The organism is Mycolicibacterium sp. XJ870, from assembly GCF_053483975.1.
Genome location: NZ_JBEFTI010000002.1, coordinates 226,375 through 336,597 on the forward strand (window position 1 = coordinate 226,375; position 110,223 = coordinate 336,597).

118 protein-coding genes and 2 pseudogenes (2 of these 120 cut by a window edge) are annotated in these 110,223 nt (G+C 66.0%); 65 read left to right on the plus strand and 55 right to left on the minus strand.

Going from position 1 to position 110,223, the window contains the following annotated elements:
- Together ABQF30_RS12465 and glf are read right to left on the minus strand one after the other, a co-directional pair.
- Positions 1-1,909, minus strand: partial view of a glycosyltransferase gene (locus ABQF30_RS12465; protein ID WP_448464035.1) — the 5' portion only. The gene continues 29 nt to the left of window position 1, outside the view; 1,909 of the gene's 1,938 nt are visible here — the first part of the coding sequence; it begins with the start codon at positions 1,907-1,909; its stop codon lies beyond the left edge, outside the window.
- Positions 1,910-1,923: 14 nt separating this feature from the next.
- Positions 1,924-3,156 (minus strand): UDP-galactopyranose mutase, encoded by a 1,233-nt coding sequence (glf, locus tag ABQF30_RS12470; protein WP_448464037.1) that lies wholly within the window; start codon positions 3,154-3,156, stop codon positions 1,924-1,926.
- A 523-nt stretch (positions 3,157-3,679) separates the two neighbouring features.
- On the opposite strand from glf, the pseudogene ABQF30_RS12475 reads away from it, so the two are divergent.
- Both ABQF30_RS12475 and ABQF30_RS12480 read left to right on the plus strand, forming a co-directional pair.
- Positions 3,680-4,117 (plus strand): annotated as a pseudogene (locus ABQF30_RS12475) (hypothetical protein); the annotation flags it as partial.
- Between the two features lie 343 nt (positions 4,118-4,460).
- Entirely contained in the window at positions 4,461-6,086 is a 1,626-nt protein-coding gene (locus tag ABQF30_RS12480) for an N-acetylmuramoyl-L-alanine amidase (protein WP_448464039.1), read from the plus strand.
- Here the strand turns inward: ABQF30_RS12480 and ABQF30_RS12485 are convergent.
- From ABQF30_RS12485 to ABQF30_RS12495, 3 genes are read right to left on the minus strand one after another with little or no spacing between them, the layout of a single operon-like run.
- Entirely contained in the window at positions 6,083-6,898 is an 816-nt protein-coding gene (locus ABQF30_RS12485; RefSeq protein ID WP_448464950.1) for an HAD family hydrolase, read from the minus strand. The two genes, ABQF30_RS12480 and ABQF30_RS12485, sit on opposite strands and share 4 nt — an antisense overlap.
- Positions 6,899-6,906: 8 nt before the next feature.
- Positions 6,907-7,671, minus strand: coding sequence for a lysophospholipid acyltransferase family protein (locus ABQF30_RS12490; protein ID WP_448464041.1), 765 nt, complete (start codon positions 7,669-7,671; stop codon positions 6,907-6,909).
- A 7-nt stretch (positions 7,672-7,678) separates the two neighbouring features.
- Positions 7,679-8,464 carry a lysophospholipid acyltransferase family protein gene (locus ABQF30_RS12495; protein ID WP_448464043.1) on the minus strand — a complete coding sequence of 262 codons (786 nt, stop codon included), beginning with the start codon at positions 8,462-8,464 and terminating at the stop codon, positions 7,679-7,681.
- A gap of 127 nt (positions 8,465-8,591) precedes the next feature.
- Between ABQF30_RS12495 and ABQF30_RS12500 the strand changes: the two genes are divergently transcribed.
- Both ABQF30_RS12500 and ABQF30_RS12505 read left to right on the plus strand, forming a co-directional pair.
- On the plus strand, positions 8,592-10,148 hold the full coding sequence (locus ABQF30_RS12500) for a Rieske 2Fe-2S domain-containing protein (RefSeq protein WP_448464045.1): 1,557 nt from the start codon (positions 8,592-8,594) through the stop codon (positions 10,146-10,148).
- A complete protein-coding gene (locus ABQF30_RS12505; protein WP_448464047.1) occupies positions 10,145-10,480 on the plus strand; it encodes a hypothetical protein in 336 nt (111 codons plus the stop codon). Before ABQF30_RS12500 ends, ABQF30_RS12505 begins: the two co-directional genes overlap by 4 nt.
- Here ABQF30_RS12505 and ABQF30_RS12510 read toward each other — a convergent pair.
- On the minus strand, positions 10,477-11,292 hold the full coding sequence (locus tag ABQF30_RS12510; RefSeq protein ID WP_448464049.1) for a DUF5718 family protein: 816 nt from the start codon (positions 11,290-11,292) through the stop codon (positions 10,477-10,479). The genes ABQF30_RS12505 and ABQF30_RS12510 overlap by 4 nt on opposite strands.
- A complete protein-coding gene (gene serS / locus ABQF30_RS12515; RefSeq protein ID WP_448464051.1) occupies positions 11,289-12,542 on the minus strand; it encodes a serine--tRNA ligase in 1,254 nt (417 codons plus the stop codon). The genes ABQF30_RS12510 and serS overlap by 4 nt, the downstream gene beginning before the upstream one ends.
- Positions 12,543-12,675: 133 nt before the next feature.
- Here serS and ABQF30_RS12520 point away from each other — a divergent pair, with 133 nt between their 5' ends.
- Genes ABQF30_RS12520 through ABQF30_RS12530 form a run of 3 tightly spaced genes read left to right on the plus strand, consistent with a single transcriptional unit; the run spans position 12,676 to position 14,745 of the window.
- Entirely contained in the window at positions 12,676-14,157 is a 1,482-nt protein-coding gene (locus ABQF30_RS12520) for a septum formation family protein (protein ID WP_448464053.1), read from the plus strand.
- 3 nt (positions 14,158-14,160) lie between these two features.
- Complete coding sequence (locus ABQF30_RS12525) at positions 14,161-14,511, plus strand: metallopeptidase family protein (protein WP_448464055.1); 351 nt, start codon at positions 14,161-14,163, stop codon at positions 14,509-14,511.
- Positions 14,512-14,556: 45 nt separating this feature from the next.
- Positions 14,557-14,745 carry a hypothetical protein gene (locus tag ABQF30_RS12530; RefSeq protein WP_448464057.1) on the plus strand — a complete coding sequence of 63 codons (189 nt, stop codon included), beginning with the start codon at positions 14,557-14,559 and terminating at the stop codon, positions 14,743-14,745.
- Here the strand turns inward: ABQF30_RS12530 and ABQF30_RS12535 are convergent.
- Both ABQF30_RS12535 and pheA read right to left on the minus strand, forming a co-directional pair.
- Positions 14,742-15,428 (minus strand): histidine phosphatase family protein, encoded by a 687-nt coding sequence (locus ABQF30_RS12535; protein ID WP_448464059.1) that lies wholly within the window; start codon positions 15,426-15,428, stop codon positions 14,742-14,744. The two genes, ABQF30_RS12530 and ABQF30_RS12535, sit on opposite strands and share 4 nt — an antisense overlap.
- Positions 15,425-16,357 (minus strand): prephenate dehydratase, encoded by a 933-nt coding sequence (gene pheA / locus ABQF30_RS12540; RefSeq protein WP_448464061.1) that lies wholly within the window; start codon positions 16,355-16,357, stop codon positions 15,425-15,427. The genes ABQF30_RS12535 and pheA overlap by 4 nt, the downstream gene beginning before the upstream one ends.
- A 130-nt stretch (positions 16,358-16,487) precedes the next feature.
- Between pheA and ABQF30_RS12545 the strand changes: the two genes are divergently transcribed.
- The 4 genes from ABQF30_RS12545 (at position 16,488) to ABQF30_RS12560 (ending at position 20,032) form a co-directional block, all read left to right on the plus strand.
- Complete coding sequence (locus tag ABQF30_RS12545; RefSeq protein ID WP_448464063.1) at positions 16,488-17,270, plus strand: DUF2470 domain-containing protein; 783 nt, start codon at positions 16,488-16,490, stop codon at positions 17,268-17,270.
- Positions 17,271-17,289: 19 nt separating this feature from the next.
- Positions 17,290-18,054 carry a CPBP family intramembrane glutamic endopeptidase gene (locus ABQF30_RS12550; RefSeq protein WP_448464065.1) on the plus strand — a complete coding sequence of 255 codons (765 nt, stop codon included), beginning with the start codon at positions 17,290-17,292 and terminating at the stop codon, positions 18,052-18,054.
- A gap of 120 nt (positions 18,055-18,174) precedes the next feature.
- Positions 18,175-19,350, plus strand: a complete 1,176-nt coding sequence (locus tag ABQF30_RS12555; RefSeq protein WP_448464952.1) for an LCP family protein — start codon at positions 18,175-18,177, stop codon at positions 19,348-19,350.
- A 136-nt stretch (positions 19,351-19,486) separates the two neighbouring features.
- Positions 19,487-20,032: a ferritin gene (locus ABQF30_RS12560; protein WP_448464067.1), complete on the plus strand. Its 546-nt coding sequence runs from the start codon at positions 19,487-19,489 to the stop codon at positions 20,030-20,032.
- Between the two features lie 6 nt (positions 20,033-20,038).
- On the opposite strand, the gene ABQF30_RS12565 is transcribed toward ABQF30_RS12560, so the two are convergent.
- From ABQF30_RS12565 to ABQF30_RS12575, 3 genes are read right to left on the minus strand one after another with little or no spacing between them, the layout of a single operon-like run.
- On the minus strand, positions 20,039-20,884 hold the full coding sequence (locus ABQF30_RS12565) for a glycerophosphodiester phosphodiesterase (protein WP_448464068.1): 846 nt from the start codon (positions 20,882-20,884) through the stop codon (positions 20,039-20,041).
- A gap of 4 nt (positions 20,885-20,888) precedes the next feature.
- On the minus strand, positions 20,889-21,968 hold the full coding sequence (locus ABQF30_RS12570) for a DUF4328 domain-containing protein (protein ID WP_448464070.1): 1,080 nt from the start codon (positions 21,966-21,968) through the stop codon (positions 20,889-20,891).
- 46 nt (positions 21,969-22,014) lie between these two features.
- Complete coding sequence (locus ABQF30_RS12575) at positions 22,015-22,356, minus strand: rhodanese-like domain-containing protein (protein ID WP_448464072.1); 342 nt, start codon at positions 22,354-22,356, stop codon at positions 22,015-22,017.
- 390 nt (positions 22,357-22,746) lie between these two features.
- On the opposite strand from ABQF30_RS12575, the gene ABQF30_RS12580 reads away from it, so the two are divergent.
- The 5 genes from ABQF30_RS12580 (at position 22,747) to ABQF30_RS12600 (ending at position 26,194) form a co-directional block, all read left to right on the plus strand.
- Positions 22,747-22,905: a hypothetical protein gene (locus ABQF30_RS12580; protein WP_448464074.1), complete on the plus strand. Its 159-nt coding sequence runs from the start codon at positions 22,747-22,749 to the stop codon at positions 22,903-22,905.
- Between the two features lie 127 nt (positions 22,906-23,032).
- Positions 23,033-23,656 carry a superoxide dismutase gene (locus tag ABQF30_RS12585; protein ID WP_448464076.1) on the plus strand — a complete coding sequence of 208 codons (624 nt, stop codon included), beginning with the start codon at positions 23,033-23,035 and terminating at the stop codon, positions 23,654-23,656.
- A gap of 179 nt (positions 23,657-23,835) precedes the next feature.
- Positions 23,836-24,369 carry a peptidase gene (locus ABQF30_RS12590; RefSeq protein WP_448464078.1) on the plus strand — a complete coding sequence of 178 codons (534 nt, stop codon included), beginning with the start codon at positions 23,836-23,838 and terminating at the stop codon, positions 24,367-24,369.
- Between the two features lie 278 nt (positions 24,370-24,647).
- A complete protein-coding gene (locus tag ABQF30_RS12595; RefSeq protein WP_448464080.1) occupies positions 24,648-25,358 on the plus strand; it encodes a TMEM165/GDT1 family protein in 711 nt (236 codons plus the stop codon).
- Positions 25,359-25,795: 437 nt separating this feature from the next.
- Positions 25,796-26,194, plus strand: coding sequence for a transcriptional regulator (locus ABQF30_RS12600; protein WP_448464082.1), 399 nt, complete (start codon positions 25,796-25,798; stop codon positions 26,192-26,194).
- A 65-nt stretch (positions 26,195-26,259) separates the two neighbouring features.
- Here ABQF30_RS12600 and ABQF30_RS12605 read toward each other — a convergent pair whose 3' ends face one another.
- Genes ABQF30_RS12605 through ABQF30_RS12615 form a run of 3 tightly spaced genes read right to left on the minus strand, consistent with a single transcriptional unit; the run spans position 26,260 to position 28,914 of the window.
- A complete protein-coding gene (locus tag ABQF30_RS12605) occupies positions 26,260-27,381 on the minus strand; it encodes a hypothetical protein (protein ID WP_448464084.1) in 1,122 nt (373 codons plus the stop codon).
- Entirely contained in the window at positions 27,378-27,869 is a 492-nt protein-coding gene (locus ABQF30_RS12610; RefSeq protein WP_448464086.1) for an ImmA/IrrE family metallo-endopeptidase, read from the minus strand. The genes ABQF30_RS12605 and ABQF30_RS12610 overlap by 4 nt, the downstream gene beginning before the upstream one ends.
- Positions 27,870-27,927: 58 nt before the next feature.
- The gene (locus tag ABQF30_RS12615; RefSeq protein WP_448464088.1) at positions 27,928-28,914 is read right to left on the minus strand and encodes a hypothetical protein; all 987 of its coding nucleotides are present in this window, start codon (positions 28,912-28,914) and stop codon (positions 27,928-27,930) included.
- Positions 28,915-29,124: 210 nt separating this feature from the next.
- Between ABQF30_RS12615 and ABQF30_RS12620 the strand changes: the two genes are divergently transcribed.
- The 8 genes from ABQF30_RS12620 to rraA all read left to right on the plus strand — a co-directional run bounded on the left by ABQF30_RS12620 (position 29,125) and on the right by rraA (position 34,377).
- Positions 29,125-29,781, plus strand: coding sequence for a DUF6474 family protein (locus ABQF30_RS12620; RefSeq protein WP_448464090.1), 657 nt, complete (start codon positions 29,125-29,127; stop codon positions 29,779-29,781).
- Between the two features lie 10 nt (positions 29,782-29,791).
- Complete coding sequence (locus tag ABQF30_RS12625) at positions 29,792-30,322, plus strand: hypothetical protein (protein ID WP_448464092.1); 531 nt, start codon at positions 29,792-29,794, stop codon at positions 30,320-30,322.
- 38 nt (positions 30,323-30,360) lie between these two features.
- Entirely contained in the window at positions 30,361-31,062 is a 702-nt protein-coding gene (locus tag ABQF30_RS12630; RefSeq protein WP_448464094.1) for a YcnI family protein, read from the plus strand.
- Positions 31,062-31,574, plus strand: a complete 513-nt coding sequence (locus ABQF30_RS12635; RefSeq protein ID WP_448464954.1) for a copper resistance CopC family protein — start codon at positions 31,062-31,064, stop codon at positions 31,572-31,574. The genes ABQF30_RS12630 and ABQF30_RS12635 overlap by 1 nt, the downstream gene beginning before the upstream one ends.
- Entirely contained in the window at positions 31,550-32,491 is a 942-nt protein-coding gene (locus tag ABQF30_RS12640) for a CopD family protein (RefSeq protein WP_448464096.1), read from the plus strand. The genes ABQF30_RS12635 and ABQF30_RS12640 overlap by 25 nt, the downstream gene beginning before the upstream one ends.
- Before the next feature lie 84 nt (positions 32,492-32,575).
- Entirely contained in the window at positions 32,576-33,088 is a 513-nt protein-coding gene (locus ABQF30_RS12645; protein ID WP_448464098.1) for a hypothetical protein, read from the plus strand.
- Positions 33,089-33,136: 48 nt separating this feature from the next.
- Complete coding sequence (locus tag ABQF30_RS12650; RefSeq protein ID WP_448464100.1) at positions 33,137-33,901, plus strand: MerR family transcriptional regulator; 765 nt, start codon at positions 33,137-33,139, stop codon at positions 33,899-33,901.
- Positions 33,898-34,377 carry a ribonuclease E activity regulator RraA gene (gene rraA, locus ABQF30_RS12655; protein WP_448464102.1) on the plus strand — a complete coding sequence of 160 codons (480 nt, stop codon included), beginning with the start codon at positions 33,898-33,900 and terminating at the stop codon, positions 34,375-34,377. Before ABQF30_RS12650 ends, rraA begins: the two co-directional genes overlap by 4 nt.
- Positions 34,378-34,446: 69 nt before the next feature.
- Here the strand turns inward: rraA and ABQF30_RS12660 are convergent, their stop codons facing one another.
- The gene (locus ABQF30_RS12660; protein WP_448464104.1) at positions 34,447-35,916 is read right to left on the minus strand and encodes a flavin-containing monooxygenase; all 1,470 of its coding nucleotides are present in this window, start codon (positions 35,914-35,916) and stop codon (positions 34,447-34,449) included.
- 78 nt (positions 35,917-35,994) lie between these two features.
- Between ABQF30_RS12660 and ABQF30_RS12665 the strand changes: the two genes are divergently transcribed.
- The 4 genes from ABQF30_RS12665 (at position 35,995) to dinB (ending at position 39,701) form a co-directional block, all read left to right on the plus strand.
- Positions 35,995-36,636, plus strand: coding sequence for a TetR/AcrR family transcriptional regulator (locus ABQF30_RS12665; RefSeq protein WP_448464106.1), 642 nt, complete (start codon positions 35,995-35,997; stop codon positions 36,634-36,636).
- Positions 36,637-37,029: 393 nt separating this feature from the next.
- A complete protein-coding gene (locus ABQF30_RS12670; protein WP_448464108.1) occupies positions 37,030-37,944 on the plus strand; it encodes a decaprenyl-phosphate phosphoribosyltransferase in 915 nt (304 codons plus the stop codon).
- A 136-nt stretch (positions 37,945-38,080) separates the two neighbouring features.
- Positions 38,081-38,482 carry a site-specific integrase gene (locus ABQF30_RS12675; RefSeq protein ID WP_448464110.1) on the plus strand — a complete coding sequence of 134 codons (402 nt, stop codon included), beginning with the start codon at positions 38,081-38,083 and terminating at the stop codon, positions 38,480-38,482.
- A 13-nt stretch (positions 38,483-38,495) separates the two neighbouring features.
- Positions 38,496-39,701: a DNA polymerase IV gene (gene dinB / locus ABQF30_RS12680; RefSeq protein ID WP_448464112.1), complete on the plus strand. Its 1,206-nt coding sequence runs from the start codon at positions 38,496-38,498 to the stop codon at positions 39,699-39,701.
- Between the two features lie 9 nt (positions 39,702-39,710).
- Here the strand turns inward: dinB and ABQF30_RS12685 are convergent, their stop codons facing one another.
- Positions 39,711-40,136 (minus strand): hypothetical protein, encoded by a 426-nt coding sequence (locus ABQF30_RS12685; RefSeq protein WP_448464114.1) that lies wholly within the window; start codon positions 40,134-40,136, stop codon positions 39,711-39,713.
- Between the two features lie 66 nt (positions 40,137-40,202).
- Here ABQF30_RS12685 and ABQF30_RS12690 point away from each other — a divergent pair, with 66 nt between their 5' ends.
- Complete coding sequence (locus tag ABQF30_RS12690; RefSeq protein ID WP_448464956.1) at positions 40,203-40,493, plus strand: YiaA/YiaB family inner membrane protein; 291 nt, start codon at positions 40,203-40,205, stop codon at positions 40,491-40,493.
- On the opposite strand, the gene ABQF30_RS12695 is transcribed toward ABQF30_RS12690, so the two are convergent.
- From ABQF30_RS12695 to ABQF30_RS12710, 4 genes are all read right to left on the minus strand, one after another.
- On the minus strand, positions 40,482-41,489 hold the full coding sequence (locus ABQF30_RS12695) for a PHP domain-containing protein (protein ID WP_448464116.1): 1,008 nt from the start codon (positions 41,487-41,489) through the stop codon (positions 40,482-40,484). The genes ABQF30_RS12690 and ABQF30_RS12695 overlap by 12 nt on opposite strands.
- A gap of 3 nt (positions 41,490-41,492) precedes the next feature.
- The gene (locus ABQF30_RS12700) at positions 41,493-41,870 is read right to left on the minus strand and encodes a thiol-disulfide oxidoreductase DCC family protein (protein ID WP_448464118.1); all 378 of its coding nucleotides are present in this window, start codon (positions 41,868-41,870) and stop codon (positions 41,493-41,495) included.
- Between the two features lie 31 nt (positions 41,871-41,901).
- A complete protein-coding gene (locus ABQF30_RS12705; RefSeq protein WP_448464120.1) occupies positions 41,902-43,248 on the minus strand; it encodes an NAD-dependent succinate-semialdehyde dehydrogenase in 1,347 nt (448 codons plus the stop codon).
- Positions 43,249-43,359: 111 nt separating this feature from the next.
- Positions 43,360-43,923, minus strand: coding sequence for a TIGR03086 family metal-binding protein (locus ABQF30_RS12710; protein ID WP_448464122.1), 564 nt, complete (start codon positions 43,921-43,923; stop codon positions 43,360-43,362).
- A 61-nt stretch (positions 43,924-43,984) separates the two neighbouring features.
- Here ABQF30_RS12710 and ABQF30_RS12715 point away from each other — a divergent pair, with 61 nt between their 5' ends.
- Positions 43,985-44,830, plus strand: coding sequence for an LLM class F420-dependent oxidoreductase (locus ABQF30_RS12715; protein WP_448464124.1), 846 nt, complete (start codon positions 43,985-43,987; stop codon positions 44,828-44,830).
- Between the two features lie 498 nt (positions 44,831-45,328).
- Here the strand turns inward: ABQF30_RS12715 and ABQF30_RS12720 are convergent, their stop codons facing one another.
- The 3 genes from ABQF30_RS12720 to ABQF30_RS12730 all read right to left on the minus strand — a co-directional run bounded on the left by ABQF30_RS12720 (position 45,329) and on the right by ABQF30_RS12730 (position 53,891).
- Positions 45,329-46,795 (minus strand): glutamate synthase subunit beta, encoded by a 1,467-nt coding sequence (locus ABQF30_RS12720; RefSeq protein WP_448464126.1) that lies wholly within the window; start codon positions 46,793-46,795, stop codon positions 45,329-45,331.
- On the minus strand, positions 46,788-51,386 hold the full coding sequence (gene gltB, locus ABQF30_RS12725) for a glutamate synthase large subunit (protein ID WP_448464128.1): 4,599 nt from the start codon (positions 51,384-51,386) through the stop codon (positions 46,788-46,790). Before gltB ends, ABQF30_RS12720 begins: the two co-directional genes overlap by 8 nt.
- Before the next feature lie 462 nt (positions 51,387-51,848).
- Positions 51,849-53,891: a heavy metal translocating P-type ATPase gene (locus ABQF30_RS12730; protein WP_448464129.1), complete on the minus strand. Its 2,043-nt coding sequence runs from the start codon at positions 53,889-53,891 to the stop codon at positions 51,849-51,851.
- A gap of 62 nt (positions 53,892-53,953) precedes the next feature.
- On the opposite strand from ABQF30_RS12730, the gene ABQF30_RS12735 reads away from it, so the two are divergent.
- The 3 genes from ABQF30_RS12735 to aqpZ all read left to right on the plus strand — a co-directional run bounded on the left by ABQF30_RS12735 (position 53,954) and on the right by aqpZ (position 57,060).
- On the plus strand, positions 53,954-54,757 hold the full coding sequence (locus tag ABQF30_RS12735; RefSeq protein ID WP_448464131.1) for a PaaI family thioesterase: 804 nt from the start codon (positions 53,954-53,956) through the stop codon (positions 54,755-54,757).
- Between the two features lie 30 nt (positions 54,758-54,787).
- A complete protein-coding gene (locus ABQF30_RS12740) occupies positions 54,788-56,158 on the plus strand; it encodes a chloride channel protein (RefSeq protein WP_448464133.1) in 1,371 nt (456 codons plus the stop codon).
- A 137-nt stretch (positions 56,159-56,295) separates the two neighbouring features.
- A complete protein-coding gene (gene aqpZ, locus ABQF30_RS12745) occupies positions 56,296-57,060 on the plus strand; it encodes an aquaporin Z (RefSeq protein ID WP_448464135.1) in 765 nt (254 codons plus the stop codon).
- Here the strand turns inward: aqpZ and ABQF30_RS12750 are convergent.
- From ABQF30_RS12750 to ABQF30_RS12765, 4 genes are all read right to left on the minus strand, one after another.
- On the minus strand, positions 57,057-57,884 hold the full coding sequence (locus ABQF30_RS12750; RefSeq protein ID WP_448464137.1) for an MBL fold metallo-hydrolase: 828 nt from the start codon (positions 57,882-57,884) through the stop codon (positions 57,057-57,059). The genes aqpZ and ABQF30_RS12750 overlap by 4 nt on opposite strands.
- Positions 57,885-57,929: 45 nt before the next feature.
- The gene (locus ABQF30_RS12755; RefSeq protein WP_448464139.1) at positions 57,930-58,493 is read right to left on the minus strand and encodes a Dps family protein; all 564 of its coding nucleotides are present in this window, start codon (positions 58,491-58,493) and stop codon (positions 57,930-57,932) included.
- Positions 58,494-58,567: 74 nt separating this feature from the next.
- Positions 58,568-59,467, minus strand: coding sequence for a DNA-3-methyladenine glycosylase family protein (locus tag ABQF30_RS12760; RefSeq protein WP_448464141.1), 900 nt, complete (start codon positions 59,465-59,467; stop codon positions 58,568-58,570).
- A gap of 20 nt (positions 59,468-59,487) precedes the next feature.
- Complete coding sequence (locus ABQF30_RS12765) at positions 59,488-59,847, minus strand: DUF427 domain-containing protein (RefSeq protein ID WP_448464143.1); 360 nt, start codon at positions 59,845-59,847, stop codon at positions 59,488-59,490.
- Positions 59,848-59,906: 59 nt separating this feature from the next.
- Between ABQF30_RS12765 and ABQF30_RS12770 the strand changes: the two genes are divergently transcribed.
- Complete coding sequence (locus tag ABQF30_RS12770; RefSeq protein WP_448464145.1) at positions 59,907-60,365, plus strand: SRPBCC family protein; 459 nt, start codon at positions 59,907-59,909, stop codon at positions 60,363-60,365.
- A gap of 121 nt (positions 60,366-60,486) precedes the next feature.
- Entirely contained in the window at positions 60,487-60,696 is a 210-nt protein-coding gene (locus ABQF30_RS12775) for a hypothetical protein (RefSeq protein WP_448464147.1), read from the plus strand.
- A 174-nt stretch (positions 60,697-60,870) separates the two neighbouring features.
- Here the strand turns inward: ABQF30_RS12775 and ABQF30_RS12780 are convergent, their stop codons facing one another.
- From ABQF30_RS12780 to ABQF30_RS12795, 4 genes are all read right to left on the minus strand, one after another.
- On the minus strand, positions 60,871-61,689 hold the full coding sequence (locus ABQF30_RS12780) for a class I SAM-dependent methyltransferase (RefSeq protein ID WP_448464149.1): 819 nt from the start codon (positions 61,687-61,689) through the stop codon (positions 60,871-60,873).
- 63 nt (positions 61,690-61,752) lie between these two features.
- Positions 61,753-62,772 carry an NAD-dependent epimerase/dehydratase family protein gene (locus ABQF30_RS12785; protein ID WP_448464151.1) on the minus strand — a complete coding sequence of 340 codons (1,020 nt, stop codon included), beginning with the start codon at positions 62,770-62,772 and terminating at the stop codon, positions 61,753-61,755.
- Entirely contained in the window at positions 62,769-63,269 is a 501-nt protein-coding gene (locus ABQF30_RS12790) for a nuclear transport factor 2 family protein (RefSeq protein WP_448464153.1), read from the minus strand. Before ABQF30_RS12790 ends, ABQF30_RS12785 begins: the two co-directional genes overlap by 4 nt.
- A 42-nt stretch (positions 63,270-63,311) precedes the next feature.
- Entirely contained in the window at positions 63,312-63,710 is a 399-nt protein-coding gene (locus ABQF30_RS12795) for a hypothetical protein (protein WP_448464155.1), read from the minus strand.
- 64 nt (positions 63,711-63,774) lie between these two features.
- On the opposite strand from ABQF30_RS12795, the gene msrA reads away from it, so the two are divergent.
- Entirely contained in the window at positions 63,775-64,290 is a 516-nt protein-coding gene (msrA, locus tag ABQF30_RS12800; protein ID WP_448464157.1) for a peptide-methionine (S)-S-oxide reductase MsrA, read from the plus strand.
- A 3-nt stretch (positions 64,291-64,293) separates the two neighbouring features.
- On the opposite strand, the gene ABQF30_RS12805 is transcribed toward msrA, so the two are convergent.
- The gene (locus ABQF30_RS12805; RefSeq protein WP_448464159.1) at positions 64,294-65,643 is read right to left on the minus strand and encodes a cytochrome P450; all 1,350 of its coding nucleotides are present in this window, start codon (positions 65,641-65,643) and stop codon (positions 64,294-64,296) included.
- A gap of 90 nt (positions 65,644-65,733) precedes the next feature.
- Between ABQF30_RS12805 and ABQF30_RS12810 the strand changes: the two genes are divergently transcribed.
- Complete coding sequence (locus ABQF30_RS12810) at positions 65,734-66,339, plus strand: TetR/AcrR family transcriptional regulator (protein ID WP_448464161.1); 606 nt, start codon at positions 65,734-65,736, stop codon at positions 66,337-66,339.
- 4 nt (positions 66,340-66,343) lie between these two features.
- Here ABQF30_RS12810 and ABQF30_RS12815 read toward each other — a convergent pair whose 3' ends face one another.
- Together ABQF30_RS12815 and ABQF30_RS12820 are read right to left on the minus strand one after the other, a co-directional pair.
- Positions 66,344-66,646, minus strand: a complete 303-nt coding sequence (locus tag ABQF30_RS12815; RefSeq protein ID WP_448464163.1) for a DUF1330 domain-containing protein — start codon at positions 66,644-66,646, stop codon at positions 66,344-66,346.
- A gap of 4 nt (positions 66,647-66,650) precedes the next feature.
- Complete coding sequence (locus ABQF30_RS12820; RefSeq protein ID WP_448464165.1) at positions 66,651-67,220, minus strand: TetR/AcrR family transcriptional regulator; 570 nt, start codon at positions 67,218-67,220, stop codon at positions 66,651-66,653.
- A 53-nt stretch (positions 67,221-67,273) separates the two neighbouring features.
- Here ABQF30_RS12820 and ABQF30_RS12825 point away from each other — a divergent pair, with 53 nt between their 5' ends.
- The gene (locus tag ABQF30_RS12825) at positions 67,274-67,945 is read left to right on the plus strand and encodes a class I SAM-dependent methyltransferase (protein ID WP_448464167.1); all 672 of its coding nucleotides are present in this window, start codon (positions 67,274-67,276) and stop codon (positions 67,943-67,945) included.
- Here ABQF30_RS12825 and ABQF30_RS12830 read toward each other — a convergent pair.
- From ABQF30_RS12830 to ABQF30_RS12845, 4 genes are all read right to left on the minus strand, one after another.
- Entirely contained in the window at positions 67,942-69,015 is a 1,074-nt protein-coding gene (locus tag ABQF30_RS12830; RefSeq protein WP_448464169.1) for an MMP endo-(1,4)-3-O-methyl-alpha-D-mannosidase, read from the minus strand. The genes ABQF30_RS12825 and ABQF30_RS12830 overlap by 4 nt on opposite strands.
- Positions 69,016-69,744 carry a class I SAM-dependent methyltransferase gene (locus ABQF30_RS12835; protein ID WP_448464171.1) on the minus strand — a complete coding sequence of 243 codons (729 nt, stop codon included), beginning with the start codon at positions 69,742-69,744 and terminating at the stop codon, positions 69,016-69,018. It abuts the gene before it with no gap.
- Positions 69,738-70,979 carry an MMP alpha-(1->4)-mannosyltransferase gene (locus ABQF30_RS12840; RefSeq protein ID WP_448464173.1) on the minus strand — a complete coding sequence of 414 codons (1,242 nt, stop codon included), beginning with the start codon at positions 70,977-70,979 and terminating at the stop codon, positions 69,738-69,740. Before ABQF30_RS12840 ends, ABQF30_RS12835 begins: the two co-directional genes overlap by 7 nt.
- A gap of 128 nt (positions 70,980-71,107) precedes the next feature.
- The gene (locus tag ABQF30_RS12845; protein ID WP_448464175.1) at positions 71,108-71,653 is read right to left on the minus strand and encodes a hypothetical protein; all 546 of its coding nucleotides are present in this window, start codon (positions 71,651-71,653) and stop codon (positions 71,108-71,110) included.
- 124 nt (positions 71,654-71,777) lie between these two features.
- Between ABQF30_RS12845 and ABQF30_RS12850 the strand changes: the two genes are divergently transcribed.
- From ABQF30_RS12850 to ABQF30_RS12880, 7 genes are all read left to right on the plus strand, one after another.
- Complete coding sequence (locus ABQF30_RS12850; RefSeq protein WP_448464958.1) at positions 71,778-72,059, plus strand: hypothetical protein; 282 nt, start codon at positions 71,778-71,780, stop codon at positions 72,057-72,059.
- A 60-nt stretch (positions 72,060-72,119) separates the two neighbouring features.
- A complete protein-coding gene (locus ABQF30_RS12855) occupies positions 72,120-72,920 on the plus strand; it encodes a DUF427 domain-containing protein (protein WP_448464177.1) in 801 nt (266 codons plus the stop codon).
- Positions 72,921-73,028: 108 nt separating this feature from the next.
- A complete protein-coding gene (locus tag ABQF30_RS12860; protein WP_448464960.1) occupies positions 73,029-74,873 on the plus strand; it encodes a hypothetical protein in 1,845 nt (614 codons plus the stop codon).
- Positions 74,873-75,037 (plus strand): hypothetical protein, encoded by a 165-nt coding sequence (locus ABQF30_RS12865; RefSeq protein ID WP_448464179.1) that lies wholly within the window; start codon positions 74,873-74,875, stop codon positions 75,035-75,037. The genes ABQF30_RS12860 and ABQF30_RS12865 overlap by 1 nt, the downstream gene beginning before the upstream one ends.
- Positions 75,034-75,474, plus strand: coding sequence for a hypothetical protein (locus ABQF30_RS12870; protein ID WP_448464181.1), 441 nt, complete (start codon positions 75,034-75,036; stop codon positions 75,472-75,474). Before ABQF30_RS12865 ends, ABQF30_RS12870 begins: the two co-directional genes overlap by 4 nt.
- Positions 75,471-76,754, plus strand: coding sequence for a hypothetical protein (locus ABQF30_RS12875; protein WP_448464183.1), 1,284 nt, complete (start codon positions 75,471-75,473; stop codon positions 76,752-76,754). Before ABQF30_RS12870 ends, ABQF30_RS12875 begins: the two co-directional genes overlap by 4 nt.
- A 9-nt stretch (positions 76,755-76,763) precedes the next feature.
- Positions 76,764-77,315 (plus strand): isochorismatase family protein, encoded by a 552-nt coding sequence (locus tag ABQF30_RS12880; protein WP_448464185.1) that lies wholly within the window; start codon positions 76,764-76,766, stop codon positions 77,313-77,315.
- 9 nt (positions 77,316-77,324) lie between these two features.
- Here the strand turns inward: ABQF30_RS12880 and ABQF30_RS12885 are convergent, their stop codons facing one another.
- A complete protein-coding gene (locus tag ABQF30_RS12885; RefSeq protein WP_448464962.1) occupies positions 77,325-78,152 on the minus strand; it encodes an enoyl-CoA hydratase/isomerase family protein in 828 nt (275 codons plus the stop codon).
- A gap of 80 nt (positions 78,153-78,232) precedes the next feature.
- On the opposite strand from ABQF30_RS12885, the gene glgX reads away from it, so the two are divergent.
- The 3 genes from glgX (at position 78,233) to ABQF30_RS12900 (ending at position 81,919) form a co-directional block, all read left to right on the plus strand.
- A complete protein-coding gene (glgX, locus tag ABQF30_RS12890; RefSeq protein WP_448464187.1) occupies positions 78,233-80,383 on the plus strand; it encodes a glycogen debranching protein GlgX in 2,151 nt (716 codons plus the stop codon).
- Positions 80,384-80,654: 271 nt separating this feature from the next.
- On the plus strand, positions 80,655-81,098 hold the full coding sequence (locus ABQF30_RS12895) for a MarR family winged helix-turn-helix transcriptional regulator (RefSeq protein WP_448464189.1): 444 nt from the start codon (positions 80,655-80,657) through the stop codon (positions 81,096-81,098).
- Positions 81,095-81,919, plus strand: a complete 825-nt coding sequence (locus ABQF30_RS12900; protein ID WP_448464191.1) for an ATP-binding cassette domain-containing protein — start codon at positions 81,095-81,097, stop codon at positions 81,917-81,919. The genes ABQF30_RS12895 and ABQF30_RS12900 overlap by 4 nt, the downstream gene beginning before the upstream one ends.
- Here ABQF30_RS12900 and ABQF30_RS12905 read toward each other — a convergent pair.
- The gene (locus tag ABQF30_RS12905; RefSeq protein ID WP_448465000.1) at positions 81,912-82,109 is read right to left on the minus strand and encodes a hypothetical protein; all 198 of its coding nucleotides are present in this window, start codon (positions 82,107-82,109) and stop codon (positions 81,912-81,914) included. The two genes, ABQF30_RS12900 and ABQF30_RS12905, sit on opposite strands and share 8 nt — an antisense overlap.
- Here ABQF30_RS12905 and ABQF30_RS12910 point away from each other — a divergent pair.
- The 3 genes and pseudogenes from ABQF30_RS12910 (at position 82,041) to ABQF30_RS12920 (ending at position 85,043) form a co-directional block, all read left to right on the plus strand.
- Positions 82,041-82,728, plus strand: a pseudogene (locus tag ABQF30_RS12910) (ABC transporter permease). The gene ABQF30_RS12905 and the pseudogene ABQF30_RS12910 overlap by 69 nt on opposite strands.
- Positions 82,729-82,773: 45 nt before the next feature.
- A complete protein-coding gene (locus ABQF30_RS12915; RefSeq protein WP_448464193.1) occupies positions 82,774-83,931 on the plus strand; it encodes an acyl-CoA dehydrogenase family protein in 1,158 nt (385 codons plus the stop codon).
- Between the two features lie 8 nt (positions 83,932-83,939).
- Entirely contained in the window at positions 83,940-85,043 is a 1,104-nt protein-coding gene (locus ABQF30_RS12920; RefSeq protein ID WP_448464195.1) for an acyl-CoA dehydrogenase family protein, read from the plus strand.
- An 83-nt stretch (positions 85,044-85,126) separates the two neighbouring features.
- On the opposite strand, the gene ABQF30_RS12925 is transcribed toward ABQF30_RS12920, so the two are convergent.
- The gene (locus tag ABQF30_RS12925; protein ID WP_448464197.1) at positions 85,127-86,449 is read right to left on the minus strand and encodes a maltokinase N-terminal cap-like domain-containing protein; all 1,323 of its coding nucleotides are present in this window, start codon (positions 86,447-86,449) and stop codon (positions 85,127-85,129) included.
- Positions 86,446-88,224, minus strand: coding sequence for a maltose alpha-D-glucosyltransferase (gene treS, locus ABQF30_RS12930; protein WP_448464964.1), 1,779 nt, complete (start codon positions 88,222-88,224; stop codon positions 86,446-86,448). The genes ABQF30_RS12925 and treS overlap by 4 nt, the downstream gene beginning before the upstream one ends.
- 296 nt (positions 88,225-88,520) lie before the next feature.
- On the opposite strand from treS, the gene ABQF30_RS12935 reads away from it, so the two are divergent.
- Genes ABQF30_RS12935 through ABQF30_RS12945 form a run of 3 tightly spaced genes read left to right on the plus strand, consistent with a single transcriptional unit; the run spans position 88,521 to position 90,336 of the window.
- Positions 88,521-88,910: a hypothetical protein gene (locus ABQF30_RS12935; protein WP_448464966.1), complete on the plus strand. Its 390-nt coding sequence runs from the start codon at positions 88,521-88,523 to the stop codon at positions 88,908-88,910.
- Between the two features lie 54 nt (positions 88,911-88,964).
- Entirely contained in the window at positions 88,965-89,726 is a 762-nt protein-coding gene (locus ABQF30_RS12940; RefSeq protein ID WP_448464968.1) for a HugZ family pyridoxamine 5'-phosphate oxidase, read from the plus strand.
- Between the two features lie 31 nt (positions 89,727-89,757).
- Positions 89,758-90,336: an orotate phosphoribosyltransferase gene (locus ABQF30_RS12945; protein ID WP_448464199.1), complete on the plus strand. Its 579-nt coding sequence runs from the start codon at positions 89,758-89,760 to the stop codon at positions 90,334-90,336.
- A gap of 10 nt (positions 90,337-90,346) precedes the next feature.
- On the opposite strand, the gene ABQF30_RS12950 is transcribed toward ABQF30_RS12945, so the two are convergent.
- Genes ABQF30_RS12950 through ABQF30_RS12965 form a run of 4 tightly spaced genes read right to left on the minus strand, consistent with a single transcriptional unit; the run spans position 90,347 to position 94,171 of the window.
- Complete coding sequence (locus tag ABQF30_RS12950; RefSeq protein ID WP_448464201.1) at positions 90,347-91,399, minus strand: ABC transporter ATP-binding protein; 1,053 nt, start codon at positions 91,397-91,399, stop codon at positions 90,347-90,349.
- Positions 91,399-92,169, minus strand: coding sequence for an ABC transporter permease (locus tag ABQF30_RS12955; protein ID WP_448464203.1), 771 nt, complete (start codon positions 92,167-92,169; stop codon positions 91,399-91,401). The genes ABQF30_RS12950 and ABQF30_RS12955 overlap by 1 nt, the downstream gene beginning before the upstream one ends.
- Positions 92,166-93,023 (minus strand): ABC transporter permease, encoded by an 858-nt coding sequence (locus ABQF30_RS12960; RefSeq protein WP_448464205.1) that lies wholly within the window; start codon positions 93,021-93,023, stop codon positions 92,166-92,168. Before ABQF30_RS12960 ends, ABQF30_RS12955 begins: the two co-directional genes overlap by 4 nt.
- Positions 93,024-93,031: 8 nt before the next feature.
- Positions 93,032-94,171 (minus strand): ABC transporter substrate-binding protein, encoded by a 1,140-nt coding sequence (locus tag ABQF30_RS12965; protein WP_448464207.1) that lies wholly within the window; start codon positions 94,169-94,171, stop codon positions 93,032-93,034.
- A 202-nt stretch (positions 94,172-94,373) separates the two neighbouring features.
- On the opposite strand from ABQF30_RS12965, the gene ABQF30_RS12970 reads away from it, so the two are divergent.
- The 6 genes from ABQF30_RS12970 to ABQF30_RS12995 all read left to right on the plus strand — a co-directional run bounded on the left by ABQF30_RS12970 (position 94,374) and on the right by ABQF30_RS12995 (position 99,229).
- Positions 94,374-94,910, plus strand: a complete 537-nt coding sequence (locus ABQF30_RS12970) for a hypothetical protein (RefSeq protein WP_448464209.1) — start codon at positions 94,374-94,376, stop codon at positions 94,908-94,910.
- Between the two features lie 23 nt (positions 94,911-94,933).
- Entirely contained in the window at positions 94,934-95,365 is a 432-nt protein-coding gene (locus ABQF30_RS12975; protein ID WP_448464211.1) for a TIGR03668 family PPOX class F420-dependent oxidoreductase, read from the plus strand.
- Between the two features lie 128 nt (positions 95,366-95,493).
- Positions 95,494-95,778: a type VII secretion target gene (locus ABQF30_RS12980; RefSeq protein ID WP_448464213.1), complete on the plus strand. Its 285-nt coding sequence runs from the start codon at positions 95,494-95,496 to the stop codon at positions 95,776-95,778.
- A gap of 3 nt (positions 95,779-95,781) precedes the next feature.
- Positions 95,782-97,092, plus strand: coding sequence for a hypothetical protein (locus tag ABQF30_RS12985; protein WP_448464215.1), 1,311 nt, complete (start codon positions 95,782-95,784; stop codon positions 97,090-97,092).
- A gap of 122 nt (positions 97,093-97,214) precedes the next feature.
- The gene (locus ABQF30_RS12990; RefSeq protein ID WP_448464217.1) at positions 97,215-97,835 is read left to right on the plus strand and encodes a hypothetical protein; all 621 of its coding nucleotides are present in this window, start codon (positions 97,215-97,217) and stop codon (positions 97,833-97,835) included.
- Positions 97,832-99,229, plus strand: coding sequence for a 9-bladed beta-propeller domain-containing protein (locus ABQF30_RS12995; RefSeq protein WP_448464219.1), 1,398 nt, complete (start codon positions 97,832-97,834; stop codon positions 99,227-99,229). Before ABQF30_RS12990 ends, ABQF30_RS12995 begins: the two co-directional genes overlap by 4 nt.
- Here the strand turns inward: ABQF30_RS12995 and ABQF30_RS13000 are convergent.
- The gene (locus ABQF30_RS13000) at positions 99,209-100,012 is read right to left on the minus strand and encodes a hypothetical protein (protein ID WP_448464220.1); all 804 of its coding nucleotides are present in this window, start codon (positions 100,010-100,012) and stop codon (positions 99,209-99,211) included. The two genes, ABQF30_RS12995 and ABQF30_RS13000, sit on opposite strands and share 21 nt — an antisense overlap.
- A 52-nt stretch (positions 100,013-100,064) precedes the next feature.
- Between ABQF30_RS13000 and ABQF30_RS13005 the strand changes: the two genes are divergently transcribed.
- Positions 100,065-100,655 carry a TetR/AcrR family transcriptional regulator gene (locus ABQF30_RS13005; RefSeq protein WP_448464222.1) on the plus strand — a complete coding sequence of 197 codons (591 nt, stop codon included), beginning with the start codon at positions 100,065-100,067 and terminating at the stop codon, positions 100,653-100,655.
- Here ABQF30_RS13005 and ABQF30_RS13010 read toward each other — a convergent pair.
- The gene (locus ABQF30_RS13010; RefSeq protein ID WP_448464224.1) at positions 100,620-101,540 is read right to left on the minus strand and encodes an alpha/beta hydrolase; all 921 of its coding nucleotides are present in this window, start codon (positions 101,538-101,540) and stop codon (positions 100,620-100,622) included. The two genes, ABQF30_RS13005 and ABQF30_RS13010, sit on opposite strands and share 36 nt — an antisense overlap.
- A 164-nt stretch (positions 101,541-101,704) precedes the next feature.
- Between ABQF30_RS13010 and ABQF30_RS13015 the strand changes: the two genes are divergently transcribed.
- Positions 101,705-103,882: an elongation factor G-like protein EF-G2 gene (locus tag ABQF30_RS13015; protein ID WP_448464226.1), complete on the plus strand. Its 2,178-nt coding sequence runs from the start codon at positions 101,705-101,707 to the stop codon at positions 103,880-103,882.
- An 11-nt stretch (positions 103,883-103,893) separates the two neighbouring features.
- On the opposite strand, the gene ABQF30_RS13020 is transcribed toward ABQF30_RS13015, so the two are convergent.
- Genes ABQF30_RS13020 through ABQF30_RS13030 form a run of 3 tightly spaced genes read right to left on the minus strand, consistent with a single transcriptional unit; the run spans position 103,894 to position 105,918 of the window.
- Positions 103,894-104,082 (minus strand): ferredoxin, encoded by a 189-nt coding sequence (locus tag ABQF30_RS13020; RefSeq protein WP_448464228.1) that lies wholly within the window; start codon positions 104,080-104,082, stop codon positions 103,894-103,896.
- Entirely contained in the window at positions 104,079-105,350 is a 1,272-nt protein-coding gene (locus tag ABQF30_RS13025; protein ID WP_448464230.1) for a cytochrome P450, read from the minus strand. Before ABQF30_RS13025 ends, ABQF30_RS13020 begins: the two co-directional genes overlap by 4 nt.
- Position 105,351: 1 nt before the next feature.
- Positions 105,352-105,918 carry a carboxymuconolactone decarboxylase family protein gene (locus ABQF30_RS13030; protein WP_448464970.1) on the minus strand — a complete coding sequence of 189 codons (567 nt, stop codon included), beginning with the start codon at positions 105,916-105,918 and terminating at the stop codon, positions 105,352-105,354.
- A 107-nt stretch (positions 105,919-106,025) separates the two neighbouring features.
- Here ABQF30_RS13030 and ABQF30_RS13035 point away from each other — a divergent pair, with 107 nt between their 5' ends.
- From ABQF30_RS13035 to ABQF30_RS13045, 3 genes are all read left to right on the plus strand, one after another.
- Complete coding sequence (locus tag ABQF30_RS13035; protein WP_448464232.1) at positions 106,026-106,601, plus strand: TetR/AcrR family transcriptional regulator; 576 nt, start codon at positions 106,026-106,028, stop codon at positions 106,599-106,601.
- A 28-nt stretch (positions 106,602-106,629) separates the two neighbouring features.
- Positions 106,630-107,337 (plus strand): SDR family NAD(P)-dependent oxidoreductase, encoded by a 708-nt coding sequence (locus tag ABQF30_RS13040; protein ID WP_448464234.1) that lies wholly within the window; start codon positions 106,630-106,632, stop codon positions 107,335-107,337.
- A gap of 229 nt (positions 107,338-107,566) precedes the next feature.
- Positions 107,567-108,718, plus strand: a complete 1,152-nt coding sequence (locus tag ABQF30_RS13045) for an MCE family protein (RefSeq protein ID WP_448464972.1) — start codon at positions 107,567-107,569, stop codon at positions 108,716-108,718.
- 4 nt (positions 108,719-108,722) lie between these two features.
- Here the strand turns inward: ABQF30_RS13045 and ABQF30_RS13050 are convergent, their stop codons facing one another.
- The 3 genes from ABQF30_RS13050 to ABQF30_RS13060 all read right to left on the minus strand — a co-directional run.
- On the minus strand, positions 108,723-109,640 hold the full coding sequence (locus tag ABQF30_RS13050; protein WP_448464236.1) for a DMT family transporter: 918 nt from the start codon (positions 109,638-109,640) through the stop codon (positions 108,723-108,725).
- Positions 109,641-109,746: 106 nt separating this feature from the next.
- A complete protein-coding gene (locus ABQF30_RS13055) occupies positions 109,747-110,043 on the minus strand; it encodes a hypothetical protein (protein ID WP_448464238.1) in 297 nt (98 codons plus the stop codon).
- A gap of 107 nt (positions 110,044-110,150) precedes the next feature.
- Positions 110,151-110,223: the 3' end of a histidine phosphatase family protein gene (locus ABQF30_RS13060; RefSeq protein ID WP_448464240.1), read on the minus strand. Its footprint extends 635 nt past the window's final position; 73 of the gene's 708 nt are visible here — the last part of the coding sequence; the start codon falls outside the window, past its right edge — the gene reads right to left on this strand; the stop codon is at positions 110,151-110,153.

Below are 110,223 nucleotides of genomic sequence, written 5' to 3' on the forward strand. Positions count from 1 at the left end.
GCACTGACTCCCACTTGCCCTTGCTCGTCAGCGTCGGCAACGCCTCGCGGTAAACCTTGCGCATCCGGTTGAACTGGCGGGCCAGCCGCAGCTGCTGGCGCATCGAGGCACGAAGCAGCGCAAACATTTTCGCCCGATCACGCTGCCGGTACACCACGCCGCGACCGTCGGCGGTGGTCACGGTGACACCGTCGACCATGCACAACGAGAACCACCGGGCATCCTGGGTGGCCACGTTGATCTGCGGCCGGACATGGGTTTCCGGATCGTGCTTCTGCAGCTGGTTGGCGACACCCCTGGCCAACCGAATCGCGATCGCCGGCTTGGACACCGGGATGCGCACCTTGCGGCGCTTCATATCCGAGGCCGCGGGCAACGCAGTGGCACCGGGCAGCACCACGGCATCGGGGAACTCCGAGCGCATCTTGCGCACGTCGGGCAGCGCCGACTCGAGGATCGAGAAGATGTGCTCGGGCCCGGCCAGGAAGTCCTCCATGGCCTTGTTCTGGATCGCCACGGTCGAATACTCAAGGCAGAGAAGGTGTTTGAATGTCGCCTTGAGATGGCTGGCCAGCAGGCCGCGGATGTCGCCGTCCCAGTGCAGGGCCGCGACCACCAAGCGGTTACGCAGGTGGAAGTACGCCTGCCAGTCGATCGCGTCGTCCTTGTCGCTCCAGGCCATGTGCCAGATCGCCGCGCCCGGCAGGGTGACGGTGCGGTAGCCGTGCTCGGCGGCACGCAGGCCGTATTCGACGTCGTCCCATTTGATGAACAACGGCACCGGCTGGCCGAGCTCCTCAGCCACCTGCCGCGGGATCATGCACATCCACCAGCCGTTGAAGTCGACGTCGATGCGGCGGTGCAGTAGCTTGCTGCGCTGCTCGTCGACATCGTCGAGCGCGAACTTGGCGAAATCATGGTCGTATTCGGCGTTGGGAGCAGCGGACCACATGAAGTTCGCCCGGTCCACCATCTCGCCCATGATGTGCAGGTGCGACGGCTCCTGCAGGTTGAGCATCTGCCCGCCCACGAGCGTCGGCTCCTTGGCGAACCGGTTCATCGCCAGCGCCCGCAGGATCGAGTCCGGTTCGATGCGAATGTCGTCGTCCATGAACAGGATCTGTTCGCAGTCGGTGTTTTTCAGCGCCTCGTACATCACTCGGCTGTAGCCACCCGAGCCGCCCAGATTCGGCTGGTTGTGGATTGAAAGCCGGTCGCCCAGCGCGGCGGCGGCGGCCTCGAAGCCCGATTGATCTTTGGCCTTACTGGTGCCCTGGTCGGAGACGATGACGGCGGTGATCACCTCGTCGACGAGGGGATCCGACGTCAGAGTGGCGAGCGCGTTGACACAGTCGGCCGGTCGGTTGAAGGTCGGGATGCCGACGGCGACGTTCGCGCGGCCCGGGGCAGGCGTCGGTGCGCACCAGCTGGCGCTGTGCACCCGCACCGCGGTGTCGGTGGTGATGTCGAACCAGATCCAGCCGCCGTCTTCGAATGGGGAAAGGTCGATCTCGAATTCGACTGCGGCGGGTTCGCCGCTATCGCCGCTGGATACCGGCGCGCCACCGACGGTGATGCGCGCACCGGTGGCCTTGGACCGATAGACGTCGACACGCGCGGTGCCGGTCAGCTCGACCCGCAGCACCACCGAATCCAGCGTCGACCAGCGCCGCCAGTAGCTGGCCGGGAACGCGTTGAAGTAGGTCGCGAACGAGACTTCGGACTCGGCACCGATCTCCAGCGTGGTGCGCGTCGGCGCATGTGCCCGCCGGGCGTTGGTGGTCGATTCCTCTATATAGAGCTTGCGTACGTCCAGCGGCTCGCCCGGTCGCGGCAGAATAACGCGGGCCAACAGACTGACCGCCCTGGATTCTCCGGCCTCAAGCGCGCCGGACGGGATGTCACTCATGCTTTGCTGCTTTCCTATTCGGTGTCGAGATCGGATACAAGCGGCGCACCGTCGGACAGGTGCGGCGCCAGCGTGTTGTCGTACATGTTGAGCGCACTCGCGATCGCCATGTGCATGTCGAGGTATTGGTAGGTCCCCAGCCGCCCGCCGAAAAGTACCTTCGCCGAGGCGGTTTCGACCTTGGCCCGGCCACGGTATGCGGCCAGTAGGGCGCGGTCGGCCTCGGTGTTGATCGGGTAGTAGGGTTCGTCGTCGTCCTTCGCGAACCGTCCGTACTCACGCATGATCACGGTCTTGTCGGTCGGGTAGGCCCGCTCGGGATGGAAATGCCGGAACTCGTGGATCCGGGTATAGGGCACATCGGCGTCGTTGTAGTTCATGACGGGTGTGCCTTGAAAATCACCGGTCGGCAACACTTCCACCTCGAAATCGAGGGTGCGCCAGCCCAGCCGGCCTTCCTCGTAGTCGAAGTAGCGGTCCAGCGGCCCGGTGTAGACCACCGGGGCATCCGGGCTGGCCGCGCGGAGGTCGTCGCGCACGTCGAACCAGTCGGTGTCGAGCCGCACCTCGATGCGTTCGTCGGCGGCCATGTTCTGCAGCCACGCGGTGTACCCGTCGGCGGGCAGACCTTCGTAGGTGTCGTTGAAGTACCGGTTGTCGAACGTGTAGCGCACCGGCAACCGGGTGATGTTCGAGGCGGGGAGTTCCTTGGGGTCGGTCTCCCACTGCTTGGCCGTGTAGTGCTTCATGAATGCCTCGTAGAGCGGGCGGCCGATCAGGCTGATCGCCTTTTCTTCGAAGTTCTTCGCATCCTTGGTGTCGAACTCGGCTGCCTGCTCGGCGATCAGCGCACGCGCCTCGTCCGGCGTGAAGTACTTGCCGAAGAACTGCGACACCAGGCCCAGGCCCATCGGGAACTGGTAGGCCTGGCCGTTGTGCATCGCGTAGACGCGGTGCTGGTAGCCGGTGAACTCGGTGAACTGACGCACGTAGTCCCACACCCGCTTGTTGGAGGTGTGGAACAGGTGGGCCCCGTACTTGTGGACTTCGATGCCGGTCTGCGGCTCGGCCTCTGAGTACGCATTGCCGCCGATGTGCGGGCGGCGCTCTATAACAAGGACTCGCTTGCCCAGTTGGGTCGCCGCACGCTCGGCGATCGTCAGACCGAAGAAGCCGGATCCGACGACGAACAAGTCGAAACTACCGGTGGGCAGGCGCGCAGCGCCCCGGGGGGATAAGGACGTCATCGGCAGCCAGGGTATCCGACCGCCCCCGCCTCGCCCGAATTCGACAGAGGGCGCAGGTCGCAATTCGCTCACAATTCAATATCGTCACTCTAGTCACAGGAGTCACAGCACTACCATCGATCACGTTGGCACTCATGGGCTTCGCACAATCAGCTCGTAGCCGCTGACGAAGCACCCAGCACGACCCCTGCAGTCCATATATTGAGGAGACTTCCGTGCCGAACCGAGGTCGACGCAAGCTCTCGACAGCCATGAGCGCAGTCGCCGCAGTGGCAGTCGCAAGTCCAGTCGCTTTAGTAGCCCTAACGCAGCTTTCCCCCGCACCGCAGCAGCGCGAGTTCACCCAGGCAGCGCTCGTCACCGACCTGCCGGGCGAGCTGATGTCCGCGCTCTCCCAAGGCCTGTCCCAGTTCGGCATCAACCTGCCGCCCATGCCCACCGGCATGCTGACCGGAACCAGCCCGACGCCGTCGCTGGCCTCGCCGACGCTGACCTCACCGGGGCTCACGTCACCGGGGCTCACGTCACCGGGTCTGACCTCACCGGGGCTCACGTCACCGGGTCTGACCTCACCTGGCCTAACGTCACCGGGGCTCACGTCACCAGGCCTCACCACGCCGGGCCTCACCTCGCCCGGCCTGACCGATCCGGCCCTCACCAATCCGGCGCTCACTCCGGGAGGCGCGTCACCGTCGCAGGCAACGCCAGGCCTGACCTCCCCCGATGGCGCCCTGCCGTCGACGCCGTCGCTGACCGATCCTGGCCTGACCAATCCGGCGCTCACCAACCCGGGGCTGACCAGTCCGGACCTTGGCGCGACGGGCCTGACCACGCCGCCCATCGGCACCGACCCCTCGCTGATGCCGATCTCGAACGGCACCGGCCTGCCCGCTCCGGGCGAGGTGCCGATCTCTGCTCCGCTCGGCGATCCCAGCCTGGGTGGCTATCCCATCCTGGGTGATCCGTCACTGGCCGCGATGCCCGCGACCGGCGGCGGAGGCGGCGGCCTGTTCGGCGACCTGTCCAGCGCTGCCGAGCAGCTCGGCGCCGGCCAGGCCATCGACCTGCTCAAGGGCATGGTGATGCCGGCGATCACCTCGGCGATGAAATCCGGCATCCCGGCAGCACCGGCGCCACCGGCACCGGTGCCCGCACCGCCGGCGCCCTAACTGGTCCCATTGCGAAACGGCACCGCAGAAGCGCCCACAGGCTCTGCGGTGCCGTTGCGCAACTGCCTGACGAAAATGGCCCGCCGGGCCGTGTCGAATCATTCGTAACATCAGACTCATACGTAACATCAGTCCGTGCCGTCACGCCGACCCTCGCCGTCGATCTTGTTCACCGCAATCGCGGCGACCGTGGTGGCCGTGCCGTGGGCATTGACTGGCGGCCTCGATGACGACCAGGTAGCGGCGAATTCCGCGCCGATGCTCGCCGAACAGCCCCTCGACAATCTCGCCGGTGGAGAGAGCATCCGCGAGATCCACCAGGACACCCCGTTTTCCATGGTGGCGCTCACCTCGCAGGACCTGCGCGGCACCTCGGCCCGGGTGCGGGCCCGCAAGGCCGACGGCGCGTGGGGCCCGTGGTACGAGGCCGAGAAGCTCGACGGGGTGGGCGCCGACACCCCTGGACCACGCGGCACCGAGCCGGTGTTCGTCGGCCGCACCAACACCGTGCAGATCGCGGTGACACGTCTGCCGGAGGCGGACAGACAACCGGCGTCGCCCAAGGCGGACAGAGAACCGGCGCCTGCCAAGGCCGAGCCAGGGCTCGGATATCGCCCGGCCACCGTGCAAAAACCCTTCGGACAGAACATCACCGCGGTACTGATCTCACCGCCGCAAACCCCCGTCGACATCGGACCACTACCCACCGCTGTCACCGCGCCCGGCGTTCCACCCAACATCATCAACCGATCGCAGTGGGGCGCCGACGAATCGATGCGATGCGGTAATCCTCGGTACGACAGGGGAATTCGCGCCGGAATCGTGCACCACACGGCGGGCAGTAACGACTACGCACCCCAGGATTCCGCCGGGATCGTGCGGTCGATCTACGAGTACCACACCCGAACCCTCGGCTGGTGCGACCTCGCCTACAACGCGCTCGTCGACAAGTTCGGCCAGGTCTTCGAAGGCCGCGCAGGCGGCATCGACAAGCCCGTCGAGGGCTCCCACACCGGGGGCTTCAACCACGACACCTGGGGCGTGGCGATGATGGGCGACTTCAACGCGGTACCGCCGACGCCGATCCAGCTGCGCACCACCGGGCGGCTGCTGGGCTGGCGGCTCGGCCTGGATCGCATCGACCCGCACGGCACCGCGGTGCTCACCTCTGCGGGTGGTTCGTTCACCCATATTCCGCGCGGTGCCACCCCCACCTTGCCTGCCATCTTCACCCACCGCGACGTCGGCGTCACCGACTGCCCCGGCAACGCCGCCTACGCGCAGATGGGCCGGCTGCGCGACATCGCGGCCCGGTTCAACAAGCCCCCCGGCCCCGAGGACCTGGCCGAGCAGATGCGGGGCGGGGCCATCTTCGCCCGCTGGCAGGCGACCGGCGGACCCGCGGGCCCGCTGGGCAATCCGACTTCTCCCGAGGCCGCAGCGGCCGGCGGCGCCCGATACGCCACCTTCGAGCGGGGCGCGCTGTACTGGTCGGCGGCAAGCGGGGCCGAGCCGGTGACCGGAGCGATCTACGAGGCGTGGGGCTCGCTGGGCTTCGAACGCGGAGTACTCGGGCTACCCACCAGCGGCGAGATCGGTGAACCCCAGTGGATCGTGCAGAACTTCCAGCACGGCACGCTGAACTTCGACCGGGAGAAAGGCACCGTTACCCGGGTGGTCGACGGTGTTCCGCTGGAACTGCCACCGCCGTCACCGGATGAGCAGCCTGTGCAGCTGGAGCGTCTCAGCCGGATCGACTAGAGCGTCCAGCGTTCCAGCACACGTGCCACGCCGTCGTCTGCATTGGTCTCGGTGACCTCGTCGGCGGCGGCCACCGCTTCGGGATGCGCGTTACCCATCGCCACCCCGCGGCGCGCCCAACGCAGCATCGGTACGTCGTTGGGCATGTCGCCGAAAGCGACGATGTCGGCGTCGGTGAGCCCCAGCGGGCCGGCCAGCTGCGCAATGCCGGTGGCCTTGCTGATGCCGAGGGGCACCACCTCGATCAGGCCGTTGTTGGTCGAGTACGTGAGATCGCCTTGCAGACCGATGTGTTTGGACAACTCGGCGGCCAAGTCGGCGCTGCGCGCGCCTGCCTTGCGGATGAGCAGCTTCACCGCGGGCGCACTCAGCAGATCCTCGACCGACACCTCGGTGTTGTCGGGATTGAGCCAGGCGTGCTCGTAACCCGGTGAGCTGACGAACTGCGGAGTGGCCGCATCGTGGGCCGACCGGCCGACCCGCTCCACCGCCAGGCCTGCGCCGGGAATCACCCGGGTGGCGATCTCGGCGAGTTCGCCGAGCACGTCGACCGAGAGCGTCTGCGCCGACACGATCCGATCGGTCGACGGGTCGTAGATCACTGCCCCGTTCGCACACACCGCCATGGGCGCCAGGCCCAGACCGTCGACCACAGGCTGTATCCAGCGCGGCGGGCGTCCGGTGGCGAGCACGAAGGTGATGCCGGATTCGACCGCGGCATGGACTGCGGCGCGGGTGCGCGGGGTGACCTTCTCATCGTCGTCCAGCAGGGTGCCGTCGACGTCAGAGGCGATCAGCCCGGGCGGCGTTATTTCAGCGGTCACCGGTTCTTGCCCATCGCTTCCTGTTCGGCGCGCCTGCGGGCACGCTCGGCCAACTCAACTTCATCCAGGCGTTTGGCCTCGGAAAGCGTCGGCGCACCACCGCCGAGCCGGCGCGGAACCCAGTAAGCACCGGCAGGCGCCGGATAGCCCTGCTGCGCCTGCTCAAGCAAGCCCGACATCGCGGCACGCATCGTGGCGCCGAGTTCCGCAACGGAACCACCGGGCGGGATCGGCGTACCGACCGCCACGTTAATCGGAATCTTCTTGCGCCCCAAAGATTTCGGATGATCCTTTGTCCAGATGCGCTGGGCACCCCAGACGATCAGCGGTATCACCGGCAGCCCGGCTTCCAACGCCATCCGCACCGCACCGGTCTTGAAGTCCTTCAACTCGAAGCTGCGGCTGATGGTGGCCTCGGGGTAAACGCCGACCAGTTCGCCGGCCCGCAGCTCTTCCACCGCGGCCGCATAGGCGCCAGCCCCGGCGCGTCGGTCCACCGGAATGGTCCCGGTGTGCTTGATCAGATAACCGACGATTTTGACCTCTTCCATTTCGGCTTTGATCATGAAGCGCATCCGCCGGCCACGTTCGGTTGCGGCCAATGCGGCGGGCAGGAAATCGACATAGCTCGTGTGGTTGATGGCGACGACGGCACCGCCGGTCGCCGGAAGATTCTCCACGCCGCTGAAGGTGATCTTGGTCCCGGTAGCCCGGACCCCGAGCCGTGCGGCAATCTCCAAACTGCGGAATACCGGTTCCATATGTCTGCTACCCCGGCGCCCCGGAGGGCTCGGTGGGGCCCGGGTGCTGGGACCGCTTGGCCGCCTTCTCGGCGGCTTCCTCGGCGTCCATCCGGTTGGCCTCGGCCAGCGACGGTGCGGCCCCGCCGAGGCGGTGTGGCACCCAGAACTCGCCGGGGGGATGCGGCCCGTAGGCATCTTGCACCTGTTCGAGCAGATGTTGCATGCGGGAATGCAACACCGTCGTCAGTTCCGCCGCGGGCAGGGTCGGCTGGATCGGTTCGCCGACAGCCACCGAGATGGGCACCTTGGGCCGGTAGAGATTCTTCGGATGCCCCTTGGTCCAGATGCGTTGGGCGCCCCACACGATGTGCGGAACGATCGGCACACCGGCCGCAATCGCCATCCGCGCCGCCCCGGATTTGAACTCTTTGATCTCGAAGCTGCGGCTGATGGTGGCCTCCGGATACACGCCCACCAATTCACCGGCCCTGAGGTATTCACACGCCGCCTCGAACGAGGCCGCGCCGCTGGCCCGATCCACTTCGATGTGGCGCAGGCTGCGCATGATCGGCCCGGTGATGCTGTGGTCGAAGACCTCTTTCTTCGCCATGAACCGCACTTTGCGGCCGCGCTTCTGCCAGTACGCCGGCAGCCCGGCGAAGGTGAAGTCGAAGTAGCTGGTGTGGTTGATGGCTATCACTGCCCCGCCGGTCGCAGGGAGGTTCTCCACACCGGTCACGGTGAACTGCAGACCCTGCAGCCGCCAAATCATGCGGGCAAGTTGTATGACAGTCCCGTATACCGGTTCCACAGCCGCCAGCGTAGTGCCAGGCCTCCCACCGGCGTAGCCAACCTCTCCTGACCTGCCGGACTTCGGCCCCGCCCCCGGTTCCAGCTAGGCTGGCCCGGGATTCCCGTTCTTCATCGAAAGGCTGTTTGTGCAGGTCACCAGTGTCGGGCACGCCGGCTTCCGGATAGATACCAGAGCCGGCAGCATCTTGTGCGACCCCTGGGTCAACCCCGCTTATTTCGCGTCCTGGTTTCCGTTCCCGGACAACAGCCGACTCGATTGGGACGCGCTGGGAGAGGTCGATTACCTCTACGTCTCCCACTTGCACAAGGACCACTTCGATCCGGAGAACCTGCGCCGCCACGTCAACAAGGACGCCGTCGTCCTGTTACCGGATTACCCGGTGCCGGACCTGCGACGTGAGCTGGAGAAGCTGGGCTTCCACGAGTTCTTCGAAACCACCGATTCGGTCAAGCACCGGGTCAGTGGGCCCAAAGGTGATCTGGACATCATGATCATCGCGCTGCGGGCACCGGCCGACGGTCCGATCGGTGACTCGGGCCTGGTGGTCGACGACGGGCAGACCGTCGCCTTCAACATGAACGACGCGCGTCCCGTCGATCTGGACGTGCTGCACGCCGACTTCGGTCAGATCGACGTGCACATGCTGCAGTACTCCGGCGCGATCTGGTACCCGATGGTCTACGACATGCCCGCGCGCGCCAAAGAGGCATTCGGCACCCAGAAACGGCAACGCCAGATGGACCGCTGCCGCCAGTACATCGCGCAGGTCGGGGCGACGTGGGTGGTGCCCTCGGCCGGGCCGCCGTGCTTCCTGGACGCCGAATTGCGGGATCTCAACGACGATCACGACGATCCGGCCAACATCTTCCCCGATCAGATGGTGTTCCTGGACCAGCTACGCACTCACGGCCACGACGGCGGGCTGTTGATGATCCCCGGCAGCACAGCGGATTTCACCGGATCACAACTCAACTCGCTGACGCATCCGAGCGAGGATCCGGAGGCCATCTTCACCACCGGCAAGGCCGCCTACATCGAGGAGTACGCGCAGCGGATGGCCCCGGTGCTGGCCGCGGAGAAGGCTTCGTGGGCGCCGTCGGGCGGCGAGCCGCTGCTGGAACCGCTGCGGGGACTGTTCGAGCCGATCATGAGCCAGACGGACCAGATCTGCGACGGCATCGGCTATCCGGTTGAACTGCGGCTCGCCGGTCGCGACCACAACGAAACCGTGGTGCTCGACTTCCCGAAACGTGTTGTGCGCGAACCTATTCCGGACGAAAAGTTCCGCTACGGCTTCGAGATCGCGCCCGAGCTGGTACGCACCGTGCTGCGGGACAACGAGCCGGACTGGGTCAACACCATCTTCCTGTCGACTCGGTTCAAGGCGTGGCGGGTGGGCGGCTACAACGAGTACCTGTACACGTTCTTCAAATGCCTGACCGACGAGCGGATCGCCTACGCCGACGGCTGGTTCGCCGAAGCCCACGACGACTCTTCCTCGATCACCCTGGACGGCTGGGAGATTCAGCGCCGGTGCCCGCACCTCAAGGCCGACCTGTCGAAATTCGGTGTGGTGGAAGGAAAGACCCTCACCTGCAACCTGCACGGCTGGCAATGGAACCTGGAGACCGGCAAGTGCCTGACCACCAAGGGCCACGAACTACGGTGCGGACAGTTGTGAGCGCGCCGCGACAGTACTACGACGACGGCCTCGTCCAGTTGGACCGCGAGGCAATCACGTTGCAGCGCTATCACTTTCCGTCCGGGACGGCAAAGGTGATCCCGCTGGGATCGATCAAGGGCTACCGTGCCACGCCGCTGGGACTGTGGATGCAGCGGTTTCGGCTGTGGGGCAGCAGCGACCTGCGCCGCTGGTTGCCCTTGGACGTCCAGCGGCCGTTCAAGTCGACACTGATCACCCTCGACGTGCCGGGCACCTATCCGAGCCCGGCGTTCACTCCGGCGCACCCGGAGGAGTTCGTCGCAAGGTTGGACGAACTGCTCTGCCGCTAGCGCGTCGAAACCACCTGCCGCAGTTCTGAAGCCGCGCTCGACGCGCTGTCATAGACCCGGACGATGGCCTCGTCTCCCGGCTTGAGGAATGTCGACTCGCCAAGCGGCGTGTACCGGGTGGCGCCGATGCCGATCAGCACGTTCTCGGGGTGCCCGCTGGCCACCATCAAGGCACCGACATCCTCCAAAGGCGTATCCGCGGAACCCTTCTGGTTGGCCAGCCGTTCGACGATCCAGTCCAGCAGAACCTCGCCGTAGTAGGAGTAGCCCACCAGCGGGGAGTCCACTCCGTAGGCGTGCTGCTGGCCGCCGTTGTCACGCAGGTAGCACACCAGCCGCATGGTGGCGGTGGGGCCGTCCGGGGTCAGATCGCTGACGTCGAAGAACTGCGGTGCCACACCCTTGGACGCGGGGCCCCAGTTCTTCTTGTGGCTGATCTTGGGCGCGCCGGGCCTGCGGATCGAGCAGTCGTTGAACGCGCCGAGCGCGAACGGCTCCAGTCGCACCACGGTGTCGCCGTTCCACACCACCTGGCAGGCCACCCCGACCTCCGGTTCGATCTGCAGGTTCAGCGGACCGTCAGCCTCGTCGGTGTCCGGCAGCTTGATGGTGTCGCTGGACAGGGGGAACTCGCCGAGGAAGTCGTCACGGCCCGGCGCGTACCACGGAAAGATGCCTTTGGGGGCATAGCCTTCCGTGACGACTTTGACGAAATCGCCTGCCTCCCCGGCCTGCTCGAGATGTCCGGCGAAGTTGCCCGCGACTCCGAACCCGAACCAGTTCCGCACTTGTGCAAGGTCGATATCGATCATGGCTCAAGCACTTCCGTTCTGACGAAGGGAACAAGCGCGGCGGGGACGCGCACGCTGCCGTCGGGTTGCTGGTGGTTCTCCAGGATCGCCACCAGCCACCGGGTGGTGGCCAGTGTCCCGTTCAGGGTCGCGGCGATCTGCGGCTTGCCGTTCTCGTCGCGGTAGCGGGTGGCCAACCGACGCGCCTGGAACGTCGTGCAATTCGAGGTCGAGGTGAGCTCCCGGTAGGTCTGCTGCGTCGGCACCCAGGCCTCGCAGTCGAACTTGCGGGCAGCCGAGGAACCCAGATCGCCTGCGGCGACGTCGATCACCCGGTAGGGCACCTCGATGGCCGCCAGCATCTCGCGCTGCCAGCCCAGTAGCCGTTCATGTTCGGCGGCAGCATCTTCGGGCTTGCAGTAGACGAACCCCTCGACCTTGTCGAACTGGTGCACCCGAATGATGCCGCGGGTGTCTTTGCCGTAGCTGCCCGCCTCGCGCCGGAAACACGACGACCAGGCCGCGTAACGCCGCGGACCGCCGGACAAATCGAGAATCTCATCGGAGTGATAGCCGGCCAGCGGCACTTCCGACGTGCCCACCAGATACAGGTCGTCGCCCTCGAGCCGGTACACCTCGTCGGCGTGCGCGCCCAGAAACCCGGTGCCCGCCATGACTTCCGGGCGTACCAGGACCGGCGGAATCATCAGGGTGAACTCGTTGGCCACCGCCACCTGGGTGGCCAACTGCAGCAGACCCAACTGCAGTTGCGCGCCGGCGCCGGTGAGGAAATAGAACCGCGAGCCCGAAACCTTGGCTCCGCGTTCCATGTCGATCAGCCCGAGCGCCTCGCCCAGCTCGAGGTGATCCTTAGGGTTCTCGATGGCCCTGGGCTCACCCACCGTTTCGAGCAGTGCGAAGTCGTCCTCGCCACCAGCGGGCACGCCGTCGACGACGACGTTGGAGATGGCCATGTGCGCCGCGGTGAACGCCTTGCCCGCCTCGGACTGCTGGGCTTCGGCCGCCTTGACCTGATCGGCGAGGTCCTTGGCCTTCTGCAGCAGCGCGGGACGCTCGTCGGGCGACGCCTTGCCCACTGCCTTACTGGCCGCCTTCTGCTCGGCACGCAGGTTGTCGGCCGCCGATACCGCCGCCCGGCGTGCCGTATCGGCGGCCAGCAGCGTGTCGACAAGCGCCGGGTCCTCACCGCGGGCCCGTTGCGACGCACGGACAAGGTCGGGATTCTCGCGCAGCAACCTGAGGTCGATCACGGCCGCAACCCTACTTTTGGTGCGCCGTCACGTACATCCGAGGTGTCCGAATCACAGTGGCGGCCGACTCCCGGCAGAAACTCGTAACTTTACAAGCGCATCAGTTGTCACAGCACCTGACACGCCTGTCACAATGGAGCGGATGTTGGAGGCACCCGAGCACGAAGACCGGCTCCCCGACCAAACCGATGATCCCGACGAGGGACGTTGGTGGCAGAGCCTGCAGGCCGCGTCGACGCGGCGTGCGCTGCTGCTGACGGCACTCGGCGGTCTGCTGATCGCCGGGCTCATCACCGCGCTGCCGCGCAGCGAGGGCGCCAACACGGCGCTCAACGCGGGCGCGATCGCGCTGGGTCCCAGGGGCAACGACACCTTCAATCACGTGAAGGCCGGCGATTGCCTCAACTGGCCCGGGCGCAACCCGGACGCCGCGCACATCGTGGACTGCAAGGACGAGCACCGCTTCGAGGTCGCCGAGTCGGTCGACATGCGGACCTTCCCCGGCAGTGAGTACGGGCCCGGCGCCGCACCTCCGTCGGTGGACCGCATCAAGCAGATCAGCCAGGAGCAGTGCACGCCCGCGCTGCGGTCGTACCTCGGCCCGAAGTTCGATCCGAACGGCAAGTTCACCATCGGCCTGCTGTGGTCGGGCGAGAAGGCGTGGAAACAGGCCGGTGAGCGCCGGATGCTGTGCGGCCTGCAGTTGCTTGGTCCCGGCGACAGCCAACTGGAGTTCCAGGGCAAGGTCGCCGACATCGATCAGTCCAAGGTGTGGCCTGCCGGTACCTGCCTGGGTATCGACCCGGCGACCAACCAGCCCACCGACGTTCCGGTCGACTGCGCGGCGCCGCACGCCATGGAGGTCACCGGCGCGGTGAACCTCGGCGAGAAGTTCCCCGGCGGTCTGCCGCCGGAAGGCGAGCAGGACGGCTTCATCAAAGACACCTGCACCAAGATGACGGACGCCTATCTCGCGCCGGTCGAGCTGCGTGCCACCACGCTGGCCCTGAGCTACAGCACGGTCTCGCTACCCAGCTGGTCGGCGGGCAGCCGCCAGGTGTCCTGCAGTATCGGCGCCACCCTGGGCAATGGCGGCTGGTCCACCCTGGTCAACAGCGCCAAGGGGCCGCTGATGATCAACGGGCAGCCGCCGGTCGCGCCGCCGGACATCCCCGAGGAGCGGCTCAATATGCCGCCTATCCCGATGCCGGACGTGGTGGACACCTCATCGTCGTCGGACTCGTCGTCCTCGTCAGATTCCTCGTCGTCCGATTCGTCGTCATCAGGGTCGTCCTCATCAGGGTCGTCATCGGGGTCGTCCTCATCGGGGTCGTCGTCGGGGTCTTCGTCGGACTCGTCGTCGGATTCGTCGGAGGACCAGTCGCAGCACATGCCGCAGCAACCGGCAGCGGCCACGACGGCCGAGCCTGCGCCGCCCGCCCCGCCTGCTCCCGCTCCCCCGCCGCCCGCTCCTCCGGCTCCCGGACTGCCGCCGCCACCGGCCCCCGCTCCACCACCGCCTCCGCCGCCCGCGCCGCTTCCGCCTCCTCCGGCACCGGCCCCACCGCCGGCCGAGCCGGTGCTGCCGCCGCCACCTCCACCACCGGGGCCGTAGCCCGTGGCCGTGCGGATGAACCCGCAACGGTTTGAAGAGTTGGTGTCCGACGCACTGGACCTGGTACCGCCCGAGCTGTCCACGGCGATCGACAACGTCGTGGTGCTGGTCGAGGCTCGCAATCCCGACGAACCCGAGATCCTCGGCCTGTATCAGGGCGTGGCGCTGACCGAACGGGATTCCTGGTACGCGGGCTCACTGCCCGACACGATCACGATCTACCGCGACGCACTGCTCGACATCTGTGCGGACGAGCAGGAGGTCGTCGACGAGGTGGCGATCACCGTGATCCATGAGATCGCCCATCATTTCGGGATAGATGATGAGCGGCTCCACGAACTCGGGTGGGGATGAGCGCGGCAACCACGCCTTGTCGGCTCGTAGTGCTATGAACGGGCCATGACCATCCAGTGCCGGGAGTGTGCGGCCGGGCTGGAGCACTGCCACGGCACCGTCATTCATCACGTTCGGTACCGCATGGAGTGCACCGACGAAGGCTGCACCACTCCAGAATCAGCGCACACCTTCAGCGTCGACTGCGAGGCGGTCGGCTGCCCCTGCGGGCGCGACATCGCGCTCGCGATCTAGCCCATCGGGTCGTTGGACTGCAACGCATCCTCGACCGGGTGCACGTCTGGCTCGGGGTAGAACGGCGGGGTGAGCGTCGCCCATTGCACGCAACTCCACCGCCCGTCGGTGATCGGGGCGAGCACCACCGATTCGGCGTTGGGCAGGTGGTGGTCCAGCGCGAAGCTCCCGTCGACACCGGCCAGTGCCGCTGCCACCAGTCTGATCGCCGCACCGTGACTGACCAGCACGATGTCACCGTCGAAGGCGTGGTCGTCGAGATAGCGCAGCCGCAACTGGGTGAGCACGGGGACGTACCGGTCCAGCACCTGGCTGGCGGACTCGCCGCCTGGCATGGGCACGTCCAGCTCGCCGGAATGCCAGCGCTGGTAGATCCGGTTGAACTCGGCGATTGCGGCGTCGTCGTTGCGGTTCTCCAACTCGCCGACCTGCACCTCGTGCACGCCCTCGTATTCGTGGAGATCCAGCCCGGTTTCCTCGGCGATACCGGCAGCGGTCTGGGCCGCGCGCCGGGCCACCGAGTGCGCCACGATCAACGGCGCGTGCGGCAGCGTGTGGGCGAACTGCCTGGCCTGGTCACGGCCGAGATCGGTCAGCTCAGCGCCGGGCGGCAGGGTATCGAGACGCCGGTCGACGTTGCCGAGGGATTGGCCGTGCCGGACGAGTATCAGCCGCCCGCTCATGAGTCGTCCGTTCCGTTGCGCAACCGAGCCAGCCACTGCGCCGCCTCGTCAAGTCGCGGGGGCGGCGCGCCTGCGGCCGAGCGTGTCGGCCAGGAACCTAGATATCGCACATCTGCACAACGTCGGTGCAGCGCTTTGAGTGCCTCGGCGACCGAATCGTCATCGATGTGTCCGACACAATCCAGGAAGAACACGTAGGTGCCCAACTCGGTTCTGGTGGGCCGGGATTCGATGCGGGTCAGATCGATGTCGCGGATCGAGAACTCCGTCATCGCCGAAACGAGGGCGCCGGGCACATTGTCCAGCCGTAACACCACCGACGTGCGGTCGGAGCCCGTCGCCGGCGGCGGCGGACCGGGCGGCCCGGCGAGGACGAATCGGGTTCGGGCGTTGGCCTCGTCGACCACATCGGCGGCCAGCACGTCGAGCTTGCAACGCTCGGCCGCCAGGCGGGTGCTGACCCCGGCATCGGCCCGCCCCTCGGCGACTTCATGGGCGGCCGCCGCGTTCGAGTGGGCCGGCACGATCGCAGCGTCGGGAAGGTTTGCGGCCATCCAGCGTCGTACCTGCGCCGCGGCCACCGGGAAGGCCGCGACGGTCCGGACCGGTCCGGTATGGCCGGGGCGCACGACGATCGTGAACGCGACGTCGAGGGTCAACTCCGCATAGATCTGCAGCGGACTGCCGACCGCGAGGCTGTCGAGGGTCGGCAACACCGATCCCTCGATCGAGTTCTCGATGGGCACGCAGGCGAAGTCGGCCTGGCCATCGCGGACCGCACTCAGCGCCGCAGGCGTGCTCTCGGTGCGGACCGGGGTGAATCCCGCTCCGGCTTCGGGGCTGCCGGGGACCATTTCATGCGCCACCATCTGCAGCAATGCCGCTTCGGTGAAGGTTCCCTCCGGTCCGAGATAGGCGATGCGCGGCACTCGCTCAACACTAGCCGCCGACCAGATCGGTTTCCCGCAGATCTGTCCTGTCGGTGTTTTCGGTAAGCCTTGCGCCTCGCGCCGCCATCGAGTTAAGTAAGGCTTACCTCACTAACTGGAAGGCGGCGAGATGGCAATAGCGGCACCGACGACAGCCGAGCGAATCCGCAGCGCGTGCGCCCGGGGTGGCGGCGCAATGCTCGCCGTCGAGGGCATCGAGCCGGTGGCATCCCCCGTGCATCACCTTCTCGACGACGGCTCGTTCGCGATCACGGTGCCCGAAGCCGGTCCACTGGCGGGCATGGTGCTGTCGTCCGGCTCAGCCGGTGTCCAGGCCGTCCTGGAGATGACCGATTACGCCCCGCTACCGCTGCGCGAGCCGGTCCGCTCGCTCGTGTGGATCCGCGGTCACCTGCAGCACGTACCGTCCGCCGAGATTCCCGCGCTGCTCGACCTTGTCGCCACAGAGGATCCGAATCCCGCTCTGTTACAGGTGAATTCCGGGGCGCAGCACGCCGACGACACCTACGCGCTGCTACGCCTGGAGATCGAGTCGGTCGTGGTGGCCGACGCCACCGGCGCTGAGGCGGTGAACCTGGGCGCCCTGCTGGCCGCCCGGCCCGATCCGTTCTGCGCCATGGAGTCCTGCTGGCTGCAACACATGGAGTCCGCGCATCGCGACGTGGTGGAACGCCTTGCCACGCGCCTGCCGATGACACTTCGCCAGGGGCGGGTGCGCCCGCTCGGCCTGGACCGCTACGGCGTGCAGCTGCGCGTCGAGAACGAGAACGGCGACCATGACGTGCGGTTGCCGTTCTCCAAGCCGGTCGATGACGTGACCGGGCTGAGCCAGGCGATCCGGGTGTTGATGGGCTGCCCGTTCCTCAACGGGCTGCGCGCACGGAAGATCTAGCGCCGCTACCGTTGCTCCGGTGACCGGGCCCAACGACTTTCTCGAGCCACCGCGCCGCACACTCAAGATCGAGATCGCCGTTGTCCTGGCGGTGACGTTCGGGCTCAGCGCCTACACCGCACTACTCAAGCTCACCGAGTCGGTGCTGCTCGGACTGTCCGGGCAGACCGTCGCGCTGAACCCGCGACGGTCCCCGTTCGACCTGATCGACCTAGGGCTGAACCTCGCCGGCGTCCTGCAGTTGCTCGCCTGGGGTGCGTTCGCGCTGTACCTGTTGTGGCGCAGCGGTTTCGGCCCCGCCGCGATCGGATTGTCGCGGCCGCAGTGGCGCGCCGACGGGCTGGGCGGCCTCGGTCTCGCCGCGCTCATCGGGTTGCCCGGGCTTGGCTTCTACATGCTGGCCCGGGTGCTGGGCCTGAGCGCAAATGTGGAACCGGCCGAGCTGTACGACACGTGGTGGCGGATTCCCGTCCTGCTCGGCGTCGCGTTCGCCAACGGCTGGGCCGAGGAGATCATCATCGTGGCGTTCCTGCTGACCCGACTGCGCCAGCTCGACGTCAGCCCCGGGCGCGCGCTGGTGATCTCCAGCCTGCTACGCGGTGCCTACCACCTCTACCAGGGCTACAGCGCGGGCCTGGGCAACATCGTGATGGGCCTCGTGTTCGGCTACGTGTGGCAGCGCACGGGACGGCTGTGGCCGCTGATCATCGCGCACGCCCTGATCGATGCGGTGGCGTTCGTCGGCTACGCACTGGTCGCCGAACATCTCGGCTGGCTGCAGTAGCCCGGCCCGTCGGGCACGTACATTGCTGCTGTGGACGGCTTCAAGGCTTCGGGGCGCGAACCCGACCCTCGCTTGCGGGGGCAGCCGCCGCGTCGTCCACCGAACGAGCCCTCGCAGGTCATCCGGCGGGATCCGAACCATCGGCCGGCCTGGCCACCGAATCCCCCCACCCCGCCGCGCCGGCCACCGCCACACCAGCCACCGCCCCCGAGACAACCGCCCCGGCTACCTCCGCCGCGGCAGGCGCCGCCCCCGATGCGGCCCGCTCCCAGGCCACCCGTATCCAAGCCACCCGTATCCAAGCCCCCCGCGCCCGCGGTCGTCCGCAAGCCGCGGCGGCGTCGCCGCTGGGGCCGGATCGTACTGGTCCTGTTCCTGGCAGCCGTCCTGACAATCGTCGCCGGTGGGGTGTGGGTCGAGTCGTCGCTGCGCCGCATCCCGGCACTGGCCGACTACCCGGAACGTCCCGGCTCCGGCCGGGGCACCACCTGGTTACTCGTGGGCTCCGACAGCCGTCAGGGACTGACGCCCGATCAACAGTCCGAGCTGGCCACTGGTGGCGACACCGGCAATGGCCGCACGGACACGATCCTGCTGGTCCACATCCCCGGGCTCGGCTCGGCTGTCCCCGCAACGATGGTGTCCATCCCCCGGGACTCCTACGTCCCCATCCCCGGCTACGGGGAGGACAAGATCAATGCCGCCTTCTCCTTGGGCGGAGCGCCGCTGCTGGCGCAGACAGTGGAGCTGGCCACCGGACTGCACCTGGACCACTACGCCGAGATCGGGTTCGACGGGTTCGCCGCACTTGTCGACGCGGTCGGCGGCGTGACGATGTGTCCCGCCGAGCCGATCAGCGACCCGCTAGCCGGTATCGAGCTGCCCGCCGGGTGTCAGGTGCTCAACGGCCGCAATGCGCTGGGCTACGTACGTACCCGGGCCACACCACGCGCCGATCTGGACCGAATGATCCATCAGCGAGACTTCATGTCCGCGCTGTTGCATCGCGCGTCGAGCCCGGCGGTGTTGCTCAACCCGTTGCGTTGGTACCCGATGACCCGCGCAGCCGTAGGTACCGTCGCGGTCGACGAGGACGCCCACGTGTGGGACCTGGCTTGGCTGGCGTGGGCGTTGCGGGGCGACCTGCTCACCACGACCGTGCCGATCGGCGAGTTCAGCGGAGGCGATTCCGGTGCTGTAGTGGTCTGGGACAGCGACGCCGCCGGCCGGCTGTTCGAGGCACTCGCCACCGACGCGGCAATCCCACCGGACGTCCTCAACACCCCGAATTCTTAAGCTAGGCAAAGCTAAATTGTGTCCAGCAAATTCAACACAAGAAATGTAAGCGCCGTCACACGGGTTAGGTAAAGCTGACCTCAATGAGGTCCACCTTGCCTGACAATGCCTTCTGACCTGCTATACCATCAACATCATGACCACGTCCGGCGCACTCGACACGAAATTCCATGCACTGATCCAGGATCAAATCCGCAGTGAATTCACCGCCTCACAGCAATACATAGCAATTGCGGTTTATTTCGATGGCGCCGACCTTCCGCAGCTCGCAAAGCACTTCTACGCGCAGGCTGTCGAGGAGCGCAATCACGCCATGATGCTGGTCCAGTACCTTCTCGACCGCGACGTCGATGTCGAGATCCCCGGCGTGGATCCGGTGTGCAACCACTTCGATGTCCCGCGGGAAGCGCTTGTCCTGGCACTCAACCAGGAGCGCACCGTCACCGAACAGATCAGCCGGCTGGCCAGTGTGGCCCGCGAGGAGGGCGACTACCTCGGTGAGCAGTTCATGCAGTGGTTCCTCAAGGAGCAGATCGAAGAGGTCTCATCCATGACGACGCTGGTGCGCATCGCCGACCGCGCCGGCGCCAACCTGTTCCACCTCGAGGACTTCGTCGCCCGTGAGCTCACCGGTGCCGCAGCGGACACGACGGCCCCCAAGGCCGCCGGCGGGAATCTCTAAAAGCCTCTAGTCCCGGCCGGCCCCGGTCAGGCCGTTCTGCAGCCAGTCCTTGGTGCGGCCGGGATGGTTGGTGGCCACCCAGGCCACCCCGATGTCACGGCAGAACCGGACGTCCTCGTAGTGGTCGACGGTCCAGCAATACAACGCGCGGCCCTGCGCCGCGGCCCGGTCGACCAACTCCGGATGCTCGCGCAGGGTCGTGATGGACGGCCCCACCGCCGTCGCACCGACGGTGGTCGCGGCACTACCGCCGAGATAGCGCGACGTCTCACCCAAAAGCACCGTCGGCAACATGGGGGCCGCCCGGCGAATCCGCCACACCGCGGCTGCGGAGAACGACATCACCACCGCGCGGGAAAGATCGGCCGAAGCCGGCGACGCGATCCCGTACCGATGCAACAGCGCCAGCAGTTTGTTCTCCACGAGCGCGCCGTAGCGCACCGGATGCTTGGTCTCGATGAACAGTTTCACCGGCCGGTTCCAGTCCAGCACCAGGGAGACCAGGGCATCGAGAGTCAGCAGACCGGTGTCCCCGTTTCCGCCGTCGGCCCGCCAACTGGCATGCCACGCCCCGTAATCCAGTTCGCGCAGCTCAGCGATCGTCATCTCACTCACCAAACCGGTGCCGGTCGACGTCCGGTCGACCCGCCGGTCATGCACACAAACCAGGTGCCCATCCCGGGTCAACCGCACATCGCATTCGACGCCGTCGGCTCCTTCCGCGAGGGCCAGGTCGTAAGCGGCGAGGGTGTGCTCGGGCCGGTCTGCGGACGCTCCCCGATGGGCCACCACGAACGGATGTCCCGGGCCCGGTGTCGCCTGCCCAGCGGCTCCGGCGTCCCCCAAGTTCATATGGCTATGCTGCCGGGTTGTGCCCTTCGGGCTCAACCGGAACGGCTGATTCCCGCTGATCCTGCTGCTCGCCCCCGCGCTCACGGTCGGGCTCCGGAGTCTCGGAGGCATTCTCGGTTCCGACAACCACCCACCGTCTGACGCTGCGCTCGACGGTCGGGCTGCGTTCAAAGGCGAAGAACACCTTGGCCAACAGCAGCAGCGCCACCAGGGCCAGCAGGTAGCCGATCGTCGTGGTCACGGTGTTGTCGGCAATGTTCTGCGGGTTGTCGACGATGAACGTCGCGGCGACGGTGCCGACAATCGACCACACCGCCACCACCGCGCTGAGAGCCCAGAAGATCCACCACACCACGATCGGCCGACGCAGTTGCGAAAGCCGCGCTTCCAGCGTCGCCAATTCCAGGACGAAGATCGGCGCCATCAGAAGGTTGACGCCGGGAACCAGGCAGCAGAGCCACAGCTCCCGCGGCGAGCGCGGGTCGACCTGACCGCGTTGGGCATACGCCTCGGTGCGGCGCGCAATCAGCCAGGAGACCAACAACACCACTGTGATCCCGAGGAAGAGCAGCACCGCCAGACTGGCCAGTAGCCCGAACAGCACCCCGGCCCAGGCGATCACCGGATGCAACAGCATGCTGCGGTTGATCAGCAGCAGCGCGTAACGGACCACGTGGGCGAAAGCCGCGATACCAAGCGTCACCATGGCCAGGATCAGCATGGCACGCACCGTGCCGACATCGGGGCCGTGCCGTTCGGCCGCAGGCCCACGGTCCTCGACGTCGAAGTGTTGTTGCAGTCCCCAGTGCGGAATCGTCCGGTAGCGCGGGGTCGGCCCGAGGGACTTGCGCTGGCGCCGACCACGCGGCGCGGCGCCGGGACGAACCGCTATCCAGCGGTATCCGGGTGCCAGCCGCGGCGGCGTCCGTGCCGAATCAGGCCGAACCGGCGCCGCGGTGGGGGCGGCCCACTGCTGTTGGGGCGCTGACGGTGCGAGGAGGGTGCCGCCACACCGCGGACACCACGACCGTTGGCGATCACGCACGTTCCAGCGCGTCCCGCACTGCGAACACACCTGGATCATCCGACCAGCCTAGCGACGAACGTCTTATCCACTCCGCGGCTGCCCGTCAGAGGGTGCCCGCGCCGCCGTCGTCGGTGATCACCGGGCGGCCCGCACCGGCCCAGGCCAGCATCCCGCCGTCGACGTTGATCGGCGTGTAGCCGTTGCGGGCGAGATACTGCGCCACCCGCTGTGATCGGCCACCTGCAAGGCAGACCACGTACAGCTCGGCGTCCGGATCGATCTCGGCCATGCGGGCCGGGACGTCGCCCATCGGGATGTGCTGGGCCCCGGCCGCGTGACCGCGTTGCCATTCGTCGTCTTCACGGACATCGAGCAACACCACGGATCCGTCGAACGTCGTGGGGACAGCGGCAATATCCGCCTGCGCGACTTCCACATCGTCCATGCGTCCATGCTCGCATGCGCCCCCGACGCACGCACCACCCCTCCACATCAGCGGCGGTGTTAGCAATTCGTGGCTATCCACAGTTTCCACAGGTTCATCCACAGGCTGACACCTGCCCGGACGATGCCAAATGGGCTCCAACTGTGTGCTTGCCGGCAGGGCTGTGGATAACCCGGTGTCCCGACGGCAACCGATCAACAGCGTCTCGGGGTACGAGCGAAATTGCTTGGGGAGCTAAACACCGGTGGAGGAACCCTCGCGACGACCGATTCCGTCGCCCGGGGGCCGATTTCTGCGAGACCGCCCGAAGGGCTATGATCGGCGTCACACCAGGTGTTGTGACAGAACTCACTGGGAGCAAACGTTGATCGTGCAGGTCAGGAGCGTCTGATGGCATCGCATCCGATGGGGCCGGGTTCGGCCCTACCGCAGTCCGAATGGCATTCGTCCGGGTACCTGCACACCCGTAACCAATTGATGGCGGTTCTTCGCGCGAGCGTGATCGCACTCATTCTGCTCGGCGTCCTCGCCCTGATCGTCTGGTTCTGATCACAGCCGAATCGGGTATAGGTGGGTGGTGAGGCGCGTCCTTGCGGTGTGCGCCGCGATGGAGCAATGTTGACGGCGATCTTGAGGACGCCTCGTTCCATCGATCGCGATATGAGGAAGGAATCTCGTGGCTGAATACACACTGCCAGACTTGGATTACGACTACGGAGCGCTGGAGCCCCACATCTCCGGACAGATCAACGAGCTTCACCACAGCAAACATCACGCGACCTACGTCAAGGGCGTCAACGACGCGGTTGCCAAGCTGGAAGAGGCCCGCGCAAACGGCGACCATGCGGCGATCTTCCTCAACGAGAAGAACCTTGCTTTCCACCTCGGCGGACATATCAACCACACGATCTGGTGGAAGAACCTGTCCCCCAACGGTGGCGACAAGCCGACCGGTGACCTGGCAGCCGCGATCGACGATCAGTTCGGTTCGTTCGACAAGTTCCAGGCTCAGTTCACGGCTGCGGCCAATGGCCTGCAGGGTTCGGGGTGGGCAGTGCTCGGCTACGACAGCCTGGGTGGCCGGCTACTGACCTTCCAGCTCTACGACCAGCAGGCCAACGTGCCGCTCGGCATCATTCCGCTGCTGCAGGTCGACATGTGGGAGCACGCGTTCTACCTGCAGTACAAGAACGTCAAGGCCGACTACGTCAAGGCTTTCTGGAACGTGGTCAATTGGGAAGACGTGCAGAACCGTTATGCGGCTGCGACTTCGAAGGCCAGTGGGCTGATCTTCGGCTGAGTTCGACCCAGGGGTCAGGTGCTGATCTCTACGCAAGGGGCGTCGTGCGGAATCGCGCGGCGCCCCTCGCTCGTTTCGGCTTCGTTTCGCCACAGGTGCGCGCCCCGTGTCGCCTTGCACGCTCGACGGACCTGCCGCATGCTGAACTGATCGACCCACAGACGTCCCGGAGGCGCGAAATGGATACGGGGTCCGGTCGGGCGATTGAGATCGCCCCTTTTCATTCCGGTGGGGTGCTCAAGGGATTTGTCGTGTCGGGCCGCTGGCCGGATTCCACCAAAGAGTGGGCGCAACTGCTCATCGTCACCGTGCGGATCGCATCTCTGCCGGGGTTGCTTTCCACCACAACAATTTTCGGGGTCCGCGAAGAACTTCCCGAACAGCCGCAACCCGGCACGGTCGGATTGGTCATCGCGGAGGGGCCGGTGGTGGGTGAGGCAGCGGTGCCGCCGGGCTATTTCGCAGATCATCAACCGCCCGCGCTGCTGATGCTGCATCCGCCGTCGGAGACCACCCCGTCGTTGCCGGAGTGCACCGGCGCCGCGTCGGGTTGTGTGCTGCTGCCCGGCCTGCCGCACCTCGGCCTGGAGCATCGGGCCGCGTGGGTGGAGGCTGAATCCGACGGCACGGTCACCTCGATGGTGAGCCGGGTGGGCGTCGATCCGATCAGTCACCCGGATACTGCGATCCTGGCGATGTTGCTGGCTGCGTAGCTGAGTAAGGACTACAGCCAATCCATTTGTCCGTTCTTCGAAACGGAGAATACGGCTACCCGAAATAGCTAGAGCGGCTAGCGAACTGCGCTCGCGGCAGTTATGGTCGTTGATATCAGCGAAGGGGAGTAGCCCCCAATCGTCGTGTCGACATACTGGCAGCGCGCAGTTGCGCAAGCCCGGCCGGCGAACCGCTTCAGAGCGGTGGGCGAGACCTTCGACCGTACGTCGATGCACCGTGCAGACGGTCGCATCGGCGATGTGTCGAAAGGTCGTAAATGCTCGCCGCCACTCTTCTCAGCCTCGGTGTTGTTTTCGTCGCCGAGTTGGGTGACAAATCCCAGCTGATCACCATGACCTACGCGTTGCGGCACCGATGGTGGGTGGTGCTGTCCGGCGTCGGCATCGCGTCGTTCCTTATCCACGGCCTTTCGGTGACCATCGGCCATTTCCTCGGCCTGACCTTGCCGGAGAAGCCCATCGCGTTCGCAGCGGCGATCGCGTTCTTGCTCTTCGCGGTATGGACTTGGCGCGAGGGCAGGGACAGCGATGACGGCGACGATGATGTCCGAGTCGCCGAACCGCGGTTCGTGATCTTCGCGGTGATCTCGTCCTTCGTGCTCGCCGAACTCGGGGACAAAACCATGCTGGCGACCGTGGCGCTGGCCAGCGACAACCACTGGGCGGGAGTCTGGTTGGGCGCCACGATCGGCATGGTGCTGGCCGATGGTGTGGCAATCGCCGCCGGGGTATGGCTGCACACCCGCTTGCCTGAAAGATTCCTGCATGTCCTGGCGAGCGTGCTGTTCCTACTGTTCGGCCTGTGGATCCTGTTCGACGCGGCACTAGGGCTGCGGTGGGTCGCCGTTACCGTCACCGCAACCGTCGCCGTGTCCGCAATTGGTGCGGGGCTGGTGCGGGCGCGGCGCAAACGGACGGTCGAAGCCGTCCGGCAATCTCCGATTGAATCGTCGCCAGAATCAGCCTGATCGTGCGTGGCTATCGATTGACCCTTGCGTAAATTGCTTTCGCGGACGACGCTGGTAGCGTTCGCGACGTCGTCCGACCACGACGCCCCCTGTGGGGTCAGGTCTGCAAGGTCTGTGCCGTAGCAAATACCCGTTTCGCCGAGCGCCGGTCTGCTGTGTGTTGCCCGCAGGCGCGGGAAAAACCGGTGATCGACGGCGTGGCTGCAGCTCACCGTGGCCAATACAACGCAACCGTCACTATTTGCCTTGCCAGACGGCGCAATCCCACCACGGTTCGGCGGCGAAGGTGCTGGTTTCGGAGGCCAAGTTGGCCAAAACAGGAAGCAAGGTTAACTTTTACGCGGTTTGCACTTGGTTGTCGTCACAACACTCGCTACGATAGTCAGCAAATACGCCGCCTATTCGTTCCGCTCATGTTGCATGTGGAGGTCAAATCGATGAGCAAGACGTTCGCCGCCCGCCTAAACCGCCTGTTTGACACGGTTTATCCACCTGGGCGCGGACCCCACACCTCCGCCGAGGTGATTGCTGCGCTCAAGTCCGAGGGTGTCACGATGTCAGCCCCGTACCTTTCGCAACTTCGCTCCGGCAACCGCACCAACCCGTCTGCGGCAACCATGGCCGCCCTTGCCAACTTCTTCCGGATCAAGCCGGCGTACTTCACTGATGACGAGTACTACGAGAAGCTCGACAAGGAACTGACCTGGCTTGCGAGCATGCGGGACGAAGGGGTTCGTCGTATTGCTGCCCGTACCGTCGGGCTTTCGCCGGAGGCTCAGCAGGACATCGTCCAGAAGGTTGATGAACTGCGCCGCCGGGAGAATCTCGACAGCTGATCCCGTCCGGGTCTCGGCCCACGACGTGAATCAAAGCGGGTAAGCAGGGCCGCAACGGCCCTGGCTTACGCGTCGTTTTTCCGATCCAGTTCGCGGTATTGCCGTGCGATCGCCAGGATCCATTCGCGGTCCGAATATGACTCCGGTTGCCGCAGCCAATTCAGGCCGGGAAACGCCGACGGCGAGGTTGCCTTGCGGGTGTCGTAGATCCACCGGGCGATCGCCCGCGCTTGGTCCGCCGGTGAAACCTGCGGTACATCCAGTACGGGTTGGGGTCCGTCCGAAGCCGATGACCCATGCGACGCGGTGGCCTTCCGCTTGGCCTCGGCAGCCGTCGCCTCCAGGTAGAGCGCATCGGATATCAGTGACATCCGCTCGGCCACCCGAAACGCCAACGGCCCCCGCGGACGAACTCCGATTCCGACATCGGGTTGGCGTCGGCCGAGTTCAGTCAGCAGCGGACCGACAGTGCGCAGCTCGTTGCGGGCGCCGAACCAATCCTCGATGCTTGGCAGCAGCGAACCGGCAGCCACGATCACCATGGCGCAGCCCAACAACGTCGCGGCGGCGCCGACACCGACAGCCTGCGTCTGCCCGACCGCCCGCAGGAAGAAGAACGCGCTGGCAGCGACGATGAGCGCGATGCCTATGGTGAAGACGAACAGCGCGCGGCCGCGGCGGCTGCGGTTCGAGTAACGCAAGCCCGCCCAGATCACCAGCGTGAGCGCAAGCAACACGTACAGCAACGACAGCAGCCACGACGTGCCGTTCGATCCGAGTTCGCGCTTGAGGTACTCCTGGGGGGACATCTCGGGCTGCTTGCCTGCGAGGAAGAAGGTCACCAGGCTGACCACCGCCACGATGCCCGCGATTCCGTACTGCGCCAGGGCAATGCGCCGTGTGATTGCCGGCGAGCGCTCCGAGGATGCAGTCGTGATCATGACGCAGCTGCCCGCCGCACATCCGATCAGTGCGACCTGGCTGAGTCCCATCGCGATGTTGGGCCAGCGCAGCAACGTGTCGATGAGCAGCGCGAGCGGCTGCCAGTTGAGAGCGGCGACGAGGCCGAGGCTTCCCAGAGCCACGATCATCGCCGTACTCACCAGCGATTGTTTGTTGACCAGTGCCCAACCGATCCGCAGTCCGGTCGCCAGGCCCAGCAGGCCGGCGATCACCCAGATGATCAACCAAACGCCTCTCCGAGGCGCACCTGCACGATCGAAGACCGATCCGACGGCAACCTGCCCAGCCGGTACAGGAGCAGGGCTGCGAAATCCTCCGCCTCCTGCTCGATGTCCTCGCCGTTGGGTCCCATGCACCCGGTCCGTTGGTTGAGCATGTAGCTGATCAGGTCCGAGCTGGCGACCTCGACGGCCTCCTGCGCGGCCTCGACGATCGATATGCCGTCGTGGCCCAGGACGAGATGGCCGAGTTCGTGGGCAAGAGTGCGGTCCCACGCCGGCAGACCCTGCTGGATCAGAAACACGTCGCGGTCGGCGTACTCGCGCCACTGACCACAGACGCCGGGAGGGAGTTCTGCCATGATCAGCTCGATGGGCCTGCCACGGTCTTCGCTGACGGCGTCGACCAGGCGGGTCAATGTCACCTCACCTCGACGTGGCGCGAGATCCAGCACCGCGTTGACGGCGCGGGTGACGCTACGGCTGGCTGACATGTTTCCCCCTTTCGGCATTTCCTAGCACTTTGTTATCCGAATTCTCCCTGCGGGCGGGCTAGCCGATGAACCGTGCTGCGCCCGGCCGCACCGCGTGGCCCGCTTTCGCCTGCCGGTAACCGACCAACCCACCCAGACCCGTCAAACCCAAGATCGCGGCCGCTCCCGGCACGGCCACTGCCGCGATCTCGAAAACCCCTGCGGTGCGCAGGTAGTCGGCATAACCGATCCGGAACGACGCGGGTGGCAACGCGGCATCGAGGCCGATGGCCTGGTTGTCAGCGGCCCGGGGTTGCTGCTGTTTGAACGTCGGCGTCACCTCGGGCCCCGCACCTGGTTCGTTCGACGGCCCTTCGCCTGCCGGTTCGGCCGGCAGCGCGAGAAGCGGTGGGACGACGACTGGCGGGATGATGACCGGAACCAATACCGGCGGCGTAGCCACGACGGCTGGCAGTTGGACCGAGCGCGGTACCGGGATCTGCATCTCGGGTAGCTGCGGCTGACGGAACTGCGGGGGGATCGCACCGCCGCCACCGCCACCCCCGCCGGGAACCTCACCGATGACGGTGGTCGTGGCCGTGGGAGTGGGAGTGTCGCTCGTGGTGGGAGTCGGAGACTCCGTGGGCGTTTTTGTCGTCTGCGTCGGCGTGGTCGGTTCTGTGGTTACGTCAGTGGTCGTCTCATCCGTCGTCGCCACCGTGCTGGCGGTCTCCGTCGGTTCGGGATGCGGCGTCTGGGTGGGTTCGTCCGTACCTGAGGGCTTTCCCGAAGGCTTGGTCTCACCGCGCGACGGGCCAGGCGAGGCATTGCCATCCCGCCCTCCGCCAACCTCACCGCCGTGACCGTGACCGCGGGTGTGGTCGTGGCGGCCGCCGTGCCTGCCGTCGTCCTGATCACCGTCGTCGGCGTCACTGGAGGAACCACGGCCCGGATCTCGGCCGCCGCGATCAGGGTCGGCAAACGCCAATGCGCCACCGAGACCGGCGATGAACAGGCCGGAGAGCACCAGACCTGTCGAGGTGGCGACGCGCACCCGCGAACGCACTTGGCCATCCCCCTTCGGCGCACCGCCCGTCAACCTTCTTGACGTCACCCGATTGTCGCACAATCGGGTCGTTTGATTTGCTAGCTCCGACGATTGCTCGACCGGTTCCCGGGCAGCGGGGCAGAGCAAAGGTGCCGGACGATACTGTTGGTCTGCAGCAGTTCAGCGGTGCTCACCAACACACCACGAAACGACCGGGAGGCAGCCGGAATGGGCCTGTTCACGCGACGAAAAAGCCGTGCTACCCGCCGAGCAGAAGCCCGCGCCATCAAGACGAAGGCCAAGCTCGAAGCCCGACTTGCCGCAAAAAACGAGGTCCGGCGACTCAAGGCGGACCGCAAGGCCGAGCGCAACGCGCTCAAGGCGCAGCTCAAAGCCCAGCGCGACAGTGACCGCAATGCCCTCAGGGTCGCCGAGGCGCAACTGAAGGCGGCCCGCGAGGGAAAGCTGCTTTCACCCGCCCGGATTCGCCGGACGCTCACCGTCACGCGTTTGCTGGCACCGGTGCTCGTGCCGTTGATCTACCGGGCTGCCATCGCCGCGCGCGGAGCCCTCGACGAGCGTCGGGCAGACCAGCTCGGGATACCGCTCAGCCAACTCGGCCAGTTCTCCGGTCACGGCGCGCAGCTGTCCGCGCGGATCGCCGGGGCCGAGCAGTCGCTGCGGCTGGTTGCCGAGAAGAATCCGAAGGACGCCGAGACCAAACAGTTCGTCGCGGCGATCAGCGACCGGCTCCGAGATCTGGGGGCGGCCGTCACGGCCGCGGAAAACATGCCGTCCGCACGCCGGAGAGGTGCGCACGCAGCTATCTCCACCCAGCTCGACGGGATCGATGCCGACCTGATGGCCCGGCTCGGCCTGGTCTGACACACCGGTGATGAACGACGCCCGTATCGAACCCGCAGCGCTGCTGCGCGGTACGGCCGTCGGGTTGCTCACCGCGGCACTGGCCGTAGCCGCCCACGGCGCCGCCGGGGGAATGCTGCCCGCCGGCGCGGTCACCGTCCAGCTCGCGGTGCTCGCGACGACAGTGGGCGCGGTGGCCGCCACCATCGCCGCCGCCAACCGGCCGGCCGTGTTGTGGGCGCTGCTGGGTAGCGGCCAGCTGCTCGCGCACATCCTGCTGGCCACCGCCGGCCATGCGCACGCCGATCCGGACGGGCCCAGCGCGGCAATGCTTTTCGCCCATCTCGTGGCGGTCTCAGTGGGCGCCGGCCTCATCGCCGCAGGCGCCCGGTTGTGCGCCGTGGTGTCGCGGGCTGTGCGGGCGGCGGTTCCGCCCGATCGTCAGCTTCCGGTGGCGACGACAAGCGTCGCACTCTGCAGCACGGATCAGCCGCTGCAGGCTGTCCTGTTCCTGGCAGCTTCGGTGTCACACCGTGGTCCGCCGGTCAGCGCGATCGCCTGACCTGCAAACACACCTGCCACGAAAGACACTCAACGACAATGCAACCCCTTACCGGGGCGCCTCTGCGCGCCCTTCTGCGCACCACAGCCGCACTCGCCGCGGCGGCGCTGCTCACAGCTGCACCGGCCTCGGCCCACGTACACGTCGACGCCGAGAGCGCCGCACCCGGGAGCACCTCGGTGCTGATATTCCGGGTGCCCGGGGAATCCGACACCGGAGCGCTCACAACACAATTGAGCGTGGCGCTGCCCGATGTGGCCTCTGCGCGCACCGAGGTGATGCCCGGCTGGACGGCCAAGCTGGACCGGGATGCCGCAGCAGGCACCGTCAAGTCCGTCACCTGGACGGCCGCACCCGGCGTGGGCATCTCCGCCGAACAGTTCGCACTGTTCAAGATCTCGGTGAAACTGCCGGAAGCGGAGACGGTGAGCTTTCCCGCCACCCAGACCTACTCCGACGGCACCGTGGTGCGCTGGGATCAGGCACCGCTGCCCGACGGCGGTGAACCCGAGCACCCGGCACCTCAACTCGCGCTGACCGGGCCGGCGGCCGAGGGCGGACACGGCGATCATGGCGGGCCCGCCGTCGCGGCGCCTGCCACGGCCACGCCGGCTGCCACCGCGGCCCAGCCGGTCAGCGCCGATGCCACCGACAACTCGGCGCGCTGGCTGGCCGGCGGTGCGCTGACGCTCGCCGCGGTAGCGGTGGTGACCGCGCTGCTGGCCAGGCGGCGGTCATGATGCGGACGGTGGCCGTGGCCCTGGCGGCCTTCTTCCTCACGGTGGCTGGGCTGGCCGGTGCCGGCACCGCGTCCGCGCACGCCACCCGGGTTGGTACCGATCCGGCCGAGAACGCGACTCTGACCGGGTCGCCGACTCGTGTCAGCGCGACCTTCAACGAGGCGCTACAGCAGGCGTTCGCGGCCATGACGGTCGTCGGCCCGGATGGCAATCTGTGGTCGGACGGCGAACCGCAGGTGCAGGGCGCGGTGATCGGTGTCGCGGTCCGGCCCCTCGGACCTGCAGGCACCTACACGGTGAACTACCGAGTGACCTCGGCCGACGGGCACGTGGTGTCCGGTTCGTGGTCGTTCGAGCTGACCGTGGCCGGAACCGGTACTCCCGGGCCGGCTGCCGCGGCGCCCGGCACCTCCGACTCGTCCGGCGAGGGCATCCCGGTGTGGCCGTTTGTGCTGGCAGCAACGGTGATCATCGGCGGTGGGGCCTGGTGGGCGGTCGGACGGAAGGCATAACCCGGCGGTCGGTGGCCGGCGGCGCACTCGTCGTGGTTGCGTCGTCGGTCGCCGCGTGGGCGCTGGCCTACCCGCAGAACTCGATGGCCGGTGCCCTGGTGCGGGCCGTCGCGGATTGCGCCGCCGTGGTCACTCTCGGACTGGCCGCGGTCCCGCTCCTCGACGCCGCCCGCTACCGCACTGAGCTGGCCCGCACGGCGGCCGGCCCGCTCGCGGTCAGCGGCGCGGTGTGGCTGCTCGCCGAGCTGGTGCGCCTGATCGTGGTGGCGGCACAGACCGCGGCGGTTTCGGTTCAGCACGTCGGCGTTCGAACGGTCATCGAGTTCACGCTGCACACCGGCGGGGGTCGGGCGGGGCTGGTCAGTATCGCGGCGCCGCTCGCCGTCTGCGCCGCAGCGCTCGTCGCGACCCGTACGGCGTCGACGACGGTTGCGATCGTCGGCATCGCGGCCGCCGGGGTGGCCGCCCGGACACTGGCCGGCCACCTCGCGGAGAGTCCGCTCGGCGGGATGGCGGTGGCGGTGCACGCTCTTGCCGCCGCCCTCTGGTGCGGTGTGCTGGCCGCCCTGGTGCTCACCGTGACGCATCGTGGCCAGTGGGCGCGGGTGCTGCCCCGTTTCTCGCAGCTGTCGCTGGGATGTGTGGCCGTGCTGCTGGCCGCCGGGGTTGTCGGCGCACTGGTTCGGCTGGGCTCCCCCACCGAGTTGTGGACCACCGGCTATGGCCGGTTGCTCGCCGCGAAAGTGGTGGTGACCGCGGCCCTCCTGGCGCTGGCCTGGCGCAATCGGGCGGGTTGGCTACCTGCCGCACGGTCACATCGGTCGAGCGCGAGCCTGTCGCAGCACCGATCGCTGGCCGAACTGGCGATCATGACCGTCGCAGTCACCTTCGCCGCAGCCCTGGCCGTCACCGGTTGACCAACTCGCCGCCTGGCATGATGGGAGCCACTGCCGGCCGCCGCCAACATCGCGAGCCCAAGACACTGCAAAGGAGCAGCCACAATGGCAGAGCAGCAGGATCAACCCATCGAGAAGCCGGAGACCCCGACCGGCTCCGCTCCGGCAGGTCCGCCGGGCGCCGGTGAGGATCCCGCTCGCGCGACTCCGCCGGCTCCGGCGACTCCGCCCACGCCGCCGGCCGCGCCCGCGCCGCCGGCCGCCAAGAAGGCTCCGGCAAAAAAGACGCCTGCCAAGAAGGCACCCGCGAAGAAGGCCCCCGCCAAGGCCGCCAAGAAGGCTCCGGCAAAAAAGGCCCCCGCCAAGAAGGCCCCGCCCAAGAAGGCACCTGCCAAAGTCGCACCCACCCCGCCCGAAGATCTGGCTGCAGCTGCGGAAGAGACTGCGGCCCAAGCGAAGTCGACTGTCGCCGCGGCAACCAACCCGGTCTCGGGTGCGGTACCGGCGCCACTGGACGCCCCGGTGTCATCCCGGGTGCCGATGGCCGCGGCCGCGGCTGTCGGCCTCCTGGCGGTTCTGCTCATCCTCATCACGCGTCGCCATTCAGCAGAAGACTGACGAGTTCGCCTTGACCCTCACGCTGCGTGAGGGTCGATAGTTGGCTGTATGCACGCCAACAGGGACGCGAGAGCCGTCGGAGCGGTAGCCGCTCTGACGGGGGTTTCCGTGCGAACCCTGCACCACTACGACCACATCGGCCTGGTGGTGCCGAGCGTGCGTACCGCGGCGGGCTATCGGCGCTACACCGATGCCGACATCGAGCGGCTGCATCTGGTGCTCGTCTACCGGTCCGTCGGGCTGGCGCTCGACGAGATCCGGACTCTGGTCGATGACGCCGATGCCGACGTGCTCGCCCACCTGCAACGCCAGCACAGCCTGCTGTGCGAACAGGCCGAGCAGTTACAGCAGACCATCAAGGCAGTGGAGGAATTGATGAGCGCCCACGACAGAGGAATTCAGCTCACCGCCGAGGAGCAGGTGGAGATCTTCGGCAGTGCCGTTTTCGACGAGCACGACGACGAGGCCCGCGAGCGCTGGGGTGAGACCGAGGAATGGCGGCAGTCGCGGCAACGCACCGCACAGATGACCAAGCAGGACTGGATCGAGTTCAAGGCCGAGAACGACGCGCTGCTGGAAGCGCTGGCCGAGGGGAAGCGCGCCGGGGTACGTGCCGGGTCGGCGCGAGCCGACGAGCTGGCGGCCCGGCATCGCGCCAACATTTCCCGGTTCTACGACTGCAGCGACGACATGCACGTCTGTCTGGCCAACATCTATGTGGAGGATGAGCGGTTCGCCCGCTACTACGACGAGGCCGAGCCCGGGTTGGCACAGTTCGTGCACGACATCATCGTGGCTAGCATCGACGGGTGAGTATCGAACCACGCGCCACCGCTGACCTTGTCGACGAGATCTATCCCGACGTGCGTAGCTGCGATCTGCAATTGCAGAACTACGGCGGCAAAACGATGTTCGCCGGACCGATCACGACGGTGCGCTGCTTCCAGGACAACGCGCTGCTGAAGTCGATCCTGTCCACCCCCGGTGGCGGCGGGGTGTTGGTGGTCGACGGGAACGGGTCGCTGCACACCGCGCTGGTCGGCGACATCATCGCGGGGCTCGCTGCCGACAACGGTTGGTCCGGGGTGATCGTGCACGGTGCGGTGCGCGACGCTGCGGCGCTGCGCACGATCAACGTCGGCATCAAGGCGCTGGGCACCAACCCGCGCAAGGGGACCAAGACCGGCGAAGGTGAACGCGATGTCGAGGTCTCGTTCGGCGGAGTCACGTTCGTGCCGGGCGATGTCGCCTACTGCGACGAGGACGGCATTGTCGTAGTCACGCCATAACGCGAGCAGACACAGACTTGCACTTTTCAAGCGCGATTTGTGCGAGTCTGTGTCTGCTCGGCGAACAAACTAAACAGTCACTGCCGCACGGTGTTTGGTGAAGTGCAGGGACTGCTCGTCGACCTTTCCGTACCGGATGGTCCGCATGTCGAAGATGTAGTTCTGCTTCAGCCGCCACGGCGCTTCCGAGCCGGACTTGGGCAGGCTGTCCATCGCACGCCGGAAGTAGCCCGGGGTGAAGTCCATGAACGGCAGCTCGTCGACGGCGTCACCCGGATGCTGCGGCTCGACCCGGTCAAACCCGTTGGCGTCCATGTAGTTCAGCAAGCGGCAGATGAACTCCGAAACGAGGTCGGCCTTCAGCGTCCAGGACGCGTTGGTGTAGCCGAACGTGATCGCCATGTTCGGCACGCCCGACAGCATCAGGCCCTTGTAGGTCATCGACTTGGTCAGGTCGATCGGCTCACCGTTGCGATTCGCCGTCGCCCCGCCGAACAACTGCATGTTCAGACCCGTTGCGGTGACAATGATGTCGGCCTGCAGTTCTGCACCGGACGCCAGCTTGATGCCAGTTTCGGTGAAGGTCTCGATGGTGTCGGTGGCGACATCGGCCTTACCTGATCGGATGGCCTTGAACAGGTCACCGTTGGGCGCCAGGCAGACTCGCTCGTCCCATGGGTTGTAACGCGGGCTGAAGTGCTTGTCGTAGTCGAAGCCCTCGGGCAACCGGCGCTCAGCCATCCGGCGCAGCACCTTCTTGAACACTGCCGGGAGCTTGCGGGCGACCTGGTACTGCCCGGTGCTGTAACCGATCTGCTTCCACCGGTTTACGAAGTGCGCCAGGTGCTTCGGAAGATACTTGTTGGTCCGCAGTGCGACCGGATCCTCCAGCGGGAGCGAGCCGATGTAGGAGGGCGAGCGCTGCAGCATCGTCACATGGCCGACGCCGCCGGTTACCAACGACGGAATCAGCGTCACTGCCGTGGCGCCGGAACCGATGACGACGACCGTCTTGCCCGCGTAATCCAGGTCCTCGGGCCAATGCTGTGGGTGGATGATCTGGCCCTTGAAGTCCGCTTCGCCCGGGAACTCCGGCGAATAGCCCTCGTCGTAGTTGTAGTAGCCGCTGCACACCGACAGGAACGACGCGGTGATCTGCTTGGCTTCTCCGTCGTGCTCGACGTCCACGGTCCAGCGGTTGTCGGCGTCCGACCAGTCCACTGAGAGGACACGGTGGCCCGTGCGGATGTGGTCCCTGATGCCGTTCTCGTCGGCGGCCTCGTTGATGTAGTTCCAGATCGACCGGCCGTCGGCGATGGAGCGGGCCGACTCCCACGGCTTGAACCGGAATCCGAGGGTGAACATGTCTGAATCGGAGCGGATGCCCGGGTACTTGAACAGGTCCCAGGTGCCGCCGATGTTCTCGCGGCGCTCGAGGATCACGTAGCTCTTGGTCGGGCAACGGTCCTGCAGGTGCCAGGCCGTGCTGATGCCGGAGATGCCGGCGCCGACGATCACAACATCGAAATGTTCGGTCATGGGACCGACGGTATCAACACTGCGTTGAGTCGGTCAACAGTGTGTTGATAAACTCGACGCAATGTTAAGCTTCTGGTCGTGACCACTGCCAACCAGGCCCGCGCGCCACGCGGCCGCCGTTCCGCCCGCCCGTCGGGTGATGATCGGGAAGCGGCGATCCTGGCCACTGCGGGCAAACTGTTGGAGGACCGGTCGTTCGCCGACATTTCGGTCGATGACCTGGCCAAAGGCGCTGGAATCTCCCGCCCCACGTTCTACTTCTACTTCCCGTCCAAGGAAGCGGTGCTGCTGTCCCTGCTCGATCCGCTGATCAAGCGGGCCGACACCGGATTCGACAATGCGCTCGAAGGCATGCCCGCCGATCCCCACCGGGCGATCCGTCGCGGCATCGAGATCTTCTTCGACTCATTCGGCTCCCATCCGTCCACGGCCCGGGCCGGGACGGAGGCCGTCAACAGCAGTCCCGAGTTCCGGGCGTTCTGGGCCGGACTCATGCACAAGTGGATCAAGTTGACCGCGGCGCTGATCACCGAGGAACGGCGGCGCGGCGCCGCCCCGGACACCATTCCGGCACTCGACCTGGCCACCTCACTGAACCTGATGAACGAGCGGACCATGATGGCGACGCTGGCGGCCGAGGAGCCGGCCGTCGCTCACGACAAGGTCGTCGACACCCTCACCCACATCTGGCTCAACAGCATTTACGGCGCTGCTGCGTAACTTGCCGGCCATTGATGCGAACATATGTTTCCTAGGTCACTCTGATCCTGTCCGTGATGTAGCGGACGAGTGTCGTTAGCCGGGATCTGTGACTGCGCCATGGCCTCACCTTGGGTGTCTTCGACGTAAGAACTTTGGTTACGGGGACCGAGTAGCCGCGCCCCTTGAGCCAGCCGTAATCCCTCCACGGAACTGTCGCATCGCCGACCGACAACGAGCACTGCCGGAACACGCGAGGGCGGAGACGAGAAATGAGACACCGCGAACTGGCCGATCGAAAGAGGTGGTGGCGGACGAGATGGTGTCTCGCTTGTTTACAACCGAGACGGCACCAGGAACGTTCGGCGCGGCGTTCGACCCCGCCCTCGGCGAGCACGCTCATAATCAGTGCTCATGACCCGCGAAGCCTCACTTCAGATGGGGCCCCCCACCAATCTGGCGACCGGCATCATCAAAGCCCTGCGACCTCGGCAATGGATCAAGAACATCCTGGTGGTTGTCGCACCCCTGGCCACGTTCGGCGGTGACGTCCATTACGACTACCGCGATGTGTTCTACAAGGTGGGCATCGCGTTTGTGGCGTTCTGCTTAGCCGCCTCATCGATTTATCTCGTCAATGACGCCCGCGATGTGTACGCCGACCGAGAACATCCCACCAAACGGTTCCGCCCTATCGCCGCTGGAGTTGTCCCACCCTCACTGGCCTACGCATTGGCTATCGCTTTGGCGGCTGCGTCGCTGGCGATGTCGACCGTGGTTGTGCCGGCTCTGGGGCTCGTAATAGCAATCTATCTCGCCATTCAGCTCGGCTACTGCTTCGGCCTCAAACACCAACCCGTGCTTGATATTGGCATTGTTTCCTCCGCGTACCTGATCCGAGCAATCGCCGGTGGCGCGGCGACCGGCATTCCGCTGTCGCAGTGGTTCTTGCTTGTGATGGCTTTCGCATCGCTATTCATGGTGTGCGGCAAGCGCTACGCCGAACTACAACTCGCCGAACGAACAGGCGCCAAGATTCGGAAATCGCTGGAGAGCTACACCAGCACCTACCTCCGGTTTGTGTGGACCATGTCAGCCACCGCCGTCGTTGTGTTCTACGGGCTGTGGGCATTCGAGCGAGACGGACAGTCAGGATCTTGGTTTGCAGTCTCGATGATCCCGATCACTCTCGCGGTCTTGCGTTACGCCGTCGACGTCGACGGTGGCCTGGCCGGCGAACCCGAAGACATCGTTTTGCGCGACCGCGTGCTGCAACTTCTGGGCGTCGCCTGGATCACGATCATGTGCGCCGCAATCGCCTCCGCTTGACCGGTTCACTTGAGACAGCGATCTGACGACCTCGTTTCTCACGGAACGAGACAGTCGTCTGAAGCCCTTGCATCAGGATGTCGGTGGTGCCGGTTACTGTTCCGCTAAGCCTGTCGACGCTGATCAGGAGGCGGTTATGCGGGTGCAGCGAGTCACGGCTCCCGACGCCAGCGCGGAGTCATGGACGGTGGTTGATGAGTCATTCGCCGTTGTGGCTCCCGTCGACGAGTTCTTGGCCCGTCTGACAGTTATCGAGCGCTCACCGGGAACGGTACGATCGTATGCGTTCGATCTGCGGGACTACTTCGAATTCCTGTGTGCTCACGGAACTGATTGGCGCACAGTCCGTTTAGAACATCTCGGGCGCTTCGTTCTACACATACCACCACCGCCACGGGGTGGACTGTGGCGAGCTGTTGACCACCATCAAGTCGGGCGGTGCCACTGGATCGTGGCGCCCGTTCCTTGCGCATCTGGGCTCCGACGGCACCGTCCATTACACAAGGCCCCGGATCATGACCGCCAAATACACGGCTAACTCAGGGGAACATATGTTCGTGTCAGGCCTCGCGAATATCCTGCACGCTGATCTTGATTCGTTCTACGCGTCGGTCGAGCAGCGCGACGATCCCTCGCTGCGCGGACGGCCGGTGATCGTCGGCGGCGGGGTGGTGCTCGCCGCGAGCTATGAAGCCAAGGCCTTCGGTGTGCGCACCGCCATGGGTGGACGGCAGGCCCGCGCTTTGTGCCCGCAGGCCATCGTCGTCCCGCCCCGCATGGCCGCCTACTCGCAAGCCAGCCGGGATGTGTTCGAGGTCTTCCACGACACCACCCCGCTCGTGGAGCCGCTGTCGGTGGACGAGGCGTTTCTGGACGTGTCCGGCCTGGGCCGGGTGTCGGGCACACCCGTGGAGATCGCGAGCCGGCTGCGCGCACAGGTCAAGGACCGGGTGGGCCTGCCCATCACCGTCGGCATCGCGCGCACCAAGTTCCTGGCCAAGGTGGCCAGTCAGGTGGCCAAGCCCGACGGATTGTTGTTGGTGCCACCGGACCGCGAACTCGCTTTCCTGCATCCACTTCCGGTGCGGCGGTTGTGGGGTGTCGGCGCCAAGACGTCCGAAAAACTGCATGCGCACGGCATCGAGACGGTGGCCGATGTTGCCGAACTGTCCGAGTCCGCGCTGGGCACCATGGTCGGTGGCGCGATGGGGCGCCAGCTGTACGCATTGTCCCGCAACATCGATCGACGCCGCGTGACGACGGGCGTGCGCCGCCGTTCGGTCGGCGCCCAACGGGCACTCGGCCGACGCGGCAACACCATGTCGGCCGCGGAGGTCGACGTGGTGGTGGTCAACCTGGTCGACCGGATCACCCGCCGCATGCGCCGCGCCGGACGGACCGGACGCACGGTCGTGCTGCGCTTGCGCTTCGACGATTTCGGCCGGGCCACCCGCTCGCACACCTTGCCCCAGGCCACGGCGTCGACCGACGCGATCCTCGACGCGGCCCGGGCGCTGGTATCGACAGCCGCCCCACTGATCGCCGAGCGCGGACTGACGCTCGTCGGGTTCGCGGTGTCCAACACCGACCGCGACGGCAGCCAGCAGCTCGAGCTGCCCTTCGACGAGCAGGCGGATCCGGTGGCGCTCGACGGCGCGATCGATCAGGTGCGCGAGCGGTTCGGCAATGCGCTGTTGACCCGTGGGGTGTTGGTCGGCCGGGATCCAGGGTTGGAGATGCCGATGCTGCCGGATTGACCGACCCGATTAAAAGAACTGTGCGGCAATGAAACCGGCGAGCAGCACGGTGAATCCGCCGACCTCGCCGAGGATCAGCGCGAGCATCCCGGCGTGCAACCCGGGACTGGACTGCTCAAACTGGTTGGTGGTGTCCCGCTTGGCGCCATGCTGGATGTAAGCGGCGATCGCGATGACGAAGAAGGCCACCAGCACCATCGCCGCGGTGAGATTCACCCACGTCGGCCAGGCGCTCAGTTCGACGAAGGCCGCCACCAACAGCGTCGCGAACGAGTAGAGCAGCGCAGCCCGGTGCGCAATGTCGACGTAGGGATGCGCCAGGTGGTTCTCACTGGTGGCCATCTGCCGGTACTTCCAAATCCCGAGGACCAGCGCCAGCAGAAAGATCAGACCGGCTGCCAGAAGAGTCACGGTGGTGTCGACGCCAAGTTCCATCGCGTGAGCTTAATCTGAGTAGTCTCACGCATCCGCCGGGCGGTGACCTACGACAAGCTGCCTGTCATGAACGCATTCACTGACACCGCAAAGGTTACCGCCGCATTTTCCCTGCAGGCCGCCATCGCATTCGGCGCGAGCTTTCTCGGTCTGCTCGGCGGAATCCTTTTTCTGCCACTGGATTCGTGGCAGCGCCTCTTCCTCGGCATGTCCGTGCTGTTCCTCGTGACCAGCTCATTCACGCTCGCCAAGGTGATCCGCGACCAGCAGGAGGCCACGACCGTGCGGGTTCGCCTCGATGAGGCACGCATGGAAAAACTGCTCGCCGAACACAATCCGTTCACATCAACTAGTTGAGGTCCACTGCAGCAGCTGCTCGGCGGGCCACGTGTTCACAATCCGATCCACCGGCACACCGGCGTCCAGCGCCCGCTGGGCGCCGTAGCCGAGGAACTCGAGCTGGCCCGGCGCGTGCGAGTCGGTGTCGATACTGAACAGGCAGCCGATCTCCAGGGCCAGGTTCAGCAGGCGGGTGGGCGGGTCGCGGCGTTCCGGTCGGGAGTTGATCTCGACGGCCGTGCCACTGTCGCGGCACGCGGTAAACACCTTCTGCGCATCGAATTTCGATTCCGGCCGGTTGCCGCGGCCGCCGGTGACCAGCCGTCCGGTGCAGTGTCCGAGGACGTCGGTGTGTGGATTGGTCACCGCCTTGATCATGCGCCGAGTCATCGCCGGGGCATCCATGGCCAGTTTCGAATGCACGCTGGCCACGACGACGTCGAGCCGCTCCAGCAGATCGCGTTCCTGGTCGAGCGATCCATCTTCGAGAATGTCGACCTCGATCCCGGTCAGGATCCGCATCGGCGCAACTTTGTCCCGTAGTTCCTCGATGACCTCGAGCTGCTCACGCAGTCGCTCGGGCGATAGCCCATTGGCGATCCTCAGTCGCGGTGAATGATCCGTCAGCGCGCAGTACTCATGCCCGAGATCCTTTGCCGCAAGCATCATCTCCTCGATCGGGGCAGATCCATCCGACCAGTTGGAATGCACGTGCAGATCACCCCGCAGCGCCGCGCGGACGTCTCCCCCGCCGAGATCCTGTACCGCAGAACGCAATTCCACCAGCACGTCGGGTTCCCCACCGGCCCAGGCCTGGGCGATGACCTTCGCGGTCTTCGGGCCGATACCGGGCAATGACTGCCACCCGTCGGCGACACCCAACCGTTCGCGTTGTTCGTCGGTCAGCGCTTCGACGATGTCGGCGGCCTTGCGGTAGGCCATCACCCGGCGCGGCTCTTCACGGGCGCGGTCCTTGTAATAGGCGATCTGGCGCAGGGCCGTCACCGGATCCATGGGTCAGCAGTCTCCCGGCCGGGCCGCGCAGTGCGGTGTGGTGCCGGGGAACCGGTAGCGGTGCGCAGCCACCCACCGGTACACCGCGTCCTGCAACTGCCGAACGCCAGGCACGTGGTACAGCCGCAACGGAATCCGGGTCCCGAGCCCCGCGGCAACCGCAGCATTAACAGCTTCCGCCCCGCGATAAACCGAGCCCGACGCGTCCTGCCACCATGCGGCTTCGAGCATCGTGTCCACCGGAACGCCGAGCCGTTCGGCGGTGCCGGGCCGCTGGAACGGGGCGACGTGCAGATCGCCGGTGCGCTGCCTGCGCATCAACGAATTGACACTGCGGGTACACATGCCGCAGTTGCCGTCGAAGTAGAGGACTCCGCTCACACCTCCAGTGTGCCCGGCCCCGGCCGCATCGTCAGCTGACGATGCGAATCAGCTTCTTGTTCACGAACTCCTCGATGCCGAACCGGCCCAGCTCGCGCCCGAAACCGGACCGCTTCACCCCGCCGAACGGCAGCTCGGCGCCCTCCGCGCCAACGGCGTTGACGAACACCATGCCCGCATCGATCTTGTCGGCCACCCGGACGGCCTGGTCGGCGTCGGTGGTGAAGACGTAGGAACCCAGACCGAATGGGGTGTCGTTGGCGATGGCGACGGCCTCTTCCTCCGAGCCGGCCTTGTAGACGACCGCGACCGGACCGAAGAGCTCCTGGTGGTATGCGTCGTTGTCCTCGGTCACCCCGGTGAGGACGCCCGGCGGGAAGAAGGCACCGCGACGCTCACCGGCAGAGGTCAACTTGGCGCCCTGGTCGACGGCCGTCTTGACCTGAGTCTCAAGCCTTTCGGCGGCCTGTTCCGATGACAGGGGCGCGATACCGTCGGCAGCCGCCAGCAGCTTCTCGGTGAACTTGCTCAGGAAGTCGTCGTACAAGTTGTCGCTCACGATGAACCGCTTGGCGGCGTTGCAGGCCTGCCCGGTGTTCTCCAGCCTCGCCTCGACGGCGGACTCCACGGTGGCGTCGAGGTCGTCGGTGGACAGCACGATGAACGGGTCGGAGCCGCCAAGCTCCAGCACGCATTTCTTCAGATTGCGCCCGGCGATCTCGGCGACCGCGGCGCCGGCACGTTCGGACCCGGTGAGCGAAACGGCCGCCACCCTCGGATCGGCGATGATGTCGGCGACCTGGTCGTTGGTCGCACGGATGTCGATGTACGCGCCCTGCGGGAAGCCCGCCTCCAGGAACAGCAGCTGCAGCAGCTCAGCGGATTCGGGGCACTGCGGCGCATGCTTGAGCAGAATCGTATTGCCCACCACCAGGTTTGGGCCGGCGAACCGGGCCACCTGATAGTAGGGGTAATTCCACGGCATGATGCCGAGCAGCACACCGATCGGGCCACGCCTGATCACGGCACTGCCGTCACCCTCGAGCAGTTTGATCGGCTCATCGGCGAGAAACTTCTCGGCGTTCTCGGCGTAGTACCGGTAGATGGCCGCGCAGAAGTCCACCTCGCCCAGCGACTGATCGCGCGGCTTGCCCATCTCGCGGACGATGACATCGGCGAGTTGTTCGCGGCGTTGCTCGTGCAGGTCGGCGACCTTGCCGAGCAGCGCAGCTCGCTCGGCCACCGTGGAGGTGCGGGCCCACGTGCGGCCGGTCTTGGCGGCGGCGTCGATCGCGGCCTGAATCTCGGCGTCTGTCGCGGTCGGATAGGTGGCGACGACCTCTGCGGTCGCCGGATCGGTGACTGCGTACTCGCTCATGTTCACTCCGGGTGTTCCGATCGGGGGATTTCGTACATTTCCACCGGCGAGACTACCGATTGCGCCGTGAAGATGGCCCGGAAGGTACGCAATCAGCACAAGGTGACAACCTCACACACCTCGTCGGCCGCTGAGACCCAATGCCCGCTCCCACGCGGAGGCACTGTCGGGCACAACGATCGCCGGACCGAACAATCCCTCGACCGGCCCGTCCGATGCCAAAGACGAAACCTGCGCCAGAACGGCTTCAGCAGTCCCGGTCTCGACCTCGTAGGGCTGCCCGGTGGCCTGCGCAAGATCCCAACCGTGGATCACGACCTCGGTCAGAGCCACCGAGCCCGCGACTATCCCTGGAAGGTCGACACCGCCGACACGCGTCATGCCATCCCAGGCATCCGTCGTCTGCCAGGCCACCGCAAGATCGGCAAGTGCTCTCCGGTATTCGGTTCGCCAGCGGTCATCAAGCTGATAACCATCTTCGCCGGGCGGGGTGTCGGTAAGGACCCCGAAGTCTTTGCGCGCCCCCGCGGCAAACGCCACCGCCAATCCGCCGACGTGGGCTACCAGCTGGCCCACCGTCAGTTCCTCGCACGGAGTGGGATCGTCGAGGTGTTCATCGCGGACGCCGTCCAGTAGTTGTGCCGTGCGTTCACATGCTGCCGTCAGATCGATCATGGAGATGCTGACTTTGGCCAGGCCAGGAATTAATCACACTTCGCGACTAGTTTCGAATGTTGTGCGATTCGCCTTCAAAACATCCCCGCAGAACACGACATGGGCCGACATGCTGGCCATCTGGAAAGCCGCCGACGATATCGACGTCTACGAGTCGGGCTGGACTTTCGACCACTTCTATCCGATCTTCTCCGATTCGACCGGCCCGTGTCTGGAGGGCTGGACCACGCTGACGGCGTTGGCCCAAGCCACCGAACGACTAGGCGTCGGCGTGCTGGTGACCGGCATCCACTACCGCCATCCCGCGGTGCTGGCCAACATGGCGTCGGCTCTCGACATCATTTCGAACGGTCGGCTTGAGCTGGGCATCGGCGCAGGCTGGAACGAGGAGGAGTCAGGCGCCTACGGCATCGAACTGGGCTCGATCAAGGAGCGCTTCGACCGGTTCGAGGAGGCGTGCGAGGTACTCAAAGGCCTGCTGAGCCAGGAGACGACGACGTTCGACGGCAAGTTTTACCAACTCAAGGACGCCCGCAACGAGCCCAAGGGTCCGCAGCAGCCGCACCCACCGTTCTGTATCGGCGGCAGTGGCGAGAAGCGGACACTGCGGATCACCGCGAAGTACGCCGATCACTGGAACTTCGTCGGCGGCCCGCCCGAGGAGTTCGCCCGCAAGCGCGACGTGCTGGCCTCGCATTGCGCTGATATCGGCCGCGATCCCAAGGAGATCACTCTGTCGGCGCATGTCCGCCTCGGTGAGGACCGCGACTACGCCAAGGTTGTCGACGAGGCCGCCGCGCTCGGCGCCGAAGGGTTGGATCTGGCGATCATCTATCTGCCGCCGCCCTACGACACGGCGGTGCTCGAGCCACTGGCGGAGGCCATCAGGGATTACGGCGGCAGGTAGGACGATCAGGCAAAGGGCAAAGGCCACGCGTCGCCGGCGAGATCGTCGGTGACGCGATGGGTCGAGATAGCTAGACGCCGAAGCGAAGTAACTCGTCGGCGGTGATCAGCCGCTCGTTCCTGGCGGGAAACTCCCGGCTCTTAACCGGGTGACGGAACAATGACCAGGCGATTCGACTCATCCGTGACCGGTTCAGCGGGTTGATATACACGGTGACTACTCCTGCGACTTGCCAATAGCTGTATCCGTGACTCCACGTTACCGCAGAGGTCTCATGAAGTCATTAGATACCTAATGCCCGGCAAACAGTGTGAGCCACGCCGCATAAAGATCTGCTGTTTTTAAAGTGATAGATGTGACTGATGTGGCGCTTGCCGATGCAAGAATGTGTCGCACACCACTACCTCAGCCCCGTCAAGGCGGTAAGTAACGATGCGGTAACAAACCCGGCAAAAGATCGCGGGGCTCACCAATCGCTTAGGAACGGGTCAGCGTGCCCTACCGCTGCGGCGCAGCTGTCGGCTTGATCGGCGCGGGCAGCGCGGTCCGGCCCATCAGGTAGCTGTCCACGCCGGCGGCCGCGGCGCGACCCTCGGCGATCGCCCACACGATCAACGACTGGCCGCGGCCCATATCGCCGGCCACGAACACACCGGGTACCGACGTTGCGAAGTTGTCGTCGCGCGCGACATTGCCACGGTCGGTGAGCTCGACCCCGAGATCGGTCAACAGGCCGGGCTTCTCGGGACCGACAAAGCCCATCGCCAGCAACACCAGATCGGCCTTGAGCTCGAAGTCGGTCCCCTCGACCTTCTCGAACTTGCCGGCGTTCATCTTCACCTCGTGCGCCCGCAGCCCGGTGACATGTCCGTCGACGCCGGTGAACTCCTCGGTGTTGACCGAGAACACCCGCTCGCCGCCCTCTTCGTGCGCCGAGGACACCCGGAACATCAAGGGATAGGTCGGCCATGGCGTAGACGGGCTGCGGTCGGCGGGCGGCCGCGGCATGATCTCGAACTGGTGGATACCGGCCGCACCCTGCCGGTGTGAGGTGCCGAGGCAGTCGGCGCCGGTGTCGCCACCGCCGATGATGATGACGTGCTTGTCCTTGGCGGTGATCGGCGGCTGACCGTCCGGCCCGAGAACATCATCGCCGAACTGCACGCGGTTGGCCCACGGCAGGAATTCCATCGCCTGGTGAATGCCGTCGAGCTCGCGGCCGGGGATCGGCAGATCCCGCCATGCCGTCGCACCGCCTGCCAGCACCACCGCGTCGAAATCGGCCCGAAGCTGCTCGACGGTGATGTCAACACCGACGTTGACCCCCGCCCGGAACTGCGTGCCTTCGGCGGCCATCTGCTCCAGGCGCCGGTCGATGTGGCGCTTCTCCATTTTGAACTCGGGGATGCCGTAGCGCAGCAGTCCGCCGATGCGGTCGGCCCGCTCGAACACCGTCACCGCATGCCCTGCCCGGGTGAGCTGCTGGGCGGCGGCCAGCCCGGCCGGACCGGACCCGACGACGGCGACCTTCTTACCGGTCAGCACGTCGGGCGGCAGTGGGACCACCCAGCCCTGGTCGAAGGCGTTGTCGATGATCTCGACCTCGACCTGCTTGATGGTCACGGGATCCTGGTTGATCCCGAGCACGCACGACGCCTCGCACGGCGCCGGGCACAGCCGCCCGGTGAACTCCGGGAAGTTGTTGGTGGCATGCAGCCGCTCGATCGCGTCGCGCCACCGGTCGCCGTACACCAGATCGTTCCATTCGGGGATCAGGTTCCCCAGCGGACAACCGTTGTGGCAGAACGGGATACCGCAGTCCATACAGCGTGATGCCTGGCCGCGCAGGACGTCGTGGGAGAAGTCCTCGTAGACCTCTTTCCAGTCCTTCAGGCGCAGCGGCACCGGCCGGCGCGCAGGCAGCTCGCGTGAGGTGTGCTTGAGGAAACCGCGCGGATCAGCCACTTGCGGCCGCCATGATCGCCTCGTCGACATTGTCGCCGGCCCGGTTCGCCTCGGCGATCGCGGCCAGCACGCGCTTGTAATCGCGTGGCATGACCTTTACAAAATGCTTCAACTCGTTAACCCAATCAGACAGAACGCGTTGTCCCACCGTCGAATCCGTGGCGTCGACGTGGGCGGTGAGGAAGTCGCGGAGCCACTGGATGTCAGCGTCTTCCAGCGCTTCCAGCTCCACCATGTCGGTGTTCAGGTTCTCCGACAGCGCGCCGTGCGCGTCGTAGACGTAGGCGATGCCGCCGGACATGCCCGCCGCGAAGTTGCGGCCGGTAGGTCCGAGGATGACCACCTTGCCACCGGTCATGTACTCGCAGCCGTGGTCGCCGACGCCCTCGACCACCGCGTGGGCCCCGGAGTTACGGACCGCGAACCGCTCGCCCACCTGGCCGCGCAGGAACGCCTCACCGCTGGTGGCGCCGAACAGGATGACGTTGCCTGCGATGATGTTGTCCTCGGCGGCAAATTCAACGGGCGCCTCGTCGGAGGGCCGCACCACTATCCGGCCGCCGGACAGGCCCTTGCCGACGTAGTCGTTGGCGTCGCCGTAGACCCGCAGCGTGATGCCCTTGGGCACGAACGCGCCGAAGCTGTTGCCGGCCGATCCGTCGAACGTGATGTCGATGGTGCCGTCCGGAAGCCCCTGCCCGCCATAGGCTTTGGTGACCTCGTGGCCGAGCATGGTGCCCACCGTGCGGTTCACGTTGGTGATCTTGGTCGAGAAGCGGACCGGAGATCCGCTATCCAGCGCCTCGCGGCTCTGCACGATCAGGTGCTGGTCCAGGGCCTTGTCCAGGCCGTGGTCCTGGCGCGAGCTGCAGTACAGATCCTGGTTCATGAACGCAGATTCCGGCTCGTGCAGCACCGGCGACAGGTCGAGCTTGTGCGCCTTCCAGTGCTCGGCGGCCCGGGTGGTGTCAAGAGCACCGACCTGGCCGACCATCTCGTTGACGGTGCGGAAGCCCAACTGGGCCATGTGTTCCCGGACTTCCTCGGCGATGAACATGAAGAAGTTCTCGACGAACTCGGGCTTGCCGTTGAACCGCTGCCGCAGCACCGGATTCTGGGTGGCGACGCCCACCGGGCAGGTGTCGAGGTGGCAGACGCGCATCATGATGCAGCCGGAGACCACCAGCGGTGCAGTGGCGAAACCGAACTCCTCACCGCCGAGCAGCGCGGCGATCACCACGTCCCGGCCGGTCTTGAGCTGTCCGTCCACCTGCACCACGATCCGGTCGCGAAGACCGTTGAGAAGCAGGGTCTGCTGGGTCTCGGCCAGGCCGAGCTCCCACGGCGCACCCGCGTGCTTCATCGAGGTCAGCGGGGTGGCGCCGGTGCCGCCGTCATGCCCGGAGATGAGCACCACGTCTGCGTGCGCCTTGGAAACACCCGCGGCGACTGTGCCGACGCCATTTTCACTCACCAGCTTGACGTGCACCCGCGCCTGCGGGTTGGCGTTCTTCAGGTCGTGGATCAGCTGAGCGAGGTCCTCGATCGAGTAGATGTCGTGGTGCGGAGGCGGCGAGATGAGACCGACTCCCGGCGTCGAGTGCCGCACCTCGGCCACCCACGGGTACACCTTGTGCCCCGGAAGCTGGCCGCCCTCACCAGGTTTCGCACCCTGGGCCATCTTGATCTGAATGTCGGTGCAGTTGGTCAGATAGTGCGACGTGACACCGAACCGGCCTGAGGCCACCTGCTTGATGGCACTGCGCCGCCAGTCACCGTTCTCGTCAGGTTCGAAGCGGTGCACGCTTTCGCCGCCCTCACCCGAGTTCGACCGTCCGCCAAGGCGATTCATCGCGATCGCCAGCGTCTCGTGGGCCTCGGCGGAGATCGAGCCGTAGCTCATCGCGCCGGTCGAGAACCGCTTGACGATCTCGCTGGCAGGCTCGACCTCGTCGAGCGGCACCGGCGGTCGCGCGCCGTCACGGAACTTCAGCAGCCCGCGCAGTGAGGCGATCCGCTCGCTCTGGTCGTCGACGAGCTTGGTGTACTCCTTGAAGATCGAGTACTGGCCGGTGCGGGTCGAGTGCTGCAGCTTGAACACCGTGTCCGGGTTGAACAGGTGGTACTCGCCCTCCCGGCGCCACTGGTACTCACCGCCCACCTCGAGTTCGCGGTGGGCACGTTCGTCGGGGCGGTCCAGGTACGCGAGCGCGTGCCGCGTCGCGACGTCCGCGGCGATGTCGTCCAGATCGATGCCGCCGACGGGACAGCTCAGCCCGGTGAAGTACTCGTCGAGCACCTGCTGGCTGATGCCGATGGCCTGGAACAGCTGGGCGCCGGTGTAGGAGGCCAGCGTGGAGATGCCCATCTTGGACATCACCTTGAGCACACCCTTGCCGGCGGCCTTGACGTAGTTGGCCTTGGCTTGATCACTCGACATCCCGGTGATCGCACCGCGGTCGATCATGTCCTCGATCGACTCGAACGCCATGTACGGGTTGATCGCGGCCGCGCCGAAGCCGACCAGCATGGCCATGTGGTGCACCTCGCGGGCGTCACCGGCCTCGACCACCAAGCCGACCTTCGTGCGGGTGCGTTCCCGGACCAGGTGATGGTGCACGGCCGCGACGGACAGCAGCGACGGGATCGGCGCCATGGTCTCGTTGGATTCCCGGTCGGACAGCACGATGATGCGGGCCCCGTCGCGGATCGCCTCCGACACCTTGGCGCGCACGTTGTCGAGCGCTTCCTTGAGGCCCTTGCCGCCCCGGTTCACCGGGTACAGGCACCGGATCACTGCCGCGCGCATGCCGTGTTTGTGACCGCGGATCTCATGATCGGGGTCGACGCAGATCAGCTTGGACAGCTCCGCGTTGCGCAGGATCGGCTGGGGCAGCACGATCTGGCGGCAGGATTCGGCGCCGGGATTGAGCAGGTCGCCCTCCGGCCCGATGACACCCTGAAGGCTCGTGACGACCTCTTCGCGGATGGCGTCCAGGGGCGGGTTGGTCACCTGCGCGAACAGCTGCTGGAAGTAGTCGAACAACATGCGCGGCCGCGCCGAGAGGACGGCAACCGGCGTGTCGGTGCCCATCGAGCCCAGTGCCTCGGCCCCGGTGCGCGCCATCGGCGCCACGAGGATGTTGAGTTCCTCGTAGGTGTAGCCGAACGCCTGCTGCCGCAGCACCACCCGATGGTGCGGCATCCGGACGTAGTCACCGGGCGGCAGCTCGTCGAGGTGGAACAGGCCGGCCTCCAGCCATTCCTGATAGGGAAGCTCGGCGGCGAGTTCGGCCTTGACCTCCTCGTCGGAGACGATGCGGCCCTGGGCGGTGTCCACGAGGAACATCCGGCCCGGTTGCAGGCGCATCTTCTGCACGACCGTGGACGGGTCGAGGTTGAGCACGCCGGCCTCCGACGCCATCACCACCAGACCGTCGTCGGTGACCCAGATGCGCGACGGGCGCAGGCCGTTGCGGTCCAGCACCGCGCCGATCACGGTGCCGTCGGTGAAGCAGACCGAGGCCGGTCCGTCCCAGGGCTCCATGAGCGATGCGTGGTACTGGTAAAAGGCGCGGCGCGCCGGGTCCATCGACTCATGACGTTCCCACGCCTCGGGGATCATCATCAGCACCGCGTGCGGAAGGCTGCGGCCACCCAGATGCAGGAGCTCCAGCACCTCGTCGAAACGCGCGGTGTCGGATGCGCCGGGGGTGCAGATCGGAACGACCTTGTCGAGGTCCTCCGTACCGAATACGTCGGTACGGATCAGTGCCTCACGCGCCCGCATCCAGTTCTCGTTGCCGGTGACGGTGTTGATCTCGCCGTTGTGGGCGATGCGCCGGAACGGGTGAGCCAACGGCCAGGACGGGAAGGTGTTGGTGGAGAACCGGGAGTGCACGATGCCCAGTGCGCTGGTGAGCCGGTCGTCCTGCAGATCCAGGTAGAAGGCCTTGAGCTGCGGAGTGGTCAGCATGCCCTTGTAGACGAACGTCTGACCGGAAAGGCTGGGGAAGTAGACCGTCTCGCGACCGGGGCCGTCCTGGCCGGGGCCTTTGGTTCCCAGCTCGTGTTCGGCACGCTTGCGCACGACGTACGCGCGACGCTCCAGGTCCATACCGGAGGCGCCGCCGATGAAGATCTGGCGGAACGTGGGCATCGCGTCGCGGGCGAGCGCCCCGAGCGAGGAATCGTCAGTCGGCACCTCGCGCCAGCCGAAGACCGTCAGGCCCTCTGCCTCGGCGATCTTCTCGACTGACTCGCATGCCGCAGCGGCGTCGCGGGACGACTGCGGCAGGAACGCGATGCCGGTGGCGTAACTCCCGGCCTCGGGAAGGTCGAAATCGACGACCTCACGCAGGAACGCGTCGGGAACCTGCAGCAGGATGCCCGCACCGTCGCCGGTGTTCGGTTCGGCGCCCTGAGCGCCGCGGTGCTCCAGGTTGACCAGCGCCGTGATCGCCTTGTCCACGATGTCGCGGCTGCGACGACCGTGGATGTCAGCAACCATGGCAACGCCACACGCGTCGTGCTCGTACGCGGGGTTGTAGAGCCCTTGCATACGCGAGGAGCGATTAAACCCTTGACTCATGGGCGCCATTACCACCTGCCCTCTAGATGTCCTGTGGACATTGCTCTCGTCAAGCTTCGCCGCTAGCCGCCATCCGTGGATGGCCTCTAACTGGCATTAGCCAGCTCGGCGTTGGAAGACCTTCGTGCAGCATTGAACGACGGCTATGCCCCACACGCCATAAGTGGACAAAACGATAAGTCAAAGACCGTGGGATATGCCAACTTAGTCAAACCTAAGTAGACTCACCGGTCGGCTTGGTTCGATTATCCCACCGCATGGGGCGTTTTCGCGGGTAACGCTGCAGCCCTTGCGATTTCATCCACCGGCGGACGGCCCACCCGGGCCCGGCACCCCACTGCGCCATCGGCCCAATGCTGCCATTGCTTTGCTACACCCCGGTTCGGACCGTCGTTATGGTGCTGTTATCGGTCGTTATGGAGTTTGCGAAAAGCTTAGTCAGATTCTTAGAATTAGCCAAATTCACGCCCGAACCGCCCGCACGGCGGACTCGGGCCGCAAATCGAGCCTTCGCAGAAGCTGCGCGTTGAGCGCGACGACCACCGTGGAGACCGACATCAGCACGGCGCCTACCGACATCGGCAACACGAATCCCACGGGCGCCAGCACGCCCGCCGCAAGCGGAACTGAGATCAGGTTGTAACCCGCTGCCCACCAAAGGTTTTGGCGCATCTTGCGGTAGGACTTCCGGGACAGCTCGATCACCGACAGCACTGAGCGCGGATCGGAACTGGCCAGGATCACGCCGGCCGACCCGATGGCCACATCAGTGCCCGCCCCGATTGCGATGCCGACGTCTGCTTGAGCAAGGGCCGGTGCGTCGTTCACACCATCTCCCACCATCGCCACGGTGAGGCCCTCGTGCTGTAGTTCGGCCACCTTGGCCGCCTTGTCCTCGGGGCGCACCCCGGCATAGACCCTGTCGATACCGAGGTCGGCTGCGACGGCCGCGGCCACCGGTTCGGCGTCGCCGGTGATCATGACCACATTCACCCCGAGGCCGTGCAGCGCGTCAACGGCCTGCCTGGACTCCGGCCGGATCTCGTCGGCCAACGCCAGCGCGCCGGCCAGGTCGCCGTCGACCAACACGTGCAGCACGATTGCGCCCTGCCACTGCGCGGTCTCGGGCAGTGGGTCCGCACCTGCCTGCTCCAGCAGCCGCGGACCACCGACCTGGACCCGACGCCCATCCACCATGGCACTGACCCCGACCGCGGGCGACGAACTGAACTCTGTCGACGCGGGCACCGTCAGGCCACGCCGCTGCGCCGCCGCCACGATCGCCTTAGCCAGTGGATGCTCAGAGCCGGCTTCGGCAGCTGCCGCCAGCGTCAGCATCTCGTCGTCGGAGCCTGCCTTCGCGAGCACGGCGGTCACCGTGGGTTCGCCCTTGGTGAGCGTGCCGGTCTTGTCGAACAGCACCGCACGGACCGTGCGCATGGTCTCCAGCGCCAGCCGGTCCTTGACCAGCACCCCGCCGCGGGCAGCCCGCTCGGTCGCGATGGACACCACAAGCGGGATGGCCAGGCCCAGTGCGTGCGGGCAGGCAATCACCAACACCGTGATGGTGCGGACCACTGCCTGGTCGGGCATTCCCAGATATGTCCAGACCGCCGCGGTCACGATTGCGGCGCCCAGCGCGAACCAGAAGAGCCAGCCGGCCGCACGATCGGCCAGCCGCTGTGCGCGCGACGAGGAATTCATCGCGTCGGCGACCATCCGCTGGATGCCGGCCAGCGCCGTGTCGTCGCCCACCGCCGTCACAGTGATGCGCAATCCGGAATCGGTGGCAACCGTGCCGGCGACGACGTCGTCCCCGACGCCGCGTCGCACTGGCCGCGATTCACCGGTCACCATCGACTCGTCGATGTCGGCGGCTCCGTCCACGATCCGCCCGTCGACGGGCACGCTGCCGCCCGGCCGGACGATCACGACGTCACCGACACGCAACTCGGACGGGGCCACGACCACGACCTGCTCGTCGTCCTCGACGCGCTCGGCTTCGTCGGGCAACAGCGCGGCCAGCGAGTCCAGCGCCGAGGTGGTCTGCGCGAGAGACCGCATCTCGATCCAGTGTCCCAACAGCATGATGACGATCAGCAGCGCGAGCTCCCACCAGAAATCCAGTTCGTGGTGCAGCACGCCGAGACTGGCGCCCCAGGACGCGATGAATGCGACGGTGATCGCCAGGCCGATCAGCAGCATCATTCCCGGTGCGCGCGAGCGGATTTCACTGATCGCACCGGACAGGAACGGTCGGCCGCCCCAGAAGTACATGACCGTGCCGAGCACCGGGGAGACCCACCGCGCTCCCGCGACGTCGGGAAGGGAGTAGCCCAGCAGCATCGCGAACATCGGCGAGAACGCGACCGTCGGGACCGCGAGCACCGCCATGATCCAGAACAGCCTCCGGAACTGCCCGACATGCCCGGCGTGATCGCCGTGCCCGCTGTGTCCACCGTGCTGGGCTGCGTGCCCGTGCTGTGCGTGATCGGTCATGGTCATGGCCCCATCGTATACCCCTAGGGGGTATAGCGCCAGGACGCTGGACGGCACTGTGGATCGCGATGCAATATCCACTGAGTACCCCGTTGGGCCGCATGGGCGTCGAAACCGCCGAGGAGGGCCCCGATCGCTGCGTGGCGTCGATCCCGGCAGGTGGGCTCCACAACCCGCTGACCGGGGCACCGACGCTCGCCCCGTTGGCGGTGCTCGTCGACCATGTCGGAGGCCTGGTCAACCACCATCGCCGGGGACCCGAGGAGTGGACGGTGTCCAGTGAGCTGGCCGTCGAGTTCACCCCCGACGCGATCGCCATCGTCGCAGCCCGACCGCAGTTGCCGGTGGTGGCAACCGGTCGGCCTTTCGGCCCCAAAGGTTCCGCACCACTGGCGCTGTGCGAACTCACCCATGCCGGGACGCTGGTCGCAACCGCCACGGTGCGGTCCTTCCACATCACCGCCCCCGGCCATCTCGTCGAGTGGCCGACCGAATCGGCCGTCGGCGCACCACCCGACGGGCTGACCGCCCGGATGGCGGTGGAGGTCGCCGAGAGCGGCGGCCGGACGACGGTGTTGCGGCAGCTATCGGATTCGGTGGTGAACAACAGCATGGGCATCGTGCACGGCGGGATATCTTCCGCCGCATTGGAACTGGTGGCATCGGCGGCGGTGAACGAGGGCCGTGCCGACGACCCGCTGCACACCGCTTCGCTGCGGGTCAACTTCCTGCGCCAGTTCCGCGGTGGTGACACGTCCCGCTATGAGGGGACCGCGTTGCGCGTCGGCCGCAGCACCGGTGTGGCCGACGCAACCGCCGTCGGCGACGACGGGAAAGTGGCACTGGTGGCCCGTCTGACCGCCTACCGCTGAACCAGGCATCCGCCCAGTAGCATCCGCTTCATGCCACAGGCGCGGGAATCCCACGGCGGTCTCGGCGCTTTCGTCCGGCGGTCCGGCTATCTGCGCAAATGGCTGATCCTCGGGATATCGATCGGCATCATCGCGGGCCTGGGTGCGGTGGTCTTCTACCTCGCACTCGATTACGCGGGCCGGTTCCTGCTCGGTTACCTCGGCGGCTACGACATCCCGAAGCCCACCGGGGACGGCGGCGATGCCGGCTCGTCAGGATTCGACCGGCCCTGGGCGATACCGCTGATCACCTGCGGCGGCGCCCTGGTGTCGGCCTGGCTGGTGGCGAAGTTCGCGCCGGAAGCCGCCGGCCATGGCACCGACGACGCGATCGAGGCCGTCCACACCGATCCGCGCGGCATCCGGGTCAGGGCGATCGTGGTGAAAACCATCGCCAGCGCATTGACCATCGGCTCCGGCGGGTCCGGCGGCAGAGAAGGGCCCGCCGCCCAGATCTCGGCCGGCTTCGGCTCGCTGCTGACCCGCCGGCTGAACCTGTCCGACGACGACGGACGGCTTGCGGTGACGCTGGGCATCGGCGCAGGCATCGGCGCGATCTTCGGGGCGCCCCTTGGCGGCGCGGTCCTGGCCGCCTCGATCGTCTTCCGGGAGGACTTCGACTACAAGGCACTGATACCCGGCTTCATCACCTCGGCGACCGCGTACGCGGTGCTGGGCTCAATCCTCGGGTTCGACCCGCTGTTCGGCTATCTCGCCGCCGACTACCGGTTCGACCATCCCGCGGACCTGGGTTGGTTCGTATTGCTCGGCGTGATCGCCGCCGGCGTCGGATGGTTGTACGCAAAGGTGTTCTACGGCACCGTGGCGTTGACCGCAAAACTGCCCGGCGGCAGGATCCTCAAACCGGCCGTGGGCGGGCTAGCGGTCGGGCTGATCGCGCTCGCCATCCCGCAGGTGCTGGCCAGTGGTTACGGTTGGGCCGAAAAGGCCGCGTCGACAGACACTTTGATGGCCATCCCACTGTGGATCGTGGTGCTGCTGCCGGTCGCGAAGATCCTCGCGACATCGCTGTCCATCGGCACCGGCGGATCGGGCGGCATCTTCGGGCCCGGTGTGGTGATCGGGGCGTTTGTCGGCGCCGCATTGTGGCGGCTGGGCGACATCGCGGGTGCCCCGGGATTACCGGACGGCCCCGCCGTTTTCGTGGTGGTCGGCATGATGGCCTGCTTCGGCAGCGTCGCCCACGCGCCCCTGGCCGTGATGATCATGGTGTGCGAGATGACCGGATCATTCTCGGTGATTCCGGGGGCAATGGTCGCGGTCGGTATCGCCTACCTGCTCATCTCCCGGTCCGACGTGTCGATCTACAAGTCGCAGCGACTCGACCGCGACCACGTATAACGAATCCATTGAGCACCGATCACGTTGGTGCGGCGTCAATCTCGATTGGCAAACAATTGCGCAACGCCTAACCTGCCATTCACCGATGGCATGTCAGGGTAGCGGGGATGACCGCATCCGACCCTAGAGGAGTCCTCATGCGTCCGCCGACAATGACACACAGATTGGCCGCCGAGTTCATCGGCACGTTCTGGCTCGTACTGGGCGGTTGTGGTAGCGCTGTCTTCGCCGCCGCGTTTCTGTCGAATGACGGCATATCCATGGGAATCGGCTTCCTCGGTGTCGCCCTGGCCTTCGGCCTCACCGTTCTCACGGGCGTCTATGCCTTCGGCGTCATCTCGGGTGGGCACTTCAATCCGGCCGTCACTCTGGGGGCCGCGCTGGCCAAGCGGGTGGAGTGGAAAGCAGTAGTGCCCTACTGGATTTCACAGGTGATCGGTGGCCTGGTGGCGGGTGTGGTGATCTACGTGATCGCCAAGGGTCAAGAGGGCTGGAGCGCGACCGGAAACATGGCCGCCAACGGATTCGGCGAGAACTCGCCCGGCGGATATTCGCTGGTGGCCGTGCTGATCGCGGAGATCGTGCTGACCGGCATCTTCCTGCTCGTCATCCTCGGCTCGACCGACGACCGAGCTCCCAAAGGATTCGCCGGCCTGTCGATCGGGCTCACCTTGACGCTCATCCACCTGATCTCGATCCCGATCTCCAACACGTCGGTCAACCCGGCACGGTCGACCGCGGTCGCGTTCTTCAACGGCGCAGGCGCGCCCGCACAGTTGTGGGCGTTCTGGCTGGCGCCGCTGATCGGCGCGGCGATCGCCGGTGTGGCGTACCCGTTCTTGTTCGGCGTGGCCGAGGAGATGGCTGAGCGCCCGATGCGCGACGACGCACTCGACGCCTAGGTGAGATGGTCGAATTCCCCACTGACCCAACGGATATGAGTCTCGGCTGACTTGTGCACCACATCCTTGGCGGCGCTGTCGATCTCGTCGCCTCCAAGGGTGTAGAGCCGGTCGTAGTCGTATGCGTCGAGCCGGTCCACGATGCGTCGCACCACCGCGGCGGACAGCGGCACATGCTTGGGGAAGTTGCGCTGGAACGAGACCCAGTTCCTGGCCAGCCCACCACTGATCGTGTCCCCGACCAACAGCGTGCCGTCGGCGGTCAGTGCCACCGAACTACCCCGCATATGCCCACCGACGTGCAGCAGCCGTACGCCGAGTACCGGCTCCGCTTCACCGGTCCACAGCTCGATCAACGGATCGATCTGCGGAATCCACTCCTGGTCAAGAGCATTGACGTACACCGGAATGCCGCCGAACTCCCTGCTCCAGCTCAGCTGCGCGCCGAACATGTGCGGATGGCTCGGCGCGATGGCCGCAACCCCACCGAGGCGGCGCACCAGCTCGAGGATGTCGTCATCGAGATAGGCCGGTGAGTCCCACAGCAGGTTCCCGTGCGCCGTCTGGACCAGAAACGACCGGTGTCCGATGGCGAAGCGTGGCGCGCGGCGCAGGCTGTGCACGCCCCGACCGTGATCCACGTGTTCGGTGTGATGCGGTTGTGTCGCAAGCGCTTCCAGCGTGGTCCAAGTCCCGTGCGGTGGCAGATCGCCGCGTTCGGAGATCGCGACCTCCTCCGAGGTCAGCACACAACTGTTCGCCGGCGGCGGGTTGTCGGAATCCGCGTGCTCGATACCGCATCCGGTGCATATCCAGGTAGGCATGCAGCCAGGCTGACACCTGAACCCTGGTTGAGGTCAACTCCTCCGTTACGCGGACTTGCGGCGCGCCTTGCCTGCCGCCCCCCGCTCGGTGGGCGCCCCCTCGTGCGCCAACTCGCCGCCGGCACTTTCCAGGTGGGCACGCACGAACCACTGGAACTTCTCCAGTTCGGCCGCATGGTCGATCAGGACGTCCTGCGACACCAGATCAAGCTCCTCGAGCTTCTGGATGGCTTTGCGGGTGTCCTCGATGACCCCGTTGTAAACGAGATCCAGCGCGGCGAGGTGCGCCTGCACGTTGTCGCGGCGGACGGAATAGTCGTCCCAGCTACGGTCGGCGACGATGGCACCCGGGGTGCCCTTCGGTGACTGACCCAGCGCGGCAATCCGCTCGGCCACTTCGTCGGCGTAGCCGCGCACCAACTCCACTTGCGGATCGATCATCTCGTGCACGCCGATGAAGTTGGGGCCGACGACGTTCCAGTGGATGTGCTTGAGCGTCAGGTGCAGGTCGTTGTAGGTGCTGAGCTGCTTCTGCAGCAGTCCTGCCACCTCGCTACCTTGCTTGTCGGTAAGGCCGGGAATGGTGAATGTCTTCGCGGATGACGGCATTGCGGCTCCTTTCGCCTGCGGGGTAGTCCGCGCGTCGGATACCCGTCGGCCGCAACCGGTAATCACCGGCCGGCTCACAGTGCTTTCAGGTTCGGTATCGCCTGCCGGGCACCGCGCCGCGGATTGACCGCCAGACCACTGGCCAACAACAACCGCACAGCCCGGTGTCGATGTGGCCGCAGCGGTTCCAGCAGTTCGACCATCTCGTCGTCGTCGATCGGCTTGCCCAGCAGGCTCAGTCCGACCGTCTTGGCGAGGTGATAGTCGCCGACCGACAACGCATCGGAATCACCGAAAGCCCGTTGCACGGTCTCGGCGGCCGTCCACTCCCCCACCCCGGGCAATGACCGCAGGCCGATCACGGCACGCTCGGCACTCAGCCGTTCCAAGGCCTCCGCCCGCTGGGCGCAGCCGACGATTGTGCGCGCCCGGCCCGGATCCACATTGGCGCGGTGGAATTCCCAGGACGGTATGCGCCGCCAGACCTCGGGGCCGGGCGGCACCCGCATGCCGACCGGAGCGGGCCCGGGAGCCGGAGCGCCGTACCTGTTCACCAATGCCCGCCAGGCCCGCCACGCGTCCATGCCCGACACCCGCTGTTCGATGACCGCCGGGATCAACGCCTCCAGTACCCGGCCGGTGCGCCCGAGGCGCAGATGCGGCACCCGCCGATACGCCTCGGCGATCGTCGGCTCGACCGGGTCGAAGCCGGAGTCGTCGTCATCGGCGCCCAGCAAGCCGGGCAGACCGTCGAGAAACTCGTCGGCACCCTCGCCCCACACCTCGCAATCGACCGTGTCCGGCGCCGACTTACCGATCCGCGCGGTCACCGGGCCGGACCGCATGAAGCTGGTGCGCCAGATGGCGCCGTCGGGCGTCACGCGGAAACACGGGTCACCGCCGCTGCGACGCAACGGAGCCAGCGTCAAGCCCGGGCTGGCCGGGCCGCTGAACACCACACTGGCGCTGGGCATCGCACCAGGCTATGCCCCAGTCACGACAGGGTGATGTCGGCCTTGTCCGGGTAGAACGCGACCCGGCCGGCGATTTCGGCGACGGCGGGATAGGGCTGTTCGTAGGTCCAGATCACGTCTTCGAAAGAACCGACGTTGTAGTAGGCGGCCTCGCCCTTGTACGGGCAGTAGGTGGTGGTGTCGCTGCGGGTCAGCAGTGCGGGCACCACATCGGCCAACGGGATGTACTGCACCGCCGGATAGGTCGATTCCTGCAAGTTCAACGCGTCGTCGGTCTCGGCGACCACTTCGCCGTCGATCCGCACAGTGACGTGCTTGCCGGTGGGAGTGATGGTGATGGGGTGTGCGGCCGTGGGCTGCAACACAGGGCGATCGGTCATGACAGTTTCAACGTGACCACGCTCACCATTCTTCCGGCTCGGTCAATACGATTTCCTCCATGACCGCCCCTGTGAAAGCCTCCGTCTCCATCTCCGCCGATCCCGCCGCGGTGTACGCGCTCATCACCGATCTCCCGACGCTGTCCTCGCTCGCCGAGGAAGCCCACGCGATGGAATGGCAGAAGGGCACTTCGGCCACTCCGGGCTCGGTGTTCAAGGGCCAAAACCGCAACGGCTCGAAGTCGTGGAGCACCACCTGCACCGTCACCGACGCCGAACCCGGGAAAACCTTCGCGTTCGACGTGAAGACGCTCGTGCTTCCCGTCGCGCACTGGCGCTACGACATCGCCCCGGCAGAGAACGGTTGCACGGTGACCGAGTCCACCTGGGACCGCCGGGCCGGTTGGTTCAAGGCGCTTGCAGGCCGGGCCACCGGGGTGTCCGACCGGAACACCGCCAACGCCGAGCACATCAAACTCACCCTGCAGCGCCTCAAGGAACGGGCCGAAGGCCACTAGAACGGGCCGCAGCCGACTCATTTCTGCCATCCCGCGATCAATCTCTGCCACCGGGATTATCGCTCTGAGCTGTGTGTTTTACCTGGCATACCGCAAAGAGCGGAAGTCGAAGGAGACAGAAATGAAGAAGTTCGGAATCGCCGTCATCGCCGCAAGCGGACTGAGCGCAGCCGTCCTGGGCCTCGCCTCCCCGGCCCAAGCCGTCGCGCCGACAGCCACCGGAACCACCACCATCTCCGCCGGTGTCGACCACCTGGGCTGGCTGGATCAGATCCAGCCCAAGGTCAACGTTCCGAAGGTGGACACCACCGTGCGCCACAGTGGCCGATGAAGCCAACCAGCGAAGGAGGGGCATCCCGGAAACGGGGTGCCCCTCCTTCCTTTTGAAGGGTGTTCCAGAATCAGCACTGCCAGACAAGTGTCAACGTCGAGGATCGCAGCCGCATACTGACTTCAACCCTCGACGTAGTGACAGACGGCCCTCTAGGAATCAGGAAACAACGGTTCAGAACGCGTAGCGGTGATACTGCGCCATATATCGCAGAGCCGGGATGGGCCGCATGATGCTCGCCATCACTCGGTAGTACCAGGCCACCTCCTTGAATACAGCGTCGTCGAACGGTGACGACCAGGCCAGCAGCCTGGTGCCGGGCACGGCGCGCAGGATGTCGTCTGGCTTGTTGATGGCCCAGTAGAGCGTGGCGCCCGACCTCCGCACCACCGCGTTCATCCATTGAGATTTGATGCCCAGGCTGTTGAACGCGTCGAACTGCAGTTCACCCGATCCGGAACGGTCGACGATCCGTCGCAGCAGCGCCATCCCGTCAGCTTCGGTGAGGTACATGGTGAGCCCCTCACCGATCATCAGTGTCGGCCGGCCGGCCGGAATGTCTTGCAGCCAAACCGGATCGGTCACCGACGCCGCCACCAGGTGGTAATGGTCGTGACTTGGGTAGAGCTGCTCACGCAGATGTGCGACGTCGGGATAGTCGATGTCGTACCACTCGACACCCGGCCCGGGATCGAGCCGGAAGTACCGGCCGTCGAGTCCGCAGCCCAGATGCAACACCACGGCGTCTGGATGGACGGCCAGGAACTGGCGGGTCCATCTGTCGAAGTGCGCGCTCCGGGTTGTCACCGAAGGAGAATTCGCCGCGGTGATCGAGGTCCGGCTCCAGTCGTAGTCGATCCGGTCGGCGATCTCGGCGGCCAAGCGGTCACCGAGGATCGGCTTGGGCAGTCCCGCATCCAGCGCTTTGGCGTAGAACGTCGCGAGCATGGTTTGCGGCGCGCCGCTGAGGTCGACTTTCAGTTTGTCGGTCATGACCCCACGCTAGCCCCGCAATAGGCTTGCGGCACAGGGGCTTAACGCCCACCGGCGTGGCGTTCAGCCCGCTTTGCGCGCTTGCTTGGCCGCCCTCACACCGACCCAGAACTTCGCCGCCTCGGCGATGGATTCCTCCACCGGGCCTGGCTCCCAACCGAGTTCGCGCACAGCCTTGGAGTGGTCGAGTTCAGCCTCGGCTCGCATCAGCCGCAGCGACTCCAGTGACAGCCGTTCGTCAGTGCCGCGCAGCTTGCCCTTCACGCTGCCCGCCGCGGCCAGTAGCCAGGACACCGGCAGCGGGAGCGAGCGGGCCGGTGGCGCCACCCCTGCCGCCTCCGCTGCCAGCCGCGCCACCTGGGCGTTGCTGATCAATTTCTCCGAGATCAGGTAACGCTCGCCGGCACGGCCATGTTCGGCCGCCAGGATGAGCGCCCGGGCCGCATCGTCGACGCCGACGGCTTCCAGCTCGATCCCGTTCATCACGAACGGCAGCTTCCCGAACGCGGCGCCCGCGATGATGGCGCCGTGCGGGGTACGGCCCCAGTCACCGCTGCCGTAGGTGGTGGACACGCACATCGCGACGGCGGGCAGCCCACGCTCCCGCGCGTAGCGCAGCACCAGATCCTCGGCCTGTACGCGGGACTTCACGTAGGGGGTCACCCGACGCAGATCGATCACGTCGTCCTCGGTGGCGCGCCTGCCGCGTTTGCGTCCGACGGTGACGTAGCTGCTGGTGTAGACGAATTTCCGGAGTGCAGGCGCGATATCCGCGGCGATGTCGAGGACGTGGCGGGTGCCCTCGACGTTGGTCCGGAACAGCGGGGTCGGGTCGCGTAGCCAGCCTCTGGCGTCGACGACGCAGTAGTAGACGACGTCGCAGCCGGTCATCGCCTCGCGCAGCACGTCGGCGTCGAAGATGTCGCCGACGAACCGTTGCACCGGCAGGTCATCGATGCCGACGGTGTTCGCGCCCGGCCGAATCATCGCGCGGATCTCGCTGCCGTCGTCCGCGTCGACCAGTTGCCGCAACACATGCGAGCCGAGGAACCCGTTGGCGCCGATGACCAGCTGGGTGCTCACTTCTTGCCTCCGAATTGCTGCATCCAGGCGGCCGCCTCGTCGGGCAGGGTGCCGAGTTCGGCAGCTTTGCGGCACCACTTGCGCCCCGCGGACACGAAGCGCATCGGGTTGTAGACGTCTTCCTGCCGGCTCCACAGCCCGTCACCCGCGTAGGTGATGATCGAGATGTTCGTGGCGGTGATGACGGTGCCGTCACCCGGGTCGACCAACGGGTTGTCGAGTTCGCAGATGATTCGCCCGCCTGCTTCGTCGATCACGTGCCACAGCGACGGGAATGCGGTCATGTAGCTGCCGGGAAAACTCGTCATGGTCTTCCAGATCCAGGCCCGCACCTGCTCACGGCCCTTCATGGTGCCGGCGGCATGCTCGATGTAGTCGACGTCGGGGGTGTAGTGCTCCACCCAGACGTCCCAGTCCTTGGTGCGGGCGGCCCGGTCCACCGTCTGTTCGAAGGTGGCGAAGGCCGCGGCCAGTTCATCGCGGCTGAACTTGCTCATCCCAGAACTAGAACACGTTCTAGCGAGCTTTGTCGAGGGCCGTCACTGCGCCGCGAGCACCTGTCGTCCGCCCAACGGTTCCCGCAGCGGGACATCGATGGTGCCGGCCACGGCGAGCGCGATGCACATGCGGCCGACGGCTTCCGGCGGAGTTCCGCCGCGAAGGCTCACCGTGACGGTCTGTGCGGTCTCCTGCGCGGTGACGTGGACACCGAAGCAGTCCGGGGTGCCTGCGGTGAAGTTGACCGCCAGTCCGTCGCCGCTACGGGTCCAGGATTCGATCCGTGTTTCGTGCGGGTCCACGATCACGGGGTTGTCGACGAACACCGTGCGTGCGGGATCGGGCGGCACCTCAGGCACCGTGTGGGGCTCGGCTGCCGCGGTGGGAACCCCTGTCGCGAGGAGTAAAGCGGCAAGCGCTGTCGTTAGAGCTACACGCATGCGTTCCACGTTAGCGGCGCGCACAATGAAGGTGACAGAAGAGACCGTGCCAATAAGGGGCGATATGAGCAACTACTCCACGGCCATCCTCGCGGGCGGCTGCTTCTGGGGGATGCAGGACTTGATCCGCAAGCAGCCCGGTGTGGTGTCCACCCGGGTGGGTTACACGGGCGGCCGCAACGATCACCCCACCTACCGGAACCATCCGGGCCACGCCGAGGCCATCGAGATCGTCTACGACCCGGCGCAGACCGATTACCGCGCACTGCTGGAGTTCTTCTTCCAGATTCACGACCCGTCGACGAAGGACCGGCAGGGCAACGATGTCGGCTCCAGTTACCGGTCGGCGATCTTCTACGTCGATGACGAGCAGAAGCGCGTGGCGCTGGACACCATCGCCGATGTCGACGCGTCCGGACTGTGGCCGGGCAAGGTGGTCACCGAGGTGACCCCGGCGGTCGACTTCTGGGAGGCCGAGCCCGAGCACCAGGATTACCTGCAGCGCTACCCGAACGGGTACACCTGCCACTTCCCGCGGAAGGGCTGGAAGCTGCCCCGCCGCCAAGCCGCCAGCCAGTAGGCGTCAGCCCCCGAGCGGCGTGCCGCGGCGGCGCATCACGATCCGCCCGCCCGCCGCCGGGGTGTAGGCCACCCCACGGCTGTGCACCAACTCGTCGGCTGCGGTGGTGGCATCGATGACGAAGTGGCGCAACACTGTTCGCAGTACAACGTCCATTTCGACGTTGGCGAATGCGGCGCCGACGCAGCGCCGGGTGCCGCCGCCGAACGGAATCCAGCCCAGACCGGGCCTACTGCCAACGAAGCGTTGTGGATCGAACCGCTCCGGGTTCGGGAACTCCTCTTCCCGTTCCTGGATCTGCGCGATCGCGACGATGATCGAGTAGCCGCGCGGGATCACCCAGTCACCGAGCGCGAACGTCGGCGCGTACACGTGCCTGCCGGCGAAGTCGATGACGGTGCGGGCCCGCTGCACCTCGAGGATGGTGGCCTGCCGGTATTCGTTGTCGTCGGTGGCGGCCTCGGCGACCAATTCCGCCAGCACCTGCGGGTGACGACTGATCCGCTCGAAGGCCCAGCCGAGAGTCGCCGCAGTCGTTTCGTGTCCGGCAGCCAGCAGGGTCAGCAGTTCGTCGCCGATGTCCTTGCGGGACATGGTCGAACCGTCCTCGTAGGCGCTGCGCAACAGCAGCGCCAGGACGTCATCTCGGGTGTCGAAGTCGGGATCGGCCTCGATCCGGTCGATCAACTGGTCGATGACCGCGTCGTACTGTTTGCGGTAGGCGGCGAGCCGTCCCCAGGGGCTGAACCGGCCGTAGGTGCGCTTCGGCGTGGGCAATACCGTCAGCCGCGACCCAAGCGTGACCCATGGTGGGATGATGCGTCGCAGTTCGTCTAATTGTTCACCGTCGGCGCCGAACACCGCACGAAGGATGGCGTTGAGCGTGATTCGCATCATCGGTTCGAGCGTCTCGAACTCCTGCCCGTCTGGCCAGCTCGCCGATTCGCGCAGGGTTTCTTCTTCGAAGATCTTCTCGTAGTTCTTGATGCTCTTGCCGTGGAACGGCGGGGTGAGCAGCTTGCGGCGGCTGCGGTGGTCGGTGCCGTCGAGGGCGAACACCGAGCCGGACCCGAGGATGCGGCTGAGGTTCGGCTGGATGTTGCCGACGTCGGTGGTGTTGGCCTGGAACAGCTGCTTGGCCAGGTGAGGGTCCGCGACCATCACGGTGCGCCCGAACACCGGGATGTTGAGCGTGAAGACGTCGCCGTGCCGACGGCACACGCGCTTGACCACCCAACGCCGGGAAGTCGAGAACCCGATGCCCTGCACCAGCTTTGGAAGCTGCAGCGTCGGCGGGAGCCGAACGTCAGGTGGGGCTTCCACGAGGTTGTCGACGGTTGCTGTTTCGGTCATGCCTTCTCCAGCCAGATCGTGGTACTGCGGTGTACCAGAAGCGATGTGTAGTACGGTACTCGCAGGTACCAAACAGCGCAAGGGGGTCTCATGCCGGCCGCGCTCACCGGTGCCGGATCGAGCGCCGGCACATTTCGGCTACGGCTGCTCGAAGGTCTGGGTTCTGCCATCGACGCGAAGGGCTATCGCGACACCACGGTCGCCGATATCGTGCGCCACGCGCGCACGTCAAAGCGCACCTTCTACGACCAGTTCGCAAGCAAAGAAGAATGCTTCATCGAATTGCTGCGGGCCAACAACGCCGCGCTGGTCGCCAGGATCCGGTCCACTGTGGACCCGGCCGCCGACTGGCAGGACCAGATCGGCCAAGCCGTCGGCGCCTACGTCGACCACATCGAGTCGGCCCCGGCGATCACGCTGAGCTGGATCCGCGAACTGCCCGCACTCGGCAGCGCGGCCCGGCCGCTACAACGCGCCGCATTGCGCGAACTCACGGATCTGCTCATCGATCTCAGCGACAGCGCCGGCTTCCGCCAGGCAGAGTTGCCCGCGCTCACCCGGCCGATGGCGATCATCCTGCTGGGCGGCTTACGTGAACTGACCGCGCTGATCGTCGAGGACGAGCGCGATATCCGCGAGATCTACGCACCGGCACTGGCCGCGTCGAAGGCGATCCTCGGACCGAGACCGGACTAGCCCGTCACGCCTCACCCTGGAAAATGACGATCGTGCCGTCACCGGATTTGTTGCGCAGCTCGAGCCAAGGCCGGTACTCCTCGGACTCGTAGAATTGCAGCAACCGGGTCATCGTGGGGAATTCGATCAGAGTGAAGAACTCCGGATCCCATTGTCCCTCAAGCGTTTGCACCGCCTGGTGTCGCGCGCGGTAGTGCCCGTCGAAGGCTTCGACGATCACCCGGACGCTCGTTGCGTATTCGGCCATGGCTTCGGGGTTCCGGTATCCGGAAGGTGGGTCAACGTGGAGTAGGTAAGCAGACACCACTTATTCAACCCAGAACCAGCCGCGCTGATTTCTCCAACCGGCGCGCAACACCGGGGTACTCCTCGTAACCCATGCCCGCCCACACCAGCGTCCCGGTGTAGAGGAGTTCGAGTGCCTCGATCACATCGGGGTCCACGTCGGACCCCAGCGCCGCGACCAGGCGCAGCCGGATGTCTCCGCCGATGCGCTGCCGCAGCACTTCGACATCGGGATCCTTGCCGAGCAGCGCGTTGGTCACCGCGCCGGCGAACTCGGGCTCGTCGGCGACCAATGAGGCAATGTGCTGGAGCACCTCGACGACGCGGGTGGCCGGGTCGTCGGAGGTGTGCACGGCTGGCGGCGACCCGGACAGCCGGCGCCAGAAGACCTCGGCGACAAGGTGTTCCTTGGAGGAGAAGTACGTGTAGGCGGTGGCCGAGCCGACGCCTGCCTCGGCGGCCACCCGCCGCACTGTCAGCCCGGCGAACCCCTCCCGGCTGATCAGTTCCACCGCCGCCCGGCCAAGGCGTTCCACGGTGTCGGCCTGTCGTGCGCTCAGACGACGGCGAGTCGACTCCAGAGCCGGATCGGACACGTGTCCGGACGCTACTACAACTAGCGGTGACCAGCAACGGTAAGTTGTCTCCCATGAGCCATACCGACACCGCCCTGCCGCCCCGCGCCGAGCGCTTGTTCACCCTGGCCGAGCAGGTCATCGGCTTCATGCCCGCCGACGAAGGACGGGCCCTGTACGACGCCGCGGTCACCTACCTCGGCGGCGGTGTCGGGGTCGAGATCGGCACGTACTGCGGGAAGTCGACGGTCATGCTGGGCGCCGCGGCCCAGGAGACCGGATCGGTTGTCTACACCGTCGACCACCACCACGGTTCCGAGGAACACCAGCCCGGCTGGGAATACCACGACACGTCCATGGTCGACCCCGAGACCGGATTGTTCGACACGTTGCCCACGATGCGGCACACGCTCGATGCCGCGGGTCTCGATGAGCACGTCGTAGCCATCGTCGGCAAGTCGCCCGTGGTGGCAAGAGGTTGGCGAATGCCGTTGCGGCTGTTGTTCATCGACGGCGGACACACCGAAGAGGCGGCGCAGCGGGACTTCGAGGGCTGGGCGCGCTGGGTCGAGGTCGGCGGCGCACTGATCATCCACGACGTGTTCCCGAACCCCGACGACGGCGGTCAGGCACCTTTCCACGTCTACCAGCGCGCACTGAACACCGGCGCGTTCCGGGAGGTCTCCGCGATGGGGTCTATGCGTGTCCTGGAGCGAATCTCCGGCTCACCGGGCGAGCTGGATTAGCGGTCGCTGACCACGCACTCGCAGTCGTATTCGCCTTCCAGCCCGCGCGGGAGGCCCTCTCCTCGGAAGATGCCGCTGGCCGCCGTGGTCGACGACAGCGCATCGGCCGCCAAGATCATCGCTGCGCCCGTCCAGGTGGTGCGCTCCTCGGGCCAGCGTTTCCCGTCGGCGAAAACCAGCCCGGTCCAATAGGATCCGTCAGTCTCGCGCAGATGGTGCATGGCGGCGAACTGCTCGTGCGCACGCGCGGTGTCGCCGATGGCGTCCAGCGCCATCACCAGTTCGCAGGTCTCGGCCCCGGTCACCCAAGGCCGGTGATCGACGCACCGGATACCCAGGCCCGGCACCACGAAATCGTCCCACCGGTCATCGATCCGCGCCTGGGCCGCCTCGTCGCGCAGCGCCCCGCCGAGCACCGGGTAGTACCACTCCATCGCGTGAGTGTCCTTGGTGGAGAACGCTTCTGGATGCTCCGCGATGGCATGGCCGAGTCTGCCGACCGCGACCTCCCATTCCGGCTGCGGCTCATCGAGATAGTCCGCAAGGGCCAGCCCGCACCGGATGCTGTGATACACACTCGCGCATCCGGTCAGCAGCGCCTCGGTGACGGGGCCGGACGGTGTACTGGCCCAGTAGATCTCGCCACCAGGCGCCTGAAGTCCCAGAACGAATTCGATCGCCCGGTTGACCACCGGCCACATCGTCTCGGCGAATCCGCGGTCCTCGGTGATGAGCACGTGATGCCACACCCCGGTGGCGATGTACGCACAGAAGTTGCTGTCGCTGTTGGCATCTTCGACGACGCCGTTGCGCAACTGGATTGGCCAGGATCCGTCGGCCCGCTGTACGGTGCGGCACCAGTCAAAGGCTGCGCGGGCCGGTTCGATGAGCCCCGCGACGGTCAGCGCCATCGCATTCTCGACGTGATCCCACGGGTCGGTGTGACCGCCGTCGAACCACGGCAGGGCGCCTGAGGACTCCTGGGTTGCGGCGATCGACTGCGCGGTCTGGCGGCATTCATCCGGCGTCAATACACCGGGCACACCGGGAATCTCAAGCGGTCGCAACATTCACCGCCCGCTCGGAAAGGCCGGCTTGGTGAAGTACAGCGCCACACTCTTGCCGATCAACGGATTGAGCAACGATTCGGCGGTGCGCGTGAGCCACGGTCGGCCCATCATGTCCCACACGAGCAGCTGGTGGTACGCCTTGACCGCGGGATGGTCGTTCTTCTCCGTGCCGACAGCGCATTTCAGCCACCAGTACGGCGAATGCAGGGCGTGCTCGTGATGGGTGTGGGTGAGCTCGAGACCGTGGGCGAGCACCTTGTCTCGCAATTCGTCGGCCTTGTAGATCCGGATGTGGCCGCCCTCGTTGGCGTGGTATTCGTCGGACAGCAGCCAGCACACCTTTTCCGGCAGCCAGCGCGGAACCGTGATTGCCAGCGAGCCACCGGGTTTGAGGATCCGCACCAGTTCTGCGATCGCTCGGTCGTCTTCAGGGACGTGCTCCAGGATCTCCGAGGCGATGACACAGTCGAAACGGCCGTCCTCGAAGGGCAGGTCCAACGCGTCGCCTTTGACCGCCTCACCGCGGGCCGACAGCGGGACGTCGCCTTCCTCGCGCATCGCCTGCAGCATGGTGTCGACGTCGTTCAGGTCGGACACGCTCTGGTCGAAGCCGATCACATCGGCGCCACGCCGATATGCCTCGAAGGTGTGTCTGCCTGCCCCGCAGCCGACGTCGATAACGGAGGTGCCGGGCCCGACGCCCAGGCGGTCGAAGTCGACTGTCAGCACGGTTTCACTCCCATCCGATCACGCGCCAGCTCGTACACCGAAACAGTCTGTGCGGCAACCGATTCCCAACTGAAGACGTCGAGCGCCCGCTGCCGGCCCGCGGCCCCCAGCTTGCGCCGCTCCAACGGCGAGTCGAGCAGCTGCCCCAGAACCGAGGTGAGCTCGTCGACGTCGGCCGGTCGGACCAGCCGCGCACACTCACCGTCATTGCCGACCACCTCGGGCAGCGCACCGGCGCGGCTGGCCACGATCGGAGTGCCGCTGGCCATCGCCTCGACCGCCGGCAACGAAAAGCCTTCGTAGAGAGAGGGAATGCAGGCCACTTCGGCCGAAGCCAGCAGGGCGGCCAGTTCACCGTCGGTCAATCCGCTCGAGCTGTGCACGATGTCCGAGATACCGAGCTCGGCAATGAGTTTCTCGGTCGGGCCGTTGGGATCCAGCTTGGACACCAGCTGCACGTCGAGGTTTCGCTCCACCCGCAGCCGCGCGACCGCGTGCAGTAGGTGGCTGATGCCCTTGAGTGGTACATCGGCGCTGGCGATCGCGATGATCCGGCCGTTCACCCGATGCTCGGCGGGCTTGAACAACTCGGTGTTCACGCCGAGCGGCACGATGTGGAGCTGATTCTGGGTCACCCCGAAGTCTTCGGCGATATCGGCCGCCGAGGAAGACGACACCGTGAGCAGCTCCGGGATCTGCCGTGCGACCTTCTTCTGCATCTCGGCGAAGCCGTACCACCGGCGCACCAGCGGTTTACGCCACCACTTGGCGGCCGCGACGTCGAGGACGCGGTCACGGGTGATCGGATGGTGCACGGTCGCCACCACCGGCAGGCCGAGGTCAGGGATCTTCAGCAGGCTGGTGCCCAGGCTCTGGTTGTCGTGGACCACGTCGAACTCGTCACGGCGCTCGGCAAGGATCCGCGCGACGCGCATCGTGAAGGTCCGCGGTTCAGGGAAGCCTGCCGTCCACATGGTCAGCAGTTCGAGGGCGTCGATGCGATCGCGGATCTCACTCGGTCGCGGCACGCGGAACGGGTCGGGTTCGCGGTACAGGTCGAGGCTCGGCACCTTGGTCAGGCGAACGCGTGGGTCCAGGCCGTCGGGATAGGGCTGGCCCGAGAAAACCTCGACCTCGTGGCCCAGTTCGGCCAGCCCACGGCTCAGATGGCGTACATAGACACCCTGGCCGCCACAGTGGGTCTTGCTCCGGTAAGACAGCAATGCAATACGCATGATTCAGCTCACCGCACGGCAGGAATCGCGCTGAACTGGGAAAACACACTCACGCGGCGACTCCGAAACCTCTGGACATGTGTCCAGACTATAGTTTGACCGGCTATCCGACGCAACGCGTCCGTCCGCTAGACCCGATCCGGCACGACGAACGCGAACGGCCTCCGAAAGCCGAGTCCACTGATTCGCGAACCACGCACCGCCGCGACACCGACCGGAACAACCCTGCCCGATGACGGTTCGTAGCACTGCAGCAGCTCATCGGTTGCCTCGACGATCAATACCCAGTGCCGTGGAATGCCCAGCATGCCCCCATCGCCGATCAGCATCGGGACGGGCCAGTCCGCGGCAGCGGCACTACACACATCCGCCAGCATGTCGCGAGCACCACGGAACCGCCTCCAGCGGTAGACGACGCCGAGTTCGGAACTGTGCCCGGTCAACGCTCGCGCCATCCCTACGGGCGTCGTGCCCAGGCGGCGCGGCCAGATCGTGTTGACGTGAGCGTGAATCCGGCCCTGCTCGTCGGCGAACCATGAACTGCCGTCCGGGCCCAGCAACCCTGCGCGATACGTTGGATCCAGCAGGGCGCCCGCCACGACGGCGACGGTTGGGCCGCACGTGACCCCGTCGCGCTGGCGCAGGCCCAACGCCGCCAGTTTCGCCGGCTTCACGCAAATCCTGTCATCGGTCGACAAATTTCTGCCATCGGAATTAAACCCGTTGAACGGCAGGTTTTACCGGGCATATCGCAGCGTAGCGAAAAGAAGAAATGGGGACAGGAAAGTGAAGAAGACAATCAGGCAGTTCGGCATCGGCGCCGCCCTCGCAAGTGGATTGGCCGCTGCCGTCATCGGATTCGCCGCACCCGGCCAGGCTGCACCCAGCGGGCCCAGCAACGCACAGCAGACCATCAGCGAGCTGCAGGCGCAGGGCTACAAGGTGGTCGTCAACCGGCTCGGTTCGACACCGCTGGATCAGGCAACGGTCGTCTCGGTACGGCCCGGACAAAGCTTCAGCCGCACCGACACCCTCAGCAGCGCGGTCACCCAGCGCACCGTTTACGTGGACGTGAAGTAACGGGCTTTCGCTTTCCCCGACAGGCACGCATGATCGGCTTCCGCAGTCGATAATGGCGGCATGGCAGTGAAAATGGCGGGCCTTCTGGCGGCCAATCTCGAATCGCTTCGATATCAGCCGACTGCCAAACGAATTCGGGTGTGCCTGGGCGGGGAGCCGGTGATCGACACGTGCGATGCCGTCCTGGTGTGGGAGCCTCGGCGGGTCGTCCCGACCTATGCCGTGCCGCGCTCCGCGCTTGCTGCTCAACTGGTCCCGGCGGGTGGCGATTCCGGTGACGACGAGATCCCCGGATTCCTCGACCCGTCGGTGCCGTTCACCACACACACCTGCCCCGGTACCGGTTTCGACGTCATCGCCGGCGAAGAGACGGGCCCCGCGGCGGCCTACCGACCCGACGATCCGGACCTGGCCGACTACGTGATCCTCGACTTCGCCACCTTCGAGTGGCGCGAGGAGGACGAGCCGATCGTCGCGCACCCGCATGACCCGTTCCACCGCATCGACATCCGGCGCAGTCGTCGCCACATCCGGATCGAGCTCGACGGTCGTCAGCTCGCGGAATCGTCACGGCCGACGCTGTTGTTCGAGACCCTGCTGCCGACCCGCTTCTACCTGCCGCGCGAAGACGTGACCACCGAACTGGAACTCAGCCAGACCGTCACATACTGCGCGTACAAGGGCCGGGCGAGCTATTACTCGGTGCCCGACGGACCGGCCGACGTGGCCTGGACGTACCACGAACCCCTTGTCGACGCCGAGCGCGTCCGCGACCGCATCTGCTTCTTCGACGAGCACGTCGATGTCTTCGTGGACGGTGAGCGCCGCGACCGCCCGGTCACTTCGTGGAGCAAGCGCTAACTACCCAAGCCCGGCGGTACCAGGTACCTCTGTTTCAGCCTGCTCAGTTCTGGCAACATCTCCCACCAACGGGATTCGTTCGGACATAGTCAGTGGGTGGGGAACATGATGAGTTCGTCGAACGTATCGCTGGTTGCTGCGGCAGGCACCGAAGGCGGTGGCGCTGCGCTCGACCAGGTCATCGGCATGTCGGTGGTGGCCATGGTTGTCACGGTGGCCTTGTTGTGGATCGGCTATCTGCACCGGATGCGCCGCATCACCTGGCTGAACAACTTCGCCGAGTGGCTGGGCAACAAATTCCATCGCCCGCCGTGGGTGGCGTTGCAGGTGTTCCTGTTCACCTCGACCATCATCTGCGCGCTGTTCGGGTTCATCTGGGATGTCAGCCTGCACATCGGTAAAGGCCGCGATGAGGGCCCGCTGGCGAACCCCGCCCACTACTTCATCCTGATCGGCCTGTTCCTGCTGTTCATCGCGGGCTCGATGGCGATCGTGCTGCCCTACGAGAAGCCCGGTCCGGCTGCCATCCGCATCACCCGAACCTGGTACGCGCCGGTGGGTGGGGTGCTGATGGCGCTGTGCGGGCTGTACGCCCTGATCGGCTTCCCCCTCGACGACGTCTGGCACCGCATTTTCGGTCAGGACGTCACTCTTTGGGGTCCAACGCATTTGATGTTGATCGGCGGTGCGGGCCTGTCATTGATCGCGGTGTTGCTGCTCGAGCATGAGGGCCGGGTGGCCATGGGCCCGGACGTGGCCGAGGACAGCAAGTTCAACAAGTTCCTCTACTACCTGACTTTCGGCGGTCTTTTCATCGGGCTGTCGGTGTTCCAGATCGAGTACGACTTCGGCGTCGAACAGTTCCGCCTTGTGCTGCAACCGATGATGATCGCGGGTGCCGCGGCCATGGCCGCCGTCGCCGCGCGTCTGGTGCTGGGCCCTGGTGCGGCGCTGATCGCCGCGGGATTCGCCGTCGTGCTGCGCGGTGCCGTCGCATTGGTCGTCGGCCCGGTGCTGGGCGCCCCCATGAGTTGGTTCGCCCTGTACCTCGGCCCGGCCCTGGTGGTGGAACTGCTGGCGCTGACCCCACTTGTCAAGCGGCCCATCATCTTCGGCGCGGTCGGCGGGCTTGGCGTGGCGACCGCGGGCCTTTGGCTGGAATCGTTGTGGATCGACGCGGTGTACCGATACCCGTGGCCGACCAGCATGTGGGCCGAGGCGTTGGCGATGGCGATTCCCGTCGCGGTCGCCATGGGCTTGTGCGGCGCGCTGCTGGCGCTGGTACTCACCGGCCAGCGATTGCCCCGGCCCGCGGTGGGCATCTCGGTCGTGATCGCGACGGTGCTGGTGCTCGGCGGCGCCGTGGCCAGCGGCCTGCGAACCGAGGTTCCGGAGAATGCCAATGCCACAATCACTTTGACCGACCTGCCCAGCGATGAAGGCCAACGCATGGTGTCGGCCGACGTGCAGATCACGCCGGCGAACCTCGTCAGCGACAATCCGGAATGGGTGTCGATCCTGGCCTGGCAGGGCGGCCTGGACAACCAACGCGGTCTGGTCGTCAATCCGCTGGAGAATGTCGGTCCCGGCCACTACCGCTCCACCCAGCCGATCCCGGTGTGGGGTAGTTGGAAGACCCTGCTGAGGGTCCAGGACGGCACCACCATGGCCGGGGTGCCGATATACCTTCCGGCCGATCCGGGCATCGGGGCCGAGGAAACTCCCGTGCAGGCATCGAGCACGAGGGACTTCGTTCAGGAGATCACCCTGCTGCAGCGCGAACGCAACCTGGACCATCCCTCTTGGCTGTTCAACGTTGCTTCGCTGGTGGTGTTGGTGTGCACCCTGATCCTGATCGCCGCGCTGACGTGGGGCGCAGGCCGGATCAATGCCCGAGAACTGGCGGCGGGCAGCAAGATTGACGAGCCCCGGCCGGTCCAGCCGCAGACGTGATGACCTACCAAGCCGACCACACCCTGCTGCTGGCGTTGCCGGCGTTCGCGCCGGCCGTCGTGGTGGTCGGTGTGGTGGTCTACATCGCGATGCGGGACCGGCGCAGAGGCGATACGCCTCAAGGTGAAGATGGGCACGAGTCAGGCCAAGATGGTTCACCGTGACCAACCGTAGAAGCGCATTCATCGTCCTGGCGGCCGCAGCAGCACTGATCACAGCCGGCTGCGGCAGCTCAGACAGCGGTACCGCCGAGAGCCCCGCAGCCAGTCCAGCCAGTCCCACCGAGTCCACGGTCAGCCCGTCGGACATGACCGACCAGCAGCAGGCGCCCAACCGGCTGGTGATCGATGTGACCATCAAAGGTGGCGAGGTGACCCCGACCAACGCCCAGCTGCAGGGCAAGGTCTCCGAACCGATCGTGGTGCGGGTCAACAGCGATGCCGCCGACGAGCTGCATGTGCATTCCAACCCCGAGCACACGTTCAAGATCGAGCCGCGCAACGGGCAGCAGTTCCAGTTCACCGTGGATGTGCCGGGCACTGTCGACATCGAACTGCACCACCTGACCCGCACCATCGCAAGCGTGCAAGTACAGCCGTGACTTCGGATCGAACCGCGATACTGGCGCACGGCCTGGGCGGTTCGACCGACCTTCCCATCCCGTTCACGTACGCACTGATCGGTGCGGCGTGGACGCTGACGTTCACGTTCGCCGTCGTCGCCTTCGCCTGGCGGCGGCCGAGATTCGACCCCGCCAAACCGGGACGGCCGCTGCCGGGCTGGGTGACGACGGTCGTGGACTCCCCCGTCACCCGGTGGATCGTCGGCGTGCTTGCGCTGGCTTTCACGGGATGGGTGGCGGTCGCGGCGTTCTGGGGACCGCAGGACGCGAACAATCCACTGCCCGGCGTGTTCTACGTGCTGCTGTGGGTCGGGCTGGTCGCGCTGTCCCTGGCTTTCGGCCCGGTGTGGCGGGTCATCTCACCGGTGCGCATCGTGTACCGACTGTTGCGCAGCACCGTCCAGCGCTATCCAGATCGCCTCGGCTACTGGCCCGCAGCTGCGGGCCTGTTCGCGTTCGTCTGGCTCGAGCTGGCCAGCCCGAACCCGGGATCCGTTGCGGCCATTCGCAACTGGCTGCTGGTCTACCTCGCGGTGACGTTCGCCGGAGCGCTGTTCTGCGGGCCGCGGTGGCTGTCGAACGCCGACCCGTTCGAGGTGTACAGCATGGTGGCGTCGCGGTTGTCACCGTTGCGACGCCATGCCGGCCGCATCGTGGTGGGCAATCCGTTCGACCATCTGCCGTCGTTGCCGGTGCGCTCCGGCGTCGTCGCGGTCCTCGCCGTGCTGCTCGGATCGACGGCGTTCGACAGCTTCTCGGCGATGCCACAGTGGCGTAACTTCGTCGACGCCAACTCTGGCTCGGCACTCGGCGCCACCCTGATCCGCACCACCGGCTTGCTGGTTTTCGTCGCCACGGTGGCGCTCACCTTCTGGGCGGCCGCCCGCGCCACCGGCGGCGTTGACCGAGGACGCCGCAGCGAGCTGCCCGGCCTGATGGCACATTCGCTGATCCCGATCGTCATCGGCTACGTGTTCGCCCACTACTTGTCGTACCTAGTCGAGAAGGGTCAGGAGACGCTGATCCTGCTGTTCGGGCTCGACCATGAGGTCAACTATGTTCTGTCGCTTCACCCGACGCTGCTGGCCACCCTGAAGGTCGGGTTCGTGCTGGCCGGGCACGTGGCCGGCGTGATCGCCGCACACGACCGGGCGCTGCAGCTGCTACCCAAGCAGAACCAACTCACCGGACAACTCGCGATGATGCTGGTGATGGTCGGGTACACGTTCACCGGGTTGTACCTGCTGTTCGGCGGGTAGTTTTGAGTCATGCGCGCACTCATCGTCGTCGACGTGCAGAACGACTTCTGCGAGGGCGGCTCGTTGGCGGTCGCCGGTGGTGCCGAGGTGGCCCGTGGGATCACCGAACTGCTTGCCGACGAGCACGGGTACGACCATGTGGTGGCTACCCAGGACTTCCACATCGACCCGGGCGAGCACTTCTCCGACACTCCCGACTTCCGGGTGTCCTGGCCGCGTCACTGCGTGGCCGAGACGCCCGGCGCGGCCTTCCACCCCGAGTTCGACGCGGGCAGCGTCGAGGCGGTGTTCAAGAAGGGGCACTATTCAGCCGCCTACAGCGGCTTCGAAGGCACCGACGACACCGGGGCGACGCTGGCCGACTGGCTGCGGCAGCGTGACGTCGACGCGGTCGACGTGGTGGGCATTGCGACGGACTACTGCGTGGCGGCCACCGCGGCCGACGCGGCAAGCGCGGGCTTCACGACGCGGGTCCTGTCGGGGCTGACGGCCGGCGTGGCACCGGCCAGCACCGCTACGGCGATCGACGAATTGCGCGCCGCCGGCGTGGCGATTTCCTAGCGCGAGGGTTCAGGCCGTCGGATCAGCCGGCCGGCCGGTCCAGTCCGGCGGTCGCTGGTCACGGTAGGCCCGCACGCCTTCGCGTGCGTCCTCGTGCGCCATCAGTCGCAAGTGAATCTCGGTCTCCCTGGCGCCGACGGCCGGGCGGTCCAGGTCGAAGGAGTCCCACAACAACCGCTTGCTGGCCGCCACCGACATCGGCGCGGTGTTGGTGGCGATGTCGTGGGCAAGCTCATGTGCGGCGGGGAGCACCTCCGGTGCGGGCAGAACTCTGCTGCCGAGGCCGAGTGCAACGGCGCGATGCCCGTCAAAAGTGGCTCCGGTCAAGAGAATCTCCGCGGCGTTGGAGATGCCCACCAGTCGCGGGAGGACCCAGTGCGAATACGCGTCGCCGACCATGCCGCGCCGGGCCTGCACCACGCCGTAGCGTGCGTCGGCGGCGAAGATCCGGATGTCGCACTGCAGCGCCAGGGTCAGTCCGAGCCCGATCGCATGTCCGTTGACCGCAGCGATCACTGGCTTGGCCAGGGTCCATGCCGGCACCGCGATGCCGGCCGCGCTGAATTCCTTGCCGGGCTCAGCAAATGTGCGCTCCCCCGCGCCGAGATCGGCACCCGCGCAGAACGCCGGCGGGGCCCCGGTCAGCACGATCGCCCGGACGCCGTCCTCGCGATCGCACCGCGTGTAGGCGTCAGCGAGTTCCTCGCCCATCCCGTCACCGAACGCGTTGCGCTGCCGCGGACGGTTGAGCGTGATGGTCGCAACAGCACGGTCGAGCGTGACCCGCAGGGTGCGGTAATCCGGCAGGTCAAGGCCAGTGGGCAAGGGGAACTCCATCCGGTGGACGACGGGTGCCGCAGATCTTCTAGTGTGCATGTGCCGCCTCCTCCTACCCGCACTGGCCGTAAAGTCGGGTTGTGAATCCCGCAGATCGAACATCGGAATCCGAACTGGAAATCTGGCGGGGCAAGGCGTACCCGCTGGGCGCGACCTACGACGGCTCTGGCACCAATTTCGCGGTGTTCAGCGAGGTCGCCGAGCGGGTCGAACTGTGTCTTTTCGACGATGACGGCGAGGGGAACCTGCAGGAGACCCGGATTGCCCTGCCCGAGGTCGACGGGTTCGTCTGGCACGGTTTCGTCCCCAGCATCGAGCCGGGGCAGCGCTACGGCTACCGTGTGCACGGGCCCTACGATCCGGCCGCCGGGCACCGGTGCAATCCGAACAAGCTCGTGCTCGATCCGTACGCCAAGGCCATCGACGGCGCGTTCACCTGGGGCCAGCCGCTGTTCGCCTACAACTTCGGCGACCCGGACAGCCGCAACGACGACGACTCCGCGACGAACATGCCGAAGGCGGTGGTGATCAACCCCTACTTCGATTGGGCCGTCGACCATCGCCCCGGGCATGAGTACGCCGACACCGTCATCTACGAAGCCCACGTCAGGGGGCTGACCCAGACCCATCCGGACATTCCCGAGCAGCTGCGCGGAACATATGCCGCCGTCGCGCATCCAGCGATCGTCGAGCATCTGAAGTCATTGGGCGTCAACGCGATCGAGTTGATGCCCGTGCACCATTTCGTGGACGACTCCGGTCTCGTCGAGAAGGGATTGTCGAACTACTGGGGCTACAACACGATCGGGTTCCTCGCTCCCGACCCGCGCTACAGCTCCAGCAACACACCCGGCGGGCACGTTCAGGAATTCAAGGCGATGGTGCGCGAACTGCACGCCGCCAACATCGAGGTCATCCTCGACGTGGTCTACAACCACACCGCCGAGGGCAACCACATGGGGCCGACGCTGTCTATGCGCGGCATCGACAACGCCGCCTACTACCGGCTGGTCGACGACGACAAGCGCTACTACATGGACTACACCGGCACCGGCAACAGCCTCAACGTCGGGCACCCACATTCGCTTCAGTTGATCATGGACTCGTTGCGGTACTGGGTGACGGAGATGCACGTCGACGGCTTCCGCTTCGACCTGGCCTCGACACTGGCGCGGGAGTTCTACGACGTCGACCGCCTGAGCACGTTCTTCGAACTGGTGCAACAGGACCCGATCGTCAGCCAGGTCAAGCTGATCGCCGAGCCGTGGGACGTCGGGCCCGGTGGCTATCAGGTGGGCAACTTCCCGCCACTGTGGACGGAGTGGAACGGCAAGTACCGCGACACCGTACGCGACTATTGGCGTGGTGAACCGGCCACGCTCGACGAGTTCGCGTCGCGGCTTACCGGGTCTGCCGATCTGTACGAGCAGACCGGACGCCGTCCCTTCGCCTCGATCAACTTCGTCACCGCGCACGACGGGTTCACACTGCGAGACCTGGTGTCCTACAACGAAAAGCACAACGAGGCCAACGGCGAGGACAACCGGGACGGCGAGAGCAACAACAAATCGTGGAACTGCGGCGTGGAGGGTCCGACGGACGAGGCAGCCATCAACGACCTGCGCACCCGTCAGCAGCGCAACTTCCTGGCCACTCTGCTGCTGTCACAAGGTGTTCCGATGATCTCGCACGGTGACGAGCTGGGCCGCACGCAGCGGGGCAACAACAACGTGTATTGCCAGGACAGCGACATCTCGTGGATCGACTGGGCCAATGCCGACAACGATCTCATCGAGTTCACCCGGTCGGTGTCTGCGCTGCGGGCCGCCCACCCGGTGTTCCGGCGGCGGCGCTTCTTCGACGGTCGACCGGTCCGCCAATCCGGCGCGCCCGGAACTCCCGACATCGCATGGTTCGCACCCGACGGTTCGGACATGACGGCCGAGGACTGGGAGACCGGCTATGCCAAGTCCGTCGCGGTGTATCTGAACGGCCAGGGCATCGCCGATCTGGACATTCGCGGGCAGCGCGTCGTCGACGATTCCTTCCTACTGTGCTTCAACGCACACTACGAACCCATCGAATTCGCGTTACCGCCGTCCGATTTCGGAGACCAGTGGGTTCCCGTCATCGACACCGCCGCAAACTTCGACACCGATCCGATCGCCGCCGGCGGCCGCGTCGACGTCGATGCCCGAGCGGTGCTGGTGTTGCGGTGCGATCAAAAATGACACCTGCGTAGAAGTTGCTAACACCACCGAAATCCCGGGCTGTACCAGGAAATATGGTAGCTTTTTCAAATAGCAGCCGTGGCCGCCTAGCAGGCGCCGAGTTAACCCTCGGTGCCACCGGCCGGGCGGGCCGGGGGTAGAAGCCGAAGAGCGGCGGCAACCACCCTGCGGCCACGGCTGCGGCATTTCTCCCTGTTTGCCGGTTCCCCATTTCAGCCGGTGCCAGAACCTCCATGTGAAATACCTCTGTTACAGAGGTATTGTGGGCGGCATGGCAGATCTGGTCGGCGAGCTGTTCAGCGTCGTCGGCCGGTTCCGCAGACAGTTGCGGCGGTCCACCGGAGGGGGTTTCGATGCCGCCGGCTTGACGCAGTCCCAGGGCGAACTGCTGCGGCTGGTGGGCCGTCACCCCGGGATATCGGTGCGGGAAGCCGCGGCCGAACTCGGCCTGATGCCCAACACCGCTTCCACGCTGGTCTCGCGGCTCGTCGCCGACGGCATGCTGGTCAGAGCGGTGGACGACAGTGATCGTCGCGTCGGCCGGTTGCAGCTCACCCCGCCCGCACAGCGCATCGCAGACGAAACACGGGCCGCACGCCGCGCCGCACTGTCTGCCGTCCTGGATCAACTCGACGATGCTCAGATCGACGTCCTGGCAAGAGGGTTGGACGTCCTTGACGAGCTGACCCGGTTGTTGCGAGAGAGGCAGACATGACTCAACCGTTCGCGATCGACTGCACCCGCCTGACCCATCGGTACGGGAAGTTCACCGCCGTCGAGGATCTGACGTTGCAGGTGCGGCCCGGCGAGACGCTGGGACTGCTCGGCCCCAACGGGGCCGGTAAGACCACGGTGGTGCGGGTGCTCACCACCCTGACCCCGGTCCAAAGCGGCGAGGTCAAAATCTTCGGCCTGGACACGGGCAAGCACACGATGGACATCCGGCACAACATCGGATATGTACCACAACAACTTTCGATCGAGTCGGCGTTGACCGGCAGGCAGAACGTGGAGTTGTTCGCACGCCTCTACGACGTGCCGCGCGCCGAGCGTTCCGAACGCGTCACCGCAGCGCTGGAATCGATGCAGCTGCTCGACGTCGCCGAGGCCACGGCAGGCACGTACTCCGGCGGCATGGTGCGCCGCCTCGAGCTGGCCCAAGCACTGGTCAACCGGCCCCTGCTGCTGATTCTCGACGAGCCGACGGTCGGACTGGACCCTATTGCGCGCGACAGCGTCTGGGAACAGGTCCGGCGCATGCAGGCCGAGTTCGGCATGACCGTCTTGCTTACCACGCACTACATGGCCGAAGCCGACGCGTTGTGTGACCGGGTGGCACTCATGCATCACGGCCGGTTGCAGGCGCTCGGAACGCCCGGTGAGTTGAAGGCCTGCGTCTCCGGCCAGACCGGCTCAGACGCCACGTTGGAGGACGTCTTCCGGCACTACGCGGGTTCGGATCTCGAGGCCGACTCCCGAGGTTCCGGCCTGGCCGATGTCCGCTCGACAAGGAGGACGGCCCGCCGTGTCAGCTGACTCCACCGCAACCACACTGGTCCTCGCGCCGCGCGGGATCCGCCGCGTCCGCGGCTTGGCGCTGCGGATGAGCGCGTTCGCACTGGTCGAACTCCAGAAGCTCCGCCACGACCGGACCGAGCTGTTCACCCGCCTGGTTCAACCCGCCCTGTGGCTGCTGATCTTCGGCCAGACGTTCAGCAAGCTGCATGTCGTCGACACCGGCGGACTGCCGTATCTCGAATTTCTGGCGCCGGGCATCATCGCCCAGTCGGCGTTGTTCATCTCGATCTTCTACGGCATCCAGATCATCTGGGACCGGGACGCGGGCATCCTGGCGAAGTTGATGGTGACGCCCACACCCGCATCGGCGCTGGTGACCGGTAAGGCATTCGCCGCAGGCGTGCGGTCGGTCGTGCAGGTGCTCGGCGTGGTGGCGCTGGCGTATCTGATGGGGATCGCGATGACGGCCAACCCGCTGCGGATCCTGGCCGCGATGGGCGTGGTGGTGCTGGGGTCGGCGTTCTTCGCGTGCCTGTCCATGACGCTGGCCGGGCTGGTGCGTAAACGCGATCGGCTGATGGGCATCGGGCCAGGCCATCACCATGCCGCTGTTCTTCGCATCCAATGCGCTCTATCCCGTCGACATCATGCCGGGCTGGCTGCGCTGGCTCAGCATGGTCAACCCGCTCAGTTACGAGGTCAACGCGTTGCGCGGGCTACTGATCGGCACCCCGACGAACTGGGCGCTCGACATCACCGTGCTGGTCGTGGCCGCGGTGCTCGGCGTGGCCGCCGCGTCGACGCTGCTGCGCAGGCTGGTGCGTTAGCCAGACCGTTAGCCTCCCAACCAACCGGTGGTTTAGGGTGCAGACATGCAGCTAGCCCTCACGCCGGAGGAAGCCGCGTTCCGCGACGAACTCCGCGCCTTCTACACCACGAAGATTCCCGCTGAGATCCGCGAACGGTCTCGCCAGGGGCTGGAGTTGAGCAAAGAGCACATCGTCACCGCCCACAAGATCCTGCATGAGCACGGTCTCGCGGTGCCGAACTGGCCGGTCGAATGGGGCGGCAAGGACTGGACGCCCAACCAGCACCAGATCTGGCTCGACGAGATGCAGCTGGCCTGCGTGCCCGAGCCGCTGACGTTCAACGCCCGAATGGTCGGCCCGGTGATCGCCGAGTTCGGCTCCCAGGAGATCAAGGAGCGGTTCCTGCCGCCGACCGCGGCGCTGGACATCTGGTGGTGCCAGGGCTTCTCCGAGCCCGAAGCCGGGTCCGACCTTGCCTCGCTGCGCACCACCGCGCTCCGCGACGGCGACAGTTACGTGGTCAACGGCCAGAAGACCTGGACCACCCTGGGTCAGCACGCCGACTGGATCTTCTGCCTGGTCCGCACCGACCCGCAGGCCCCCAAGCGGCAGGCCGGTATCTCGTTCCTGCTGATCGACATGAACACCCCGGGTGTCACGCTTCGTCCGATCAAGCTGATCGACGGCGGCTTCGAGGTCAACGAGGTCTTCTTCGAAGATGTCCGGGTGCCGGCCGACCAGCTCGTCGGCGAGGAGAACCAGGGCTGGACCTACGCGAAGTTCCTGCTGGGCAACGAGCGCACGGGCATCGCCCAGGTGGCGCGGACGAAGGTTCGCCTCGCCGACGTCAAGGAACGCGCGGAGGCCAACGGGCTGCTGGCCGATCCGCTGTTCGCCGCGCGGCTCGCCGAAGCCGAGAACGACGTGCTCGCCTTGGAACTCACCCAGATGCGGGTGACATCGGCATCGTCCGACGGCAAGCCGAGCCCGGCCTCGTCGGTGCTCAAGCTCCGCGGCAGCCAGCTGCAGCAGACCGCCACCGAACTGCTGGTCGAGGTGGCAGGCGCGGACGCGCTGCCGTTCGACGCGGGTGACATCGCCTCGCCCGAATGGGCACAACTGGCCGCACCGCATTACCTGAACTATCGCAAGACCTCGATCTACGGCGGCAGCAACGAGGTTCAGCGCACCATCATCGCGTCCACCATTCTCGGATTGTGAGTTGAGCCATGGATTTTCAGCAAACTGACGAACAGACCCTGCTGGCCGACACCACCCGTGACCTGCTTTCGGCGAGCTACGACAACGCCGAAACGCGCAACAAAGTCGTCGACTCCGACCCCGGTTACAACCCGCAGGTGTGGAGTCAGCTCGCCGAAACCGGCGTACTCGGGCTGGGTTTCGATGAGGATTCCGGCGGCCAGATCGAGATCATGTTGGTTCTCAACGAAATCGGCCGCCAGCTGGCACCCGAACCGGTGCTGCACGGCGCGATCGGGCCCGGCTCGATCATCGCCGAACTGGGCACCGACGCCCAGCGTGCGCTGCTCGACGAGGTGGCCGCCGGTCAACGGCTACTGGCCTTCGCGCACGCCGAACCCGGCGTGCGCGGTGCTGCGATCACCACGAAAGCTGCCCGCGAAGGCGATTCGTGGACGTTGACCGGCACCAAGAATCCGGTGCTGGCCGGCGACGCGGCCGACACCGTGATCGTCAGTGCAGCGCTGCCCGACGGTGGTATTGGTTTGTTCCTCGTCGACGTCACCGCGGTGACCCGCATGAGTTACCGAACTTTCGACGGCCGCCGCGGCGCCCAGATCGACCTCACGTCGACCCCGGCCGAACCGCTCGGCGACGCGGTCGACGCCACCGACGCCATCACCCGTGCGCTGGTGCGGCTTTCGGCAGCCCTGTGCGCCGAGGCAGTCGGCGCGATGGAGCAGGCGCTGCGCCTGACGACCGAATACCTCAACGCTCGCAAGCAGTTCGGGGTCACGCTGAGCAAGTTCCAGACCCTCACCCAGCGGGCCGCCGACATGTACATGTCGCTCGAACTCGCCCGCAGCATGAGCCTCTACGCCGCGATGTCCATCGCCGACGGTCAGTTCGATCCGGTGATCGCGGCGCGCGCCAAGCTCCAGATCGGGCGCTCCGGCAGGCACATCGCGCAGGAATCCATCCAGCTGCACGGTGGCATCGGGGTGACCGCGGAATACCCGGTCGGCCATTACGCCGCGCGGCTCACCGCGATCGAGCACACCCTCGGGTCCTCGCAGAACCAGTTGCACACGCTGATCGATCAGCTGGACCGCTACGAGATCGTCACGCTGTAGGGGCCACTTTCCTCGCCGAGCAGACGCAGACTCGCACCATAACCCCTCGGGTAATGCGATTCTCTGTCTGCTCGCGGGAGAACTCAGCCCACCAGGCGGGTGACCGAGCCCAGCGGGATTCGCAGCCAGCTGGGCCGGTGCCTGACCTCGTAGGCCGCCTCGTACACCGCTTTGTCCAACTCGTAGGCGGTCAGCAACTCGGCGTGCTCGCGCGGATCGCTACCCGCGACCGTCGCGTAGCCGTCGCAGAACGCCGCACTGTTGCGGTCCACCCATTCCCGCGCGCGCGCCGCCAACTGCCTGGCTCGGTCGTCTTCGTCGGACTGATCGACCAACCGTTGATGTGCTGCGTACTCGAACGATCTGAGGATGCCCGCGACATCGCGAACCGGGGTGTCGGGCCGGCGACGTTGCTCCAGCGGCTGGCCGGGTTCGCCTTCGAAGTCGATCAGCAGCCAGCGCTCGGGGGTGCGCAACACCTGACCGAGATGCAGATCGCCGTGTACCCGCTGCACGGTCAACAGTTCGCCGGCCAGCTTGTGGTACCGCTCCTCGATCAACGGAACATGTTGCTGCAGTTCGGGTACCGCCTCCGCCGCGGCGGAAAGCCGGTCCAGCATGATCTCGAGCGGGAACGGTGCGGTCTCGGCGCCGAGTGCCTCGGCCAGGCAGGCGTGCACCGACGCGACCGCCTCACCGAGCCGGTACGATTCGCCCGCGAAGTCTCCGCCCACCTCGTCGGCGTACAGGTCGCCTTCCGCGAACAGGTCACGGGTGCTGGCGGTGGCCATGTCCCAGCCTTCTGCGGAGTTTGCGGCGAACTCGGCGAGCATCCCCAATGCGAACGGGGCTCCATCCCAACTTGTTTCGATGGATCCCAGCAAGCGAGCGACATGCGGATTGCCCGCCCTGGCCAGTACCCGGTTGAGTTCGATGTCCGGGTGTACCCCCGGGGTGATGCGGCGGAACACCTTCAGCACGGCGTCCTGCCCGAACACCACACTGGTGTTGCTCTGCTCGGCTGCCGACACGCGCGGCGGGGCTTCCAGCGGCAGCGTGACGTCGGGTTCACGAACGAACGCCACGCCGTCCACCGTCGCAGACTCGTCGATCAGCGAGAGCAGGTACTGCGCGGAACCCGGTTCGTACAGCGCGTCATAGGCGGTCCGGCCGTCCGCAGTGCCGATCGTGGCGACCGAACTGTATTCCTCGATCGGGCCGCCACCCCAGTGCACGATCACCTGGTAGCGCTCGGCCGTGCCGTCGGAGTAGGACGCATCCAGCAGGACGAGTTCCGTGTCTTCACCCAGCCGCACCACCATACCCGGTGCGGCAGAGTCTAATTCACGGTTGCGGCCGGCATACCATCGTTGTTGGCGTAGCCAATCGGCGAATTGGATGTTCATTGCTGCACTCCCGGTTCTTCCTCGGGCTCGCGAAGCTGGAACCAGTAGAACCCGTGCCCAGGCAGGGTGAGCAGGTACGGCAGCTGCCCGATACTGGGGAACTCGACGTAGCCGGACATCTCGATTGGCGTGTACCCGTTCCACTGCTGCAGGTTCAGCTCGATGGGCTGCGGGAACCGCGACAAGTTGTTGACGCACAACACCGCATCGTTGGTGCCGTCTTCGGCGGTGGCCGCGTCGATCTCGCGGACGAAGGCCAGCACCGACGGGTTGGACCCGCCCAACTCGCGGAACGTTCCCACGGCGAACGCATCATGGCGGCCGCGCACCGCAAGCATGTGGCGCGTCCAGTTCAACAGCGAATTGGAGCTGTCCCGTTGGGCTTCCACGTTGACCGACTGATACCCGTAGATCGCATCCTGATTCGGCGGCAGGTACAACCGCCCCGGATTTGCCTTGGAGAACCCGGCGTTACGGTCCGGCGTCCACTGCATCGGGGTGCGCACACTGTCCCGATCGCCGAGCCAGATGATGTCGCCCATCCCGATCTCGTCGCCGTAGTACAGCACCGGGGAACCCGGCAGTGACAACAGCAGCGCGGTGAACAGCTCGATCTGGTTGCGGTCGTTCTCCAGCAGCGGGGCGAGCCTGCGGCGGATGCCGACATTGGCTTTCATCCGCGGGTCTTTCGCATACTCGGCGTACATGTAGTCACGCTCTTCGTCGGTGACCATCTCCAGCGTGAGCTCGTCGTGGTTTCGCAGGAAGATGCCCCACTGCGCCATGTCGGGAATGGGCGGGGTGTTCGCCAGGATCTCCGAGATGGGGAACCGCGACTCGCGTCGCACCGCCATGAAAATCCTTGGCATCAACGGGAAATGGAACGCCATGTGGCACTCGTCGCCGCCGGTGACCGGATCGCCGAAGTACTCCACCACATCGGCGGGCCACTGATTGGCCTCGGCCAGCAATACCCGGCCGGGGAACTCGTCGTCGATGACCTTGCGGCAGTGCTTGAGGAACGCGTGCGTTTCCGGCAGGTTCTCGCAGTTGGTGCCCTCGCGTTCGAACAGGTACGGCACAGCGTCCAGCCGGAAGCCGTCGATGCCGAGGTCCAGCCAGAACCGCAGCGCGTCGATCATCGCTTCCTGCACGGCAGGGTTGTCGTAGTTGAGGTCGGGCTGGTGGGAGAAGAACCGGTGCCAGTAGAACTGTCGGCGCACCGGGTCGAACGTCCAGTTGGATTCCTCGGTATCGACGAAGATGATCCGCGCGTCCTGATACTTCTCGCTGGTATCGCTCCAGACGTAGAAGTCTCCGTACGGCCCGTCGGGGTTGCGCCGGGACTCCTGGAACCAGTGGTGCGAGTCGGAGGTGTGGTTCATCACGAGGTCGGTGATGACGCGGATCCCGCGCCGGTGTGCGGCGTCCAGCAGCGTGACGAAGTCCTCGACGGTGCCGAATTCCGGCAGCACCTTGTAGAAATCGCGGATGTCGTAGCCACCGTCGCGCAGCGGCGAATCGTAGAACGGCGGCAGCCACAGGCAGTCGACGCCGAGCCACTTGAGGTAGTCAAGCTGTTCGGTGAGCCCACGGAGGTCCCCGATGCCGTCGGCGTTGGTGTCGTAGAACGCCCGCACCAGCACCTCGTAGAAAACCGCCCGTTTGAACCAGCCGAGATCAGTCGGCAGCGTGCGGGCATGGGCGAAATCCTCGGCAGTGGGATGCTCCACCACTCCGGCTTCAACGTGGCTGCCCTGAGTTTCGTCCATCAGTCTTTCAACGTACCCACTTCGCCGCCGCCCGACACCCGCGCTCATGCGCGATCCGCCTCCGGCTCCTCGCTGAAAGGCCGAAACGATCCTGCAGCAACGCGATTCGCCGAAGGCGACGCGTTTGCGGGAAAACTAACGGTTGAATAAGAAGCGACGGCGGGTTAGGTTTTCCCCGATTTGATCTTGCCGGCGACCGGACCGGCGACCGAAAATTCGAGGGATGGCCCGTGGCTGAGTCGGCACCTAATGATGGTGAAGCACCCGTAATCGTTGGTCTGTCCGATGCGGCGATGCACATGTACACCGCCGCCATCGACGCACTGCCGTCGGTCGGTGATTCGGAATTCCCAGAGCGGGCGGCAGTGGTGTTCAGCGGTCTGCGCAAATTGCAGGCCTCGTTGTCCGAGGCGGCCGGACGCAGCCGCGTCACTCCGTCGGTCATCGTCGCGCTGAGCGGTGTGCGCAGCCGCTACGACGAGCTGATGACGATCGCCGCCGATGGGCCGGGGGCGACTCTGGGCCAGCGGCTCTATGTCGCCCGGCTGCGCGCCAAGCTGACGACTGCCGAAGCCGCGAACGGCATCGGGGTTCGCCAGGATCTCATCGAGGCCGTGGAAGCCGAAGAACCGGTGACCGAAGCCGAAACCGCGCAGATCAAGGATCTGATCGCCGCATTGGGCGGCTGAGTGGACCATGGCGACCCGGGGGACGCCCCCTCGGTTCCACCACCGCTGACCCCGATGGCCGACGTCGTTCGGCCATCGGCTGCGGAAGAGGCCCGCACGATCGCCGCGTCGACCAACGTCGGCACGGTGGCGACGCTGACCGCCGACGGCGACCCCTGGGCGTCATTTGTCACCTATGGTCTGCTCGGCGGGGCACCGGTGCTGTGCGTGTCCAACATGGCCGAGCACGGCCGCAATCTCGCCGGTGACCCGCGGGCCAGCATCGCGATCGTGGCACCGGAAACCGAATCCGATCCCTTGGCCAGCGGCCGGGTCACCCTGGCCGGCGTGGCGCAACGCCCGGTGGGCGAGGAGTTGGCCGCCGCCCGCGAGGCCCACCTCGCCGCGGTCGCCGCGGCGAAGTACTACATCGATTTCAGCGACTTCTCGGTGTGGGTATTGCGCGTGCACCGGGTGCGCTGGGTCGGTGGTTACGGCCGGATGGATTCCGCGACGGGCCAGGCCTACGTCGCGGCCGAACCCGATCCGGTGCGGCCGCGCGCGGCAGGGGCGATAGAGCACCTCAACGCCGACCACGCTGCGTCACTGGCCGCGATGGCCCGCACTCTCGGCGGCTACCCCGACACGACGACGGCGGTATGCACCGGCGCCGACCGCTACGGCCTGGACCTGCGGGTCACCACCGATCGCGGGGTGGCCTACACCCGGGTCGGCTATGGCGCGCCGATCAGGTCATACGACGAGCTGCGCGGGGCCACAGTCGAATTGGCTCGGCGCGCTCAAGCCGATTCGGCGCACCGCGCCGGCCAGGGCTGAACGTCTTACCAGGTGCAATACGATCGCGGGTATGTCTGACGCGTCCAAGCGCCCCGAGACCTGGCAAGCCGCCTTCGAGCTGATCCGCACCCGCGGGTACGAGCATCGTGAAGAGCCGTTCCGTCTGGTCAGCGGACAGCTCAGCCATGACTACATCGACGGCAAGTACGCGATCGACACCGGTGAGCGGATGGCGATCGTCAGCCGCGCGGTCGCCGATCTGGCCGCGGCGCGCGGTATCGAGTTCGATGCCGTCGGCGGGCTCACGATGGGTGCCGACCCGCTGGCCCACGGCGTGGCGATGGTGACCGGCAAGGCCTGGTTCTCGGTACGCAAGGAGCAGAAGACCCGTGGCCGCGAGCAGTGGATCGAAGGAACCCGGTTGACGCCCGGCATCCGCGTACTGCTTGTCGACGACGTGATCAGCACCGGTGGCTCGACCGAGATCGCTTACGAGCGCGTGACGGCGGCGGGCGCGGCCGTCACCGGCGTCATCCCGATGGTGGACCGCGGCGACGTCGCGGCCGGGCGCTTCGCGCGACTCGGGGTGCCGTTCGCCGCGCTGGTGACCTACCGCGATCTGGGGATCGAACCGGTCAAGGACGTCTGATCCCCCGTAGCTAGATCACCAGGACGGGCGCGGGCTCCAACCCGACAGTCACTGCAGCGCCCGTCTCGAAGGCGCGCGCCTGGACGCTCGGCAGTTGCGCATGGATCACCGAGCCGCCGGGCAGCGTCAGGTACACGCGCGAAATCGGGCCCAGGAACGCGACAGACGCCACCTCCGCGGTACCGGCCGGGTCGGCACGCACCATGACCGACTCCGGGCGCACCATCGCCAGGCCCGCGCCGGCGTCGATTGAACCGGGCAGCGTCGGGACTTCGGTGCCGAGCAGTTGTGCGTGGCCGTTCAACACCTGCGCGGGCACCTTGTTGTGCAAACCGACGAACTCCGCGACAAACGGGGTCGACGGGTTGGCGTACAAGTCGGCGGGTGCGGCGAGCTGCTCGAGTTTGCCATGGCTCATCACGCCGACCCGGTCGGCAACGGCGAGCGCCTCCTCCTGGTCGTGAGTGACGAACAGGGTCGTGGTTCCGAGCTCCAACTGAACCCGTCGAATCTCGTCACGCAGCTGCGTGCGCACCTTCGCATCCAGTGCCGACAGTGGCTCGTCGAGCAGCAGCACCCTGGGCTGGATCGCCAGCGCGCGGGCCAGCGCGACACGCTGCTGCTGACCACCGGACAACTCACTGGCGTACTTGTGTCTATGCTCGGCCAGGCCGACCAGGTCCAACATATCGTCGGCCCGAGAAAGCCTTTCCCCCTTGCCCTTTCCGCGCATCTTCAAACCGAACGCGACGTTGTCCAAGACGGTCAGATGCGGGAACAGGCTGTACGCCTGGAACACCATGCCCATGTCGCGCTTGTTGGCCGGCACCGAACTGAGGTCCCGGCCGCCGACGGAGACGCTGCCCGAGGTGGCCTCGTCGAGTCCGGCCAGGATGCGCAACGCGGTGGTCTTGCCGCAGCCCGACGGTCCGAGCAGAGCCACCAACTCACCGGGTTCGATGCGCAGGCTCAGACCGTCGAGCGCCTTGACGTCGCCAAAAGTGCGCGTCAGGTCGCGAAGTTCGACAGCGGCACCTTTATTGCTCCTCACGTCCGCGGCCATCACGCCTGCTCTCCTAACCTGCGCCGCCCCCGGGTGACCGCCGCCAGAGCCAACAACAGTACGAACCCGAGCAGCAGGACCGCCAACGAGGCAGCCACCGAGGTGGGGCCGTCACTCTTACCGATCGCGACGATCTGCACCTGCAACGTCTGGAATCCGCTCAGCGACGCGATGGTGTATTCGCCGAGCACCACGGCGATGGATATGAAAGCGGCGGAAAGGATTCCAGGCCAGATGTTCGGCACGATCACCCGGGTGATCGTGCTCATCCACCCAGCCCCCAGCGAACGCGCGGCCTCGGCCAGCGTCTGCAGGTCGATGGCCGACAGCGCCGAGTCGATGGACCGGTAGGCGAACGGCAGCACCAACACGACGTAGACGAACGTCAGCGTGAGCGCAGACTCGCCGAGAAAGTACGTGACCCAGAGGTAGACGTTGCGCAGCCCGACCACGATCACCAGCGCCGGGATCGCCAACGGCAGCAGGCACAGAAACTCCACTGCGCGCTGAGCCCACCGCGCCCGCAGGCGCACCCAGATCATCGTCGGCACCAACAGGATCAGCATCGCGACGACCGTGAAAACCGCTAACAGCAGGGAGATCACGATCGCCTCATACAACGCGTCGTCGGTGACGAGGTTGCGCCAGGCAACCAGGGTCCGGCCGCCGGCGAACAGGTTGCGGGTGGAGAAATCCGCCATCGCATAGAGCGGGAACAGGAAGAACAGCCCGAACACCGCCCAGAGGGACAGCCGCACCGCCCGCTTCATTTCAGCCACCTCGCGGTCCGTCGGACCAAGGCGTTGTACGCGACCATCACCACCGCCACCACGACGATCATCTCCAATGCCAGCGCATAGGCGAATCCTGACTGTCCCAGCACCACCTCACTGGTCAAGGACGCCCGAATCAACAGCGGAACTATCGGAGCGCCCTGGCTCACCAGTGCCGCAGCGGTGGCGTACGCGGCAAAAGCATTGGCGAACAACAACAACGCCGAGCCCAGGAAGGCCGGGGTCAACAACGGCACCGCAACCTCCCGCAGGTACTGCCACCTCGAGGCGCCGAGGCTCACGGCGGCCTCCCGCCACTGCTTGCGCAGCCCTTCGAGGGCCGGGATGAAGACGATCACCATCAGCGGGATCTGAAAGTACGTGTACACCAGGACGAGTCCGGCCAAGCCGTACAACCAGCCGGACCCGGCCAGGTCCCAACCGAGATGCTCGGCCGCCCACAGTGTCAGCACACCGTTGAGGCCGATCGTCGCGAGGAACGCGAAAGCCAATGCCACGCCGCCGAACTGGGCCAGGACACTGCACAGGGCCAGTACCGAGCGGCGCAGCATCGACTCCGGCGCGCTGCTGACAATCAACCAGGCCAGCACCGCGCCGAACACCGCGCCGAGCAGGGCGGTGCTCGCCGACAGCAGCACGCTCTTACCCAACGCCGCCAGCGCGGTTCCGGTGAACAGCGCGGCAATCCGGTCGAGCGAGAAGGACCCGTCTGCGACGAAGGCCATCACGATCACCGTCAGCGTCGGGACGATCAGGAACACCGTGACCACCGCCAGGAAAGGCAGCAGCGGCACGGCGTCCCGGAACTGACGGAGAGTGGGGCGCGGCATGGACCGCCTCAGCCGATCGCCGTGGCCCAGTTGTCGGCCAGATACTTGGTGGCCGCCTCCGTCTGCTGCGGGCTGGGGACAGTGACGGGGCCGTGGACGATCGGCATGGAGCTGGCCACCGCCTGATCGAGCGTGCCTGCGCCCGTCATGTTTTCGGCGCGCACGGGACGAACACCCCCGGCTCCGTACAGGTTCTGCCCTTCGTCACTGAACAGGAACTCTTGCCACAGCCGCGCCGCCGCCGGGTGCGGGGCGTCCTTGTTGATCGCCTGGTAGTAATACCCCGCGACCGCGGCGTCCTGCGGGACCAGCACCTGCCAGCTCGGAAGCTTCTTGGTTTCGGAGGCATTGGTGTAGTTCCAGTCGATCACCACCGGGGTCTGACCCGACTCGATGGTGGCCGGTGTCGGGTCGACGGGCAGGAAGTTGCCCGCCTCCTTGAGTTTTGCGAAGAACTCGACACCGGGGGCGATGTCGTCTGCGGCCCCGCCCTGCGACACCGCGACCATCAGCACCCCCGAGAACGCCGCGCCGGCCTGAGTGGGGTCGCCGTTGAGCGCGACCTTGCCCTGGTACTCGGGTTTCAGCAGATCGTCGATGCTGGTTACCGGAGGCACCTTCGAGGAATCGAAGCCGATCGACATATAGCCGCCGTAGTCGTTCACCCAGACGCCGTCGGGATCCCGGTATGCCGCCGGGATGTCATCGAAGGTGGCCACCTTGTACGGCGCGAACATCGCGGTGTTCGCCAGCGCCACCGACTGCCCGAGATCGAACACATCAGGGGCGGTGCTCTTGCCCTTCTGTTGATTGGCGGCGTTGATCTCTTCCTGGCTGGAGGCGTCGGGCTGAGCCGAGTTGACCTTGATCCCGTACTTGTCGGAGAACGCCTGAATGATCGCGCCGTAGTTCGCCCAATCCGGCGGAAGCGCAATCACGTTGAGCTCGCCCTCGGCCTTGGCCGCCTCGATCAGTTTGTCCATCCCACCGAAATCCGCCGCGGATTTCGCCTCGGACGCCTTGACGCCGGTTTCGGTTTCGCCTCCGGAAGTCTCCTTTTCGGGCGGGGCGCAGGCCGCGAGGCCAACGACGACCAAAGCCGAGGCAGTAACCGCGGCAGCCCGCGGGAAGAACCGTGAAATCAGCATTGCCAAACCTTCCGGTGGTGAGGAAGCGTCAAAGTGGCGCACCGGTTACCGAATCTCGTCGCCTGAATGAACGACCCAAAGTGGATATCGCCGAGCGCATCGCACCCTATCGTGGCCACGCCGAATTCGCGTGACGTTCGCCGCCGAACGGTCCGAAGCAGGCTTTGCCGCGAATTTCCCCAGGTGGTGCCGTTAACATCGAATGGTGTCTGAACGCGAAGCCGGGGGAGGCTTCGATTACCTGTGGGAGGAACCGGCCCCGGGACCCGAAGTCGGGTCGGATGCGCGGCCCGATACAGGGCCCGATGCAGGGCCCGATGGGTTCGACGCGTTCGACATCAACACCTGGAATTTCAAACCTGCCCCGGTGCCCTGGTACCGCACTCGCGGTGCGGCCATCGCGCTGATCGCCGCCGGGGTGGCTGCGGCTGCGATCGTGGTGTCGGTTGTCCTGCTGTTGTTGCGGGACGCCCCATCGTCGGTCGACCGGGACGAACCGACGTCGGTGGCCCCGACGGCCGGCACCACTCCCCCGACGCCGTCGCCGACGCTGCGCGTCGGGGTGCCACCCGCACCGCCGCCACCTCCACCGCCGACGCAAGAAGCGCCCCGTTCCCCGGTGTATCGGCCCACCCAGCGGCCGCGCGAGTCGAAGAAGCCGGAGATCGGGGTGACCCGCACCCCCGTCACCCGGTCACCGATCAGCGTCGCTCCCGAGCCGAGGCGTCCGCGGAACTGAGCCTCGCGGCCTACGCTTGAGCGATGGCCGGGTTCGACGCTGTCACCGAATTCGCGAACGCGCCCGCCGCAGTGCTGGCGACGCTGGGTTCCGACGGCGGACCGCATCTGGTGCCGGTGGTGTTCGCGGTACACATCAGCACCGAGCAAGGCGCCGACCATGCCACGGTGTACACCGCGGTGGACGCCAAACGTAAGTCCACCCACAAGTTGCGCAGGCTCGCCAACATCGAACACGACGCGAGGGTGAGCCTGCTCGTCGACCACTACACCGACGACTGGACGCAGTTGTGGTGGGTGCGGGCCGACGGGCAGGCGGCCACGCACTACAGCGGTGACGAGATGGCCACCGGCTACGGGCTGCTGCGCGCCAAATATCCGCAGTACCAACGGATTGCGTTGGACGGTCCGGTCATCACGGTCGATGTGACGCGCTGGTCCTCCTGGCAGGCCTGACGTGTTCGAGGTGTTCTGGCGCCCGAGCGGCGTTCCAACACCAGACAAATTGGTGGCAATCCCGCCTACCAACCTCGGTTAGTGTCTTTGCCAACGCATGGAACCGAACAGGTGAACGGAGACTGCTTGTGGAGGTTGACCCTGAGATCCTGCGCGCCTTCGCCGGTCAGGTGGACATCGCATCAGGGCTGATCCGCGAAGCTGACGTCGGGACCAAAGTCGCCACCGCCGCTGACGGTCTGGATGGATCGACCACACAGTGGGCGGCAAGACTCGTGGGCGCGCACGTCAAAGAGGTTGTCGAGCAGATCGCCACCAATGTCAACGAGATGGGTACCGCAGTGCGTGGTGCGGGCGACACGTACGAAGTGAACGACGCCGACCTGGCGGGCACCTTCAAAGGAATCTTCTGAGTCATGCTGCCGTCGCGCCCGCGGCTGGAACGCTGGAATCCCGACTCTCTGACGTTCACCGCCCAATCGATCACCGACGGCGGCCTGGCCGTTGGCAACGCCGTGACAGCGATCAGCGACAACATCAAGACCATGCCGGACACCAAGGCATGGTCGGGCGGCGCTCACACAGCAGCCACGGAGATGTTCGAGCGGGCCAAGACGCAGACGGACTCCTTCTCGACATACACCACGGCGGTCGCTGAAGCTTTCAACGGCGGCGCCGACACCATCGGCGCGACCCGAACCGCACTGCTGAACAAGGCCGACGAGATCGACAAGGGAGGCCAGCTACACGTCAGCGATCAATGGGTGGTGTTAATCGCCGGTGGCCAAATGACCGTCGAAGAGGCGGCCGCGTTGGAAAGGCGGGCCCAGGCCGAACAGGTCACCGTCAACGGAATGCTGTTCGAGGTGGGTGCTGCCGACGAAGGTACTGCCGCCAAAGTGAGCGCGGCCGGCCAACCCCATGGCTTCCAAGCGCCCGACCCGACCAGCCTGGACAATCTGTTCCCCGGCATGACGAAACCAGGTGACGACGTACCCAACCCGATGACAACTACTGGACTCATGCAGCAGGCCATCCTGCGAGACGGAGACATGTCACAAACGATCCGGGAAACGCGGGTGGAGACGCGGTATGACCCCGCCACTGGAGAAGAGGTGGCCACAATCACGACTACATATATGCTGGACGGCAGCAAAGCCGTCAAGACGGTCAATGCCCAAGCAGACTTTTCGGATCGAGGGCCGCTTACTACCGAAGTGCATTTCGACAAGGATGGCAACAAGGTCTCCGAAACGACATCCGTCACATATGAAGATTGGGCCGGCAACGGTTTAGGCGGCGCAAAATCAACCACTATCCAGTACGCAGACGGGACGGTCGTCAACTTAAGGGAGTGGCCCGACGGCAGAAAATCCGGCACCATACTTGCCGATGATCAGCAGGCCGACGTTCCGATCAATCTTTTCGATCACCCCATTATGAGTTCCCTGAGTGCCGGAGCTTCCGCTGTGCCGGGCCCGGGTGGAAAGTACGGCGGGCCGGGGATCAGCGTCGCGACAGCATTATGGGACATAGCAGTGGCGGACTCCAACTTCGAGAAATGCGTCGCCACGGCCGAGGGGGTCACCTCGGTGGCTACGGGCACACTGGCCGGACTAGCGACTTCAGGCGCCACACCGGTGGTGTCCATCCCAGTGGCCCTCTTTGCAGCTGGAGGCGGCGAAGCCCTCGGCAACTGGATCGGCAACACATTTTGTCCGCGATGAAAGTTTCTGCGCGAGCAATATTGCTTTCACTTGTGTTAGGTGGAATTGGAGTATTTTCCGGCGTCTGGGTTCTGGTTTGGCTGCTCCGCGGGAGCTATCTAACGGGACTAATCATTCTCGGGGTGACGATATGGGCGTTTGGTTTCGCTGCCTATATGGTTTATGCGACGTCGGGTGCGGCGAAACCAAGGAAAGAATGGGGCGCGGCGGGCACCCTGCTTCGACCGCAAAGATGCGTGGACGCAGTGTTCGTCGCGTCTACCACGGCGGTATTCCTCGCGGCGGCACTCTACCTAGCGTTTTCCCAGTTTGGGATGGTTGATTACGTTCCGTCGGGGGTTATGCGGGGGCTGGTCCCTGCAGCCTGTGGTGCCCTCGCGCTATTCGGCGCGCCAACCCTTTATCGGATGTTCAAGCACCGGGGCGGAAGCCATCTACGTCTCGATCCGCGGGGCTTCGAAGTGTGGGAAGGCCAATGGAATTCATTCGTACGTGGCACATGGGATGAAGTTGAGCAGATTTTGGATCACCCGACTCGGGGGGGAAAGCCATTCCACGAGGTGATCGTTTTTGCTCTCCCCCAAGGCCGCAGCGTCAAGCTGGTCTCCGACACCATCACCGGCAACAGCCACGCGCTCCGCGAGTGGGTGCGGTTCTATTGGCAACACCCCGAATGCCGCGGGGAACTCACCGACGAGCGCGCCCTGCGCCGTCTCGATGAGGAGAAGTTCACCACCGAATGACGCTGCAACTGAAGGGATCTGACGCATCGAGTCAGCCGCTGAGCAGCTGGTCCCGACTGATGGCGGCGGTGCTCGTAGTGGCTGCGCTGCTGTCGTCGACAGGGTGTGTCGTTGATGGCCGCCCGGTCCCCGATAAGTTGCCGACCGCTGCGGAACTGGGTTTGCCTGAACAGGCCCTGCTTGCGATGCCCATGCGCAGCCAACCGGTATCGGGCTGGAAGATCGGCGCAGCCACACTCGGACTGGATCCCAATGCCCACATCCGTTACTCACCGATCGGCAACATCGGGGACCGAGCGGTCTTTCTGGCGATGACCGCTCAGGACTGGTCGGTGATCGGTATCGACGTCAGCAACGGACACAAACTGTTCGAGCCGGTCAGATTGGGTCGTCACGAAAGCGCCGAAGCCATGCTGGCCTCCGCCTGTTTTGCCAATGGCCCGAAAATGGTCGTGTGCCTTCGAGGCGGCACCGAACCGGATGCCCCGACACATGCCTGGGTAGTCGACACCGACACCGGTGGGTTGCTGTACGACGGCCCCACCGAACTGAATTGGTCCATGCCCAAGGCAGATCCGGCCGTCCAGCAACTCGGCGATTACCTGGTGGCCACTGTTGATGATCAGGGAGTCTATGGTGTCGGTCCCCACGCCGAGCTGACCTGGCACGTGCCGGGCACCGGGTTCGTGTCATTCCCGAAAGACGACGACAGGGATGTCCCCGCGCCTGCCCTGGCAGTGCAGTCCCGTCTGCGTGAGCCAGACGTGGTGTTCTCCCTCGCCGACGGCAAGATACTCACACCGACGGTTCCCGCCGGCGAGGAAATTCGTCGCGTCGCTGTCTACCCCGGCGGGTTCGCCTACGAGCTTCGGCGCGGCACCACCGGGGCCGGTGTCGCATTCTTCGACAATGAAGGCCACCAGCAGGGCCGACTCGACAGTGAGGCGAGTCTGCTCACCGGCTCTGAGGTCGTGCCGCTAGCCCAAACCGACACGGAAGACCGAGTTCTCACGGTTGCCGGCAAGCTCCTACTGGAGTTGGCGAAATCAAAATTGATGCCCTACACCCGCCTGGCCGGCACGATACTGCTGGTCTCCACCGATGAGGACCGCCGCATCTGGCGACAGTTCGACCTGTCGACCGGCGAAGAAGGCAATACCTGTGACAACGAGGCGCTCTGGTATTCATATATCGGCTCCAGCGGCGACGTGGTCGTCATGGGCGGTGGCCGCAATACAAGAGCTCTGGCCCAGGCCATCGATCTGGCGACATGTGAAACCTTGTGGACGCTACCCGGATCGACCGATAGCGAAGCCAAAGACGTGTGGCGCGTGAACACCACACTCGTCCTCCGCGTCAACAACGAGCTGTCATCACTCGTCCCACCGGACTGACATCTCGGTGCGCCTGCCGGGGGCAACGTCATCGGCGATGAGTTCATCGATGCACGCGCGCAGCGTCTCAGCATCAAGCGGTTCGGCATAGCCGGCATCATCACGCGCATATAGGTAGTCGCCATCATCGTCGACCTGGACCAGATGACGGGCCGGGCCACGCAGCGACTGCACTGTCCCGATCGCCCCGACATCGCGTCCATCGACGATGTGGACGGCCGGACTTCTCGGACCCTCGTATGGGATCGGGAAGCCAAAGGCGTCATATTCGTCGATCGTCTCGGGCGGGGACGGAAGCCGATGATCCTGGCCGACAACGGCAATGCGGGCATGAGCACCCGCATCGGCGAGTCCGACCAAATCAGCGAGCACCGCACCCAAATCCGCCGGCGACACCGCGTAGATGTCGACGATGTCGACAACCTCAGGATCATTGCGCTGTACCGCAACAAACCCCAATCCGCCGGCCCGCAAGCCATTCAACCGAAGATCGAGAGAGTCCTCGTCGCGGTAACTGACCCGGCATCCCACGCAGACCTCGGCCCGCACAAAGGCTTCCACCCACGCTCGGACGCCACGAAGATCACCGCCGTGGAGGCGATCTTCGATCGGCTGCACATCTCTGGTGAGAAGCCACAGTGAACCCACCGGCCGACTGCGCCCCAGCGGATACGGCAACATGTCGCGGCCGAACAGTTCGCAGGCCGCCTCCAGATCGACCACCGCAACAGTACCCACCGGGTCCAAAGGCAGTGTCGTCGTGAGACTCGGCGTCTGCGTCATGGCGCCATTCTGGCAGCCTACAACTGGTCACGGTGCTCGTATCGTGGGAGCGATGAGCGACGCTCCGCGCAAGGCGCCCCGACAGGATCGCTCCCGCGAGACCGTCGAAGTGGTGTTGGAGGCGGCCGCGCAGGTTTTTGAGCGGGAAGGCCTGGGGGCCACCACCAACCGCATCGCCGAGCGGGCCGGAGTGTCCATCGGATCGCTCTACCAATATTTCCCGAACAAGCACGCGCTGTTGTACGCGCTCGCCCAGCGTCATGTACGCATCGCGACTGGCCGGCTCGACGCGGTGTTCACCCGGTTGCGGCGCGAACAACCGTCATTCGAAGACACCATGCGGGCGATCCTCGACGAGATCGTCGACCTGCACAGCGACCGGCCCGGCCTGCACGGGTTGATGCACCGCCTGGCGCCGCGGCGGGCGGGCGAGCTCGCCGCCCTGCAGGAGTTCGAGGATCATCTCGCGCGCGAGGTCGCCTTTCATCTGCAGCGCTGCGGCCGTGCAGGCGGCGACGATGCGCTGACCACCGCACAGATGGTGGTCCACACCGTCGACGCGCATCTACACCGGGTGATGACCCGACGCGGCATGAACACCGACGAGTTACTGGACCTCGTCGAGCGTGTCCTGCCGGACTGAGCGCAGCGCCGCGACCAATTGACTGAGCCCGGGCTCTTCGATCGGATAGTGCCCGCAGCCTTCCAGCATCACCAGCCGGGTGGGCGCCGCGATGCGATCGAGAAACCGGATGCTCAGCGGTGCAGGCGTCCAGCGATCCGCCCCCGGATGGACCAGGGTGACCGGGGCAGCGTCGAACATTTCGGGCGCGGTGTGGGTGAAGTTCAGCCAGCTGGACAGGAAACCGAGCGGCACCCGGACCCCGCCGCCCTTGCGGTCGGTGGCGCACAACCGGGACAGCGCAGTTTTGCCGCTCATCGCGTTCATGTTGACCAACCAGCGGATCGGCACCCGCAGCCGGCCGATCCACGGATCGAACATGCGCATGATCACCGGCGCCACCGCACCGGACTGCGGGATGCGGGCTGCTGCACGGCGGGCGGCCGGATCGGCCGGATCGAGCAGGCAGGTCGCCACGACATGCGACACCAGCCCGGTCCGGGCGGCGACCTCGTATCCGAGCATGCCGCCCATGCTGGCGCCGAACACGATCAGCGGCCGGTCGTCGTGCTCGCATTCAGCACGGACCAGGTCGCACACCAACTCGACCCAGTCGTCGTATCGCACTGTCCCGGGCGAAGGTTCGACGGTATCGCCGTAGAGCGGCAAGTCAGGAGACAACACGTCCACGCCCTCGGCGGCAGCCAGCGCGGCAAAAGGCCACAACGCGCCCGCATACCCACCGGCACCGTGCAACACCAGTGCTCGGACGTCGCTGTCGGGGGTGACTGCCCGCGCGATGTGGACCTCGAGCCCCCGCCACTGCCACCACGTAGAGATCGGCTCGACGAGCGGTTGGGCGCGGTACTGGGCGGGCAGAAAACGGGCGTAGGCCTCAAAGTCCATGTCTCCAGCCTGAGTTGGCACGAACCGCCCGACAACTCGCATTCAGCGGTCCTGAAGAGCCCGGTCGAGACGTCGCCGTCGGGTCGTACTCACATTCCGCGGCCGCACCGCGGGTCTTGTGCTGTAGGTCACATCGGGGAATGGTGGATGAGAGGAGGGAAGCCATGGCGGACAGGACGAATTCATCGGCCGGCAACGGGGCTGTTCCCACCGCGGACGATCCGGCGGCGATTCGCAATGTGGTTCTCGTCGGTCCATCGGGGGCCGGCAAGACCACTCTGGTGGAGGCGCTGCTGCTGGCGTCCGGGGTGTTGAACCGGCTCGGTTCCGTGGTCGACGGGTCGACGGTATGCGACTTCGACGATGCCGAGATCGCACAGGAGCGGTCGGTCAGCCTCGCGCTGGCGCCGTTGCAGCACAACGGGATCAAGGTCAACCTGATCGATACCCCCGGCTACGCCGACTTCGTCGGAGAGCTCCGGGCGGGCCTGCGCGCCGCGGACTGTGCACTGTTCGTCATCGCCGCGAACGAGAGTGTGGACGAACCGACCAAAGCGCTGTGGCTGGAATGCAGCGAGGTGGACATGCCGCGCGCCGTGGTGATCACCAAGCTCGACCACGCCAGGGCGAACTACGCCACCACGCTGGCCGCCGCCCAAGAGGCCTTCGGCGACAAGGTGCTGCCGCTGTACTTTCCGGCCGGGGGCGGCGTCATCGGGCTGCTCACCCGAACCCACTACGAGTACGCCGACCGCAAGCAGACCGCGCACCCGCCGGACGGCTCTTTCGATGCCGAGATCGCCGAACTCCGCGGATCGCTGATCGAGGGAATCATCGAGGAGTCCGAGGACGAGACGCTCATGGAGCGTTATCTCGGCGGCGAGGAGATCGACGAGTCGGTGCTCATCGCCGACCTGGAGAAGGCGGTGGCCCGGGGATCCTTCTTCCCGGTGATCCCGGTGTGCAGCAACTCCGGGGTGGGCACGCTGGAACTGGTGGAGGTCGCGACCCGCGGGTTCCCGGCGCCGCCGGAACATCGCCTGCCCGAGGTGTTCACCCCGCAGGGCGCCCCGCGCAAACCGATGACGTGCGATCCCGCCGGGCCGCTGCTGGCCGAGGTGGTGAAGACGACATCGGATCCCTACGTCGGCAGGGTCAGCCTGGTCCGGGTGTTCTCCGGCACCATCAGGCCCGACGCCACCGTGCATGTGTCGGGCCATTTTTCTGCGTTCGCCGACGCCCTTGCGGCGGCCGGTTCACACAGCCACGCCGACTCAAGCCTGATGGCAGGCCACGCCGACCACGACGAGGATGAGCGCATCGGCGCGCTGTCATTTCCGCTGGGCAAGCAACAACGACCGGCGCCGATGGTGGTCGCCGGCGACATCTGCGCGATCGGCCGGCTGAGCCGCGCCGAGACCGGCGACACCCTCAGCGACAAGTCCGATCCGCTGGTGCTGCGGCCGTGGACGATGCCCGATCCCCTGCTTCCGATCGCGGTACAGCCCCGCGCGAAGACCGACGAGGACAAACTATCGGTGGGGCTGCAGCGGCTCGCCGCCGAGGATCCCACGCTGCGCATCGAACAGAACCCCGAAACGCACCAGGTCGTGCTGTGGTGCATGGGTGAGGCCCATGCCGGGGTGGTGCTCGACGCCCTGTCGCGGCGGTACGGCGTTTCTGTGGACACCGTCGAGTTGCGCGTGCCGTTGCGTGAGACGCTCGGCGGCAAGGCGAAGGGACACGGCCGCCACGTCAAACAGTCAGGCGGCCATGGCCAGTACGCGGTGTGCGACATCGAGGTCGAGCCGTTGCCCGAAGGAAGCGGTTTCGAATTCGTCGACAAGGTGGTGGGCGGATCGGTCCCGCGGCAATTCATCGGCAGCGTGGAAAAGGGTGTGCGCGCGCAGATGGAGAAAGGCGTGGGACCGGGCTACCCGGTCGTCGACATCCGGGTGACCCTGTTCGACGGCAAGGCGCACAGCGTGGACTCGTCGGATTTCGCGTTCCAGATGGCAGGCGGTCTGGCGTTGCGCGAGGCTGCGGCGGCCACCAGGATCAACCTGCTCGAGCCGGTGGACGAGGTGAGCGTGATGGTGCCCGACGACCTCGTCGGCGCGGTGATGAGTGATCTGGCCGGACGCCGCGGACGGGTGCTCGGCACCGACAAGGTCGACGAGGATCGCACGGTGGTCAAAGCCGAGATCCCGGAGGTCGAGCTGACCCGCTACGCCATCGACCTGCGGTCGCTGTCCCACGGAGCGGGCTCGTTCACCCGGGCGTTCGCCCGCTACGAACCGATGCCGGAATCGGCGGCTGCGCGGGTCCGCAGTTCGGCTTAGCCGGCGCGAGACTAGGCGAGTGTGATGGCGTGCTCGGGGCAGCCATCGATGGCCTCGGCCACCGATGCGTCGAATTCGGCCGCCACGTCGGGAGTCTGCGGCTGGGCATAGCCGTCGTCGGTCAGCACGAACACGTCGGGGCACACCGCCACACACACCCCGTGTCCGCGGCAGCGGTCGTCGTCGACATGAACTTTCACCGGGCCGTCACTTCCAGGTGCAGCGCGGTGAGCCCCCGCAGAATATAGGTCGGCACATAGCTGAACCGGCGCGCGTCCTCAGGCCCGTGCTCGGCCTCCGAAAACCGAATCTCGGTGGTGCGGGCCAGCAGTCGCTCCAAGCACACTCTCGCTTCGGCACGAGCCAGCGGCGCCCCCGGGCAAGAGTGCACGCCACGGCCGAACGCGATGTGGCGCCGCGAATTCGTGCGGTTGACGTCGAACGTGTCCGGATCGGAGAACTGTCGGGGATCGCGGTTGGCCGCGCCGTTGCACACCATCAGCGTCGCGCCGGCGGGCACGTCGACACCGCCCACCGTGGTCGCGGCCCTGGCGAGCCGGAAATCACCCTTGACCGGGCTCTCCCACCGCAGCGTCTCTTCGATGAAGTTGGGAATCCGGTTGGGTTCGCGGCGCAACAGGTCCTGCAGATCCTCGCGCTCGGCAAGGAGTTTGAGCGCTCCGCTCAACAGTCGCACCGTGGTTTCCTGGCCCGCCGAATAGAGGTTGGCGGCCAGCCGCACCACATCCATGACCTCGGGCGTCGACCCGTCCGGGAACTTCGCGGCGGCCATCTCCGACAGCGTGTCCCCGCGCGGGGCGCGCCGGCGGTCGGTGATGTAGGCGGAGAACTTCTCGTACAGGTACTCCAACGGGCTGTGCGCCATGCTGTCCGCACCGGTGCTGCCGACCCCGGCGTCGGCATGACTGCCCATGCGGGCTGCGAACTCCGCGCGGTCGGATTCCGGCACGCCGAGCAGATCGGCGATCACCATGAGGGTGAACGGGCCTGCGAACTCCGAGATGAACTCACCACCACCGCGGGCCAGGTACGGCTCCAGCGCCTGATCGGCCAGCCGCCACATGAAGTCCTCGTTCTCCTTGAGGCGTTTCGGCGTGATGAGCCCCATCAGCAGCGCGCGATGGCTGGTGTGGGTGGGCGGGTCGAAGGTGGTGATCTGATCGCTCATCGGCAACTCGTCGCGGTGCCGGTCGATCAACTCGGCCACCTCGTCGTCGGGCCTGCCCTCCAGTGGCACCGGAAATCCCGGGAAGGGGCCGGTCACCGCGGTGGCCGACGAGAACTTCTCGGCATCGCCGAACACCGCGACGGCCTCCTCGTAACCCGTCACCATCACCACGTCGTGGTGCGGTTCGCGTTGCACCGGGCATCGTTCCCGCAGTTGCGCCAGGAACGGGTAGGGATCGTCCACCAGGCTGTCGTCCCGAAAGAAATCCGGCATACTCATCTCACTCCACCTCTCCCAATGCCGCGTAGAACTCGTCGTTGCCCGCACCGGCCTCGAGCTCGACGTCAAACGTGTTGAGGGCCAGCGCCAGCGTGCTGTAACCGCCGAACGTGAACATCAGATCCATCCGCTGCCGGTCGTCGAGCTGTTCGCCCAGCCGGGCCCACGTCTGCGCGGACATCCGGGACCCGGTATGCAGCTCATCGACCGCATCCAGCACAGCTTGATCGAATTCGCCTGCGGCGACACCGGTTTGGGCCGCGACGATGTCGTCGTCGGTCAGTCCCAGTACTCGACCCATCGCCTGGTGATGGCCCCATTCGTAGGCGCAGCCGTGGCGGTGCGCGGTGCGCAGGATCACCAACTCCCTGACCCGCTCGGGCAGTGTCGAGCTCTGCTGCAGGTAGGTGTTGAACGGCAGGAATGCCCCCGCCAGAACCGGGTGGCGCACCAGCGTCGACAGGGCATTGCCCGCGTCGTCCGGATTGCGCCGCTCCGGAGGCACCGTGGAGGCCAGCGCATCGCGCGCGGAGTCGTCCCAATCCTCGGCCGGCAACGGCGTCAACATCTGCATCGTTCCTCTCTGCGAGCCGATCCGCTTTACGATCGACTAGTACGTTCCTTTACGATCGTAAAGTAGATTGACGGAAACCGCACACGAGGGAAGGAGCACCGATGAAGACCATGACGGAGGAGTCGACCCGGGCGCGCCTCGTCGATGCCGCCGTCACCCTGTTCACCAAAAACGGTTTTGCCGGCACATCGCTGCAGATGATCGCCGACGAGCTGGGTTTCACCAAGGCTGCCATCTACTACCACTTCCGTACCCGCGAACAGCTCCTGACCGCGGTGGTCGAGCCGATCCTCGCGCAGCTGGCGGTCGTGGTCGAAGAGGCCGAGGGGATGCGCGGTGCGCACGCCCGAGCGGACCACATGCTGTGTGGTTACGCCGAGCTGGCAGTGCACAACCGGGCATTGGTCTCAGTGCTCGCCGGTGATCCCAGCGTGAACGACGCGCTGCGCACCCGCCCGGAATGGGATGCCGTCATCAACCGTCAGATGGCGCTGCTGGCCGATATCGATCAGGGGCCGGGCGGGATGGTCAAGGCGGCGGTGGTGTTCTCCGGGATCGCCGGTGCCGCCGGTCCCGCGTCTGCCGACCTCGCCGCCGACGACCTCTACCGGCATCTGATCGATGCAGGCCGGCGAACCCTTGGCCTGCGCGCCACCCGGCGTGCCGAAAAAGCTTGATATTCAACAAATTACCGAAAGGACGACAATGACAACCAAGACCGCACTGGTGACCGGTGGCGCTTCGGGGATCGGCAAGGCGGTGGCCGAGCGACTCGCCGCCGACGGCTACCGGGTGGCCACCCTCGACCTGACTGCCACCGACGCCGAGAATGCGTACGCCGCCGACGTCACCGACCGCACGCAGGTGGACGCCGCGTTCAAGGCCGTGCGAGAGCAACTCGGCCCCGTCACGATCCTGGTCAACGCCGCCGGCCTCAGTGGGTTCAAGCCGTTCACCGACATCACTTTCGAAGAATGGCAGCGCGTGGTGAACGTCAACCTCAACGGCGTGTTCCACGTCGTGCAGGCCGCATTGCCCGACATGATCGCCGCCGGGTGGGGCCGCATCGTCAACATCTCGTCATCCAGCACGCATTCCGGTACGCCCTATATGAGCCACTATGTGTCGGCCAAATCCGCGGTGAACGGGCTGACCAAATCCCTGGCATTGGAATTCGGGCCTGCCGGCATCACCGTGAACGCCGTACCGCCGGGCTTCATCGACACCCCGATGCTGCGTGCTGCCGAGGCGCGTGGCGAATTGGGCGATATCCAGCACACCATCGACGCCACCCCGGTGCGGCGGATGGGCAAGCCCGAGGACATCGCCGCCACCTGTTCATTCCTCATTTCTGAGGAAGCGGGCTATATCACCGGTCAGATCGTCGGCGTCAACGGCGGCCGCAACACGTAGCGATTGGTCCCGGTGTGTGAACATCTCCGATTTTGATATTGCGCGCAGTTATCCCAATTCGTTGCTTTTGTCTCCGGATATTTGCGACAGTTTGCTGAGGGGATCCATCTCGCTGCGTCAATAGTCGGGGGGTGTGCGCGTGGCGTCATCTGCGACATTTCGGGATCGATTCGGTGAGCGGTTCAAACATTGGCGTTATGACCCGCCCTACAAGACCTCATGCGCGGTCATGGTGATCGTGGTCGTGGTGGTCCTGGCGCTGACGTGGATGCAGTTCCGGGGTGTGTTCGAGCCCAAGACGCAGTTGACGGTGCTCTCCGGTCGTTCCGGACTATCCATGGATCCCGGTTCGAAGGTCACCTTCAACGGCGTGCCGGTCGGCCGGCTGGCCGCCGTCGACGTGGTGAACACCGATGATGATCCGCAGGCCAAGCTGACGCTCGACGTGAAACCCAAGTACCTCAGTCTGATCCCGGCCAATGCCATCGTGGAATTGCGGGCCACCACGGTGTTCGGCAACAAGTACATCTCCTTTCTCGCACCGGACGATCCGTCCCCCGAACGAATCTCGGCATCGACGCCGATTCAGGCCCAGGGCGTGACGACGGAGTTCAACACGCTGTTCGAGACGATCACCGCGATCTCCGAACAGGTCGATCCGATCAAACTCAACGAGACCCTGACCGCGGCCGCCCAAGCGCTCGACGGCCTCGGCGGCAAGTTCGGCCAGTCGCTGGTCAACGGCAACGACATTCTCGGCGAGATCAATCCGCGGATGCCCGAGATCCGTCGTGACATCACCGGTCTGGCCAATCTGGGCGACGTGTACGCCGATGCGGGTCCCGATCTGTTCGACGGGTTGGCCAATGCGGTGACCACCGCGCGCACCCTCAACGAGCAGCGCGGCAATCTGGATCAGGCGCTGGTGGCGGCGGTCGGGTTCGGCAACACCGGCGGCGACATCTTCGAGCGCGGCGGCCCCTATCTGGTGCGCGGCGCGCAGGACCTGCTGCCGGTCAGCGAGATGCTGGACCGCAACAGCCCCGCGCTGTACTGCATGATCCACAACTATCACGACGCCGCGCCGAAGTTCGCCCAGCAGACGAACAACGGGTATTCGTTCCAGATACTCAGCTTCGCGGTGGGCGCGGGAAACGCGTGGGTGTACCCGGACAACCTGCCACGGGTGAACGCAAAAGGAGGGCCGGAAGGCCGCCCGGGATGCTGGCAGCCGATCACCCGCAACCTGTGGCCGCATCCGTATCTGGTGCTCGACACCGGGGCATCCATCGCGCCGTACAACCACTTCGAATTGGGCCAGCCGATCATGGCCGAGTACGTCTGGGGCCGCCAGATCGGCGAACGCACGATCAATCCGTGACGAGTCAGACGCCCTTGCCGGCGGCCTTCGCCTTGAGTTCCGCCTCGAGTTCGGCCTCGAGTTCCTCTTCGTAGGCGCCCTCGTCATGGCCCAGTGCGATGGTGGCCGCGACCATCGCCCCGATCGCCAGGGACAGCGCCACGGGCTCCCACCCGGTGATGGACAGATGCTCACCGAGCACGATCGAGCCCAGCACCACCGCGACAACCGGCTCGAGCACGAGCATCGTGGGTACCGACGTCTGCAACGACCCGGCGTGGAATGCCGACTGCTGCAACAGAGTCGCCACCACTCCGAGCATGACCACGAGGTACAGCGCCGGGGTGGTCAGCGTCGCGAGCAGACTGCCCTCGGCCACCATGTGCATCACGATCTTGGTCAGCACTGCCACGACACCGAACATCACGCCCACCGCGACGGCCAGCAGCACCGCGCGACGCCAGCTGGTGCTGCGCGTGGCGACCAGCACGCACAACGTGACCGCGACCGCGCACACCACGGCCACCGTCACGGACGTCGACACCGAAACCGCGTAATGGCCGCTGCTGGACCGCGCCAACACGACGAACACCGTCAGTGCAGTGGTCAGCAGCAGCGCCCACAACCATTCGGCACGGGTCACCCGACGGTGCGCAAGGTGGGCGCTCATCGGCAGCGCGAACAACAGCGCGGACACCAGCACCGGTTGCACCAGGAGCAAAGATCCGTAAACCAAAGCCAGGGCCTGAAATGCATACCCGGCCACTGCTGACGCGGTTCCCGCCCACCACAGTTTGCGGCGCAGCAGCGTGCGCAGCATGACGGTGCTCACGCCCTTTTCGGCCGGGACATCCAAGGTGGCCCGTTGCCGGACCACGATGCCGATAGCCGCGAAAACCGCTGCGCACAGGGCGAACAGCACCGCAAGACTGTTGCCGAGCAAGCCTCGTCAACCCCTTTCGGGCCAGGTTTCGGCCCCTCTTGATGATGAGGCGAGAAGGCCAGTCACTCCAACGGTAGAGCGCCGGAACAGAGTGTGCCGATCTGGGTCAGACGACCTGCAGATGTGGCCGCACCGTCTGATCGGCCTCCGGGGTTTCGGCGTGCGGCACCGGCTGCGGTGCGGGCGCGATCTTGTCGTTGACCGACGCCACAGCCAAGTCGACGCGGTTCACCGCGGTGTCGCACAAGTTCCGCACTCGGCCGCTGGCGGTCTCGACGTCGTCGGCCGCGCTGCGCAAATAGGCCCTGACGTTGATCCGGAGCCGCTCGCCACGGATTCGTATCCGCTGGCGCAACCGCTCATCGACCTCGACGGTGACGTATGGCAACAACCGAAACCTCATCTGCCCCGCTCCCATCCTGGATGCCATGGCTCACAGTAGCTCTGCCCGGCCGGACGCGGGAGTCCGTAGTGACGGGCACCGCACGTCGCCGGCAGCGGCAGCGCACGTCACACGTCGCCGTCCCAGTCGGCCAGCGTCCAACCGTCCGTCGGGTTGCCCTTGACGACGACGTAGTCGGTG

What these genes read in the sequence shown, in the direction of transcription:
- ABQF30_RS12955 (WP_448464203.1), bottom strand. Translation starts at nt 92,169, where the DNA reads ATGAAGCGGGCGGTGCGGCTGTCCCTCTGGGCGGTGTTCGGGCTGTTC.
- ABQF30_RS12600 (WP_448464082.1), top strand. Translation starts at nt 25,796, where the DNA reads ATGAGCAAGACGTTCGCCGCCCGCCTAAACCGCCTGTTTGACACGGTT.
- ABQF30_RS12885 (WP_448464962.1), bottom strand. Translation starts at nt 78,152, where the DNA reads ATGGAGTTCCCCTTGCCCACTGGCCTTGACCTGCCGGATTACCGCACC.
- ABQF30_RS12940 (WP_448464968.1), top strand. Translation starts at nt 88,965, where the DNA reads ATGGCCGACGTCGTTCGGCCATCGGCTGCGGAAGAGGCCCGCACGATC.
- ABQF30_RS12625 (WP_448464092.1), top strand. Translation starts at nt 29,792, where the DNA reads ATGAACGACGCCCGTATCGAACCCGCAGCGCTGCTGCGCGGTACGGCC.
- ABQF30_RS12830 (WP_448464169.1), bottom strand. Translation starts at nt 69,015, where the DNA reads ATGTTGCGACCGCTTGAGATTCCCGGTGTGCCCGGTGTATTGACGCCG.
- ABQF30_RS12970 (WP_448464209.1), top strand. Translation starts at nt 94,374, where the DNA reads ATGGTGTCTGAACGCGAAGCCGGGGGAGGCTTCGATTACCTGTGGGAG.
- ABQF30_RS13005 (WP_448464222.1), top strand. Translation starts at nt 100,065, where the DNA reads ATGAGCGACGCTCCGCGCAAGGCGCCCCGACAGGATCGCTCCCGCGAG.
- ABQF30_RS12645 (WP_448464098.1), top strand. Translation starts at nt 32,576, where the DNA reads ATGGCAGAGCAGCAGGATCAACCCATCGAGAAGCCGGAGACCCCGACC.
- ABQF30_RS12805 (WP_448464159.1), bottom strand. Translation starts at nt 65,643, where the DNA reads ATGACCGAAACAGCAACCGTCGACAACCTCGTGGAAGCCCCACCTGAC.
- aqpZ (WP_448464135.1), top strand. Translation starts at nt 56,296, where the DNA reads ATGCGTCCGCCGACAATGACACACAGATTGGCCGCCGAGTTCATCGGC.
- ABQF30_RS12865 (WP_448464179.1), top strand. Translation starts at nt 74,873, where the DNA reads ATGACCTACCAAGCCGACCACACCCTGCTGCTGGCGTTGCCGGCGTTC.
- ABQF30_RS13000 (WP_448464220.1), bottom strand. Translation starts at nt 100,012, where the DNA reads ATGACGCAGACGCCGAGTCTCACGACGACACTGCCTTTGGACCCGGTG.
- ABQF30_RS12780 (WP_448464149.1), bottom strand. Translation starts at nt 61,689, where the DNA reads ATGACCGACAAACTGAAAGTCGACCTCAGCGGCGCGCCGCAAACCATG.
- ABQF30_RS12595 (WP_448464080.1), top strand. Translation starts at nt 24,648, where the DNA reads ATGCTCGCCGCCACTCTTCTCAGCCTCGGTGTTGTTTTCGTCGCCGAG.
- ABQF30_RS13055 (WP_448464238.1), bottom strand. Translation starts at nt 110,043, where the DNA reads ATGAGGTTTCGGTTGTTGCCATACGTCACCGTCGAGGTCGATGAGCGG.
- ABQF30_RS12985 (WP_448464215.1), top strand. Translation starts at nt 95,782, where the DNA reads ATGCTGCCGTCGCGCCCGCGGCTGGAACGCTGGAATCCCGACTCTCTG.
- ABQF30_RS12765 (WP_448464143.1), bottom strand. Translation starts at nt 59,847, where the DNA reads ATGACCGATCGCCCTGTGTTGCAGCCCACGGCCGCACACCCCATCACC.
- ABQF30_RS12790 (WP_448464153.1), bottom strand. Translation starts at nt 63,269, where the DNA reads ATGAGCAAGTTCAGCCGCGATGAACTGGCCGCGGCCTTCGCCACCTTC.
- ABQF30_RS12895 (WP_448464189.1), top strand. Translation starts at nt 80,655, where the DNA reads ATGGCAGATCTGGTCGGCGAGCTGTTCAGCGTCGTCGGCCGGTTCCGC.
- ABQF30_RS12750 (WP_448464137.1), bottom strand. Translation starts at nt 57,884, where the DNA reads ATGCCTACCTGGATATGCACCGGATGCGGTATCGAGCACGCGGATTCC.
- dinB (WP_448464112.1), top strand. Translation starts at nt 38,496, where the DNA reads ATGTTCGTGTCAGGCCTCGCGAATATCCTGCACGCTGATCTTGATTCG.
- ABQF30_RS13015 (WP_448464226.1), top strand. Translation starts at nt 101,705, where the DNA reads ATGGCGGACAGGACGAATTCATCGGCCGGCAACGGGGCTGTTCCCACC.
- ABQF30_RS13025 (WP_448464230.1), bottom strand. Translation starts at nt 105,350, where the DNA reads ATGAGTATGCCGGATTTCTTTCGGGACGACAGCCTGGTGGACGATCCC.
- ABQF30_RS12825 (WP_448464167.1), top strand. Translation starts at nt 67,274, where the DNA reads ATGAGCCATACCGACACCGCCCTGCCGCCCCGCGCCGAGCGCTTGTTC.
- ABQF30_RS12520 (WP_448464053.1), top strand. Translation starts at nt 12,676, where the DNA reads ATGGAGCGGATGTTGGAGGCACCCGAGCACGAAGACCGGCTCCCCGAC.
- ABQF30_RS12635 (WP_448464954.1), top strand. Translation starts at nt 31,062, where the DNA reads ATGCGGACGGTGGCCGTGGCCCTGGCGGCCTTCTTCCTCACGGTGGCT.
- ABQF30_RS12695 (WP_448464116.1), bottom strand. Translation starts at nt 41,489, where the DNA reads ATGGATCCGGTGACGGCCCTGCGCCAGATCGCCTATTACAAGGACCGC.
- ABQF30_RS12545 (WP_448464063.1), top strand. Translation starts at nt 16,488, where the DNA reads ATGGCAATAGCGGCACCGACGACAGCCGAGCGAATCCGCAGCGCGTGC.
- ABQF30_RS12575 (WP_448464072.1), bottom strand. Translation starts at nt 22,356, where the DNA reads ATGGACGATGTGGAAGTCGCGCAGGCGGATATTGCCGCTGTCCCCACG.
- ABQF30_RS12510 (WP_448464049.1), bottom strand. Translation starts at nt 11,292, where the DNA reads ATGATCGATATCGACCTTGCACAAGTGCGGAACTGGTTCGGGTTCGGA.
- ABQF30_RS12855 (WP_448464177.1), top strand. Translation starts at nt 72,120, where the DNA reads ATGGCAGTGAAAATGGCGGGCCTTCTGGCGGCCAATCTCGAATCGCTT.
- ABQF30_RS12660 (WP_448464104.1), bottom strand. Translation starts at nt 35,916, where the DNA reads ATGACCGAACATTTCGATGTTGTGATCGTCGGCGCCGGCATCTCCGGC.
- ABQF30_RS12760 (WP_448464141.1), bottom strand. Translation starts at nt 59,467, where the DNA reads ATGCCCAGCGCCAGTGTGGTGTTCAGCGGCCCGGCCAGCCCGGGCTTG.
- gltB (WP_448464128.1), bottom strand. Translation starts at nt 51,386, where the DNA reads ATGAGTCAAGGGTTTAATCGCTCCTCGCGTATGCAAGGGCTCTACAAC.
- ABQF30_RS12935 (WP_448464966.1), top strand. Translation starts at nt 88,521, where the DNA reads ATGTACACCGCCGCCATCGACGCACTGCCGTCGGTCGGTGATTCGGAA.
- ABQF30_RS13030 (WP_448464970.1), bottom strand. Translation starts at nt 105,918, where the DNA reads ATGTTGACGCCGTTGCCGGCCGAGGATTGGGACGACTCCGCGCGCGAT.
- ABQF30_RS12565 (WP_448464068.1), bottom strand. Translation starts at nt 20,884, where the DNA reads ATGAACTTGGGGGACGCCGGAGCCGCTGGGCAGGCGACACCGGGCCCG.
- ABQF30_RS12770 (WP_448464145.1), top strand. Translation starts at nt 59,907, where the DNA reads ATGACCGCCCCTGTGAAAGCCTCCGTCTCCATCTCCGCCGATCCCGCC.
- ABQF30_RS12735 (WP_448464131.1), top strand. Translation starts at nt 53,954, where the DNA reads ATGCAATATCCACTGAGTACCCCGTTGGGCCGCATGGGCGTCGAAACC.
- ABQF30_RS12860 (WP_448464960.1), top strand. Translation starts at nt 73,029, where the DNA reads ATGAGTTCGTCGAACGTATCGCTGGTTGCTGCGGCAGGCACCGAAGGC.
- ABQF30_RS12580 (WP_448464074.1), top strand. Translation starts at nt 22,747, where the DNA reads ATGGCATCGCATCCGATGGGGCCGGGTTCGGCCCTACCGCAGTCCGAA.
- ABQF30_RS12620 (WP_448464090.1), top strand. Translation starts at nt 29,125, where the DNA reads ATGGGCCTGTTCACGCGACGAAAAAGCCGTGCTACCCGCCGAGCAGAA.
- ABQF30_RS12950 (WP_448464201.1), bottom strand. Translation starts at nt 91,399, where the DNA reads ATGGCCGCGGACGTGAGGAGCAATAAAGGTGCCGCTGTCGAACTTCGC.
- ABQF30_RS12995 (WP_448464219.1), top strand. Translation starts at nt 97,832, where the DNA reads ATGACGCTGCAACTGAAGGGATCTGACGCATCGAGTCAGCCGCTGAGC.
- ABQF30_RS12880 (WP_448464185.1), top strand. Translation starts at nt 76,764, where the DNA reads ATGCGCGCACTCATCGTCGTCGACGTGCAGAACGACTTCTGCGAGGGC.
- ABQF30_RS12920 (WP_448464195.1), top strand. Translation starts at nt 83,940, where the DNA reads ATGGATTTTCAGCAAACTGACGAACAGACCCTGCTGGCCGACACCACC.
- ABQF30_RS12905 (WP_448465000.1), bottom strand. Translation starts at nt 82,109, where the DNA reads ATGCAGCTTGCTGAACGTCTGGCCGAAGATCAGCAGCCACAGGGCGGG.
- ABQF30_RS12740 (WP_448464133.1), top strand. Translation starts at nt 54,788, where the DNA reads ATGCCACAGGCGCGGGAATCCCACGGCGGTCTCGGCGCTTTCGTCCGG.
- ABQF30_RS12730 (WP_448464129.1), bottom strand. Translation starts at nt 53,891, where the DNA reads ATGACCATGACCGATCACGCACAGCACGGGCACGCAGCCCAGCACGGT.
- ABQF30_RS12530 (WP_448464057.1), top strand. Translation starts at nt 14,557, where the DNA reads ATGACCATCCAGTGCCGGGAGTGTGCGGCCGGGCTGGAGCACTGCCAC.
- ABQF30_RS12775 (WP_448464147.1), top strand. Translation starts at nt 60,487, where the DNA reads ATGAAGAAGTTCGGAATCGCCGTCATCGCCGCAAGCGGACTGAGCGCA.
- ABQF30_RS12810 (WP_448464161.1), top strand. Translation starts at nt 65,734, where the DNA reads ATGCCGGCCGCGCTCACCGGTGCCGGATCGAGCGCCGGCACATTTCGG.
- ABQF30_RS12570 (WP_448464070.1), bottom strand. Translation starts at nt 21,968, where the DNA reads ATGATCCAGGTGTGTTCGCAGTGCGGGACGCGCTGGAACGTGCGTGAT.
- ABQF30_RS13045 (WP_448464972.1), top strand. Translation starts at nt 107,567, where the DNA reads ATGGTGATCGTGGTCGTGGTGGTCCTGGCGCTGACGTGGATGCAGTTC.
- ABQF30_RS12965 (WP_448464207.1), bottom strand. Translation starts at nt 94,171, where the DNA reads ATGCTGATTTCACGGTTCTTCCCGCGGGCTGCCGCGGTTACTGCCTCG.
- ABQF30_RS12560 (WP_448464067.1), top strand. Translation starts at nt 19,487, where the DNA reads ATGACCACGTCCGGCGCACTCGACACGAAATTCCATGCACTGATCCAG.
- ABQF30_RS12630 (WP_448464094.1), top strand. Translation starts at nt 30,361, where the DNA reads ATGCAACCCCTTACCGGGGCGCCTCTGCGCGCCCTTCTGCGCACCACA.
- ABQF30_RS12610 (WP_448464086.1), bottom strand. Translation starts at nt 27,869, where the DNA reads ATGTCAGCCAGCCGTAGCGTCACCCGCGCCGTCAACGCGGTGCTGGAT.
- ABQF30_RS12795 (WP_448464155.1), bottom strand. Translation starts at nt 63,710, where the DNA reads ATGCGTGTAGCTCTAACGACAGCGCTTGCCGCTTTACTCCTCGCGACA.
- ABQF30_RS12675 (WP_448464110.1), top strand. Translation starts at nt 38,081, where the DNA reads ATGCGGGTGCAGCGAGTCACGGCTCCCGACGCCAGCGCGGAGTCATGG.
- ABQF30_RS12535 (WP_448464059.1), bottom strand. Translation starts at nt 15,428, where the DNA reads ATGAGCGGGCGGCTGATACTCGTCCGGCACGGCCAATCCCTCGGCAAC.
- ABQF30_RS12755 (WP_448464139.1), bottom strand. Translation starts at nt 58,493, where the DNA reads ATGCCGTCATCCGCGAAGACATTCACCATTCCCGGCCTTACCGACAAG.
- ABQF30_RS12685 (WP_448464114.1), bottom strand. Translation starts at nt 40,136, where the DNA reads ATGGAACTTGGCGTCGACACCACCGTGACTCTTCTGGCAGCCGGTCTG.
- ABQF30_RS12670 (WP_448464108.1), top strand. Translation starts at nt 37,030, where the DNA reads ATGACCCGCGAAGCCTCACTTCAGATGGGGCCCCCCACCAATCTGGCG.
- ABQF30_RS12840 (WP_448464173.1), bottom strand. Translation starts at nt 70,979, where the DNA reads ATGCGTATTGCATTGCTGTCTTACCGGAGCAAGACCCACTGTGGCGGC.
- ABQF30_RS13010 (WP_448464224.1), bottom strand. Translation starts at nt 101,540, where the DNA reads ATGGACTTTGAGGCCTACGCCCGTTTTCTGCCCGCCCAGTACCGCGCC.
- ABQF30_RS13035 (WP_448464232.1), top strand. Translation starts at nt 106,026, where the DNA reads ATGAAGACCATGACGGAGGAGTCGACCCGGGCGCGCCTCGTCGATGCC.
- ABQF30_RS12705 (WP_448464120.1), bottom strand. Translation starts at nt 43,248, where the DNA reads ATGAGCGAGTACGCAGTCACCGATCCGGCGACCGCAGAGGTCGTCGCC.
- ABQF30_RS12690 (WP_448464956.1), top strand. Translation starts at nt 40,203, where the DNA reads ATGAACGCATTCACTGACACCGCAAAGGTTACCGCCGCATTTTCCCTG.
- ABQF30_RS12490 (WP_448464041.1), bottom strand. Translation starts at nt 7,671, where the DNA reads ATGGAACCGGTATTCCGCAGTTTGGAGATTGCCGCACGGCTCGGGGTC.
- ABQF30_RS12900 (WP_448464191.1), top strand. Translation starts at nt 81,095, where the DNA reads ATGACTCAACCGTTCGCGATCGACTGCACCCGCCTGACCCATCGGTAC.
- ABQF30_RS12915 (WP_448464193.1), top strand. Translation starts at nt 82,774, where the DNA reads ATGCAGCTAGCCCTCACGCCGGAGGAAGCCGCGTTCCGCGACGAACTC.
- ABQF30_RS12925 (WP_448464197.1), bottom strand. Translation starts at nt 86,449, where the DNA reads ATGAACATCCAATTCGCCGATTGGCTACGCCAACAACGATGGTATGCC.
- ABQF30_RS12650 (WP_448464100.1), top strand. Translation starts at nt 33,137, where the DNA reads ATGCACGCCAACAGGGACGCGAGAGCCGTCGGAGCGGTAGCCGCTCTG.
- ABQF30_RS12945 (WP_448464199.1), top strand. Translation starts at nt 89,758, where the DNA reads ATGTCTGACGCGTCCAAGCGCCCCGAGACCTGGCAAGCCGCCTTCGAG.
- ABQF30_RS13040 (WP_448464234.1), top strand. Translation starts at nt 106,630, where the DNA reads ATGACAACCAAGACCGCACTGGTGACCGGTGGCGCTTCGGGGATCGGC.
- ABQF30_RS12975 (WP_448464211.1), top strand. Translation starts at nt 94,934, where the DNA reads ATGGCCGGGTTCGACGCTGTCACCGAATTCGCGAACGCGCCCGCCGCA.
- msrA (WP_448464157.1), top strand. Translation starts at nt 63,775, where the DNA reads ATGAGCAACTACTCCACGGCCATCCTCGCGGGCGGCTGCTTCTGGGGG.
- ABQF30_RS12590 (WP_448464078.1), top strand. Translation starts at nt 23,836, where the DNA reads ATGGATACGGGGTCCGGTCGGGCGATTGAGATCGCCCCTTTTCATTCC.
- ABQF30_RS12710 (WP_448464122.1), bottom strand. Translation starts at nt 43,923, where the DNA reads ATGATCGATCTGACGGCAGCATGTGAACGCACGGCACAACTACTGGAC.
- glf (WP_448464037.1), bottom strand. Translation starts at nt 3,156, where the DNA reads ATGACGTCCTTATCCCCCCGGGGCGCTGCGCGCCTGCCCACCGGTAGT.
- ABQF30_RS12960 (WP_448464205.1), bottom strand. Translation starts at nt 93,023, where the DNA reads ATGCCGCGCCCCACTCTCCGTCAGTTCCGGGACGCCGTGCCGCTGCTG.